General features: G+C 65.2%; 100 protein-coding genes, 1 tRNA gene, 3 pseudogenes and 1 riboswitch (1 of these 105 cut by a window edge). Of the genes and pseudogenes, 34 read left to right on the top strand and 70 right to left on the bottom strand.

Annotation, left to right across the window (positions count from 1 at the left end):
* Positions 1 to 528 carry the final stretch of a DUF5801 repeats-in-toxin domain-containing protein gene (locus ACVISU_RS26690; RefSeq protein WP_456708847.1) on the top strand. The gene continues 2,949 nt to the left of window position 1, outside the view, so the window shows 528 of its 3,477 coding nt (coding positions 2,950-3,477); its start codon lies beyond the left edge, outside the window; the stop codon is at positions 526 to 528.
* 70 nt (positions 529 to 598) lie between these two features.
* On the opposite strand, the gene ACVISU_RS26685 is transcribed toward ACVISU_RS26690, so the two are convergent.
* Positions 599 to 2,368 carry an alkaline phosphatase family protein gene (locus ACVISU_RS26685; RefSeq protein WP_050403412.1) on the bottom strand — a complete coding sequence of 590 codons (1,770 nt, stop codon included), beginning with the start codon at positions 2,366 to 2,368 and terminating at the stop codon, positions 599 to 601.
* A gap of 305 nt (positions 2,369 to 2,673) precedes the next feature.
* Between ACVISU_RS26685 and ACVISU_RS26680 the strand changes: the two genes are divergently transcribed.
* The gene (locus ACVISU_RS26680) at positions 2,674 to 4,104 is read left to right on the top strand and encodes a cytochrome c peroxidase (protein WP_456708846.1); all 1,431 of its coding nucleotides are present in this window, start codon (positions 2,674 to 2,676) and stop codon (positions 4,102 to 4,104) included.
* A gap of 10 nt (positions 4,105 to 4,114) precedes the next feature.
* Here the strand turns inward: ACVISU_RS26680 and ACVISU_RS26675 are convergent, their stop codons facing one another.
* The 4 genes from ACVISU_RS26675 to ACVISU_RS26660 all read right to left on the bottom strand — a co-directional run bounded on the left by ACVISU_RS26675 (position 4,115) and on the right by ACVISU_RS26660 (position 9,413).
* On the bottom strand, positions 4,115 to 4,606 hold the full coding sequence (locus ACVISU_RS26675; RefSeq protein ID WP_456708845.1) for a hypothetical protein: 492 nt from the start codon (positions 4,604 to 4,606) through the stop codon (positions 4,115 to 4,117).
* A gap of 310 nt (positions 4,607 to 4,916) precedes the next feature.
* Complete coding sequence (locus tag ACVISU_RS26670; RefSeq protein ID WP_456708844.1) at positions 4,917 to 6,974, bottom strand: alkaline phosphatase family protein; 2,058 nt, start codon at positions 6,972 to 6,974, stop codon at positions 4,917 to 4,919.
* Positions 6,975 to 7,212: 238 nt separating this feature from the next.
* Positions 7,213 to 8,589, bottom strand: coding sequence for a cytochrome c peroxidase (locus ACVISU_RS26665; RefSeq protein WP_456708843.1), 1,377 nt, complete (start codon positions 8,587 to 8,589; stop codon positions 7,213 to 7,215).
* Positions 8,586 to 9,413 (bottom strand): EfeM/EfeO family lipoprotein, encoded by an 828-nt coding sequence (locus ACVISU_RS26660; protein WP_456708842.1) that lies wholly within the window; start codon positions 9,411 to 9,413, stop codon positions 8,586 to 8,588. Before ACVISU_RS26660 ends, ACVISU_RS26665 begins: the two co-directional genes overlap by 4 nt.
* A gap of 189 nt (positions 9,414 to 9,602) precedes the next feature.
* Between ACVISU_RS26660 and ACVISU_RS26655 the strand changes: the two genes are divergently transcribed.
* Positions 9,603 to 10,094, top strand: a complete 492-nt coding sequence (locus ACVISU_RS26655; protein ID WP_050403408.1) for a prepilin peptidase — start codon at positions 9,603 to 9,605, stop codon at positions 10,092 to 10,094.
* 19 nt (positions 10,095 to 10,113) lie between these two features.
* Here the strand turns inward: ACVISU_RS26655 and ACVISU_RS26650 are convergent, their stop codons facing one another.
* The 10 genes from ACVISU_RS26650 to ACVISU_RS26605 are packed head-to-tail and all read right to left on the bottom strand — an operon-like array spanning position 10,114 to position 18,293.
* The gene (locus tag ACVISU_RS26650) at positions 10,114 to 10,758 is read right to left on the bottom strand and encodes a hypothetical protein (RefSeq protein WP_456708841.1); all 645 of its coding nucleotides are present in this window, start codon (positions 10,756 to 10,758) and stop codon (positions 10,114 to 10,116) included.
* Positions 10,758 to 11,321, bottom strand: coding sequence for a type II secretion system protein GspM (gspM, locus tag ACVISU_RS26645; RefSeq protein ID WP_050403406.1), 564 nt, complete (start codon positions 11,319 to 11,321; stop codon positions 10,758 to 10,760). The genes ACVISU_RS26650 and gspM overlap by 1 nt, the downstream gene beginning before the upstream one ends.
* The gene (locus tag ACVISU_RS26640; protein ID WP_456708840.1) at positions 11,318 to 12,391 is read right to left on the bottom strand and encodes a PilN domain-containing protein; all 1,074 of its coding nucleotides are present in this window, start codon (positions 12,389 to 12,391) and stop codon (positions 11,318 to 11,320) included. The genes gspM and ACVISU_RS26640 overlap by 4 nt, the downstream gene beginning before the upstream one ends.
* Complete coding sequence (locus ACVISU_RS26635; protein WP_456708839.1) at positions 12,391 to 13,296, bottom strand: general secretion pathway protein GspK; 906 nt, start codon at positions 13,294 to 13,296, stop codon at positions 12,391 to 12,393. Before ACVISU_RS26635 ends, ACVISU_RS26640 begins: the two co-directional genes overlap by 1 nt.
* Positions 13,296 to 14,003, bottom strand: a complete 708-nt coding sequence (locus ACVISU_RS26630) for a PulJ/GspJ family protein (RefSeq protein WP_456708838.1) — start codon at positions 14,001 to 14,003, stop codon at positions 13,296 to 13,298. Before ACVISU_RS26630 ends, ACVISU_RS26635 begins: the two co-directional genes overlap by 1 nt.
* On the bottom strand, positions 14,000 to 14,404 hold the full coding sequence (locus tag ACVISU_RS26625; RefSeq protein WP_157113542.1) for a prepilin-type N-terminal cleavage/methylation domain-containing protein: 405 nt from the start codon (positions 14,402 to 14,404) through the stop codon (positions 14,000 to 14,002). Before ACVISU_RS26625 ends, ACVISU_RS26630 begins: the two co-directional genes overlap by 4 nt.
* On the bottom strand, positions 14,385 to 14,849 hold the full coding sequence (locus ACVISU_RS26620; protein WP_050403456.1) for a type II secretion system protein: 465 nt from the start codon (positions 14,847 to 14,849) through the stop codon (positions 14,385 to 14,387). The genes ACVISU_RS26625 and ACVISU_RS26620 overlap by 20 nt, the downstream gene beginning before the upstream one ends.
* Positions 14,850 to 14,864: 15 nt before the next feature.
* Positions 14,865 to 15,347 (bottom strand): type II secretion system major pseudopilin GspG, encoded by a 483-nt coding sequence (gene gspG / locus ACVISU_RS26615; RefSeq protein WP_050403455.1) that lies wholly within the window; start codon positions 15,345 to 15,347, stop codon positions 14,865 to 14,867.
* A 53-nt stretch (positions 15,348 to 15,400) separates the two neighbouring features.
* Positions 15,401 to 16,612 (bottom strand): type II secretion system F family protein, encoded by a 1,212-nt coding sequence (locus tag ACVISU_RS26610; RefSeq protein WP_456708837.1) that lies wholly within the window; start codon positions 16,610 to 16,612, stop codon positions 15,401 to 15,403.
* A gap of 4 nt (positions 16,613 to 16,616) precedes the next feature.
* Positions 16,617 to 18,293, bottom strand: a complete 1,677-nt coding sequence (locus ACVISU_RS26605) for a GspE/PulE family protein (protein ID WP_456708836.1) — start codon at positions 18,291 to 18,293, stop codon at positions 16,617 to 16,619.
* 319 nt (positions 18,294 to 18,612) lie between these two features.
* Between ACVISU_RS26605 and gspD the strand changes: the two genes are divergently transcribed.
* Positions 18,613 to 20,976 (top strand): type II secretion system secretin GspD, encoded by a 2,364-nt coding sequence (gene gspD, locus ACVISU_RS26600; RefSeq protein ID WP_456708835.1) that lies wholly within the window; start codon positions 18,613 to 18,615, stop codon positions 20,974 to 20,976.
* 76 nt (positions 20,977 to 21,052) lie between these two features.
* Positions 21,053 to 21,529, top strand: a complete 477-nt coding sequence (locus ACVISU_RS26595; protein WP_456710900.1) for a tetratricopeptide repeat protein — start codon at positions 21,053 to 21,055, stop codon at positions 21,527 to 21,529.
* Positions 21,530 to 21,535: 6 nt separating this feature from the next.
* On the opposite strand, the gene ACVISU_RS26590 is transcribed toward ACVISU_RS26595, so the two are convergent.
* The 4 genes from ACVISU_RS26590 to ACVISU_RS26575 all read right to left on the bottom strand — a co-directional run bounded on the left by ACVISU_RS26590 (position 21,536) and on the right by ACVISU_RS26575 (position 28,195).
* A complete protein-coding gene (locus ACVISU_RS26590; RefSeq protein WP_456708834.1) occupies positions 21,536 to 23,035 on the bottom strand; it encodes a PepSY domain-containing protein in 1,500 nt (499 codons plus the stop codon).
* A gap of 2 nt (positions 23,036 to 23,037) precedes the next feature.
* Positions 23,038 to 25,320, bottom strand: a complete 2,283-nt coding sequence (locus ACVISU_RS26585) for a TonB-dependent receptor (protein WP_456708833.1) — start codon at positions 25,318 to 25,320, stop codon at positions 23,038 to 23,040.
* A gap of 106 nt (positions 25,321 to 25,426) precedes the next feature.
* Positions 25,427 to 25,621: riboswitch (cobalamin riboswitch) on the bottom strand.
* Positions 25,622 to 25,773: 152 nt separating this feature from the next.
* Entirely contained in the window at positions 25,774 to 26,703 is a 930-nt protein-coding gene (locus ACVISU_RS26580) for a CobW family GTP-binding protein (RefSeq protein WP_456708832.1), read from the bottom strand.
* Position 26,704: 1 nt separating this feature from the next.
* Complete coding sequence (locus ACVISU_RS26575; protein ID WP_456708831.1) at positions 26,705 to 28,195, bottom strand: amidohydrolase family protein; 1,491 nt, start codon at positions 28,193 to 28,195, stop codon at positions 26,705 to 26,707.
* Positions 28,196 to 28,380: 185 nt separating this feature from the next.
* Here ACVISU_RS26575 and ACVISU_RS26570 point away from each other — a divergent pair.
* Positions 28,381 to 28,677: pseudogene (locus tag ACVISU_RS26570) on the top strand (LysR substrate-binding domain-containing protein); the annotation flags it as partial.
* 178 nt (positions 28,678 to 28,855) lie between these two features.
* Positions 28,856 to 29,134 carry a hypothetical protein gene (locus tag ACVISU_RS26565; RefSeq protein WP_456708830.1) on the top strand — a complete coding sequence of 93 codons (279 nt, stop codon included), beginning with the start codon at positions 28,856 to 28,858 and terminating at the stop codon, positions 29,132 to 29,134.
* Between the two features lie 92 nt (positions 29,135 to 29,226).
* Here the strand turns inward: ACVISU_RS26565 and ACVISU_RS26560 are convergent, their stop codons facing one another.
* Positions 29,227 to 29,547 (bottom strand): PilZ domain-containing protein, encoded by a 321-nt coding sequence (locus ACVISU_RS26560; RefSeq protein ID WP_050405724.1) that lies wholly within the window; start codon positions 29,545 to 29,547, stop codon positions 29,227 to 29,229.
* A gap of 325 nt (positions 29,548 to 29,872) precedes the next feature.
* Here ACVISU_RS26560 and ACVISU_RS26555 point away from each other — a divergent pair, with 325 nt between their 5' ends.
* From ACVISU_RS26555 to ACVISU_RS26540, 4 genes are all read left to right on the top strand, one after another.
* The gene (locus ACVISU_RS26555) at positions 29,873 to 31,387 is read left to right on the top strand and encodes an AMP-binding protein (protein WP_050405723.1); all 1,515 of its coding nucleotides are present in this window, start codon (positions 29,873 to 29,875) and stop codon (positions 31,385 to 31,387) included.
* Between the two features lie 144 nt (positions 31,388 to 31,531).
* Entirely contained in the window at positions 31,532 to 32,503 is a 972-nt protein-coding gene (locus tag ACVISU_RS26550) for a S1C family serine protease (RefSeq protein ID WP_456708829.1), read from the top strand.
* 24 nt (positions 32,504 to 32,527) lie between these two features.
* The gene (locus ACVISU_RS26545; protein WP_050405721.1) at positions 32,528 to 33,610 is read left to right on the top strand and encodes a carboxylesterase family protein; all 1,083 of its coding nucleotides are present in this window, start codon (positions 32,528 to 32,530) and stop codon (positions 33,608 to 33,610) included.
* 218 nt (positions 33,611 to 33,828) lie between these two features.
* On the top strand, positions 33,829 to 34,035 hold the full coding sequence (locus tag ACVISU_RS26540) for a hypothetical protein (protein ID WP_176533628.1): 207 nt from the start codon (positions 33,829 to 33,831) through the stop codon (positions 34,033 to 34,035).
* 9 nt (positions 34,036 to 34,044) lie between these two features.
* Here ACVISU_RS26540 and ACVISU_RS26535 read toward each other — a convergent pair whose 3' ends face one another.
* Both ACVISU_RS26535 and ACVISU_RS26530 read right to left on the bottom strand, forming a co-directional pair.
* On the bottom strand, positions 34,045 to 34,347 hold the full coding sequence (locus ACVISU_RS26535) for an AzlD domain-containing protein (protein ID WP_456708828.1): 303 nt from the start codon (positions 34,345 to 34,347) through the stop codon (positions 34,045 to 34,047).
* Positions 34,340 to 35,017 carry an AzlC family ABC transporter permease gene (locus ACVISU_RS26530; RefSeq protein WP_063695283.1) on the bottom strand — a complete coding sequence of 226 codons (678 nt, stop codon included), beginning with the start codon at positions 35,015 to 35,017 and terminating at the stop codon, positions 34,340 to 34,342. The genes ACVISU_RS26535 and ACVISU_RS26530 overlap by 8 nt, the downstream gene beginning before the upstream one ends.
* 74 nt (positions 35,018 to 35,091) lie before the next feature.
* Between ACVISU_RS26530 and ACVISU_RS26525 the strand changes: the two genes are divergently transcribed.
* The gene (locus tag ACVISU_RS26525; RefSeq protein WP_456708827.1) at positions 35,092 to 35,694 is read left to right on the top strand and encodes a CGNR zinc finger domain-containing protein; all 603 of its coding nucleotides are present in this window, start codon (positions 35,092 to 35,094) and stop codon (positions 35,692 to 35,694) included.
* 40 nt (positions 35,695 to 35,734) lie between these two features.
* Here ACVISU_RS26525 and ACVISU_RS26520 read toward each other — a convergent pair whose 3' ends face one another.
* The 6 genes from ACVISU_RS26520 to ACVISU_RS26495 all read right to left on the bottom strand — a co-directional run bounded on the left by ACVISU_RS26520 (position 35,735) and on the right by ACVISU_RS26495 (position 39,603).
* Positions 35,735 to 36,412, bottom strand: a complete 678-nt coding sequence (locus ACVISU_RS26520) for a DsbA family protein (RefSeq protein ID WP_456708826.1) — start codon at positions 36,410 to 36,412, stop codon at positions 35,735 to 35,737.
* 36 nt (positions 36,413 to 36,448) lie between these two features.
* Entirely contained in the window at positions 36,449 to 37,228 is a 780-nt protein-coding gene (locus ACVISU_RS26515; RefSeq protein WP_456710899.1) for a sulfite exporter TauE/SafE family protein, read from the bottom strand.
* Between the two features lie 94 nt (positions 37,229 to 37,322).
* Entirely contained in the window at positions 37,323 to 38,045 is a 723-nt protein-coding gene (locus ACVISU_RS26510; protein ID WP_050405495.1) for an LrgB family protein, read from the bottom strand.
* On the bottom strand, positions 38,042 to 38,428 hold the full coding sequence (locus ACVISU_RS26505) for a CidA/LrgA family protein (RefSeq protein WP_456708825.1): 387 nt from the start codon (positions 38,426 to 38,428) through the stop codon (positions 38,042 to 38,044). The genes ACVISU_RS26510 and ACVISU_RS26505 overlap by 4 nt, the downstream gene beginning before the upstream one ends.
* Before the next feature lie 255 nt (positions 38,429 to 38,683).
* Positions 38,684 to 39,163, bottom strand: coding sequence for a PaaI family thioesterase (locus tag ACVISU_RS26500; RefSeq protein WP_456708824.1), 480 nt, complete (start codon positions 39,161 to 39,163; stop codon positions 38,684 to 38,686).
* Between the two features lie 5 nt (positions 39,164 to 39,168).
* Positions 39,169 to 39,603, bottom strand: a complete 435-nt coding sequence (locus tag ACVISU_RS26495; RefSeq protein ID WP_050405497.1) for an acyl-CoA thioesterase — start codon at positions 39,601 to 39,603, stop codon at positions 39,169 to 39,171.
* A gap of 93 nt (positions 39,604 to 39,696) precedes the next feature.
* On the opposite strand from ACVISU_RS26495, the gene ACVISU_RS26490 reads away from it, so the two are divergent.
* The gene (locus tag ACVISU_RS26490) at positions 39,697 to 40,254 is read left to right on the top strand and encodes a TetR/AcrR family transcriptional regulator (RefSeq protein WP_050405498.1); all 558 of its coding nucleotides are present in this window, start codon (positions 39,697 to 39,699) and stop codon (positions 40,252 to 40,254) included.
* Positions 40,255 to 40,542: 288 nt separating this feature from the next.
* On the opposite strand, the gene ACVISU_RS26485 is transcribed toward ACVISU_RS26490, so the two are convergent.
* Positions 40,543 to 41,034 carry a hypothetical protein gene (locus ACVISU_RS26485; protein WP_050405499.1) on the bottom strand — a complete coding sequence of 164 codons (492 nt, stop codon included), beginning with the start codon at positions 41,032 to 41,034 and terminating at the stop codon, positions 40,543 to 40,545.
* 206 nt (positions 41,035 to 41,240) lie between these two features.
* On the opposite strand from ACVISU_RS26485, the gene ACVISU_RS26480 reads away from it, so the two are divergent.
* The gene (locus tag ACVISU_RS26480) at positions 41,241 to 41,513 is read left to right on the top strand and encodes a PsiF family protein (protein WP_050405500.1); all 273 of its coding nucleotides are present in this window, start codon (positions 41,241 to 41,243) and stop codon (positions 41,511 to 41,513) included.
* Between the two features lie 135 nt (positions 41,514 to 41,648).
* Positions 41,649 to 42,734, top strand: a complete 1,086-nt coding sequence (locus ACVISU_RS26475; protein ID WP_456708823.1) for an AbrB family transcriptional regulator — start codon at positions 41,649 to 41,651, stop codon at positions 42,732 to 42,734.
* A 239-nt stretch (positions 42,735 to 42,973) separates the two neighbouring features.
* On the opposite strand, the gene ACVISU_RS26470 is transcribed toward ACVISU_RS26475, so the two are convergent.
* Entirely contained in the window at positions 42,974 to 43,546 is a 573-nt protein-coding gene (locus tag ACVISU_RS26470; protein ID WP_456708822.1) for a disulfide bond formation protein B, read from the bottom strand.
* A 158-nt stretch (positions 43,547 to 43,704) separates the two neighbouring features.
* On the opposite strand from ACVISU_RS26470, the gene ACVISU_RS26465 reads away from it, so the two are divergent.
* The 3 genes from ACVISU_RS26465 (at position 43,705) to ACVISU_RS26455 (ending at position 45,505) form a co-directional block, all read left to right on the top strand.
* Positions 43,705 to 43,789 (top strand) — tRNA-Leu (locus ACVISU_RS26465).
* Positions 43,790 to 43,949: 160 nt separating this feature from the next.
* Entirely contained in the window at positions 43,950 to 45,158 is a 1,209-nt protein-coding gene (locus tag ACVISU_RS26460; protein ID WP_456708821.1) for a tyrosine-type recombinase/integrase, read from the top strand.
* A gap of 83 nt (positions 45,159 to 45,241) precedes the next feature.
* Positions 45,242 to 45,505 (top strand): helix-turn-helix transcriptional regulator, encoded by a 264-nt coding sequence (locus ACVISU_RS26455; protein WP_456708820.1) that lies wholly within the window; start codon positions 45,242 to 45,244, stop codon positions 45,503 to 45,505.
* On the opposite strand, the pseudogene ACVISU_RS26450 reads toward ACVISU_RS26455, so the two are convergent.
* Positions 45,454 to 45,912 (bottom strand): annotated as a pseudogene (locus tag ACVISU_RS26450) (ATP-dependent DNA ligase); the annotation flags it as partial. The gene ACVISU_RS26455 and the pseudogene ACVISU_RS26450 sit on opposite strands and share 52 nt — an antisense overlap.
* Positions 45,913 to 46,180: 268 nt before the next feature.
* Between ACVISU_RS26450 and ACVISU_RS26445 the strand changes: the two are divergent.
* Entirely contained in the window at positions 46,181 to 46,687 is a 507-nt protein-coding gene (locus tag ACVISU_RS26445) for a hypothetical protein (RefSeq protein WP_456708819.1), read from the top strand.
* A 584-nt stretch (positions 46,688 to 47,271) separates the two neighbouring features.
* On the opposite strand, the gene ACVISU_RS26440 is transcribed toward ACVISU_RS26445, so the two are convergent.
* The 6 genes from ACVISU_RS26440 to ACVISU_RS26415 all read right to left on the bottom strand — a co-directional run bounded on the left by ACVISU_RS26440 (position 47,272) and on the right by ACVISU_RS26415 (position 63,182).
* Positions 47,272 to 58,482: a filamentous haemagglutinin family protein gene (locus tag ACVISU_RS26440; RefSeq protein ID WP_456708818.1), complete on the bottom strand. Its 11,211-nt coding sequence runs from the start codon at positions 58,480 to 58,482 to the stop codon at positions 47,272 to 47,274.
* Positions 58,483 to 58,708: 226 nt separating this feature from the next.
* Entirely contained in the window at positions 58,709 to 59,695 is a 987-nt protein-coding gene (locus ACVISU_RS26435; RefSeq protein WP_456708817.1) for a FecR family protein, read from the bottom strand.
* A gap of 94 nt (positions 59,696 to 59,789) precedes the next feature.
* Complete coding sequence (locus tag ACVISU_RS26430; RefSeq protein ID WP_050405504.1) at positions 59,790 to 60,305, bottom strand: RNA polymerase sigma factor; 516 nt, start codon at positions 60,303 to 60,305, stop codon at positions 59,790 to 59,792.
* The gene (locus ACVISU_RS26425; RefSeq protein WP_456708816.1) at positions 60,302 to 60,937 is read right to left on the bottom strand and encodes a secretin and TonB N-terminal domain-containing protein; all 636 of its coding nucleotides are present in this window, start codon (positions 60,935 to 60,937) and stop codon (positions 60,302 to 60,304) included. Before ACVISU_RS26425 ends, ACVISU_RS26430 begins: the two co-directional genes overlap by 4 nt.
* Before the next feature lie 188 nt (positions 60,938 to 61,125).
* Positions 61,126 to 62,406 carry a sensor histidine kinase gene (locus tag ACVISU_RS26420; protein WP_456708815.1) on the bottom strand — a complete coding sequence of 427 codons (1,281 nt, stop codon included), beginning with the start codon at positions 62,404 to 62,406 and terminating at the stop codon, positions 61,126 to 61,128.
* A 110-nt stretch (positions 62,407 to 62,516) separates the two neighbouring features.
* Positions 62,517 to 63,182 carry a response regulator transcription factor gene (locus ACVISU_RS26415; protein WP_050405506.1) on the bottom strand — a complete coding sequence of 222 codons (666 nt, stop codon included), beginning with the start codon at positions 63,180 to 63,182 and terminating at the stop codon, positions 62,517 to 62,519.
* Between the two features lie 129 nt (positions 63,183 to 63,311).
* Here ACVISU_RS26415 and ACVISU_RS26410 point away from each other — a divergent pair, with 129 nt between their 5' ends.
* The 4 genes from ACVISU_RS26410 to ACVISU_RS26395 all read left to right on the top strand — a co-directional run bounded on the left by ACVISU_RS26410 (position 63,312) and on the right by ACVISU_RS26395 (position 67,086).
* Positions 63,312 to 63,842 (top strand): hypothetical protein, encoded by a 531-nt coding sequence (locus tag ACVISU_RS26410; protein WP_456708814.1) that lies wholly within the window; start codon positions 63,312 to 63,314, stop codon positions 63,840 to 63,842.
* A 48-nt stretch (positions 63,843 to 63,890) separates the two neighbouring features.
* Positions 63,891 to 64,340, top strand: coding sequence for a hypothetical protein (locus ACVISU_RS26405; protein ID WP_456708813.1), 450 nt, complete (start codon positions 63,891 to 63,893; stop codon positions 64,338 to 64,340).
* Between the two features lie 218 nt (positions 64,341 to 64,558).
* Entirely contained in the window at positions 64,559 to 65,827 is a 1,269-nt protein-coding gene (locus ACVISU_RS26400) for an MFS transporter (protein ID WP_456708812.1), read from the top strand.
* A complete protein-coding gene (locus tag ACVISU_RS26395) occupies positions 65,827 to 67,086 on the top strand; it encodes an arsenic transporter (RefSeq protein ID WP_456708811.1) in 1,260 nt (419 codons plus the stop codon). The genes ACVISU_RS26400 and ACVISU_RS26395 overlap by 1 nt, the downstream gene beginning before the upstream one ends.
* A gap of 187 nt (positions 67,087 to 67,273) precedes the next feature.
* Here ACVISU_RS26395 and dhaK read toward each other — a convergent pair whose 3' ends face one another.
* From dhaK to ACVISU_RS26330, 13 genes are all read right to left on the bottom strand, one after another.
* The gene (gene dhaK, locus ACVISU_RS26390) at positions 67,274 to 68,257 is read right to left on the bottom strand and encodes a dihydroxyacetone kinase subunit DhaK (RefSeq protein WP_050405511.1); all 984 of its coding nucleotides are present in this window, start codon (positions 68,255 to 68,257) and stop codon (positions 67,274 to 67,276) included.
* 133 nt (positions 68,258 to 68,390) lie between these two features.
* Positions 68,391 to 68,816, bottom strand: a complete 426-nt coding sequence (locus tag ACVISU_RS26385) for a hypothetical protein (RefSeq protein ID WP_456708810.1) — start codon at positions 68,814 to 68,816, stop codon at positions 68,391 to 68,393.
* Positions 68,806 to 70,425: a phosphoenolpyruvate--protein phosphotransferase gene (gene ptsP / locus ACVISU_RS26380; protein WP_050405514.1), complete on the bottom strand. Its 1,620-nt coding sequence runs from the start codon at positions 70,423 to 70,425 to the stop codon at positions 68,806 to 68,808. Before ptsP ends, ACVISU_RS26385 begins: the two co-directional genes overlap by 11 nt.
* A 1-nt stretch (position 70,426) precedes the next feature.
* Positions 70,427 to 70,729 carry an HPr family phosphocarrier protein gene (locus ACVISU_RS26375; RefSeq protein ID WP_430641512.1) on the bottom strand — a complete coding sequence of 101 codons (303 nt, stop codon included), beginning with the start codon at positions 70,727 to 70,729 and terminating at the stop codon, positions 70,427 to 70,429.
* A gap of 31 nt (positions 70,730 to 70,760) precedes the next feature.
* Positions 70,761 to 71,153 (bottom strand): dihydroxyacetone kinase phosphoryl donor subunit DhaM, encoded by a 393-nt coding sequence (gene dhaM, locus ACVISU_RS26370; RefSeq protein WP_050405516.1) that lies wholly within the window; start codon positions 71,151 to 71,153, stop codon positions 70,761 to 70,763.
* A complete protein-coding gene (gene dhaL, locus ACVISU_RS26365) occupies positions 71,150 to 71,773 on the bottom strand; it encodes a dihydroxyacetone kinase subunit DhaL (protein WP_050405517.1) in 624 nt (207 codons plus the stop codon). The genes dhaM and dhaL overlap by 4 nt, the downstream gene beginning before the upstream one ends.
* Before the next feature lie 22 nt (positions 71,774 to 71,795).
* Positions 71,796 to 72,821 carry an ABC transporter ATP-binding protein gene (locus tag ACVISU_RS26360; RefSeq protein ID WP_456708809.1) on the bottom strand — a complete coding sequence of 342 codons (1,026 nt, stop codon included), beginning with the start codon at positions 72,819 to 72,821 and terminating at the stop codon, positions 71,796 to 71,798.
* Positions 72,814 to 73,911 carry an ABC transporter ATP-binding protein gene (locus ACVISU_RS26355; RefSeq protein ID WP_456708808.1) on the bottom strand — a complete coding sequence of 366 codons (1,098 nt, stop codon included), beginning with the start codon at positions 73,909 to 73,911 and terminating at the stop codon, positions 72,814 to 72,816. The genes ACVISU_RS26360 and ACVISU_RS26355 overlap by 8 nt, the downstream gene beginning before the upstream one ends.
* Before the next feature lie 4 nt (positions 73,912 to 73,915).
* Positions 73,916 to 74,044 carry a hypothetical protein gene (locus ACVISU_RS26350; RefSeq protein WP_456708807.1) on the bottom strand — a complete coding sequence of 43 codons (129 nt, stop codon included), beginning with the start codon at positions 74,042 to 74,044 and terminating at the stop codon, positions 73,916 to 73,918.
* A gap of 83 nt (positions 74,045 to 74,127) precedes the next feature.
* Positions 74,128 to 75,090, bottom strand: coding sequence for a carbohydrate ABC transporter permease (locus ACVISU_RS26345; RefSeq protein WP_050405521.1), 963 nt, complete (start codon positions 75,088 to 75,090; stop codon positions 74,128 to 74,130).
* On the bottom strand, positions 75,087 to 76,061 hold the full coding sequence (locus tag ACVISU_RS26340; RefSeq protein WP_157113294.1) for a carbohydrate ABC transporter permease: 975 nt from the start codon (positions 76,059 to 76,061) through the stop codon (positions 75,087 to 75,089). The genes ACVISU_RS26345 and ACVISU_RS26340 overlap by 4 nt, the downstream gene beginning before the upstream one ends.
* A gap of 74 nt (positions 76,062 to 76,135) precedes the next feature.
* The gene (locus ACVISU_RS26335) at positions 76,136 to 77,497 is read right to left on the bottom strand and encodes an ABC transporter substrate-binding protein (RefSeq protein WP_456708806.1); all 1,362 of its coding nucleotides are present in this window, start codon (positions 77,495 to 77,497) and stop codon (positions 76,136 to 76,138) included.
* Between the two features lie 647 nt (positions 77,498 to 78,144).
* Complete coding sequence (locus ACVISU_RS26330; protein WP_050405523.1) at positions 78,145 to 78,609, bottom strand: RidA family protein; 465 nt, start codon at positions 78,607 to 78,609, stop codon at positions 78,145 to 78,147.
* A gap of 536 nt (positions 78,610 to 79,145) precedes the next feature.
* Between ACVISU_RS26330 and ACVISU_RS26325 the strand changes: the two genes are divergently transcribed.
* Both ACVISU_RS26325 and ACVISU_RS26320 read left to right on the top strand, forming a co-directional pair.
* Positions 79,146 to 79,397: a C40 family peptidase gene (locus ACVISU_RS26325; RefSeq protein ID WP_050405525.1), complete on the top strand. Its 252-nt coding sequence runs from the start codon at positions 79,146 to 79,148 to the stop codon at positions 79,395 to 79,397.
* A 195-nt stretch (positions 79,398 to 79,592) separates the two neighbouring features.
* A pseudogene (locus ACVISU_RS26320) lies at positions 79,593 to 79,703 on the top strand (O-methyltransferase); the annotation flags it as partial.
* Between the two features lie 27 nt (positions 79,704 to 79,730).
* On the opposite strand, the gene ACVISU_RS26315 reads toward ACVISU_RS26320, so the two are convergent.
* The 6 genes from ACVISU_RS26315 to ACVISU_RS26290 form a co-directional block, all read right to left on the bottom strand.
* Complete coding sequence (locus tag ACVISU_RS26315; RefSeq protein ID WP_157113293.1) at positions 79,731 to 81,068, bottom strand: tetratricopeptide repeat-containing protein; 1,338 nt, start codon at positions 81,066 to 81,068, stop codon at positions 79,731 to 79,733.
* Positions 81,069 to 81,080: 12 nt separating this feature from the next.
* Positions 81,081 to 81,608, bottom strand: coding sequence for a hypothetical protein (locus tag ACVISU_RS26310; protein WP_050405566.1), 528 nt, complete (start codon positions 81,606 to 81,608; stop codon positions 81,081 to 81,083).
* Between the two features lie 169 nt (positions 81,609 to 81,777).
* Positions 81,778 to 82,917, bottom strand: coding sequence for a patatin-like phospholipase family protein (locus ACVISU_RS26305; RefSeq protein ID WP_050405527.1), 1,140 nt, complete (start codon positions 82,915 to 82,917; stop codon positions 81,778 to 81,780).
* Positions 82,918 to 83,530: 613 nt separating this feature from the next.
* Entirely contained in the window at positions 83,531 to 84,268 is a 738-nt protein-coding gene (locus ACVISU_RS26300) for a hypothetical protein (RefSeq protein ID WP_050405528.1), read from the bottom strand.
* A gap of 108 nt (positions 84,269 to 84,376) precedes the next feature.
* On the bottom strand, positions 84,377 to 84,619 hold the full coding sequence (locus ACVISU_RS26295) for a hypothetical protein (RefSeq protein ID WP_050405529.1): 243 nt from the start codon (positions 84,617 to 84,619) through the stop codon (positions 84,377 to 84,379).
* Positions 84,620 to 84,749: 130 nt separating this feature from the next.
* Positions 84,750 to 85,727, bottom strand: a complete 978-nt coding sequence (locus tag ACVISU_RS26290) for an NAD(P)H-dependent flavin oxidoreductase (RefSeq protein ID WP_456708805.1) — start codon at positions 85,725 to 85,727, stop codon at positions 84,750 to 84,752.
* Between the two features lie 86 nt (positions 85,728 to 85,813).
* Here ACVISU_RS26290 and ACVISU_RS26285 point away from each other — a divergent pair, with 86 nt between their 5' ends.
* Positions 85,814 to 87,376, top strand: coding sequence for an AMP-binding protein (locus ACVISU_RS26285; RefSeq protein ID WP_456708804.1), 1,563 nt, complete (start codon positions 85,814 to 85,816; stop codon positions 87,374 to 87,376).
* Between the two features lie 149 nt (positions 87,377 to 87,525).
* Here the strand turns inward: ACVISU_RS26285 and ACVISU_RS26280 are convergent, their stop codons facing one another.
* The 7 genes from ACVISU_RS26280 to ACVISU_RS26250 form a co-directional block, all read right to left on the bottom strand.
* On the bottom strand, positions 87,526 to 89,652 hold the full coding sequence (locus tag ACVISU_RS26280; protein WP_456708803.1) for an ATP-binding protein: 2,127 nt from the start codon (positions 89,650 to 89,652) through the stop codon (positions 87,526 to 87,528).
* A 398-nt stretch (positions 89,653 to 90,050) separates the two neighbouring features.
* The gene (locus tag ACVISU_RS26275; RefSeq protein ID WP_456708802.1) at positions 90,051 to 90,824 is read right to left on the bottom strand and encodes a thioesterase family protein; all 774 of its coding nucleotides are present in this window, start codon (positions 90,822 to 90,824) and stop codon (positions 90,051 to 90,053) included.
* Positions 90,824 to 91,792: an NAD(P)H-dependent flavin oxidoreductase gene (locus tag ACVISU_RS26270; protein ID WP_456708801.1), complete on the bottom strand. Its 969-nt coding sequence runs from the start codon at positions 91,790 to 91,792 to the stop codon at positions 90,824 to 90,826. Before ACVISU_RS26270 ends, ACVISU_RS26275 begins: the two co-directional genes overlap by 1 nt.
* A gap of 170 nt (positions 91,793 to 91,962) precedes the next feature.
* Positions 91,963 to 92,550, bottom strand: a complete 588-nt coding sequence (locus ACVISU_RS26265) for a hypothetical protein (protein WP_456708800.1) — start codon at positions 92,548 to 92,550, stop codon at positions 91,963 to 91,965.
* Between the two features lie 124 nt (positions 92,551 to 92,674).
* Entirely contained in the window at positions 92,675 to 93,256 is a 582-nt protein-coding gene (locus ACVISU_RS26260) for a YqaA family protein (protein WP_050405535.1), read from the bottom strand.
* Positions 93,257 to 93,320: 64 nt separating this feature from the next.
* Entirely contained in the window at positions 93,321 to 93,722 is a 402-nt protein-coding gene (gene hisE / locus ACVISU_RS26255; protein WP_456708799.1) for a phosphoribosyl-ATP diphosphatase, read from the bottom strand.
* 124 nt (positions 93,723 to 93,846) lie between these two features.
* A complete protein-coding gene (locus ACVISU_RS26250; protein ID WP_456708798.1) occupies positions 93,847 to 94,272 on the bottom strand; it encodes a hypothetical protein in 426 nt (141 codons plus the stop codon).
* Positions 94,273 to 94,535: 263 nt separating this feature from the next.
* Between ACVISU_RS26250 and ACVISU_RS26245 the strand changes: the two genes are divergently transcribed.
* The 7 genes from ACVISU_RS26245 (at position 94,536) to ACVISU_RS26215 (ending at position 106,187) form a co-directional block, all read left to right on the top strand.
* Positions 94,536 to 95,591, top strand: coding sequence for an ABC transporter substrate-binding protein (locus tag ACVISU_RS26245; protein WP_456708797.1), 1,056 nt, complete (start codon positions 94,536 to 94,538; stop codon positions 95,589 to 95,591).
* A 242-nt stretch (positions 95,592 to 95,833) separates the two neighbouring features.
* Positions 95,834 to 97,612, top strand: a complete 1,779-nt coding sequence (locus ACVISU_RS26240) for a glucan ABC transporter ATP-binding protein/ permease (protein ID WP_050405568.1) — start codon at positions 95,834 to 95,836, stop codon at positions 97,610 to 97,612.
* Between the two features lie 252 nt (positions 97,613 to 97,864).
* Complete coding sequence (locus ACVISU_RS26235) at positions 97,865 to 99,238, top strand: D-alanyl-D-alanine carboxypeptidase family protein (protein ID WP_456710898.1); 1,374 nt, start codon at positions 97,865 to 97,867, stop codon at positions 99,236 to 99,238.
* A 178-nt stretch (positions 99,239 to 99,416) separates the two neighbouring features.
* Positions 99,417 to 101,099, top strand: a complete 1,683-nt coding sequence (locus ACVISU_RS26230) for a long-chain fatty acid--CoA ligase (protein WP_050405539.1) — start codon at positions 99,417 to 99,419, stop codon at positions 101,097 to 101,099.
* Positions 101,100 to 101,125: 26 nt separating this feature from the next.
* Positions 101,126 to 101,683 carry a DUF924 family protein gene (locus ACVISU_RS26225; RefSeq protein WP_456708796.1) on the top strand — a complete coding sequence of 186 codons (558 nt, stop codon included), beginning with the start codon at positions 101,126 to 101,128 and terminating at the stop codon, positions 101,681 to 101,683.
* A gap of 211 nt (positions 101,684 to 101,894) precedes the next feature.
* Positions 101,895 to 102,380, top strand: coding sequence for a peroxiredoxin (locus ACVISU_RS26220; RefSeq protein ID WP_229196031.1), 486 nt, complete (start codon positions 101,895 to 101,897; stop codon positions 102,378 to 102,380).
* Positions 102,381 to 102,869: 489 nt separating this feature from the next.
* Positions 102,870 to 106,187: an autotransporter domain-containing protein gene (locus tag ACVISU_RS26215; protein WP_456708795.1), complete on the top strand. Its 3,318-nt coding sequence runs from the start codon at positions 102,870 to 102,872 to the stop codon at positions 106,185 to 106,187.
* A 92-nt stretch (positions 106,188 to 106,279) separates the two neighbouring features.
* Here ACVISU_RS26215 and rnhA read toward each other — a convergent pair whose 3' ends face one another.
* From rnhA to ispH, 3 genes are read right to left on the bottom strand one after another with little or no spacing between them, the layout of a single operon-like run.
* Positions 106,280 to 106,741, bottom strand: a complete 462-nt coding sequence (rnhA, locus tag ACVISU_RS26210; RefSeq protein ID WP_456708794.1) for a ribonuclease HI — start codon at positions 106,739 to 106,741, stop codon at positions 106,280 to 106,282.
* On the bottom strand, positions 106,729 to 107,709 hold the full coding sequence (locus tag ACVISU_RS26205; RefSeq protein ID WP_456708793.1) for a homoserine kinase: 981 nt from the start codon (positions 107,707 to 107,709) through the stop codon (positions 106,729 to 106,731). The genes rnhA and ACVISU_RS26205 overlap by 13 nt, the downstream gene beginning before the upstream one ends.
* Positions 107,710 to 107,714: 5 nt before the next feature.
* Positions 107,715 to 108,689 carry a 4-hydroxy-3-methylbut-2-enyl diphosphate reductase gene (gene ispH, locus ACVISU_RS26200; protein ID WP_456708792.1) on the bottom strand — a complete coding sequence of 325 codons (975 nt, stop codon included), beginning with the start codon at positions 108,687 to 108,689 and terminating at the stop codon, positions 107,715 to 107,717.
* Positions 108,690 to 108,919: 230 nt separating this feature from the next.
* Here ispH and ACVISU_RS26195 point away from each other — a divergent pair, with 230 nt between their 5' ends.
* Positions 108,920 to 109,615 (top strand): DUF1013 domain-containing protein, encoded by a 696-nt coding sequence (locus ACVISU_RS26195; protein WP_050405544.1) that lies wholly within the window; start codon positions 108,920 to 108,922, stop codon positions 109,613 to 109,615.
* Between the two features lie 120 nt (positions 109,616 to 109,735).
* On the opposite strand, the gene ACVISU_RS26190 is transcribed toward ACVISU_RS26195, so the two are convergent.
* From ACVISU_RS26190 to ACVISU_RS26175, 4 genes are all read right to left on the bottom strand, one after another.
* Complete coding sequence (locus ACVISU_RS26190) at positions 109,736 to 110,812, bottom strand: acyltransferase family protein (RefSeq protein ID WP_172803515.1); 1,077 nt, start codon at positions 110,810 to 110,812, stop codon at positions 109,736 to 109,738.
* 102 nt (positions 110,813 to 110,914) lie between these two features.
* Positions 110,915 to 111,187, bottom strand: coding sequence for a hypothetical protein (locus ACVISU_RS26185; RefSeq protein ID WP_029878796.1), 273 nt, complete (start codon positions 111,185 to 111,187; stop codon positions 110,915 to 110,917).
* Between the two features lie 346 nt (positions 111,188 to 111,533).
* Positions 111,534 to 113,444, bottom strand: coding sequence for a propionyl-CoA synthetase (locus tag ACVISU_RS26180; protein WP_456708791.1), 1,911 nt, complete (start codon positions 113,442 to 113,444; stop codon positions 111,534 to 111,536).
* 120 nt (positions 113,445 to 113,564) lie between these two features.
* Positions 113,565 to 114,347 carry a tetratricopeptide repeat protein gene (locus ACVISU_RS26175; RefSeq protein WP_456708790.1) on the bottom strand — a complete coding sequence of 261 codons (783 nt, stop codon included), beginning with the start codon at positions 114,345 to 114,347 and terminating at the stop codon, positions 113,565 to 113,567.
* Positions 114,348 to 114,386: the final 39 nt, after the last annotated feature.

Below are 114,386 nucleotides of genomic sequence, written 5' to 3'. Positions count from 1 at the left end.
AAACAGTCGCAGGTCGGTCTGACCCTCGATCAATGGCAGGGTTGCGGAGCTGCGAGCGTGACCTTCAAGGTCCTTGATGGCAGCTGCGACGTCCACGACTTCAGCATCTGCGTTCCGAAGCCACCCGATGGCTGCACCGGGATCGTGGTGAAGGAAACCTCGAATGCTTCGCTGATCAATACCTACAGCTCTGACAATACGACGTTGACCTACACGCTCTACGTCGGAAAGGAGTTCAATCAGGTCGAGGTCGACTACGATCATGCGTCAGACGGCAACGCCACCTTTACGGTCAACAACATCGCCTATACCGAGAAAACGACCATCCCGGGCACCGATCTGCTGTTCGACGTGTCCGCCATCGACAAGGACGGCAATGCAGCCACGGCCATCCTTCCGGTCGATATTCAGGACCTCAAGACCTGGACGTCTGCCCCGACATTCGCACCCAGCCCGACAAGCGTTGCGATGGCCGGCAGCATTCTGCCAGACCAGGTTACTCACGTACAACACGATCTGATCTTGTAGCGGGCCCTGAGCCCTGATGAAGATCCTGGCCCGCGTCGCATGTCGGCGCGGGCCAGGATTGTTTCATGCGTCAGTGCCAGCCTTCGCCGGCCTTCAGCGCCGCCGAGAGGCTGCGCACCGGGCGCGTCACCAGCGGCTCCAGATCGAAGCGCTTTTCGAGCATCCGGAGGATCGACGTGGTGTCGAAGTCCTCGTGGGCGACGCCCGACTTGTTGAAGCGCTTGGCGATCAGCAGCGCCGGAACGCGGGTGCCGGGGCCCCACTGGTCCGCAGCCTTGGCTTCGGCGCCATGGCGATTGAACGGCGGGGGCGGAACGTGGTCCCACTGTCCGCCGAACTCGTCATAGGTGATGACAATCAGCGTGTCCCTGCCATCCGGCCCTTCGACGATCGCCTTGACGAGATCGACAAGGTGCTGGCTGCCTTCGGATTCGCTGGTGTAGCCCGGATGCTCGTTCTCCTCGCCGATCGGCTTGACGAAGCTGACCTGCTTCAGCCGGCCGTTCTTGGCCGCCTGGATGAATTCTGCCTCGTCCTTCAGGTGATCCCTGCGGGCCTGCGTTCCCGGCGCGTAGTTGGCGAAGTAGTTGAGCGCCTGATGGTGGTACTGGAAGTCCACGTCGGGGCAGTTCGGGAACACCGCCGTCGAGACATGGTTCGGATCGGTGCAGGTCGTGCCGTTGCCGTTGGTCCAGCCGGATGCGCCGACATCGCCATTGGCGTTCGACCAGCCGCCCGAATACCAGGCCCAGTCGACATGCTTGGCCGACAGCCGATCGCCGATGTTCGGCGTGTGCAGCGGCGGCAGGCGCTTGATGTCCGGGGTGCCCGGCGAATAGGGCTGATAGGTCGGCTGCGTGGTGTTGACCGCGTAGTCGCCGCAGGCGAGGCCGGCCGGCAAACCGGGCTGGTTGCACTTCGCTGTCAGCTGCGCGTCCTTCACGGTCGACAGCGGCGTATAGAGCGGCGTGCTGGTCGGCATGCCGTTGGCATCGACGATCGCGTGGAAGTCGTTGGCGCTGCCGTCGTTCAAGGCACCGACGAACTGCGGCGCCGCGGCCGCGACCAGGAACTGGTGATTGAGGAACGAACCGCCGAACGCGCCTTGGAAGAAACTGTCGGCGATGACGTAATTCGGCGCGCCGTGGCTGTGCAGATAGGTGTAGATCGGCAGCTTCTTGGTGTCGTAATAACCCATCACGAGACCTGCAGCGTCGCTGCCGGTCATGTAGCGGTTCTGCCGGCCACCGTTGAGCTGGTACTGCTCGCTGTAGAAGCGATGCACGATGTCCTCGGTGCAGCCGCCGGGCGAGCCGGTGCCATTGAGGAAGCCATGCGCCGCGAAAGCGCCGAGCGGCTTCGGACAGGTGGTCGCCGAGGTCGGGATGAAGTCGTTGATCTCGAACGGCTTGTTCTTGAAGGCGCTGAGGATCGCGACCGAGCCGGTGTTGTCGGTGCAGGTCGTCGGCTGCGGCGACGGCGAGGTCAGGTTGACGTCATTCTGCAACAGGCAGGCATAGACGGTCTGGTTGTCCTGCCGGACCTGCAGCGTATGCGCCTGATCGGCGTCGGAGGTGCCGTTGATCCGGTCGCGGCCGACATCGCCCCAGTGCCCGTAGAGGTTATCGAAGCTGTGGTTCTCCTGGTAGATGACGACGATGTGCTTGTACTGGTGCACACCTTCGTGGCCGCGGTCACGCAGATCACGCAGCTCGTCCCTGACCTCGTGCTTGAACTCATCAATGATCTTTTCGACCAGATTTTCGGCGTTTGCCACCGGTGAGATGGCAACGGCGCCAGCAACAACTGCGAGCGCCGGAATGGCTCCCCAAAGCCGCATAGTGCTCTCCTGATTTTAGAAAGGAATAGAAATGGAGTTACACGCTATGCAAAACACATTTCGCTGGGATGACTGTTTTTCGACGCGCGCACAAACGCGTGAAAGATGCGCATGCGCCCGATCAATTTTCGTTCTGTCACATTCAGATCGGCCGCGTCTCGTTGACCGATCGTCATCAAACCGCAATCAACCGTCGTCTATCCAAACAGATGGTCATTGATCCTGCCGACAGGAAACTGTCGCCTCCGTGACATCTTCCGGCGTACGGCAGCGCAAATACATTGTGACGGGGGCGTTTTCTCGCAATGGCTTGGGATATTCTGGCGTCCGGCTCCGGAAAATGTCGTGCTGCATCGGCCGATCGTGGCGTCACAACGGCACGGGCCGCGCTGCTCGCGCTCATCGTCACGTTGCTGCCGTTGCGCGCGACCGCATTCCCGCTCGGCGGCGACCAGACCGTGCTGCCGGCGGGCACGGAATTTTCCGAGGATGCGCTGGCGCGGCCGCGCGAAATCTTTCATTCCGAAGCGATGGCCGGGCGCAAGTCCTATCTGGTCAATCTCGGCGATCTCGCGTTCAATTCGCCTTCCATCCTGGGCGGCAAGGCCCGCCAGGCCGAGATGAGCTGCGGCACCTGTCACGTCAACGGCGCATCGAACCCGAAACTGTTCGTTCCGGGCCTATCCTCCCGCCCCGGCACCTTCGACACGACCAGCCTTGTCTTCAACGCGAAGACGTTCAACAGCATCCTCGACCCGGTCAGGATCCCGAGCCTGCGGGGCGCCCGCTTCCTCGCGCCTTACGGACATGACGGGCGCATGACCTCGCTGCGCGACTTCGTATATAATGTCATCGTCAACGAGTTTTCCGGGCCGCGGCCGAGCGACGCAGTGCTCGACGGCCTGGTCGCCTATATCAACGACATCGACTTCCTCCCCAATCCGAAGATCGCGCCCGGCGGCCGGCTCGCCGCGCAGGCCAGCGTCGAGGAACGGCGCGGCGAGGCGCTGTTCTTCAAGCCATTCCCGAAGCAGGCCGAGCTGAGCTGCGCCGGCTGTCATGTTCCCGCCGGAACATTCAATGACCAAGTGCGTCACGACGTGGGATCGGGCGGACTGGTCAAAACGCCCACTTTGCTGAACGCGAATTTCAATGCGCCGTATTTCCACGACGGCCGCTACGACAGCTACGAACAGGTCGTCGAGCATTTCGATCGCGTGTTCGACCTCGAACTGTCGACCCAGGACACGCAGGACCTCGTGGCCTACCTGAATGCGGTCGGCGACGGCGAACGGCCGTTCGACAAGGACGGCGTCGTGCTGCGGATGAAGGAAGTGCAGGAGCTATCGAGCGTGCTCGAGGTCGCGATCCCGACCGCCGACACCGCGGTGGTGTCGCTGGCCGTCACCGGGGTCGGCGCCGAACTGCGCGAACTGACCGAGCACATCCCCGACATCCGGAACAGTTCGATCGGCGGCAAGGACGAGCGGCTTGCCGCGCGGGCGATCCTGAAGGATCTCGTTCTGACCTTGCGCCGCATCGACCTCGAGGTCGGAGCCGGCCGGATCGAGGAAGCGATAGCGGAATACCGCAAATTTGCCCAGCTGGTGAATTTCGACGTTCCGGTCGCCCTGAAAAAGGCCGAGCCCTGGTCCCTCTTCAACAGCAACGTGCATCAATCGCACTACACGGCGCTTGGCCGGATGCTGCCGGTGACGAGCCGGCAGTCACAGTAGCGCGACGCGCTCACTGTGAGGCCGGCGGCTCGACCCATACATCGCTCTGCTGGATCCTGCGGATCAGCGCTTGCGGGTCGAACTTGCGCAAACCTGCGGGAACCTCGAAGGTTTGCACGGGCTGCGGCTCGTCGCGGATGCGATCGGCCGCGATCACCGTCCCGTCAGCAGTTTTGATCTGGACCGGAAACCTATGCTCGCGGTCGACCCAGCCGGTAAAGCTCAAACCGGACGGCGCTTCGATTCGATAGACGTCGGTGTTGCGCCCCCCGATTGCTCCCTCTCCGTCGCGTTGACAGTGCCATGTCGCGAGATCGACCGGCGCGGACAGCTGCGCGATCGCCTGCCATTGCCGGCACGGGTCGTCCGGATCGACCGGAACGAACATCCGGGTCAGCGGGCTGGACTGCCGTGCGTCCATAAAGACATGTGCGCCGGGACGGACGAAAACCGCCGCGGGCTTCACCATATCGATCAGGAAGAAGCCGTCCGGCAACGCCATTGCTTCGATCCGGACCTTCTGGTGCGAGACGCGCAGCGTTCCCACCATGGTTGTCGCTTCGTCCTTACGCGCAACGAGGTCGGCTGAGAACTGCTGGGCCACGGCCGTCATCGGAGCATGGGCCAGGATCGCAGCGGCAACCAGGAAGGCCGCCGCGCCCCGGCCTGTCGAGCACGTCTTCTCATTGCGCTTCATCGTATGTTTCCGGCGATCAGATGGCTTGCAGAACATGACAGCGCCGACCGAACCATCGGTTCGATCGGCGCTGATCTCGGTTCAAATCAAGACCTCGTCCTGGACGAGAGCTCGATCACTCGGTGTAGGGCAAATTGACCGGCTTGCTGAAGTCGAACGCGTCGAACAGGTCGGACAGCGCCGGGCTGTTGGTCGGGACGTACTCGTTGTTCCTCGCGTAGGTCGGGTTCGGCAGGTTGTCGCGGCTGCGGTGCGTGAGCGGCTCGAGAGCCCAGTTGCGCTCAATGAACTTCAGCAGCGAAACGTGGTCGGCATAGTTGTGGTTGATCTTGCCGCCCGTCGAATAGGGCGAGAGGATCAGGGTCGGGATGCGCGGTCCGTCGCCGAAGAAGTCGATCGACTGCGTGTAACCGGAGTCCCAATAGCCGCCGGCTTCGTCCCAGGTGATGAAGACGGCAGTGTCGGCCTTCAGCTCCGGATTGTTGTCCAGTGCGTTGAGCACGTTCAGGACATAGGCCTCGAACAGATCAACCTTCGAGCTCTGCGGATGACCGTCGAGCAGGCCGTCCGGCTTGCCGAACGACACCGCCGGCAGCGTGTTGTGCTGGATCGCCGTGATCAGATCCGCGGTGTCCTTCATGTGAGCCTGACGCACGGCCGGATTGGCCATGATCGAGGTCGCATACTGGAACGGATTGCAGATCTGGCAGTAGGCAACACCGAGCGCGTGCGCCGGATCGGCGACCGCGGCGGCGCTGAGGTTGGGGTTCGACGGATTGGCGGCTACCGCGGCGTTGGAAAGCGCCACGGCGTCGTTGAACGCACCACCATAGAACGCCCAGGAGATGTTCTTCTCGATCAGCGCATCGCCGATCGTGCGAACCGACGACGGCGGAACGTTGTTGCCGCCGGACAGCGCGCCGTTCGGCAGGTAGCCCGGATTGACGTTGTTGAGCATGTAGTAGTGGTTGGGCTTGCAGTTCGGCTCCGCCGCGTACGGCAGATTGTTGAGGTAGGTGACGATCGGTTTCACGCCGGGCTGGAACACGTCCGAGCAATTGCTCCAATTGCCGTCGACGGTGTAGCGGTTGACCGAACCCGCAACCGGATTCGGGTTGGCGATCAGGTTGGCCGGCGGCGTCACCGGATTGCCCTTGCCGTCGCTCCAGAACGCCGCATCGCCGGTGCCGAGCATGAAGTGGTTCGCGCCGGTGCCACCGTGGAACGACTGGTGGAAGTTGTCGCTGAGGGTGAAGCGGTCGGCGAGCATCTTCAGGATCGGAGCCTGACCCTGCTGAACATTGTAGAAGCCCATCGAGTTGGCCATGCTCTTGTTGGACGCCGAATAGGTCGCCATCACGAACGGGAACAAATCGTTCAGGCAGCCCGAATTGTTCTTCTTGGTGGCGTTGGCGGCGCTGCAATCTTCCTGCTGCCAATCCTGATAGAAGCGATGGGTCGAGTCGCCGGTGTAGTCGTCGTCGCTGATCTGCTCGCCCTGCAGCTGGAACGGTCCGTTCAGACCGCCGGCGCCGGGAATGCGTGTATCCAGCACACCGGTCGGCAGGCCGCTGAAGCCGGTGGTGAGGATGTCGAGGTCCGCCGGGTCCATATCCTTCTCGACGCTGGCCTCGGCGATCGTCTTGAACGGAGGCGAGGTGTCGCTCTGCGCGGTCGGGGTGCCGTTGGTGTTCGGCTGCGGCATCAAATTGGTCGCGTTGTAGGGCGACTTCGCGATAACAGGCGCGCCGATGTAGAACGACGGCTGGCCTGCGACCGAATACTGCTGCGCTTGCGCGAAGTTCGGTCCCGGCGTTCCATCCTCGTTGACGATGCCCTTCGACAACAGGTTGGAGATGGTCTGCCCCTTGCCCTTCGGCTTGTAGATACCGAAGGTGTGATCGAGGCCGCGGTTCTCACCGATCAGGATGATGACGTGCTTGATCGGCGAAGCGGTCTTGCCCTTGCCGCCGTGATCCTTGTCGTCATGATCGTGGTCATGCTTGACGCGATCAGCTTCCTGATGCGCCTGGTGATTGTGATGCGGACGCTTGTCCCAGTCACTGTGCCCGCCCGGATAGTGGGCGGCATATGCGGCTGTTGCGGCGAGCACCGTTGACGCGATGCAGAGCGCGGTGCTGGTTCGCCAGTGCTTTTTGTAGTTCAAACTCATTGTCGACCTCAGGGTGTTTGCGGTTAGCAACGCACCCTGCTTAGTGCGACAGTATGACGCATGGTTTTCGCTTGCGTGAAAGCGCGCGAGAAATTTCGAAACGTTCGAATATTCTCTGTGGAGATATCTGCTGCTGCACACTGCAACTCCACGATTCGTCTTTTCAACTGAAGATCGAATATTGTTGGAGCGCTCCACGCAGCAGCGCGGATCGCGAATGCTCTACAGTTCAGCCCAATCAATGCGCGATGTGCCTGGAGCGCATCACCTCGCGAAGCGCAGCGTAATGCTGATCATGCACATCTTGATTGAACAACGACCACGGCTCGGCGCTCGCCAGCAACGCAGGCACCGCAGCCGCCATCAGGTTGCGATAATTCCTGAACTCGTTCGCAGCATCGGCGTTGCGGCCCGCTGCAACGGCCATCTCTATCCGCCGCAGCGTGAGCACGAGCTCCTTCAGCCCGTTGCGCGCCAGCACGCGCTGCTGCTCGCCGCCCGACACGCTGGTGTTCTTGCGATCGGGATATTGCTCGGTCAATTCGCGCAGCTCGCGGCCGATCGTATCGACGGCAAGCGCGACGATGTCCTTGTCGCCGGCAGGAATCGCGGTCGCCAGCACCGTCGAGAAATCGTTGATCTCCTTCAGCGTCGCGCCGGCGCCGTCGCGTTCATACGGCTGCACGCCGTCGCCGACCGCCGTGAGATAGGCGACGAGGTCGCCCTTGTCCTGCGCCGAGAGGCCGAGCTGAAAGGTCCGGTCGAAGTAATCGACGACCTGGCTGAAATTGTCGAAGCGGCCATCGTGGAAATACGGTGCGTTAAAGTCGGCGTTGCGCAGGGTCGGCGTCTTGAACAGACCGCCCGAGCCGACGTCATGCTGCTGGTGATCGACGAAGCCGGACGATGGAACGTGGCATCCCGCGCAGCTCAGCGCCGGATCGTGTGGGAACGGTTTTGTGAACAGCGCTTCGCCGCGGCGCTCCGCGTCGGTGATCTTGCCGGCCAGCCGGCCGGCGGGACCGAGGCTCGGATTGGGCAAGAAGTCGATGTCGTGAAGATAGGCCACGATCGCATCGAGCGTCGCCGGCGACGGCTCGGGACCTGCGAACTCGCTGGTGATGACGTTGTGGACGAAGTCGCGCAGCGAGGCGAACCGGCCATCGGCGCCGTAGGGCGCAAGATAGCGTGCGCCGCGCAGGCTCGGAATCCGCACCGGATCGAACGAAAGGTTATTGGCCTTCGGGTTGAACAGCGCCCCGGTGGTGTCGAACGTCCCGGGCCGGCTCGACATCTTCGGCATGAAGAATTTGGCGTTGTTCGCGCCGTTGACGTGGCAGGTGCCGCAGCTCACGCCGGCCTGCCGCGCCACCTCGCCGAGCAGCCCCGGCGAATTGAAGGCGAGGTCGCCGAGATTCACCAGATACGACTTGGCTCCGGTCCGCTCCGACTGGAACACCTCGCGCGGCTTGTCGAGCGCATCCTCGTTCAGCTCGGTCGCAACCGGCAGCACCGTCTTGTCGCCGTCGACCGGAAACGCCGCGACGCGGCCGAGCAGCGCCAGGGCAATGGCCGCGGAGAGCAACGCAGCCCGGCGCAAGTGAAGCGATCTCATCGCGCCTGCGCCTCCAGCGTCGGGCGCTGCAGCCCGAGCTTTGCCGAAGCGCTCTGCAGCGCGACGACCAGCTCCTCGCTGGTCTGGCGCAGATCGGCGATATCGACGTGCGGCAGATCGGGCGTGGCGACGATCGCCTCGAGCCGCTCGATCCGGTTCGTCACCATCTCGTCGAGCTTGCCGTCGACCGTGTTGAGCGCGGCGGAGAAAATCGTGTGATAGGCGAAGTCGATGCCCGCGATATTGTTGCGCATATCGTCCAGCGAGGTGCCGCTGATGCGCGACTCGCCGCCATCGGCTTTGCTTTCGCCGACCTCGTAGGCGAGCCGCACCGTGCCATCCAGAAGGCCCTGCGGCGTCAGCTTGATGTCCTTGAGCTTGCCGTGCAGATCGTCGAGGTGCTCGACCAGGCCCGTCGCGTCGGTGGCGACGTCGGTGCTACCGGCTCCGAACAGCTTGGCCTCGATGGCGTGAAACCCGCTGTCGGCGTTGGGCCAAGCGTCGATCTGCGCATCGAGTTCGGGGACGAAGCCTGCGGTGAACACCTCCGAGCGTTCCCAGCCCGCGCGCGCCGACAACCAGGCCTTCCTGGCGCCGGGCAAATCCGCGGCGGCTGCGCGCTCGCGCAAAGCGCGCGCCCCCGCCAGCGCACTGCCAACGCCCTCGATCAAATACGGCCGATAGCGCTCGGCACCGTCCTCGAGAGCGCCCGCATTCGCGGCGCGCAGGTTTGCCGACGCTGCCAGCAGAGCCAGGCAAGCCGCCACTCGCATCTTGTGCATAGTCAACCCACTCGTCTGCCGCGAGGGGCTCGCGGCGAGCAACGGGGCGAACTATTGTCGGTATCCTATGCGGATTTGTGACAGCGCAGACTTTTTGTCGCATCTTTTCTGCTTCGCTATCGTCGCTGACGATCACAATCCCGCAAACGCGTTGCTCGATAGAAAATGCACTGTTCAACGTGCGCGAGTTGTTGCAACACAGCGTGCACGCGTCACACTTGTCCCGCCATCATGCCAATCGATCGCGAAGCTCTTTATTTCATCGCATCCTACGGCGCGCTTTGTGTGCTGTGCTGCACCGTCGCGCTGATCGACCTTCGCCATGGCATCATTCCCGATTGGCTGAATCTTGCGATCGCGGCACTCGGGCTTGTAAATGTGGTCATAACAGAGAGCATGCCAGCCGCGTTCAGCGCGATGGCGATCGCCGCTCTCGTCGGCGCCCTGTTCTTGCTGTTGCAGCGCCTCTACTTCGTCTTGCGGCATGTGGACGGCTTAGGACTCGGCGACGTCAAGTTCCTTGCCGCGGCGACGATCTGGGTCGGCGCATTGGGGATTCCGACCTTGCTGCTGATCGCGGCGCTCGCAGCACTTGCCGTTGCCGGCAGCCTGCAACTCGCCGGACACGAGATGAAGCGCCAGACCTCGATCCCGTTCGGCCCTTTTCTGGCGCTCGGACTTCTCCTGACGCCGGCCCTGCAGGGCTGGCTCGGATTGAACTAGCGCGGAAGCGAAAGCGCCGTCATTTCTGGATCCGCGCGGCCAACGGCCTCCTGTCAACACTGACCGGAACGAGGCGGACGTCGCCGCTCTCCTCGGTGCCCGGCTGGGGTAGCGAGAGCACGGCATCATGCTCGTCTTTCTGCATCGTGACTTCGCGGCCGCTGATGGTTCGCAGCTTCCATCCCTGGAAATCGTCGCCGAGCTTCAGCCGCAATGCGGTCTTGTTCGATTGGTCGAGAAAGATCCCGAAGCTTTCATCGTCTCCCGCGATGGTGCCGACCAGCGACAGCGGCGGCGGCTCGAGCGCGACCTTGCGCGGCGGCGGCGGCAACGGCTTGCTGACTTCCGGCTCCGCGACGACGGCAGGCGGCGGCCGTCGCGACGGCGAAAACACCGGGCGGTCGCGGGTGTTGGACAGCGTCTTGAGCGGAATGCCCCACAGCGGATTTGCGCTGAGCGGCCGGGGCGTCGGCGCAGGCGCAGGCGCCACCCGGACCGACGTCACTGGTTCGGACGGCGGCGATAAACTGAGCACCGGTCCGCCCAGGCGGGTATCATCGAGCATCCCGGCGTCCAGTGCATCGCCGGATGGGTCAGGCACCGCAGCCGGCACCGAATAGGCCGACACCGCCAACAGCACGATGGTTGCAGCGAAGCGTCGCATCATTTGGCTCCTCGCCATTGCCCGGATACGCCGAGCAGCACGCGCAGCCTGCCGGGATCGGCGCCCTTGGCCGCTTCGTCGGCGACGGGTTGCACGACCAGTTGGTCGATGAACAGGAACGGCATGCCGGCTTCGAGATCGTAGAGCACCTGCTGCAATTGCGCCTGTTCGATCTCGCTGCTCGCGACCATGCTGATGAAGCCGGCCTTGGCCGGCGCGTTGGGAACGTCGAGCTGCGTCGACAACACATTGCCGCCGGCCTTGATCACCGCGCCCGACACGCGTTGCAGCAAGGTGGCGCCGGCAACCGTGACGGTCGCGCCCTCGAGATAGGCCGAACCGGTCGGCATCGCAGGCTGGCCGGGCGCGGTGTTCGCCTTGGACCGTCCCTCGAGCTGCTCGAGCATTCCGGCCGACGCCGCAACATCGCTGCGCAGGCCGATGATGTCCGAGAGCGACGAGATGACGACGAACAGCAGCAGCACGAATAGGCCGAGATAGCTCGCGGTCGCGACCAGTGGCGAGGTGCTGACGGCGGTCAGCGATCGGGATGCTGCACTCATGAGCCGGACCCGAAATAGGCGGATATGTTGGCCTCGACGTGGAACCGCTCCGCCGATTCATTCGCGGCGCGGGTCGTCGGCGCGAAGAACGTCGCGCGGGTGAATTGCGGCGACTGCTCCAGCAGGCGGATCAGGGATGGCGCATCCTGGGTCAGCCCCACCACCTGCACCTTGTTGCCCTCGATGCGCAGCTCCGTCACATAGGTGGTGTCGGGCAGGACGCGCGAGATCGCTTCCAGAACCATGACGCTCGACGGCGTCGTCTGCTTGCGCTTGGCGAGCAGGCCGATGCCGGACGAGTCGCCATTGGCATCGAGACGCAGCGCAGCGCGGCGCTGCGAGATGCGATGTTGCAGGTCCTCCTGCTCGGATTGCAGCGATCCGCCGACATAGACGTTGAGCAGCAACGAGACCGCGGCCGCGACCGCCGTCGAAACCAGGCCGATGCGCAACAGGCGCGGTATCGCAGGTCCGGCAAGGCCGCGCAGCGATCGGTCGAGCAGCGTCACCTGCTGCGGGGCGCCGTCACCGCCAACCGCCGGCGCCGAGACGGCAACGGAAGCGACGCCGAGCATGCTGGCCATCCGGATCAGCGGATCGACCTTGCTCGCCGCGGTCGCACTGAATGCGACTTCGATCCGGTCATTGGCGATCGGCTGCGGCGAACCCCAGCCAAAGACCGCATCGGCGGCGGTCCATGGTGTCAGCCGGTCGACCTGCGCACGGATCATGCCATCGAGGAAGTCGCCAGCCTGGCTCGGGAAATCGAGCACGCGGCTGACGATGTGATCCGATCGCAATCGCACCTCGATGCGGCTGCCGTCGAACACCGTCTTCCACTCCGCCGACAACGGCGGTTGCGGTGCGTCGTGATCGAGCCGGAACGAAACCGGTGCCGACGGCGAGCCATCCCTCGCCACGGCGGCGCGGGCCGTGAACGTGCCGTCGGCGTTCTCGTCGAGCTCGATGCTGCGCCGGCGCATGAACCTGCCCGCAACGCCGTCGACGGCGGTCGCGACCGCGCCGATCCATTGCTCGAACCATTGCCGTGCGTCAGCGAGTATTGCCATCAACCTCTCCTCTGCGGCAGAATCAAACTGCGCGGCTCGACATCGTTCTGCCAGGACAACACACGATAGGGCTCGACCTTGTCGCCGAGTGCGATCACGGCTTCAGACGTGGTGCGGTGACCGTTGCGGAACCGGATCGAGATTGCGATCCGGTAGCAAGGGCTCTGCGCAGTCGATGCCGCAGTCTGCGGGTTCGGCGCCTGCGATCCGGCGGCAGGGGCGCCGTTCGGCGCGGGAGCAGGCGAACCGAAGCTGTCCTGCTGCTTCCCCGATGCAAGTGCCACCTGGGGCGCCGCGATCGCCGGATCAACATCCGGACTGCCGTTGAACACCGTCACGAACGGCAACACCCGATCGACGAAGGCCTCGGGGATGCTGGCGACCAGGGCCAGCTCGTTGACATGGGTGAACAGCCCTTGCCGCGGCGAATAGCCGAGCGCGTTGTAGCGCGCGGCCTCCACATTCTCGCTGCCCGGCGCGGGCCGGGTTCGCCAGCCGACGATCCGGTCGGCATATTCGGTCGCGGCGTCCTTCCGGGCGCCGAGCACGACGAAGAGGCCGGTCAGCATCTCCTTGGACGCATAGTTCAGGTCGACGCGGCCGGCCTCCGATATGAAGGTGACAGCGACGCTGGCGTCGTCCAGCCCGAAATGAAACGCCCCGTGCTGCGGCCTCGTCTTCTCATCCGTCAGCGTCAGCTGGTAGGCGGTGAGCTCGAGCCCGGCCGACACCAGCGCCTCGGTCTGCAACGACAGATCGCTGGCTGCCAACGCACGCGCGGAGGCGGCAAGATAGGCCGAGAAGATGATCGCCAGCGACGACAGCGCGAGCAGGATCCAGAGCACCGCAACGATGACGAATCCGCGGTCGGGCGGCGATCGGCCGGTATTGCCGGAGGCGCCCATCAGGTCTTCCCCTGATCGGTAGCAACGTCGGAACTTTGCTTGTCGCCGCAATTGCCGTCCGGCTTGGTGCAGTCGCTCGGGATCTGGACATGGACCGGCGCGATGGTCGACACCGACAGGACGCGCTGGCTCGCCGCATCACGCACCGTGAGCCGGATCATCGCCGGCAGCTTGTTGGCATCCTTCCACACACCCTTCCAGGCGCGGTCGGGACCGGCATAGGCGAACGACAGGCGATAGGGTGCGCGCAGCAGCACAACGGGGCTGCCGAGATGCACCTGCTCCGACAGCGACACCCCGTCGGCCAGCGGCGTGAAGCGCGCCTGCGAACGAACCGTGACGAACTCGCCGCGATCGCGGGTCTCGCCAAGGCGCACCACGTCGAGCCCCGGCCCCGCATTCGGCCCCACCGACGTGCGCACGAACATCACGGACAGTTCCGATCCGTCGAACAACGGCTTGTGGGTATCGCGGTTGGCGGCAACGAACTCGGCCGCGGCAAGATCGGCGCCGATCCGCTCCAGCGCGATCCCGATCAGCTCGCTGCGCTGGATCCGGTCGAGCCCCCGGTTCCAGCTCGGCAGCCATTGCGCCGTGATGCTGGCGAGCGCCGACAGCAGCAGCCCCATCAGCGCCAGCGCGACGATGGTCTCGATCAGCGTGAAGCCGCGTTCACCCGTTCGCTGTGCTGTGCCTGCCGGGGTCATTCCGAAGACCTCGGCATCAGGCGCACAGTACGGATGTCGGACAATGCACCGCCTGGGGATTTGACGCGAATGCGCACCAATTCCGGCGTCCAAGGCAAATTGCCCTCGGGCACCGTCCAGTCACCACCAAGCGGACTGATCTCGATGGTCCAGCGGTAGCCCTCCGCCTGCCCCGTCGACGTGCCCGACTGCAATTCGGCGCGCGGCGGAATGCCGACCGTCATCAAGGTGCGCACCGCCTGCATCAGCGCAACGTGCTGCTCCATGGCCCGGACGCCGCGCGTCTTGACGCCCATGACGGCGCCGATCGCAACGATCGAGACAGCCACCAGCGCCAGCGCCACCAGCACCTCGATGATGGTGAACCCCGCTTCCTGGCGGTTAGTTGGCGGCGACGTCACGAGCAACGATTTCAACCCTTCCGGTGAGCCAGTTGACGCGAACCTCATATCCCGCATCGAGCCGCGTCAGCGCGATGGAGCCGCCGCAGGAACCGCCATTGGCGAAGAAGCGGATGGTCGACAGTGCGGCGCGGCGCTGACAGCTCTGCGGCAGCACCGCATCGAACCGCACGTCGTCGGGGATCCGCACCGTCATGCGCGACGCGCCGGAGTGGATCACCCGGCTTGGCGCGTCGACCAGCGTCGCGACGCTGGTGCTGCGCTCGATGGCGGCATTGCGATCGGCCTTCAGCAGCGTTGCGGTCTGCAGCGCATAGGCCTGCAAGCGCGAGCGCGAGGTCTGGTGCGGAATAAACGGCAGCAGCACGGCGGCCAGCAACGCGATGATGGCAAGGACGCACACCATCTCGAGCAAGGTGAAACCGCGCTGCGACGCCTCATTCATGCGCGCCATGCATCCCTATTGCTGGTCATTGTTGGCGGCCGTCGTCTTTTCAAGCGAGATGTCGGCCGAGGTGCCGCTGCCGCCCTCCTGACCGTCGGAGCCGTAGGAGACGATGTCGTAAGGCCCGTGCTCCCCGGGCGAGCGATAGAGATAGGGATGGTTCCAGGGATCGTTCGGAACGTTGCCGCCCTTCAGATACGGACCGTTCCAGGCCGCGACGCCCGGCGTGCGTCGGACCAGCGCGGCAAGCCCCTCCGCCGTGGACGGGAATCGGCCGGCATCGAGATAGAACAGGTCGAGCGCGCTGGAGAAGCTCTGCAGCTGGATGCGCGCGGTCTTGACCTTGGATTCGCTGAGATAGTTGAGCACGCGCGGCCCGATCAGCCCCATGATGAGGCCGATGATCGCAATCACGACCAACATCTCGACCAGCGTGAAGCCCTCCTGCCCCGAACGCCATTGCTTTTGCGACTCCGCGCGATCGCGTCCCGCTCGCATGGAGAATGTTTCGATGATCGTGTTGCGCGATATCATGACCGATGACCCCTGCTCTAACCGACTAGCTGCGTGACCGACAGCAGCGCCGTCATGACCGACACGATCAGCCCGCCGACGACGGTGCTGATGGTGATGATCGCCAGCGGACCAACGATGCCGACGACACGGTCCAGGCTGCGCTGCAATTTTGCTTCGTAGAATTCCGCGACCCGCCCGGCCAGCACCGGCAGCTGCCCGGTCTCTTCACCGAGCCGCAGCATGCGGACCGCCATCGGCGGCAGGCTGTCCGCCACGGCGAGCGCTTCCGATAGTTTTCCGCCGTGGCGGACGCGGTCGGCGGCGGCGGTCCAGTTCGCCTCGCTGCCGGTCACCGCCATGATGTCGACGAGGATGCGCAATGCGGCCGTGAGGTTGACGCCGCTGCCGAGCAGGACGCCCAGATTGCGGCAGAACAGGCTGGCGCGATAGAACTGGAAGGCGCTGCTGATGCCCGGCACCCGCGAGATGCCATTGACCAGCGCAGCGCGCACGCGCGCCTGCCGGAGCAGCCACCACGCGAGCGCAATCGTCGCCCCACTGATCAGGCTTGCCGCCGTGGCATTGGCGCGCAGGAAATCCGACACCGCGATGAAGCTGGCGAGCGCCGTATCCGACTTGCCGCCGAAATCGCCGAGCACGGTCGAGAATTGCGGCAGCACGAACAGCAGGAAGAACAGCATCACGCCGGATGCCGCGACCAGCACGAAGGCAGGATATTGCATCGCGTCGGTCAGCTTGCGCCGCATCTGCTCGGAGCGCGCGCGCTCGGTCCCCAGCATCTCCAGCACCGAATCGAGTGTGCCGGAGATTTCCCCGACCCGGACCAGGGCGATGTACATCGGCTGGAACAGGGTCGGATGATCCGCCACCGCGTCGGCAAAACTCTCGCCGGTGAGCAGGGCGGCGCGGATCTTCGCCACCACCGGACGCATCCGGCCGACATCGGCATCGCCCGACAGCAGCTCCAGGGCATCGTCGAGCCGCGCGCCGGCCTTCAGCAGCAGCGCGAGATCGCGCGTGAACGTGGTGACCTCGGCAGCACTCGGCCCGCCGAACAGGCTGCGGCCACCGGCGGCACCGGATGCGCGCTTGTCCTCGGTGGTTTCGATCGGCAGCAGCTTGAGATATTCGATCCGTCGCGCCACCTCGGCTGCTGTCGGGGCGGCGATCGTGCCGTTGACGATCTCGCCGGTCTGGGTCAACGCGCGGTAGCGATAATTCGGCACGACGTCACCGCACCGTCGCAACGCGGAGGATCTCGGCGGGCGAGGTCAGTCCGGCACGGCATTTGGCAACCCCGTCATTGAGCATCGTGGTCATGCCCGCCTTGATCGCCATGGCATCGATCTTCAGTCCGTCGGTTCGCTCTCCGATCAGTTCGCGCAGTTCATTGGACAATTCGAGCAGCTCGAACACGCCGAGCCGGCCGCGATAGCCGGTCCCGCCGCAACGTTCGCAGCCGCACGGCTCCTGAATGATCTCGCCTGCCCGGAACCCGAGCACGGCGAGCCGGGGCTCCTCGGTTAAATCGGCGGCTGCCAGCGGCCGCGCCGTCTTGCAGCGCTCGCACAATTGCCGGACCAGCCGCTGCGCAATCACGCCGCGCAGCACTGAACGCAGCAGATAGCCTTCGACCCCGAGGTCGAGCAGGCGCGGCACCGCGGCGGCCGCCGTCTCGGTGTGCAGCGTCGTCAGCACCAGATGCCCGGTCAGCGCCGCATGCACCGCGACATGCGCGGTCTCGGAGTCTCTGATTTCACCGACCATGATGACGTCGGGGTCCTGACGAACGAAGGACCGCAGAGCGGTTGCGAAGGTCAGACCGATCGCCGGCTTGACCTGGGACTGGTTGACGCCGGGGATCTCGTATTCGACCGGGTCCTCGATCGTCAGAATCTTGCGGCTGGGCTCATTGAGGATCGACAGGATCGTCGCCAGCGTCGTGGTCTTGCCACTGCCGGTCGGTCCCGTGATCACGACCATGCCGTATGGCAGCTTCAGCAGCCGCCGCAGCCTGGCTTCGTCGGGCTCGGAGAATCCCAACTTCTCGACGACCAGCAGGCCGCGATCCTTGGGCAGGATGCGGATCACGGCGGATTCGCCGTGTTGCATCGGCATGATCGCGACGCGGATATCGATGTCGGTGCGCCCGGCCCGCAGCCGCGCCGCGCCGTCCTGCGGCAGGCGACGCTCGGCGATGTTGAGATTGGCGATGATCTTGATGCGCGAGACCACCGCCTGTGGCAGCACCCCCGACAGCGCCGCGACCGGCCGCAGCAGGCCATCGATGCGCAACCGCACCATGAGCCCGGCGGCAAACGGCTCGATATGGATATCGCTGGCACGCAGCTCGACCGCCTTCTCGATCAGATCATTGACCGCGCGCACCACCGGCGCGCCGCTGGCGAGATCGCGCAGGCTCTCGATGTCGTCTTCGCGGGGCAGCGCCGCCGCCGTATCGGCGGCCTCGGCCTCCTCAGTGCTGGAAGAATTGTTCAGCGCGATGGCGACGTCTTCCGACGATGCCACCTTCACATCGATGCCGGCGCCGAGCACGATCTGTGCCGCCCGCAGCGTTGCCTGATCGGTCGGGTCGACCACCGCGAGGACGGTGCTCCCATCGGCCGCCCGGCACGGATAGACCATGGTCTCGCGCAGGAAGCGCGGCGAGAACGCACCGACCAGCGGTTCGGCCGAGGTCATATCCTGGAGCGTCAGTCGGCCGAGCGCGAAGAAGCGCGCGGCCTCATCGGCGAATTCGGTCGGTGAGAGGCTGGTGACCTCCCACAGCTTCAACTGCCTGACGTCGGCGCCCAGCCCGCTCCGCTCAGGCGATCCGTCGGTCTGCGCCAGGTGGTTGTTCTGACGGAGATAATCCACGAACCGAACGGACAGGTCGTTGGCCATTGTCGATATCCCGCCACACTATCCAGGATCAGTCCGTGCCATCCGCCGCAGCGTTGGGCTCCCGGCAATTCTGCGGTTATCGATCCGAAGTGTGACAGCTGTGCGAAGTCACATCGTTCGCCCCGCTCAAGAACACTTGACGTGGCTTCGCGGACACGACGGCGCGCCGCGCGGCATGGTTCTGGTGCGATGCGATGGCCGGAACGACAATCATGTAACCAATTTATTTCTGTCATGTTCGATCGCTAAGACTGCGCTGGGGTAGGACCGATCGTCGCAAGTCCATCGAAATTTCAGTTAGTCAGAGCGAAGGGCCTTCATGCAACGCGCAGGCACAGTGGGCCGCTGCCCGACGATCCGTGGCGGCCTTGCAGCCATTTTTGCCCTGACGTCACTGGGGTTGCTGGCGTCGTGCAATTCCGCGACGGTCGGCGAGAGCGTCGACGCATCCCAGGTCGACGTCACCGACAAGGTGCGATCGCTCGATCTCCTGCCGCGCCAGCCGCAACCGGTGGGCGGGCTGGCGGCGGCGGGCGGCAGCCAGGGCGGCAGCGTCCGTGCGGCGATGTATGAGGGAAGCGACGTAACAGCCGTCGCCGATGCGCGGCCGCAGCCGGCGTCGAACGGCAATGGCTTCGATCTGAATTTCGAGAGCACGCCGGTGGCGACCGTCGCCAAGGTCGTGCTCGGCGACATCCTGCATGTCGGCTACACCATCGACCCGCGGGTACAGGGCACGGTGAGCCTGGTGTCGGTCCGCCCGGTGCCGAAATCCGACATGGTCTTCGTGCTTGAAAACGCGCTGCGCCTGAGCGGCGTAGTGCTATTGAAAGATACCGCGGGCTATCGCTTGACGCCGCTCGGCGACGCGGTCGGCGGCGGCCGCGTCGACGCCGCGGCGGCCAATCCCGAACCCGGATTCGGCATCTCGGTGGTCCCCCTGCAATATGTGTCGGCGCAGACCCTGCTGAAGCTGACCGACAGCTTCGCCACCAGAGCGGGCTCGATCCGCGCCGACACGACGCGCAATCTCCTTCTGATCCAGGGCACCGGCGCCGAGCGCCGCACCGCGGTCGACACCGTGCTCAGCTTCGACGTCGACTGGATGCGCGGCCAATCGGTCGGCATCTTCCCGATCTCGAGCGGCTCGCCCGCGCCTGTCATTGCCGAGCTCGAGAAGATCGTCGATTCCGGCGAGAACGGCCTCAGCCAGAACGTCATCAAGTTCATGCCGATCGCGCGGCTCAACGCGGTGCTGGTGGTGACCAAGAAGCCGGACATGCTGCACACGGCGGCGACCTGGATCAAGCGCCTCGACCGCAACGACACCGCGCGCACCTCGGTCCATGTCTACCGCGTCAAATACGGCGATGCGCGCCAGATCGCGCGGGTTCTGACCGACATGTTCCTTGGCGGATCGTCCGGCAATCTGCTCGACAGTGCCGACAGCCAGCTCGCGCCCGGCTCCGGCACCTCGTCGACGTCGAGCGTCGCCGATCGTCTGTCGCTCAACAACAACTCGAATTCGAGCATGGGTGGCTTCGCGTCCCGCGGCACTTCAGGAACAGGCGCCACCGGCCAGGGATTTGGCGCCGGCGGGCAAGCGAACAATCCCAACAATCAAGGTCAGGGCAACAATGCGGCACTGGATAGCGGCCGCGGCGCCAGCTCTGCCAGCGGCCAGCCCGTCATGCAGGACGTGCGGATCACGCCCGATGTCGTGAACAACAATCTCCTGATCTATGCCGACCAGGCCAACTACCGCATCATCGAGGCGACGCTGGTGCAGATCGACGAGCCGCAGCTCCAGGTCGCGATCGACGCGACGATTGCCGAGGTCACGCTCAACAACACCTTGTCCTATGGCGTGCAGACCTATCTCACCAGCCGGAGCCTCGGCCTGAAGCCGAACATGGGCTCGTTCACAGGCACGCAGTCCACCACGGCACCTACCACCACCGTCGACCCGACCACCGGTGTCGCCTCCGTCGCCGGTTCAGTCACCAATGCCTTCATCAACCGGGCCTTCCCGGGCTTCAACTTCCTGATCGGGTCGGAGACCCAGCCGAGCCTGATCCTGGATGCGCTGCATGCCGTCACTAGCGTCAAGGTGCTCTCCAATCCGTCGCTGGTCGTGATCAACAACCAGGTGGCGACCTTGCAGGTCGGCGACGTCGTCCCGGTCTCGACCGGCAGCGCGACGGTGCTGACCACGAGCAACACGGTGGTCAACACCATCGACTATCGCAACACCGGCATCATCCTGAAGGTCTCGCCGCGCGTCAGCGTCAACGGCACCGTGCGGCTCGATATCGAGCAGGAAATCAGCAACGTTCCCCAAAGCAGCACGGTCAACCTGACGCCGACGGTGTCGGAACGGCGGGTCAAGAGCCAGATCTCGGTGGCCAACGGCCAGACCGTGCTGCTGGCCGGCCTGATCAGCGAACAGCAGAGCGGCAACCGCAATGCGCTTCCGGTGCTCGACCAGATCCCCGGCCTTGGCGATGCCTTCGGGCATCAGAGCAACGGCACCCAACGCACCGAGTTGATCATCTTCATCCGCCCGCAGATCATCCGCAACGGTTCCGACGCCCAGACCGTGGCCGAGGACCTCCGATCGAAACTGCGCGGCAGCATCGCCACGACAACGACCAATGCGCCGATCACCACCAGCTATCACTGAGCCGGGCGAAGGAACGCTCCGCATGCTCACGCAACTGACAAGCCTCGGCGCGTCGCTCGCCGTCGTGCTTTGGGCCATGACGGCGTCGGTCGCAAGCGCCGATAGCGTCGCGCGCGGAGCGGCCGCGTTCCATCGCGCCGATTATTTCAGGGCGGCTCAAGAGCTCGCGCCGGCCGCCGAGCGCGGCAATCCAAGAGCCCTCGGCATGCTCGGCTTCATGTATGAGCACGGCTTCGGCGTGCCGCAGGCCTACGCCGCTGCCGCCGATCTCTATTATCGCGGCGCCGTGCAGGGCGACCCGTTCGCGCAGGCCCAGCTCGGCTTGCTGTACGACAAGGGCCACGGCGTTCCGAACGACTACGTGCTGGCCTACAAATGGCTCAATCTGGCGGCGGCCCGCAGCAACGGACGGCAGCGCGACGCGTATCTCCGCTTCCGCGATGCGGTCGCATCAAAACTCTCGACCTACGAGATCATTGCCGGCCAACGGTTTGCATTGGGATGGGTTCCGGAGCAGCCGGCGGCGGCGGACGTGCACCTGACGGTGAAGTAGCGGCAGCTATCGCGACGTCTGCATCGGATTCGTAGGCGCATATCTCCTTCGCAGCTTCCACCGCCGCAACCGGCGCCAGCCGATCACGATCCCGCTGACCGAGACGATGGTGCCGACCGCGGACAGCAGCCAAACCACGACGTCGCGCGCCGGCGCGATGCGCAGCAGCAGCGGAAAGTCCATGCTGTGCAGCGCGTTGAACAGCCAGCGATAGGACCGGCGGCTGTCGTCGCTGCGCTCGAGGATTTCGGCGGTGACGGGCGAGACATGCAGCCAGGTGTAGGCGGGATCGTCGAGGCCGATCCGCAACACGGGAAACTCGCGCATCTGATGCAGACTGTACCAATAGGCGTCCGGCTGCTCCAGCTGTTGCGCCGATATCATCGCAACTCCCGGCATTGCGCGTCGGGCAGCTGCGATGATCTCGTCACGCGAGAGCGTCACGGGTGCGCCGGTCGCGGGATCGGCGAGGCTGCGGCGGCCGCCGCCGGCGTCGAGTACCATCAGCCGGCGCCCGCCGATCCAGACGAAGCGCGCCTCCACCGCCGATACCTGTGGCGGCGACGGCAAGCTAGCGGCGATATCGGGCGTGTCGTGGCCGCTGTAGCCGACCGCGATCTCGCGCGTGAGGCCGCGGCCGGAGAACGCGCCGCCGGGATTGAGCGACAGCCAGCCGCTGAACATCCAGGTCAAGACGAAGGTGCCACCGACGAGGCCGGCGATATGATGCCAGGCCATCCAGCCACGATAGGGCGAGACGGCGCCGTCAGCGTAGCGGCGCGCCAGCCGCAGGCGGAGAATACCGATCCAGAAGCCGGTGACCGCGACGACCAGACACACCCCCGAGATCCACAGTACCACGTCCCGCCACAGCGGGCCATCCTTGCGCAGCACGGTCGGATAGATCCAGTGCGGGATCGATCCGAGCCAGTTCCAGACACGTTCCCGCCGAGTGGTGTCGAGCGCGATCTCGCCGCCGCGCGAGGAGACGTAAAGCTCGGTGCCGTCGGCGTCGCCGAGGCCGATCAGATAGAGCGGCCGCAGCGGATCGAAGCGCGCGGTGACCGACCATTGATCGCGCGTCACCGTATCGAGCAGTTGCGGCTGCACCGCATGCGGGTGATGCCGGGCGACAGCAAGAGCCTGATCCGGCGTGATGCCGTCGATCAGGCGGCCGTCGATTGCAGAAATGGTGACGGCGGCTCCCTTCCAGCCGGTCACGCGATAGACCGGAATGTCGTCCATCATCGAGAGCCGGAGATCGCGCGGATAGCGCTCCATGCCCGCGATCGCCATCGCGCGATCGGGAGCGACCTGCACCTTGCCCCACGAAAGGACGGGGAGCGCGGACAGGCGCTCGCTGTCGGTGAGGCGCGGAAACGCCACGTACATCATGACGAGGCCGGAGACGAACCACATCGCGAACAACAGACACGTCGCAATGCCGATCCAGCGATGGACGACATAGAGCGATCGCCGCGCGCGCCGGATCAGAGCCTTGCGCATGATCAGAACTTCACGTTGACGGAGAGTTCGGCGGTACGCGGCATGCCGAGCAGCCACTGCCCGGTCCCGTTCGAGGTCACCGCGTAGGCCTTGTCGAACGGATTGTAGACGCGGAACGCGACCGTGGTGCGGTCGTCGGGCTTCCATTTGATGCCGCCATTGACCACATTGTACCCCGGCCGCAGCTGGGTGTTGGCGAGATCGGAGTACATCGCACCGACGATCTGCACGCCGCCATAGACCGACCAGTTGGGCGCGAAGTCCCAGGTCAGCCAGACGTTCGCGACCTGCTGCGGCACGTTGACCGGGACATTGCCGTTGTAGCTGACGATCTTGCCGCCGACCACCTGGCTGTTGTTGTCGTATCGCGCACGCAACAGCGCAAGATTGGCGTCGACGCGCCAGCCATCGTTCAGCGCGAGCCCGACCGATCCTTCGACGCCCCGGGATGATTGCTGGCCGATCTGCAGCGCGACGCCTGCGGTGGGATTGCTGGGATCGGGAATCGTGAGCCCGGTCTTGACGATCTCGTAAGCAGCCAGCGTCCACTCGCCGCGGCCGCCCCAGAACGATTGCTTGACCCCGACCTCGGTCTGCTTGCCGGTCGCGAGCTGGAAGGTTTTCTGCGAGACCGGCAGCGAGATCAGATTGCCGACCGGATCGACGCCGACCGCATACTGGCCATAGTACGCGAGATTCTTGATCGGCTCGTAAACCAACCCGGTGCGCCAGCTGGTGCCCGACAGCGAAACACCAAAGCTGTTCCCTGGCGTCCTGTAGTCGGTTCGATCGATATCGGGACGATCATATCTGACGCCGGTGACCAGCGACAATTGATCGGTCAGCGACAGCCGATCTTCGGCGAACAAGGCGTATTGATTGACGATCGAGTTGAAGCCGGGCGCAGTCGCAGACGACGTCGCGAAGAATGAGCCGGGATCGAAGACGTAAGGATTGACCGACGATGCGCCGCCATAGGGCGAGTTGTTGGTGTGGGTGAAGTCGATCCGGTTGACGTCGAACCCGGCGACGAACTGGTTCGCGAGCCCGAACACATGACCGCTGAAGGTCGCATCCATCCGGTTGCCGACCTGCTTCTGGTCGTGAAATATCTCGATATAGTTGGAGCGATCGATCAGCTGGGTCTTCGGATTCCAGGTGTAGTTCTCGATGTCGCGCCAGTGTCGCTCGCTGGTCAGATAATACAGCGTGTTATTGACCTTGATGCCGTCGGCAACGTCCCACTCGGTCTTGAACTGGGTCCAGCTGTCCTGGTAGCGGATCGCGCTGTCCAACGCGTTGTAGTTCTTGAAGCGCAGTGCGTCCTGGATCGATCCGCCAACCAGCGGCGTGCCGAAATAGCGCGACGGGCTGCGGTCGCCGTAATCCTCCGACAGTGTGAAGGCGAGATTGTCCGAGGCCTGCACCCGCACGGCGGCGGAGACCACTGCATTCGAGGTCTTGTTGCGATCGACCCAGCCGTCCGACATGTTGCCGGTGGCGTTGATGCGATAGGACACATTGGGATTGATCGGGCCGGTGCTGTCCACCGACAGCCGTCGCGTCATGTTGCTGTCGAGCGAGACCTCGGCCTCGTTAGCGGGCGTACCCTGCGGCTTCTTCGGAACGACGTTGATGACGCCGCCGATCGCGCCTTCGCCGTACAGCACCGAGGCCGGGCCTCGCAGCACCTCGATGCGCTGCGTCGACCAGGTGTCGTAGGGGAACGTCAGGGTGCCGGAGCCGATATAAAAGCGGGTACCGTCATACAGCGTCATCACCGAATTGCTGCCGGCAAAGCCGCGGGTGCTGAACGACAGGCCGCCATTGCCCGGCGCCGGCGTGGCGATGAACCCGGCCGCATTCTGGGTGACGGCATCGAGCACATTATGCTGGCCGCGTTCGGCGATGGTCTGCGCCGTGATGATCTCGACGCTGGCCGGCGTCTGCAGCGGCGTCAGATTGAGACGACTGCCGGTGCCGCCCTGCGTAGTGGCGTTGAGCGTCGGCGGCGCTGATCCCGACGCGCCTGAGGCTGCGGCACGCGGCGCGGCTGCTATTGCCGCCGCCGTTGCAGGTCTGGCGCGTGCCCGCGACAACGACGCCGAGTTGCGGCTTCGCGCCATGGGCTTAGGCTTTCCGGACGTCGAGGGTGCGATCTCAATCGGATCGAGCGTGGTGGGCGGAGGTGTCTGTGCTCCGGCTTCAGCCGGCAGCAGCAGCGATAGCAGGGAGCAAACGAGACCGAGGCGCCATTTCCGCGCAGCGGGAGAGGACGGAGACATGAAAGGACTCGCGGTAACGTGGCACGTCACCGCGAACGTGGACTGGCGCATTGCCGAAAAGGCAGTGCTCCGATCCCACCAGGACGCCCCCGCCCGATGTGCTCGCGTGTGACCACGACTGACGGCAGGTCTCCTGGCTCACGGGTCATCGCCTGTCGACGCCTTCCCGGGCCGATGGCCCAGTGGCAGATTGACGAAAGGCTCGCCGTTTACAGTTGCGGGGACAGCTGCGGCATTGGGGTTACCCTCGCACCGCATTCCCTTTTGATCCCCGAAGGGAACCGTCGCCAAAAACGATAGGTGCTGACGGCAGAGCTGTCAATTCGATGCGATTGTCGCACACATGCTTTGCGGGATCGTGCTGCGGCGATGACACGTCTGCGGATGGCGTGACGAAGTGATCCGTCATCCTTGAGGAGCCGCGTAGCGCGTCTCAGGATGACGGGAAACGCATCACTCAGCTTCGACGCAGCCCTGCATCACCTCGTCGATCTCGGCGCGCGACAGCGCGCCCAGCTCGGCGATGAACACGATTCGCGTGCGCGGCACGCCGGGTGCCGGCACGCCGCCGGCAGCCAACGTCGCGCGGCCGCCGGCGAGCTGAAATACCGTCAGCCGCCCGGGCTGCTCCACCGTCTCGAACAATCCTTTCGCCCGCGCCAGCTTCGGCGCCAGTCTGCCGATCGCATGCTGCAGGCGCGGCAGCGCTACCTTCCGCTCCGAGCTCCAACTCAGCGTCTCAAACCGATCGGACACCGGCCGTCGCGGCGCGGTCTCGCGCGGCACCGGCACATGATCGAGATCAACCGGAAACAGCAGCGCGGCCGGAACCTCGCCATGCAGCGCATCGACGATCGCCGCCGCCGGTCGCACCGCGCGCACCGCATCGCGGATCGCATCACAAGCGGCGGCATCGGCGAGATCGACCTTGCTCAGCGCCACCACGTCGGCAGCCCGCAACTGCGACCGCAGCAGCGCATCGTCCAGCGCGGCGACCGGCTGCGTCGCGTCGACCACGCACAGCACGGTCTCCAGCGGCGCCTCCTTCCAGATCACCGGATCCATCAGGTTGCGCACGATGTCGGCGGGATCGGCGATCCCGCTGGTCTCGATCACGATGAATTCGGGACGCGGATCGCGCCGCAGCAGCGTTGCGAGCGTGCGCAGCAGATCGCCTTCCAGCGTGCAGCAGATGCAACCATTGCTCAGGCTGACCACGCCGTCGCTGGCGCCGGCGATCAGTTCCGCGTCGATATTGATCGCGCCGAAGTCGTTTACCACCGCGGCGATGCGCCGCCCTTGCGCATGCGCCAGCAGATGGTTGACGACCGTGGTCTTGCCCGCCCCGAGAAAACCCGCGACCAGCAGGATCGGGACCGGCACGTTAGCCTCCGACAACGGGTCGGCGTACCGGACGGCCAGGCCGTGCCGCGACGTCGAGGACGCCATCATTGATCAGCGGCTGGCCGCTGACCACGAGGTGCCGCACGCCTTCCGCCGGGCGATTCATCGCCGAGAAGGTCGCACGGTCGCTCAGCGTCTCGAAGTCGAACACCACGACGTCGGCGTCCGCGCCCGCCTGCAGCCTGCCCTTGGCGCGCATCGCCGGCGTGCTCGCAGAGAGAATCTCGGCCGGGATCAGCGCGCATTTGCGGATGCCCTCGAGCAGGGACACCTTCCTGCGCTCGCGCACCCATTCGCGGATGAAGCGGGTAAAGCAGCCGGCCGAACGCGGATGCGAAGTCGCATCCTCGGGCAGCGGCCAGGCGTCGCCGGTGTAGGGGCGGCCATCCGACAGTGTCCACGGCATCGCGTCGGACGCGATCGCGCCGCCCGGATACAGCACCGCCATGTCGAGCAGGTCGCGATGGTGCTGATTGTTCTCGATATCGAGCACATGCCACAGCACCAGCGTCGAGGGCTCCGCGGCCTGCGCCGCCAGCAGTTCCTCGCGGCTGCCGAAGCGATGACCGTCAGTCACGCGCTGCACCGAATCATAGCCGAGGCCGTTGCGTTCCTCGAATTTCGGATCGCTGAAGAAGGTCGCCGCCAGCACGGTCGATCCGGTGCCGTAGGGATAGGCCTCGACCGTGATCGGCAGCCCCTGCGCCTGCGCCTTGGCGATCAGCGCTACGCAGCGCTCGATATCGGTCTTGCTCGACGAGTTGAAATGGCAGATGTGCATATGCGCGCCGGTGGCGCCGGCATAGCCGATCAGGCGGATATAGGCTTCGGCCGCGCTCTCGGGATCGATGCGCGACATGTAGGCGACGTGGGTGAAGGTCGGCACCGCATGATCAGCCGCGAGCTGGCACACCGCGGTCAATTCCTGCACGCCGGCGCCCGGCGCATAGGCGTTGAGAATGCCGATGCCGATGCCGCCCTCGTTCAGTCCGTTGGCAAGGCGCGCGAGGATGCCGCCGACCTCGCCTTCGGTCGCCACGTTCTCGATCCAGCGGCGATCGCGCATCGCTGCGCCGAACGATTCCAGCGAGCTTTCCGCATTCGAGCCGGTCATCGCGCCGATCCGCGCGAACGCCCAGTTGGCCGCCGCGCCGTAGTTCAGCACCCGTCCCTTTTCGGCCTGCCGCTTGTACCAGGACCCCACCGGCAGCACGCCGGCCTCCAGATCGAGCGACGTCGTCACCCCGTCGAACGCCTGCATGCGATCGGCCGGAATAGTCTGGCCATGCGCGTGCAGATCGATGAAGCCTGGCGCCACCACGAGCCCGGTGGCGTCGATCTGCCGCTCCGCGCCGCCGAGCCCCGTGCCGACCGCGGCGATCTTGCCGTCGACGACAGCGACGTCGCCGATCGCATCCATCCCGCTGGCCGGATCCACTACCCGGCCGCCGCTGATCACCAAACCACCCATCTCGCCACTCCCCGCATTCCGAATCCGACCGGTCTCTTGTCGGGCACAGAGAAGCGCATCGCACTGATCGCAGCAACCGGGCAACGGTTGTGGCGACATGCTCTGGCGGAATATCCCCCGCGCCGTGGCGGCGATTGCAGAGAGCCTCTCCCTACCTCCCGGTTGCGCGCCGCGGCGGCAGCCCCCATGGCGGCATCTATGCCTGGGAATTCGAGAAGCGCGGGCGCCCAATCAAGGTCCGCGTCGACGGACAATTGGTGTTCAACAGCGCCGCGCTGCGGATCAAGGCGGCGCTGGCCGGGCTTGGGCTCGCCTATGTCGCCGAGGATCAGGTGCAGGCGCAACTGGCCAAGGGCCAGTTGGTCCAGGTGCTCGACGACTGGTGCGCGCCGTTTCCCGGCTATCACCTCTATTACCCGAGCCGCCGGCAATCCTCGCCGGCCTTCGCGCTGCTGGTCAACGCGCTACGTTATCGGGGATAGGAGAGCCGACGCGGCGGCGATCGCCGCCGGGATTCAGTACACGGATATTTGCGCTCCGATCGGGCGGCAAGCCTCTGGGAACGCAACCAACACCGCCTACGTTATTGGATGTATAATCGTGCGGGCTTGGCGGGCTGTCGCCTCCGCTGCCGCCCCACCGCACTATCCGGACCAGCACATGTTGAAGAGCAAGTTCGCCATCATTCTCGCCGCCGGCCTGACGCTCGCGCCGGCCCAGCTTCTCGCGCAGAGCACGGGAGGCTCCGCGCCGCCGCCGAGGCCCGGCGACCGCGCCGCGTCGTCCAACGGCATTGGCGGTACCGCACTTCCGGCCCAGACCGGCCAACGCTATGCACCGTCCTCCGGCGGCAATTTCAGCGCGGCGCCGGCCGCTCCCGGCGGTACGACCGGCAATGCCGGCAACGCCAACAACGTCAACAACGCGCAGGGACGCTGAGGCGCGGCACGCTTGCAGCAGCCGTCGACGCCGGGCCCATGCAATCGGCGTTGGCGTGGCCGAGCCACCGTTGATCCCGTTGATGCCCCGCGTCAGATCGCGCCGACCGGCTCCGCGGCCGGTTGATCCGGTTCAGCCTCGGCGGTCACGAATTTGAGCCCGTAGGTCTTGCCGCGGCGCCAGACCACCTCGCAAGGGTAGCGCTTGGCATGGTCGGCGAGCAGCGTCAGCGCAAGGCGGTCCTTCACATCGAACTCGACCTCGGTGGTGATCTTGGCGCCACCGGGCGAGATGTCGACCACAGCGCAGGCGTTCTCTGTCGCGCCGTCATCGACGGTGATCCACGCCGCACGATTGTTGAGCTGGCGCCGCGGTTCGCGACTGATCTTGATCCGTGCTCCATTGCTCGCCATCGTCGTCGTCCTTGAAGACATTGGTCATTGAAAAGACATTGGAGGCCGCGCAGGTCGATCGACGCGCCCGGCACACAACCGCACGGGCCACAATGCCGTTGCCGCCGTAAAGTCCGGCTTAGCGCGATCGCTTGAACTTTACCGGAATCTTGACGCGGCTTTTAGCAAACGAGGATTCTGCAATTCCATCAGCGGGATACCGGCCGCCCCGGCAGCCGTCGGCTTGACACGGGGACCGCATAATTGGTGAAGTAGCCGTCGTGGCCCTGGCCGCGTCCCTGCAACAAGAGCGCTTCAAGCCGCCTCTGTCTTTCGGAAACGCCCCATGCTGATCCCTCTCGCCGACGTGCCGCGCTGGTATGCCGAACGCAAGCCCGCAGACGCGATCGCCGTCAGTCACGGCGCGGATACGCTGACCTGGCGTGAGCTCGAGCAGCGCGCCAATGCGCGGGCGCGCGCCTTCGCCGCCAAGGGCGTCAAGCCCGGCGACTTCGTCGCGATCGGGCTGCCCAACAGCAACGCGTTCTTCGAGACCACGTTCGCGGTGTGGAAATGCGGCGCGACGCCGACCTCGCTCTCGTGGCGGCTGCCGCGCGGCGAGGCTGCGGCCGTGCTCGAGATCCTGAAACCGTCGCTGGTGGTCGGCGGTGAGGCAGACTGGAATGCGCCGAACTCGCTGCCGGTGAATTTCGTGCCGGAGGGATTTTCCGAAGAACCGCTCGACGCACCCGTTGCGCGCTACTGGAAGGCGATGACCAGCGGCGGCTCGACCGGGCGGCCGAAGGTGATCCTCGATCACAACCCCGCCGTGATCGAAACCACGGCGCCGCTGATGCTCGGGATTCCGTTTGAGGCTTCGCTGCTGAACCCGGGCCCGCTCTATCACAACGCGCCGTTCATCCTGTCGCACGCGGCGCTGTTCGGCGGCGGACGGCTGACCGGCATGGTGAAGTTCGACGCCGAGGAGACGCTGCGGCTGATCGAGCGCGAGCGCGTGCAATGGGTCAACTTCGTGCCGACCATGATGCACCGGATCTGGGCGCTGCCCGAGGAGGTGCGCAAGCGCTACGACGTCTCCAGCCTGCAAATCGTGTTTCACATGGCGGCTCCCATGCCGCCCTGGCTGAAGGAGAAGTGGATCGAATGGCTCGGGCCGGAGCGGGTCTGGGAGCTCTATGGCGGCACCGAGCGGCAGGGCGCCTGCGTGATTTCGGGCGTCGAATGGATGGCGCACAAGGGCTCCGTCGGCAGGATCGGCGAGACCGCGAAGCTGCGCATCATCGGCGAGGACGGCAACGACGTCGCGCCAGGCGAGACCGGCGAAATCTATTTCCTGCCCAATGACGGGGCGGGCTCGACCTATCACTATCTCGGCGCGACACCGAAGCGACGCCCCGACGGCTGGGAATCGCTCGGCGATATCGGCCGGCTCGACGAGGAAGGCTATCTCTATCTCGGCGACCGGCTCGCCGACATGGTGCTGCGCGGCGGCGCCAACATCTATCCGGCCGAGGTCGAGGCCGCCGTCAGCGAGCATCCCGAGGTGCGCTCCTGTGTCGTGGTAGGCCTGCCCGATCCGGAATTCGGCCAGCGCGTGCATGCGATCCTCGAACTCGCCGAGACCGCGGATGCGCAAGCGATCGCCGACGGCATGGGCGACTTCCTGAAAGACCGGCTCAGCCGCTACAAGCATCCGGAAAGTTTCGAGCGCGTCGGCACCGCGCCGCGCGATGATTCCGGAAAAGTCCGCCGCACCATGCTGCGCGATGAGCGCGCAGCATGGATCAAGGACAACCGCGCCTTCCGCATCATGCCGGCGCGCGCGGCAAGAAGCGAATAAGTTCATTCTGTCTTGCGAGGGGCAGGTCTGCACGCCAGATGAGCTGTGCAGGCCGCCGCGCAAGGTATATCATTCCATCTTCCCTGCCGGCAGAACCTCGGATTACCTTGAGGTTCCAGCGCCCTGCACGCCAGGAGATCCTTGATGCCCTCCACCACCGAATGGAAAGTGCCAGCGGCCTTTCAGCCCCGCCCCGAAGATTACCGCTATGACCTCGATCGCGCGCTGATGAGCGTGGTCGGGCTGCATTCGATCATTCCGCCTGACGCGTTCAGCGCCGAGACGCTCGGCACCGAGCGCGCCGGCAACGGCGTCCTGATCGATCACGGGCTGGTGCTGACAATCGGCTATCTGATCACCGAAGCGGCCACGGTGTGGCTGCATCTCGGCGACGGCCGCGCGGTCGAGGGCCACGCGCTCGGCTTCGATTTTGAATCCGGCTTCGGCCTGGTGCAGGCGCTCGGACGGCTCGACATCGATCCGCTGCCGCTCGGCTCGTCGGCGGCAGCGCAGGTCGGCGACAATGTCGTGCTCGGCGGCGCCGGCGGCCGCACCCGCTCGGTCGCAAGCCAGATCGCCGCGAAGCAGGAGTTCGCAGGTTACTGGGAGTATCTGCTCGACGACGCGATCTTCACCTATCCGGCGCATCCGAACTGGGGCGGCGCCGGACTGATCAACAATGCCGGCGAGCTCATCGGCATCGGCTCGCTGCAGCTCGAACGCGAGCGCTCGAGCCGTTCCGAGCACGTCAACATGATCGTGCCGATCGACCTACTGAACCCGGTGCTGAGCGACCTGCGCAAGTTCGGCCGGGTCGACAGGCCGGCGCGGCCGTGGCTCGGCATGTACACGACCGAGATCGACAACCGCCTCGTGGTGGTCGGCGTCGCCAGCAAGGGACCGGCGGCGCGCGCCGAACTCAAGACCGGCGACGTGATCCTCGCGGTCGACGGCGACAAGGTGACGAGCCAGACCGGCTTCTACCGAAAACTCTGGTCGCTCGGCGCGGCTGGGGTCGACGTGCCGCTGACCATCTATCACGAGGGCGTCACCTTCGACGTGACGCTGACCTCGATCGACCGCATGAAGCTGCTGAAGGCGCCGCGGCTTCATTAAGCGAATAGAGAAGGGGCAGCGGCGATGGGCGAGGCCGTGGTTGACGACATCGTGGCCGTGCTGCCGCCGCTGTTGCAGACGCTGGAATCGCTGTCCTTTGTCGCGCGCAACCTCAATCCGCCGGACTTCGATCGGGTGATGCAAATCGCGGGCGAGCCCGAGGAGGCCTTGCAGGCGGTGCGGCCACGGCTTGCCGACTGGCCGGAGAAATTCGCGCACATCAGGACCGCACTGGAGGCCGCAATCGAGCCGGCGCTGGCCGGCTATGCGGGCCTGCGCGCCGTGCAAAATGGCGAGGGCGATCTGGTCAGCGTATTCCGCGCGCTGCGCTATCTGCCGCGCGCGCAGGAGGCGCTCTATCCGCTGACGGAGCTGCCGCCGGTCAGCGGCTTCTTCATCGCGCCCGATTTGCGCGAGGATGCCGCGCTGCAGGCCAAGCTCGCGGCGACACCCAACGCCGACACCGGCATCTTCCATGAGCGCAACGAGCCGGGTAGCCGCGGCGGCTTCTCGATCTACGTGCCGGAATACTACACGCCGGATCGTGCCTGGCCGCTGGTGATGGCCCTGCATGGCGGCAGCGGTAACGGCCGCGGCTTCCTGTGGAGCTGGTTGCGCGACGCGCGCAGCCGCGGCGCCATCCTGGTGGCGCCGACCGCAACCGGCCAGACCTGGGCGCTGATGGGCGACGACAGCGACACGCCGAACCTCAACCGCATCCTCGACCAGGTACGCGCGCGCTGGCGCATCGACCAGACGCGCATGCTGCTGACCGGCATGAGCGACGGCGGCACGTTCAGCTATGTGAGCGGGCTCGACGACGCCTCGCGCTTCACGCATCTGGCGCCGGTTGCCGCAACTTTCCATCCGCTGATGGCCGAGATGGCCGATGCGGAGCGGCTGCGCGGCTTGCCGATCTTCATCACCCATGGCCGGCTCGACTGGATGTTCCCGGTGCAGACCGCGCGGCAGACCCAAGGCTTGCTGTCGGCCGCGGGCGCCAAGGTGGTCTATCGCGAGATCGACGACCTCAGCCACACCTATCCGCGCGAGATCAATGCGGAGATTATGCAGTGGCTGAACGACGGGCAAGCCGACGGCGCTTGAGGGACTCTCTCCCCATGGGCACGCCGATCCCGGTGCTGCAGCAATGTCGGCTAGCATCGGTGCCGGTATCCCCGCTCTACCCGCGCAACCGCCAACCGTCGCCGCGCGTGCGCGTGTTCATCAATGATGTGATGCGGGCGTTCGCGCGCAGTCGATCGAAAGCCGGAACCACAGCTGCCTCCACGACGTTATCCCGCCGACACCGGAGGAATGAAGCGATGCGGACGTTTTTCGGCATGATTTTGGGCGCGCTGCTGCTGGTTTGCGGCGTCTATGTCTATGATTCGATGCGGACGTCGAGCGTCGCCAATGGCGAAGTGGCGCAGGATACCCGCACCATCGTCAATTGGGATGTCGCAGCCCATGATTGGAACCTACTGAAGACGCGCACCCGCGAGCAGTGGGACAAGATTGCATCGAAGTAACTGCTGACGTCACAACCCGATCGTGGACGCCGCCAAGGCCGCACCGAAGCCGGCACCCAACGCAGCCCATTCCCTCGCCGTGATGGCCATTGTCACCAGCGCGACCATCGTCCCGACCAGGCCTGCCAGTCCGCCGGACAGGCAACCGCCGACGATGAAAGCGATGAACAGATTGCCGGGCGCGAGCCGAAGAAACCGCGCGGCGATGCCGTCGTGGCGCATCGACGCCGCGAGGACGTAGCCACCGGCGCGCATCGCATAGCAGGTGATGCCGAGGATGCAGATGACGCCGAGCACCTGCAGATCATCCATCTTTCCGCTCCAGCATGCTGACGAGCGTGCCGCATCCGCCTCCGATCAGCATGGACCAGCCGGGATCCACGAACCGGGCGACGAGAAGCGCCGCGACGGCCGAAGTCAGCCACGGCCACGGCGATCGCGCGTTCTTCCACTGGCTCGGAAGCAGGGTCGCGATGAACATCGTCGGTAGCAGTGCGGCGGCGAGCTTCAGTGATCCGTTGGTCGCGACCGGGACGGCATAGGCAAGTGCGGTGCCGCCGACCCAGCCGATCGCCATGGGAATGCTCGATCCGAGCAGATAGCCGGCGTCGGGCCCGTTGCGGTCGGCATCCGAACTCGTCATCAGCCACGACGCATCGGCGAGCAGAAACAGGCTGAGCAGGATCTTCCGGGGGGCCAGTCCGCCAAACAGCTGGCGCAGATGGGCGCCCATCAGTAGATATCGTGAATTGGTGCCGATGCAGGCAACGACCATGGTGAAGATCGGCAGCGGATGAGCCCACATGCTCAGCGTGATCGCCTGTGCGGTGGCGGAGTAGACGAGCAGGCTGAACAGGACAGCTTGCGGCGCCGCGAGCCCAAGCCCCTTGTAGGTCAGTCCCATCACGAGGCCGGCGGCGCCATTGCTGACCAGGAACGGCAAGGCCGCGACCAGGCCCCGCCTGAATCCGGCTGTTGTCATCGTTGGGACAGGTCGCGGCGGCTGGGTACTTGTAATGGTCATGACCATTAGATTAGACTTGGTGAGAGGCCGTGATGTCAAGGGATCCCGCGCGGGCAGCGACACAGTTCTTCGGTGGACGGGTCTGCCTCGACTTCGCGAACACGCTCGACTGGCGGACGTCGAAAGATCCGCAGGAGCTGATCCCGGATTACGCTGCGCTGTTGTCCTGGAGCGAACGCCGCGGGACGTTGCCGCTCGCCGCGATCAGGAAGCTGAAAGCGCATTCGGCGAGCAGCGTTGCCGCGGCCGCGATGCAGAAGGCGCATGATCTGCGTCGCGATATCTGGGCGATTTCCGACGCGCTTCGCGGTGGCCGCAGCGTGGACCTCCGTCTCGTCAATCGGATGCTGTCGGCGGCGCCGCGGCAGCCCGACCTGGTGCGGCAGGATCGCGGCTATCGCCATGCGTTTGCGGGGATCGACGCGATCGAGCCATTGTGGCCGGTGCTATGGTCGCTGACGGCCCTGCTTTCGTCCGATGATGCGAGCCGCATCGGACGCTGCGAGGCCGGCGGCTGCGGCTGGTTCTTCGTCGACGAGAGCCCGAACCGGACGCGCCGATGGTGCTCGAGCGAAGTCTGCGGCAATCGCGAGCGCGCGCGGCGCGCCTATGCCAAGCGGAAAGGCTCGACGTAAACGCGCTCCGTGTTGGTCGCGAGTGAAGCGACGTCGCGAGCTAGTTCTGCTCGGTCTTGCGGCCCATATTGGCCTTGCGCGCATCGGCGATCACCTGCTCGAACTGATCGATGCTGAGCACGCCCGGCACGCGATACTTGCCGACGATGAATGACGGCGTGCCGTTGAAGCCGAACGCCGTCGCCTGCTCGTTGTTGCGCGCCAAGACCGCGTCGATCGCCTTGGCATTGGCGTCGAGATCCTTCTTCAGGCGGTCCATGTCGAGGCTGGCGCCCGAGAGCAATTCGGCGATGCGCGGCTCGGTGATGCGCGAATTTACCGAGATCATCGCCTCATGCGCTGCTTCGAACTTGCCCTGGTACTTCGCCGCCAGCGCCATCCGCGCCGCGACCTTCGACACCGGACCGAGGATCGGCCAATCCTTCAGCACCAGACGGACCTTGCCGTCGTCCTGCACCACCTGGCGCAGCTCCGGCGCGAGCTTGCGGCAATACGGGCAATTATAGTCGAACCATTCGACGATCGTGATGTCGCCCTTGGGATTGCCGATGTCAGGAATGTCCGGATCGCGCAGCACCTGGGCCTCGGTCAGGACATTGTCGTCCTCGGCGCGCGCGCCTCCGGCGGCCAGCAGCGCAATGGTGGTTCCGATGAGGCCGAGCGCGCCGCGGCGGGTGGCGCCGGCAGTGTCGAGGGGGAATTTCGCCAAGTGGTTCATAGCTCGCTTCCGGAAGGGCTTCTCGCCCTTCTACGTTCAGGACACATCGATGTTACGCAGCAGCATATAGATCGCCACCACGATAATCACAGTCGCAAACACGATATTTAGCGCGCCGCGCCATTCCGACAGATGCCGGGCACTCCTCGTGCCCAGCAGGCCGCCCGCAATGCCGCCGGCGACGAATAGCCCCGCCAGGTCCCACGACACCAGCCCGGACCAAGCATAGCTCAGGGCCGTGGTCACGCCGAAGGCCGTGACGGCCACCAGCGAGGAACTGACCGCGTTCATGATCGGCATCCCGGTCGCCAGCATCAGGGCCGGCACGATCAGAAAGCCGCCGCCGATGCCGAAAAAGCCCGACATGGTTCCGGTCACAAGCCCGAGACCGATGATCGCGGGCGTGTTGGACATCGAAATCTTGACGTCGGTCAGCCCGACCCGCGCGCGGGTCTTCAGCATCAACGCGGCGATGACAAGCATCACGATCGAGAACAGGGCAAGCAGCTTCTGCCCGTCCAGCATCTTGCCGAGGATCGAGCCGCCGAAAGCGCCGAACATGCCCGACAGCGCGAACACCAGCGCGCAGGACCAGATCACGGTGCCGCCGCGGGCGTGGTTGGAGAGGTTGATCGCGGCGTTGGCGGCGACCGCGATCGCCGAGGTGCCAATCGCGACATGCGGCTGGGGCACCCCGACCACATAGACCATCAGCGGCACGGCAAGGATCGACCCGCCGCCGCCGACCAGACCCAGCGAAAAACCGACCAGCATGCCGGATGCCAGCCCAAGCACGCTCTGAGTTGCGGAGAAGATCAAGGGGAAATAGACTCGCGTTTGCAGCTGCAATCCTAGAAGGATTTGCTGTTCAACGCCATACCAATAGCACAAAACTGCCCTGCAACTGTGCTCAGCGCAACAGATAAGTCACGGCCAGCGGCACCAGCAGCGAGGTGACCAGCGCGTTCAGGCTCATCGCGATGCCGGCAAACACGCCGGCGACCTCGTCGACCTGGAAGGCGCGCGCGGTGCCGATGCCGTGGGCGGCGATGCCGGCGGCAAAGCCGCGACCACGGAAGTCGGTGATGCCGGTGAAGTTCATTAAGGGCGTGACGATGATCGCCCCCATGATGCCGGTGAGGATCACGGCGACCGCCGTCAGCGAGGGATCGGCATGCAGGGATTCGCTGATGCCCATGGCAACGCCGGCCGTGACTGATTTGGGCGCCAGCGACAGGATGATGTCACGCGGCAGGCCGAACGCCCGCGCCAACAGCACCACAGAGACGATCGCAGTGAGCGAGCCGATCGCGAGCGCGACCAGCATCGGCAGGACCGCAGCCGCGACCCGCCGGCGGTTCTCGTAGAGCGGCACCGCGAGCGCGACCGTCGCCGGCCCGAGCAGGAAGTGCACGAACTGCGCACCGGCAAAATAGGTGGTGTAGGAGGTGCGGGTCAGCAGCAGGAACACGCCGATGATCCACAGCGAGTGCAGCACGGGATTGGCGAGCGGATGGCGCCGCGTCTTCAGCGACACCGCATCGGTCGCCGCATAAGTCAGCAGCGTCACCGTCAGCCAGAGCAGCGGCGACTGCGAGAGATAGACCCAGAGCGAGAATGGATTGTCGCTCACGGATTCTCCTCCTCGCGCGCAAACATACTGCTCGCCGCGACGAAGGTCGCGACCGTCGCCAGCAACGTGACGATGACCGAGACCGCGAGGATCACCAGGATCGCAACGCCATGCTCGGCGAGCAGATCGAGCTTTTGCACCACGCCGACCCCGGCCGGAATGAACAGCAGCGAGAGATTGGCGAGCATGCCGCGGCTTGCGCTCTCGACGCCGTCATTGCCGAGCGGCCCGCGCGCGAGCGCCGGAAACCGGTCGCGCGCCAGAAGCAGCAACAGCAATAGCACCAGTCCGACCACCGGGCCTGGTACCGGCACGGCCAGCGCCCGCACGGCAACCTCGCCAACCAGTTGGCAGAGCAGGATCAGACTGAGGCTGGCGATCATGACAAGGCGCTCACGCGAAGCATGCGCGTATCAGTTCGACGCAAGAGAGGCTTGTCAATGCGCGAGACTCAAGCGTGTGCGCAAATGCTGGGCATTCCTCTCACGTTTCTCGCGCACTCTCAAACAAACCGGCATCCTGAGAAGCGCGCTCTTGCGCGCGTCTCGAAGCATGCAGGGCCGGATGTTTCCGCGTGTTGCTTCTCCGCTGGCGAAAGCGTGGGCCGTCGACCCTTCGAGGCTCGCTTCGCTCGCTCCTCAGGGTGACGGAGATAGAGTTCCGCTCGTCGCCGGCGGCGCCCGCCGCTGCGGCGCCATCAGCGTGCCGCTCATGGTCGCGACCAGCGTCTCGAGGCCGTCTTGCACGGCATAGGCGCGACCATCGCAGACCGTCAGCGTGCGGCCGGGCTTGACCACGACGCCGCGGAACACGAACCGCTCGCCGCGGGCCGGCGCCAGCAGATTGATCTTGAACTCCACCGTGAGGATGTCGGAGCCTTCGGGCATCAGCGTGAAGGCGGCAATCCCGCAGGCGTTGTCGAGCCCCGCGGTGATGATTCCGGCATGGACGAATCCGTTCTGCTGGCAGAACTCCGGCGCATAGGACATCGCGAGATCGACCTCGCCCGGCTCCAAGCGCGCGATCGAGATGCCAAGCGTCTGCATCGCGCGCTGGCGCGCGAATGTGGCGGCGGCAACCGCGCGGAAGTCGGGATTCTTCGGCTCAAAGCGGGGCATAGCGGTCACGCAGTCGCGGGCTCGGACGGCACGAGATGGGGCATCGCGGCGTAGCGGATCGCCGGCGCGAACGGCGCCGATTTGCGCGCGGTGCGATCGATGTGCACGGCCGCGATCTCGCAGGTCGCGGCGAGGTCGCCGGTCTCCGCGTTGCGCATTTCGTGCAGGATGCGGACCGACTTGTCGCGGAATTCGACCAGCCGGCTCTTGACCTCGACGAGGTCGCCGGCGAGCAGCTCGCGCTGGTAGGAGATGTTCTGCTGCACGGCGGCCATGCCGCGACCGGACTCGCGCAGGTAGCTCGGCGTCAGGCCGAGCCGCGCGAACATGTTCCAGCTCGCCTCGTCGAACTTGCCGACATACCACATGACATTCATGTGGCCGATGTGGTCGCAATGCCAGGGATAGACCGTGCCGCGATAGGTCGCCTCGCCCTCCATCGTGCCGCTCCTCCATTTTTGATACGGTAGCGTATCAAGGACGAAGAAGGCTAGCAATACGGTACCGTATCAGAGCGGGTACGCGGAGATCACATGACTGAAAGCAAGGGCGATGTCTGGGTCGCGGCCGGCTTTGCCGAGCTCGCGCATAGCGGCGTCGATGGCGTGCGGGTCGAGGTGCTGGCGAAGAATCTCGGCGTCACCAAGGGCGGCTTCTACCGCCGTTTTCGGGATCGCGCCGCGCTGCTCGAGGCCATGCTGACGCGCTGGCGCGACGGGCGAATCGCATCGATCGAGAAGCACACCGCGCTCGACGGCGCCAGCGCACGCGAGCGGCTGAAGGCGATCATCACGCTCTATTCGGAGCGCATGAACACCGAGGCGATGGCGGTCGAGCTCGCGATCCGGCAATGGGCCCGCACCGACGAGGCCGCGGCGGCCGCCGCCGCGAGCGTCGATGCCGCTCGGCTGAAGAATGTCGGCCAGCTCTATCGCGCCACCGGGCTCCCGGCGGAGGAGGCCGATGCGCAGGCCTTCCTGTTCTACTGCTTCATCTTCGGCCAGAGCCTGTTGTTTCTCGAACGCGGCCCGCGCAAGCGCGCGCAATTGCTGGCGCAATCGGCGGACACGCTGCTCGCGGAAAGCCAATAGCTTCAGAGCTAAAGCGCGATGAGATTAGGTTAAGCTGGATCGGCATCGGAGGTTCACCTCTCCCTTGGGAGAGGTCGATTTGCGCAGCAAATCGGGTGAGGGGTTACGGTCTATCGAGAGCAAGAGCCCTCACCCGGATTGCTTCGCAATCCGACCTCTCCCCAACGGGGAGAGGTGAAACGAGACCGCGGCAAGCCGATTCAACCAAAACTCATCTCGCTTTAGCCGCTATAGAAGAGCGGCCGGCTCGCGCCGGCCGCTTCGTCGAACATTCGTACGGGTAACGGCTCAGGCGCCCTTGAGCTTCTTGTTGCACTCGCTGTAATAGCCGCCGCCCTTCTGGATCCACTTCATGCCGCCGTTGCCGCCCGTGGTCTTGTTGGCATTGTACTGGTCGAGGCAGCTGTGCATGCGCTGCTTGCCTTCGGTTTCCTTGGCGTATTTGGGATCGACCGCGTTCGGAAACACGGCGGGCCCTGCCGGTGCGGCGGGTGCCGCGGCGGGGGCGGCTTCCCGCTTGGCTTCCTTCGGCGCGGCCGGAGCAGGCGCGGCGGCAGCGGGCGGCGGCGCGGCGGGCGCCGCAGCCGGGGTCGCGTCGGCACCGCACTGGGCCTTGCGGAAGTCATTCCACTTCTGGCCGCCGAGGGTGCCGGCCGACTTGGCCGCCTGGTACTTGGCGCTGCATTCCTGCGCGGTCAGCGCCTGCGCGGGCGCGCTCGCCGCAAAGGCTGCAAAGCCCGACACCGCGATCACGCACAACAATCTGGTCTGAATGGTCATCCCTGGTCTCCCGTCATCCCTGGTTTCCCGTCGGTTTCCCTTGGGGGGCATTGGCGTAAGACCATTATCCTAGCGCAACCCCGACTTGCGACAACGTGCGAGCGTGCCCGGACGCTAAAATATTGTGGCGGCAGGACTGCGGCATGTTCATCCACGGTTCAGCATCGCCGCGCAACGTTTCGCCTCCTTTCCTCACGAGGTGCCCCATGAAGACAATGTCCAAACTCGCGACCGCGACCGCCCTTGCCTCCCTGCTGCTGATGGGCGGAGCCTTCGCGCAAACCGCCGCGCCCGCCGCCAAGGAGGCCGCTCCGAAGGCCGACGGCAAGATGGCGAAGGAAGCCAAGCCGCGCACCGCCGAGTCGCTCGAGTGCTCGAAGCAAGCCGACGCCAAGGGCCTGCACGGCAAGGAGCGCAAGAAATTCCGCTCCGAGTGCAAGAAGGCGGGCGGCGCGGCCGCAGCGCCGGCCGCGAAGTAACGCGTAGACGCATTTGACGTCCTTCACCCTCCCCGCCGGGGAGGGTGAAAATCTGTGGCCTGAGGCGAGCCGGGGCGCAATGCTGCAATCGCCAGACGCAATTGTCCCGTGGTTGCGAATTTGCCATAAGGCGGCGTGACCCTGATCCGCGCTTCGATGGCGACAGCCATTCCCGACCGCAGCAAAGTTCTGAATGGGCTCGAGACACTCGTCATCGGCGCCGGCGGCGGTTTGCTGTTTTTATGGGCGGGATTGCCGGGCGGGCTGATCTCGGGTGCGATGTGCGCGGTTGCGATCGCTGCTTTGGCCGGACGGCCGCTCGCGGTGCCGCCGGTGCTGACGCAATCGGTGCTGCTGCTGCTCGGCATCTCCCTGGGTTCGCTGATGTCGCAGCAATTGCTGCAGCATATGAGCTCCTATCCGCTCACCATCGCCCTGCTGGCGCTGGCGACGTTCTGTTCGACCTTCGGCTCGAGCCTCTATCTGCAGCGCATCCATGGCTGGGACCAGACCTCGGCCTTCCTCGCCGGCAGCCCCGGCGCGCTCTCGCAGATCACCATCCTCGCCGCGGAGAAGGGCGCCGACGTCGCGGCGATCGCCGTGGTGCAGACCATGCGCGTCATCATCCTGACCGCGGCCCTGCCGCTGGTGCTGGCGCTGACCGGCGTGACGCACGCGGCGCCGCCGCCATTGCCGACGACGGTCGCCTCGCCGCTCGGCCTCACAGCCCTGGTCGCCGGGTCGATCGGCGTCTCGCTGCTGCTGCGCTGGATCAAATTCCCCGCCAGCTGGATGTTCGGCGCGATGCTCGCCTCCAGCCTGCTGCATGGCTCAGGGCTGGTCGATGGCGGCCTGCCGCCCTGGCTGCGCAACGTCGCGCTGGTCGGCATCGGAGCGCTGATCGGCACCCGCTTCGCGCGGATGAAGACCTCGACCCTGCTGAGCCACGTCAATGCCGGGCTCGGCTCGTTTGCCATTGCCATCGCAATCTCGGCCGTATTCGTCGCGGTGATCGCCTTCACCACCCATGTGCGGCTTGCCGACGTCGTGGTCGCCTTCGCGCCCGGCGCGATGGACGCGATGCTGGCGCTGGCGCTGACCTTGCACATCGACCCGATCTTCGTCGGCGCGCATCATCTGTCGCGCTTCCTGTTCGTCACCATCTCGACGCCGGGCATCATCCATCTGTTCGGACGGCCGCAGGACGACGTCGACGATTAGTGGCTCTTAAAGCGCGATGAGATTGAGTTGAATCGTCATCGCGCTTTAGCTCTTTGACTGAGCATGATCTTTTCGGAAAACCGCATCACACTTTTCCGGATCCTGCTCTAGTCCCGTCATCGTGAGGTGGCCGCTTCAGCGGCCCTCGAAGGATGAGCGGCCCGGCTGGTGCCCGTGCTTGCTTCGAGACGCGCTTCGCGCTCCTCAGCATGACGGATCAACGGGAGCGCAGTTGAGAATCAGGCCTTCGCCGCCTTCGCCGCGCCCCAGCCGGCGATCGCGGCCATCAGGAGTGAGATCAGGACGTTGTAACCGGCGAGCGAGATGCCGAGGAAGCGCCACTGCACTTCGTCGCAGCGGACCACCTTGACCTTGTCGAGCTGATCCAGCAGCGAGCCGGCCTTGCCGAAATCCACCATCGGGCCGGTGCAGTCGGTCGGCCCCTGCCAAAATCCCCATTCAACCCCGGCATGATAGGCACCGAGCCCGGCGTTGGCGAGCGCGGCGAGGCCGAGGATCGCAAGGCCCGCGAGCAGCAGCGGGCGCGCCGCGCCACGGGCGGCGGCGAGCGCGACCACGGCGCCGAGCGGGACCGCGAGGTAATAGGCATAGCGCTGCTCGAGGCAGAGCGGACAGGGCATGATCTCCAGCACGAGCTGGAAGAACCAGGCGCCGGCCAGCGTCACTGCTGCGATCACGGCAATCGCCAGGGCCGAGGTCAGCGCCGGATTGCCGGCGGCGGAAGCATCCGACGGATGGGCGGTGGCGAGCGTCACGGCAGTCCTCCTGCGAGCACCGTCCGGCAGGGTCATGGCCCCTGCTCCATGCTCAGATCGGGTCGTATCGCGTGAAAATACCGCTGTCGAGGCGCGGGACAATCACATCCGCGCGGGTTGACCGTGACGGGCCGCCCGCTATAGTCCGCCGCACTTCGCGACCCGGGCCCGTCTCGGCCTGGATCATCGCGAATGCCCCTGTGGCGGAACTGGTAGACGCGCTCGACTCAAAATCGAGTTCCGCAAGGAGTGCTGGTTCGATTCCGGCCAGGGGCACCATCACCCTTCACCATAGATGCTCATGAGTGTTCAGAAGTGCCCGTTTTACGGGCCTTTCTTTGATTCTGACCCGCCCATGCTGCACATGGCGAATCTAGGCTTCCGACCCGGAATTGAGTAACTTTTTGAGTACAAACCGGGCACGGAGGCCTTCTCCTCAATGGCACTCTCTCAGTTCTCGATCACTAACGCGAAGCCGAAAGATAAGCCGTACATGCTGACCGACGGCGACGGGTTACACCTGCTTGTCTACACGTCCGGCTCGAAGCTGTGGCGCATCCGCTTCCAGTTCGCAGGTAAGGCCAACATGATGTCACTCGGGTCATTTCCCGAAGTGTCACTCATCGAAGCACGGAAACGCCGCGACGATGTGAAGGTGAAGATCGCGGCCGGCATCAATCCGTCCGTGGCAAAGAAGCTCGAAAAGATCGCGGCGCAGACGGCGGGCGAAAACACGTTCGGGGCAATCGCCGAAGAATATCTGCTCAACCTCGAAAAGAACGGCGCGGCCCCGCAAACGCTTTCCAAGAACCGATGGCTGCTCACTGACCTCGCACGCGCACTGACTAAGCGACCGATCGCGGAGATCAAGCCGGCCGAAATCCTCACCATCCTCAAAGCCGTTGAGAAGAGCGGCCGGAGGGACACGGCGCACCGCCTCCGCTCAGTTATCGGCTCCGTATGCCGCTATGCCGTCGCCACCCTCCGGGCCGAAAATGATCCGACGTACGCCCTCCGCGGCGCGCTTATGAAGGTGAAGAGTAAGAACCGCGCGGCAATCACCGACGAACGGGATGTAGGCGCCTTTCTGCGAGCCCTGGACGAGTACGAGGGATGGCCCATTGTGAACGCGGCCTTTCGTTTCCTCGTGCTCACGATGGCCCGGCCGGGCGACGTGCGCCACATGAAGCGGGAAGAGGTCATCTGGGAAAAGAAGCTCTGGCGCATCCCGGCCGAGCGAATGAAGATGCGCCGGCCGCATGACGTGCCGCTCAGTCGGCAAGCCCTCACCATTCTCAAAGAAGTCTGGCCGCTCAACGAGGAGAACGAGCTTGTATTCCCCTCGCTGCGCTCGCACAAAAAACCGCTCAGCGAAAACGCCTTCAATTCTGTTTTGCGGAATATGGGCTACGACAAGAATACGGCGACCGCGCACGGCTTCCGCTCGACCGCTTCCACCATTTGCAACGAGCGTCGGATCGCCCATGAGGACGTGATCGAAGCAGCTCTCGCCCATCAGGAAGAGAACGAAGTCAGACGGGCATACCTCCGTTCGACATTTCTACCGCAGCGCACAAAATTGATGCAGCAGTGGGCTGACCTACTGGATAGTCTGAAAAGTAAAGGTAAACGGCGTGAGGCAGCATGAGCAGCATGAGGAGCCGCTTGATTCCCCACTAGGCCCATTTAAGCTCAGGCTGTCCCGAGGACGCTAACCCGAGGGTCATTGCAATGACGCTCCAATTTGGAGACGTTGCAATGAAGTTCTTGTCGAAGAAGCAGGTATGTCAAAAAACGAGTCTCAGCAGATCGACTATCGACCGCAACATTGAAGCCGGAAAGTTTCCACGGCCTCTGGTCTGGGGCTTCCGGCTTATGTTCGACGAAGCAGAGGTTGAGGCCTGGATGTTGGCACGCATCACCGCGCCGTCACCTTCGATATGGTCGTTGTACTCGATGCCGTCCTTTACCTTTGAGAGCAGCTTGCGGAGCTGAGCCTTGCGGTCGATCAGCGCCTTCCGGCGCACCTCCGCACCATCGAGTTCGAGCAGGTCGAACGCGACGAGCGACACTTCCTTGTCGTACTCCCGCGAGTGCAGCAGTTCGAAATTAGGCATCCCGTCTTTGTTGTAGACGATGGCCTCCCCGTCGATCATGAGCGATCCGACGCTCAGCCGGCGCACCGCAGCGACCACCCGCGGGAAGCGCTTTGTCCAGTCTGCACCGCGTCGAGTGAATACGCGCACGCGCTCTTCATGCTTCCGCACCATCAAGCGGTAGCCGTCGTGCTTTATCTCGAAGATCCAGTCATCGCCGGTCGGCGCGCGCTTCGCCACCGTCGGCAGGCACGGCTCTATCCACCCCGCCGCAGGGGTGACTTTGCTAGTAGAACTCCAACGCATGACGGGGAATATAGGACGGCCGGCAGCGAATCCGAGTCGCCAACGAGCCTGTGGAAATGGGGGATAAAGTACCGGCCCGTGAATCACTCTCATATTTCACGGAAACGTGATCCTGACATCTCTGCAATGAAATCCGTTAAATATCAGGATCTTACTAATGCACGTGCAAGACGTGTACGGAGTAACACCGCGCGTCGCATCAAAGTAGTTGCGTGGAACTCGCGCCGCCCCTATATCGGCCAGAACGATTTGGAGGCGCAGATTCGCCATGACCAAGACACTTGATGACGCAATTGCCGAGATCGTCGCGGAGATCACCGCGATGGAAGGCACGATACGGGACAAGAAGAAAACCGTGAACACCTTATGTGGTGTCGCCGGCAGGGAAGATATGTACGTGCTCGACGCGCCGGAAACGGCGCTCCCGACGCGCATTCGCTCCGATCAGTTCTACGGCCAGGCGCTCGCCACGGCGGTACGGACGATCTTGGAGATGCGGAAGCAGCAGAACCTCGGTGCAGCGACCGTGAAGGAAATCTTCGAGGCGCTGACGGCCGGCGGCTACACCTTCAACACGAAGTCCGACGACGTGGCGCACGCCTCGCTTCGCAACTCGCTGTCGAAGAACACCGTGACCTTCCACAAGCTGCCGAACGGCCGCTTCGGGCTCTTGTCATGGTATCCGAACGCGAAGCCCGCGAAGGCCTCGACCACGAACGGCAACAGCGAAGAGGTAGAAACGGAAACGGCGACCGAGGAGGCCGCCGAACCGTAGGATCACCGCTCACCGGGTTTCCCGTCTCTCACAACTGGACCCGTGGGCACTGTGCAACCCCAAGACCCTCACGAGGGAGAGCTTAGGAGTATCCCATGTGGCAAGCCGTCAGGAGATAGACGGCCCGTCGGCGACCGGGGCGAAAGCCCCGGCGCTGCCGGGATATGTAGTCGAGTCAGGACAATCTGTCCACCCCGGGTCCGAGTAGACCTCTGAGTAGAAATCAGACCAGAGCTTGAAAAGCCCCGGTAAATAGCCACTTTTCTTATCGGTTCGATTCCGGCCAGGGGCACCAAGCAGGCTGTCGCAGTCGTTCGCGCAGTGCTCGGAAAGCTTTTAAAATAGGTATTTCCGCGTACATCGGTATTTGATCTCGTCCGATGCCAGCCGCCGATTTGCTGGTATTTTTGTTGGTATCGGGAGAACAAACGTTCACGGCGACTTTCGCGATTCCGAACGAGGCAATTGAGCCGACGGCCGCAAGAATGACGACGCGTGCGCCGATCCCAAAGCAGATCAGGACCGACGTCGACTGTCGCGCCGTCCGACCGCGGCATCTCCGAAGGCCTGCCGCACCCCGGTCGCTACCGTGACGACAGACGCTGCCTTTCGTCATCTGTCAGCTGCTGCGCCTGCTCAGCGGTCAGTTTACCGCTGCCGACCACGCGAAACATGCTGTTCGGATCATAGCTCTGCCGCTCGTTGCCGCTGCGGCGCTGGTCGTTGCCGTCGGAATCCGGCGTGCCGTCGCCTCCGCCATAGCCGAGCACCTCGACGATGATGACCGAGGGCTGTCCGGTATTGGCCGCCGGCGTCGCGGTCGTCGGTTGCTGGGCTGCGCCCGCGGTGTTGTTGGCCGCGGTCAATGCCGCCACCGGCGGCCCCTGCACCGCCGGCACACCGACCGACGTGCCCTGCACCTGGATATTGGCGATGTTGAGCACTCGCAGCGCTTCCAGGGTGAGATTGCCCGACACGCGAATGCCGGCCTCGCCGGCATCGATCGTGCCGTGCGATGCGAACAGGTCGACGTTACCAGGAGGCACGCCGGGCACGCCAATCAGGGTCGCGATGCCGGCGCCGGTTTGCGGCGTGTTCGGCGTCTTGGCCGCGCGGCCATACTGATCGTAGACGACCAGCGGCGGCGACGTCACGATCGAGGTCTGCTTGCCCTTGCCGGCATTGAGGTCGCCATTGGTCGAGAACATCAGGATGTCGCCGCCGAGCTCGGTGAAGACGCGCGACTGCGCCACTACGACGCTCCGATCGGTGAAGATGTTGACGTCGCCGCCTTCGAGCGTCAGCAGGCCGGGGCGTGCGGTGTCGGTCTGCCCGGTCAAATCGGGCGTCTGGTTCTCGATGCCGAGCGAGACGCCGCCGCCGGGCGCCAGGATGTTGATGCTGCCACCCTGCTCGGAGCGGATGCGTGCGAGCTGGAACAGCGACAAATTGCCGGCATAGGCTGTGGTGGTGCCGCCGATCACGCTGCCGGGAAATAAGGTCTGGATCGCCCGGTAGGCCCGGTCGTAACCCTTGCCGCCGGCGCCAAGCCCTTTGGCCGCCGCCTCGCCGCCCGCCCTGAGCTCGGCGAAATACACCTGTTCGATGAACGGCAATTGTGCGACCGGGGTGAGGTTGCGGAAATCGGCGAGCGCCTGGTCGCGACTGAGGGCGATGCCCTCGATCCTGCTCATGTGGCTGGTCAGCTGCGCGAGATAGCCTTGCGTCGTCGCATCGGTGTTCTGCGGATCGAAATAGAGGTTGATGAAGGCCGTGGTGTCGAGGCCGCTCGCGCCGATACCGACCGCGATGCTGATCGAGGCACCCGTCGGCGGCAACAACGGATTGTCCGCGTTGCCGACCGACGTGATGCCAACGCCCTGCGAGCCATACTGGCCCTTCTGCGCAACGATGTCGCGACCGGCGAGGACGGAAAGCGCGCCGGGCCCCTCGACACGAATGTTGAAGAAGTCCGGGTAGGCCAGGCTGCAGGGCTGGCAGCTGACGATGTCGCGCCCGGCCTGCACCAGCGAGACGTCGCCGAGCCCGGCGTTCTCGATATTGATGATCGGCCGGACGATATCGAGACCGGCGCGCACCTGCGCGCGCTCCGACGTCGCCAGCGCGGGATTTGTCAGGCTGCCCTGCACCGCATAGACATGCACGGTATGCGGATCGTTGAACTGCACCAGGTTCGAGGGCAGCGACAGAGCCCCGCCAAGCGTGTCGTTGGCCGAATTGGCGAGCGTGCTCGGGTAATCGCTGCCTGCCGGCGCCGAGGCGCCATTGACCTGGGACATTAGATCGGCCGCCGTCATGCTGACGCCAAAACCCACGATATCCTGCTGAGCCAGCAGATCGAGGCGGGCCGTCGGCGCAGCCAGTGCGGCGAGATAGCGGAAACCGGACCCGGTTTGCTGAATGCTGCCGGCCCGGATGGATCCGCCGGCCGCCGTCAATTCGAAGATCGGTGGCGCGAAATCACCATGCACCGTGATGTCGCCGCCTTCAGCGAATTCGGTCAGGGCGCTGGCGGTCGTCATGCTGGTGAAGAAGCCATAGGGGACCGCGGTGAGATAGTAAAATGAGGGGGGCCCATTTCCCTCCAGGCCCGCCGGAACGCTATAGCCGGTTCTCGTGGGGTCGGGCTGCTGCGTCATCCGCGTCGGATCGCCGACGATCGCGTTGATTCCGCGGCGGGACACCACGTTGAGCTGGGCATCGCCGATCAGCAGATCCACCCGCGCGACTGTCAGAGCACTGGTGCTCAGCGGCGCCATCCCGACCTCGCCGGCCTGGATGTCGGCCGTTCCCTGCCCGACCAGCAGATTGGCGTAGTTGATGCCGCTGCCCACGGTCAGCGAGAGATTGCCGCCGCCGTACACCGACACCGCGCCGGTGCTCGTCAATCCGCCCGTTGTCGGCAGGCTGATGTCGACATTCCTGAGGTCGCCGTCGACAGCGACCCGGACGTTTCCTCCTCCCAACGCACCGAGCCCCTTGAACGCGGCCACGGACGGAAATGAGTCGACCCCGTAATCGAGATACGGTTGAGAGTAAGTGCCGAAATTGACGAACCACGTCGGACTGACGGCCGTAGGTTCGGTCCATAGCCAATAGGTGTCGGGCTCGGAAGCCGCGTAGCTCGTCACACCATTATTGCTCGTATCGGCGCCGATCAGGCTGCCATGCGCCTTGACCGTGAGATTGCCGCCGCCGCTCGAATAGCTGGCGTTGAATGCGAGGGGATACAGCGTGTCGTACGCCGTCAGATTGCCGCTCGCGTCGGAGTGATATCCGAGATAATTGTCGTAGGTGTACGTGTAGGCGTTCAAGATCAGCGCGCGCTGCCCCGCCGTGAAATTCGGCGCTACGGGCTGCCCCGCGGTATAAATGCCGAATGCGGTCTGGATGTCGATGTTGCCGGCCGCAGCGAGCTCGATGTCGCGCGCGCCGGTGCGGACCACGCTCGGAATCTGTACGACGATGCCGCTGTCATTGACATTGGCGTCGATCAGGTAGGGCGCCGCGAACACGATCGAGCCTGGCTCGGGATTGGCCGCCGTGGCCGCGGGACGCAGCACGGCCGGCATGACCGCCAGCGGATCGGCACCCGCGAGATCCGCGCCCGCAACCAGCCGCAGCGTCGCTGATCCGGAGCCCGCCGGCAGCGGTGCCGCGATCGCGAAGATGCTGCCGTCCGGCGAACTGACCGGCGCGGCAAAACCGTCGCTGAGGCTGCCGTTGATCAAGAGGTTTCCGGCTGTGCGGAGCGTCAGCACCATCGGCTCGCCATTGTAGCGGTAGGTGTGCAGATCGATACCGGAGTTGGTGGGGGATGGATTTTGCAACAGCTGGAGGTCGCCGCTGCTGTCCAGCTCGATCCCGGGCATCAGGTGGAAGGCGGTGACGGAGTTGCCGGTCAGCGTGCCGATGCCAGTCTTGATCGTGGCGGCAGCGACATACGCCTGTGCGTCGGCGTCGGCTGTCGCCAGATTGGCGTCGACATAGGGCGTGCCGCTGACGTCATAGATCTTGACTGCCTCGACGACGATCTCGCGGGCGCCGGCGACCTGGACCCCGTTGTTGCTGATGCGCACGTTGTTTGCGGTCCGCGGTGCGCGCAGCCAGACCTGTCCGCCGTTGAGCGCGATATTCGGATCGGTGCCGGCGACGCTGATCGTGGAGCCGGCGTCGAACGTCAGCATGCCGGTGCTGTTGCCGGCGAGGCCGAGGAATACCGTGCCACCCTTGGCGACGGCGGTGCCGGCATTGAGCACCGCCTGCGCGCCCAGCTCCAGATTGTTGCCGGCGATCAGGCGGATGGTCGCATCGCGGCCGCCGCTCGCATCGATCAGACCGGCGACGGTAATGCTGCCGCTGCTCGCGGTCAGCTCGACGTCACGGCCGGTGATGTTGCCGACATTGATGTCGCCGCTCGCCAGCGTCAGCGCCTGCTCGCCCGAGAAACCTGCGATGCTGCCGAGCAGTGCACCGGCGTCACCGGACTTGAGCGCGAGAACCGCACTGCCGCCAGCGTAGCGCGGATCGGCGCTGGCCAGCAATTGCCCGTCGAGATGGGCCGTCCCGTTCGGCGCGACGATGGTGAGCGTGCCGGCGTTGCCGCCCGGGTCGGAATCCACGACATCGAGCGTCGGCAGCGTGACCGAGCCCAATCGGCCGCCGCGCAGATCGACCACCGCCCCGGCGGCAACGGAGACATCGCCGTTCACGGTCTGCAGCGTGATGCTGCCGGCCGGCGCAATCCGCACCACATCGAAGAACGGCGTCACCGCGCCGGCGACATTGGTGACCGAGCCGGCCTGAAGCGTAATGCCGTTCTGCGCCGAGAAGCTGATCGCGCCGGACGGCAGGTTGATCGTCGTGCCCTGGACGATGCGCTGCGCCGAGACCGAGAGCGTCGCGCCGCTGGAGCTGGCGACCGGCTGGACGGCACTGCCGGGCAGCGCGGCGAAGCTGACCGTGCCGGCATTGGCGATGAGCTGCGTCAGCGCGCCGGCCTGGGCCGTCACCAGGGGCGCGGCGATCGTCAGGTTTTCGCTGACGCTGAAGGTGCCCGGCATCACCTCGCCGGGCGCATACGACACCGTGCCGATCGTTTGCATCGTGCCCGCGGCGATGGGGCCGGCATACGCGACGCCGCCGATCACCTGCCCGGACGCCGCCAGCGTCACGTTGTTGAAGCCGCCGAAGGCCAGATTGCCGCCGCCACCCAGCGTCAGCTGCGCCGCATCGATCTCGAACGCGCCCTGCCCGGTTCCGGTCGAAGCTGCGCCGATGGCGCCGCCGTTCAACGTGATCCTATTGGCGCGGAGCCTGACGCTGTCGGTCGCGGCACCGAACCCGTTGATCACGGGCGCGCTCAAGGTCAGCCCGGCGAGCAGGGGCCGGCCGGTCGCCGGATCCAGCTCGCCGAGATCGACCGAGCCATAGACGTTGATCGCGGTGGACGCCGACAGCATCAAATTGCCGGTCGGCGCGAGATGCCGCGGCGAATCGCCTGCGGACAATTGCGCGAGCAGGCCGGCGCTCAGGTTGAAGCCCGAAGCGCCTCCGGTGCCGAAATTGATCGCGGGCACGCTCACCATGACGGTCGGCGCCGCAAGGCGGGCGGAGGGATCCATGCTGATCGTGTTCGAGGCGCTCAGCGCCAGCACGCTGCCGCCGAAGATCTGCGCGCCCGCGCCAATGCTCAGCATGCTCGCGCTGCCGCTCCCGGCCGGCAACGTGACCGGCAGCACCGGCGCGTTGGACGCCAGCACGAATGCGCCGGCACCGCCGCCGCTGACGCGCGCCAGCGCAATCGATCCCAGGGTCTTGCCGGTCTTCGGATGGTTCGGGAACAGGGTCGCGATCGCGCCGAACGATGTCGTATCGACCTGTGCGCCGGCGCCGATCGCGATCGCACTGCTCGCCGTCAGCATGATTTCTGGCGCGGTCAGCACCGCTCCGCTGTCGATCTGGAGCTGCTGCGCCGCCGGCGTGATGGTCAGCACGTTGCCGTTCAGGTTGCGCGTGCCGCCGATAAGAATGCTCTGCGCGCCGATGCTGTCCAGCGCACTGGCCTGCAGCCCGGTCATGCCCGGCGCTGCGGCGCCGCCCGGCGCAAGGATCTCGAGATTCGACGCCACGATGTCGGCCTGCCCGCCGCGGCCGCCCGCCGGAGCCGTGAAGTCGCCGAACCCGCCGGTGACCGGCAACGACAGGCTGTTGGTCGCATTGATGACGAGCTGTCCCGCATCGAGCGGCAGATAGGGCGCCGCGATGCCGCTTGCGGCCGCCTTGGCCGCATAGAACTGAGTGGCCGTGGTTTCGGCATATTGCGACTGCCGGCGGACCACCGCTCCCGGCGTGACGATGTAGACCGAAGGAAGCGCGTCGCGGAAGCCCGTGTTGGCGACCTCGCCGTAGCCCAGCACACGGTAAGAGCCGTCACGCTGCACAAAATTCGACAGCCCGGTCGCGGTAGTCTGATTCTCCGCAACCGTGACCTTGTAGGCGCCGGCCAACAACGCGTAGTGCCCCGGCAGCAAGGTGTAGGTGCCGGCCGGCAATCCCGGAATGCCGCTCAGATAAATCTGCTGGCCGACTTGCAGAGCCACCGGTGCCGATGTCGTCTGCGTCGGATCGCTGAGCTGCATCTGCGGGTCGCGCGGCGCATAGCGGTTGCCGAGGCTCGGCAGAATCGCAAATGTCTGGGTGCCGCTGAGCGTATCGACCGATCCGCCGGCGCCGCTGACGAACTGCGCGCCGTAGAGATCGCCACCGCCGGACTCGTCGATGCGCGCGGTTGCCGCCCCACCGGACGCGCCCGCGACCGTCAACGCCTTGCCGTAGAACGAGATCGTCTTGGCCGGCGGCGCGCTGATCGTGTTCGCCGTGCCGGTATTGTCATAGCCATAGATCCAGTCGGTGTTACCGAGCGGCGCGCCGTACGGGATCAGCGTGCCGGCGGCCGACACCGACGTGATGCTGCCCGGCAGCAGGTTGATCGCGCGCGTGCCGGCAGGATTGTTCGGATCCCCGAAGGTGATCTGCCCGAGCGGCGCCAGCAGGACGCCGCCTTGATTGATGGTCGGCGCGACGATCTGCACGGATCCGCCCGCTGACAGCGGCGTGTAGGGCGCCTGGCCGTTGCTGACAAAGCTGACCACGCTGCTCGGCCCTGTCGCCTGGATCAGGAACAAACCGCTCGGGACGCTTGAATATGCATTGCTGACCGGTCCGGTGCTGATCGGATAGATCTCCGTCCCCGTGAACGTCACGTCGCCGGCGGTCGTCAACGTCGTCGACTTGGCGGCGTAGAGGGGTGAAGTCCTCGAGGCCGGCACCAGGCGGATGTCGCCAAGGCTGTTGAACGCCATGCTGGCAAAGCCGGGCAGCGATACCGCCTGCTGAACCGGCGTGTAAAAATTGATGAAGCTGGTGACGTAGTTGTAGCTTGCGCCGCTGCGCAGGGTGCCTTCGATGTCGATCAGGTCGGCATCGACCTCGAGACGCGCCGTGCCGGCCATCGGCATTGCGCTGTAGCTGCCGCCCGGAATGTAGCTGCTGCTGATGTATTCGTTGATGTTGCGCTGACCGCCGCCGATGTCGACATAGGGCGCGTTGAGCCGGACGATCGCGCCCGGCGTCGCGCTGATGTTGCTGGCGTTGATGGTCAGGCTGCGCGCCGCGGCGAGGTTGACGCTGCCGTTGAACACCAGGGCATCGACCGCGCCGAGGGATACCGATGCGAAGCCGCCGCTGGAGATCTGGTCGGCGCCGATGAAGAGCTCTCCGAGCAAGCCGCCCGCGATCGCCTGCCCCTGCGACAGACCCGTCGTCATCAGCGGCGCCGCCTGACTTACGATCGTCTGGAACACCGGCTGCACGAACTGCGAGGCCCCGGAGCTGTCCGCGACATAGGTCCCGATCACCTGATCGATCGTCAGGCTGCCGCCGGCGACGCCAGCCCCACCGCCCTGCGCCTTCATCGAGGCGTCGAACAGCAGACCGAGCGATGCCCGGATCGCGAGGCTGCCGCCCGGAGTCGCAACCTGGGTCTGCGTCAGACCGGATCGGCCCGCGACCTGGAGGATCGTTCCCGACGCTCCCGACACGTCAATGATCGCCCCGGCTTGCGCCACGACGACACCGAGCGGCTGCTCGCCATAAGGCTGAGTGGCCGAATAGGGATAGTAAAGCGCGGGCTGAGTGTCCTGATTGATGTTGACCTGACCGCCGCCGAGCACCGTGTTCACCGGGCGCCCCAGCCCGTCCAGCATCGACGTCACCAGGCCGGGCGCCAGCAACCTTGCGTTCGCGCCGATCCACAGCGTCTGCGCGGCATTGTAGGACGGCCCATTGTTGGGCGGCACGCCAGCCTGGGAGCCGACCGCGTTCCAGGTTCCCGTGGTGCCGGTCAAATCGAGATTGATGGTGCCGGCGGGCGCGCTGATGGTACCGTCGAAGCTGAGTTGATGGCGTGCGTGCAGGGATATCGTCGCTTGCGGATCGGCATCGATCACGACGCCGCGCTGAACGTCGAGATTGCCGTTGAAGGCATCGATCGCGCTCAGGACGAGGTTGACGGGCGCCGGCCGCTGGTACGACGGCAGCACCCCCGCCGTCGCGACGCTCATGACATCGCTGCCTGTCGGCGCCAGGGCGGCCTGCGGATTCGGAACCAGATTGACTCCGTGCAGCTCGATATCGGTGCCGCGCGCGACCGTCAGGTTCTGGTAGCTGTAGAGGGCATACTGACTGAAGCCGCCGCCGGCAAAGAAGCCGGGCGACAGCTGCAGCACGCTGGCGGGATCGACCGCCGCGAGGTTGCTGGTCCCGTCGGCGTTGATGCTGCTGATGGTGCTGAGCGGAAGGATGGCGTCGCCGCCGATCTGGATCGCGAGCGTGGCGATGCCGAGCGTGCCGCCACCCGTGAAGCCGTAGGACCGCAGCGTACCGTCGAGATAGACCCGGCCCGGGTAGGCCTGCGCGAGCGTCGTCGAATTGTGCAGCGTCGCGCCGAAGCCGTCGGCGATCAGCGTGATGTTGCCGCCGGTTCCGACCGGCAGGCCGTTGCTGCTCTTGATCTTGCCGGTGCTCTGCATCCAGCCGCCGCTCGACGCATCGATCACCGCCCCGTCATCGATCCGAACGCTGCCGTAGGCGGCCAGCTTGACATTGCCGCCATTGTAGAGCGCAGGCGGCGTATCGGTGCCGCCGGTGTGATCGTTGACCCACAGACCGCGCGTATCGATCAGGCTGCCCGGATGCAGTTCGACGTCGCCGGTGAGGATCGTGGTTCCCTGCTGCGCGGCGTTGACGGTGATCGAGCCGGCCCGCGCCACCAATTGGCCGTCGATCGAAATGCCCCCGCCGACCAAGGCGATATTCGAGTTCAGGGCGATCGAGCCGCCGGGGGCAACCTGAAGCTTGGCTCCGCGCACGAGGCTGATAGCGGGAGATACCGCGCCGCTGACCGGATCGGTCACGCCGCCCCGGGCGTTGATGGTGATGCTGCCATAGTTCACCCGGTCGAGCAGATCGGCCGACAGATAGACCGTCTGCTGCCAGGACGGCGGCAGCGGCGACGTCGCACTGGAAATGTCCGGCGGCGCGACTGACGGCGCGATGACCACGCTGGTGGGCACGATGCTCGCATCGGACGCCCCGATGGTGAACGCGGCACCGGATGGAAGCGTGTTGGCGGTCCGCTGATAGGGCCCATTGATGGTTGCCGCGACTACCGAGGCGTCGACCTCAGCCGCGCTCGCAATCACGGTCAGCGCGCCGGCGGCGCGTCCTTCCAGATAGGCCGGCTGGTACACCTGACTGGCGAGCAGTGGATCGGCATAGAACTCGGTGACGTTCCAATGGGTGTGATTGACCGTGAAGCCGACCCCGATCGAGCTGTAAGTCAGATCCGCGGGAGCTCGATTGGCGCTGTAGATCCGGCCGTCGGAGCCGACCAGCCAGGTGACCGGCACATAGCCGGCCTGATGCGCGAGCGAGCCGCCCGCAATATCGATCGACGCACCGGGCCGCAGGATGGCATCACCCGAGGAATAGACGCTCACCGAACCGCCCGTGGTCAGGCGCTGGTCGATCGGACGCTCGACCTGCCCGAGCCATCCCGACACCTCGAGAAGGCCGCCGGCGGTGTAGACCCGATCCGACGCCACAGGGTTGAGATCGTGGAGGTTCACCCACACCTTCTTGCTGGAGAGGATACCACCGCGCTGCAACGGCGAGTCGCGCAGCTCGTTGGCACGCACGTCGACCTGCACCACATCGCTCGACGCCGCGACCGGGACGCCCTGCAGCCCCGAAACGTCGATCAGGGAGCCGGTGTCGACCAGCACACGCGCCCCGTCGGGGCTGGAGTTCGCGTTGATCTTGGCGGTCGGATTGTCCTGCAGATAGAGCTGGTCGCCGTGGCTCGATGCCTGAAGCGCAACGCGTCCGGACGGCGCGATGATCGCAGCTCCCGACTGCACGTTGACGAAGCCGCCCTCGACCGTGATGCGCGACTGGGCCTGCGGCTGGGTGTCCATCGCGGTCAGACCGTCCTCCTCGGGAAGGACCGCGGTGAGGCTGCCGGGCGCGAGTTGCACCTTACCGGCCTGCGTCGACACCGCGTAGCGCGAGGAGCTGTCATAACCGTATATTCCCTGCAGGCCCTGCTGCGCCGACAGCAGGATCGAGCCGGCCTGGTTGACCGAGGTGGTCGCCACCAGCACGCCGGACTGCTGCAGATTCATGCCGACCAGGGTGACGCTTCCGGTCGGCGCTGCGACGAGGCCGGTGTTGCTGACCGTGCCGCCATTGAGCACATTTAACACCAGACCCAGCTGGCTGGTGCTGCCGCTGGTCGTGACATAGACCGACGTGCCGGCAGCGAGCGCGGCCTGGCCGCCCGGCGTGACGATGCTGCCGTTGTTCTGCACATTGGCGCCGAGCAGGAAGACGTTGCCGCCTCCCGTGGTGACGGCTGCGGGCGGCGCCGTGAGGATCACGGCACCTGCCTCGACGATGACGTCGCCGGTCGGGCCGCTGCCGTTGGCATAGATCGGGGCCTGCAGATTGCCGGCATTGTCAAACGGCGAGCGATTGAGCAGAGCGGTCTTGAACTGCTGATCGGTGATGTTGAGTGTCGAGGCCACCAGTGAGCCGACATTGATCTGGCTGGCGCCGCCGAAAATGATGCCGTTCTGGTTGATCACCAGCACCTGGCCGTCGGCGCTGATGCGGCCGAGGATCTGGCTCGGCCCGACATTGCCGATCACGCGATTGAGCGCGACCCAGTTGCTGTTGCCCTGCTGATTGAAGACGACATCGGTCTGGACGCCGACATTGAAGCTCTGCCAGTTGAGGATGGCCTGCGGCGCGGTCTGGGTGATGCCGACACTGGTGCGTCCATTCGCGCTGGTCTGGGTCGGAAGGTTGGCGCCGGACCAGAGGTCCGATCCGGGCGCGGCGCCTGGCGCGACCTGCAGCCCGCCCGTCGCCAGACCGTTCGGCACCGCCAGCTGCGGCAGCGTCTGCGACGTGCCGGAGGCCTGTGCGGCTCTGCGCGCGGCGGCCTGTGCCGCCTGCATGGCCTGGATCGCTTGGGCCGCCCGCGTCAATGCACCAGAGCTTTGGGCGGCAGCGGCGGCCGCCTGCTGGGCCCCGGCGCTCGCCGCATCGGCGGCGTAGTGCGGCGCGCCGAGCGTCCAGGCGCCGGTCAGCGGCCTCGCGCCAGCAGGATACGAGGCGAGCAACAATGTCACAAGGCTGGTGCCGGCCATCAACCCGCTGCGGGACACAAGGCGCGACGACCGCAACAGCGTGCGGGCGGCCAATTCACCGCGTGTACGGGGCTGATGGATGGCTTGAGCTCGAACCGGCATGACAGTCCTTCCAGCGAACATCGCAGAGGTCACACCAGCGTGACGGGAAGCCCCGCCGAAAGCCGCAAGGGATTTTTGTGAAAGTTTCGTGTCGCCGCAGAGCGCAAGATCGCGGCAACCATGCTCAGCTCAGCAGCACGATTCCGCCAGGCAGCAACCGCACGCGCGCATCGAACGCCTGCTGGATTTGGGTCAGAACTTCGTCCATCCGATCGATGCGGAAGCGGCCACTGACGGGCAGCCGTGCGATCGCCGGATTGACGATGAAGATGCGGCCAGGCCGGTAGCGGTTGATTTCCTCGACCGCGTCGGAGAGCGGCGTGAAGCGAAACAACAGGAAGCCGCGCTGCCAGGCGGAGGCAGCCTCGATATCGGCAGCGACAAGCGTCTCCCCACGCGCGTCGTAGCGCAGCTGCTGGCTCTCCTTCAGTGCGATCGCCTGGGCGCCACGCTGGACCTGCAGCTCGCCCTTGAGGCAGGTCACACAGACCGGCCATTCGCCGCCAGCCGGCACATAGCGCACGTCGAACTGCGCCTTGTCCGCGAGTATCCAGCGGTCGGCCGCTCGTACGCCAAAATTGCGTCCGGATGTGGCGAACGCCGCCTCGCCGGAAAGCAACTCGATCCGTGCCGCGCCGGGATCGGCAGGCCGAAGCGCGATGCTGGTCTGCACGTTCATCTGGATTGACACATCGCCAGGCAGCGCCACGTGGCGCTGCTCGCCGGTTGCGGTCCGGTAGTCGGCCGCGAACTCCGACCATGACGGCCACAGACCGAGCGGCGGACGCGCAAGCGCATAGACGCCCGCCGCCGAGGCAGCGGCCGCGAGCCCGCCACCAAGCAGCGCACGGCGGTGCAGCGGGCGCGAAGCACTTGGCAATCGTCCGGTCATCGTTGCCGCCCGGACATTGCGGCCGGCCGGAGCAAGGTCTCTCCACAGCCGGCTCGCGGCGGTGAAGGCCGCAACATGATCTGCGCTCTGGGCGCACCAGCGCCGCAGCGCCTCGGCGTCCGCCACCGTGGCCCGCCCCGAGGTGAGATGCCGGACCCAGCCCACCGCTTCCCGCTTGAGTGGGTCAAGTTCCATGTCGTCCTTGTCCTTCGCGCTCATGGCCGGAGCCCGCCCCATGCCCGCCTACGCCAAGATACGGCGGCTCGCGCCACCACTCCCAAGAAGACGTTTCCAGCCAGGCGAATCCGCATCTTCATCCGCCGTTCCGATCGCGCCGCGCCAGACAATATTCCTGCGCCCGCTGCAGCTCCAACTCGACCAGGCGCAAGGAAATGCCGAAGCGGCGGGCTATCTCCTGCCGCGGCATCTGGTCGAGCCGTGCGGCGAGCAGGATCGCGCGGCGACGCGGCGGCAATTCGCGCAGGACGGCTTCCAGCCCGCGCAGGTCCGAACGCGCACGCGCCACCTGCTCCGGATCGGGCGCGCTATCGGCGACCTCGAGCAATCCGTCGACCTCGGCGGCGCTCAAGGTCCGGCTATCGGCAGTACGCTGGCGATCGCGCGCCGCGTTCATGGCGACCCCAAAGATATAGTTGCCGGGATTGCGGACCACACCGATCGAATCCACCCGGGCGATGCGGAGCCAGGCATCCTGCAACGCTTCGCCCGCGAGCTCGGACGATCCCAGCCGTCGCGTTAACCGTCGCTTGAGTTCATCGTAGCGCTCGACCAGCAGGCGTCTGATCAGCGCCAGGGACGCCTCGGTCATGGCGTCGCGCTGGCGCGGCGCGCCGGAGGACCATCGCAGGCCATCGTTGTGCCGGATCCTTGCGGGACGACCACCAGGGTCACCGGCTGTGCAAGGCCCGCCGGCGGCGGTACATCGACTCGTATCCGGCGCAGCGCGTGATCGATGCCCGCATCGACCGCGGCGCTGCCCGCCGATCCCAGCCGTGCGAACCGCTCGACGTTGCCGGCCGGATCAATCCAGAACTGTAGTGCGATCCGATATCGGCCCGGCCGTGCATCAGCCTCCGCGCACAGTGCGGCCCGAAGGCCGGTCTGTACCCGCGCATAATAATGGCTCACCGAAACCGGCAGCACCGCCTGCGCCGTGGTCGGTATTGGATAAAGCATGAAGGACGTCTCTCCGAGCACACGCGCCGACAGACCGCTACCCGCGAGCAGGCGCGCGAGCGCCATGTCCGCGGTCATGGGCCCGCGCACGGCGCTGGAACGCAGTCCGGCCGTCAGGTTGCTGTTGTAGAGGACGTTCCGACCAGCCACGGCACCATACTGCTCGAGCGCGGCCGCCAGCGGCTGGGCTGCGATATCAAAGTCGATCTGCGCCTCCTGCGCCGATGCGCTCGGCGGCGCCGCGACAAGACAGACCCAGAACATCAGAGCACGGCACAGCCGCCGAGCGCTCCAGACTCGCGCTGGCGCATCCGGGGTCAACTCGGCTCCTTGCGTTTACAAGCCTGTCATGGTCGGGCGAAGAACATAGGCAGGCAGTGTAACAATCTCATGTCAGGAAGACTGAAGATGGTCATCGCACAGCCGGCGTCATGAGCCTGACGGACTATCGGTCAATCCAGACTAGCGGACGGCAGACGGATCTCCACCCGAAGTCCTCCGAGCGGGGACCGGTCCAAGGCAAGTGATCCGGCGTACAACTCGGCAAGCTCGCGCGTGATCGACAGGCCGAAGCCGAATCCTGGAGAGCTTTCGTCGAGCCGTTGGCCGGCCTGCACCGCCTGCGACATCTGCTCCGGCGAAAGCCCCGGTCCATCGTCCTCGACGGCAATGACGACGCTTCGCATCTCCTCGCGGGATCCGACCGTGACCTTGCCGCGGCACCAGGAGAAGGCGTTCTCCAGCACGTTTCCCAGCATCTCGTCGACGTCCTGCTGTTCGCAGGCGACCGTCACGCCGGCCGGTATGTGATTGACGAAATCGATCGTCTTGTCGGCGTTCACCTTGCCGAGGACGAGGCCGAGATCGGCGACGTGCGGCGCGATCTCGGTCCTGGTCCGGACCGGACCGCCGAGCGCGGCCGACCGGGCGCGCCCCAGATGATGCCGGATGCGCCGGTCCATCAGCACGACGAGGCCATGCAGATCGTCCGAGCCCGGGGGCTGCTTCTTCAGCGCGACCGCCAGCGTTGCGAGCGGCGTCTTCAGGCCGTGCGCCAGGTTCGAGACATGTTTGCGCGCCCGCTCCAGATTGGCCGCGTTCTGCACCAGCAGCGCATTCAGTTCGGTGGCCAATGGCTGCACCTCATCGGGCTGGGCGTTGGGCACGGTGTCGCGACGTCCCGATCTCACATCGGCGACGGCCTGACGCAGCCGTTCCAGCGGCCGCAATCCGAGCCGGACCTGAATCAGCATGGCGCAGATCAACGCGATGCCGAGCACACCGAGCGACAGCGACAGGGTGCGCATCGCCTCCCACAACGGCCCGCGCACCGCGTCTCGCGGCGCGGAGGCAACGATCGTGACTGGTGTGCCGGAGACCGTCACATTCAGGATGCGGAAGTGAAGCATGCGGCCGTATGGGCCTTCGCCGTCGGCGGGCAACGGACGCTCCCGCGGCGGCGGATCGCCATCGGCGCGTGGAGGTGGCGGTGGTGGAGGCGGCGCCCGTCTGTTACGGATATCCGGCGCGGCGAGGTCCGCGCCATCGAGCGAGCGGGACCGCAGCACGTTGTTCAGTCCGGAGACCTGCCAGTACCAGCCATGTCGGCGCCGGTCGAAGGGGGGGCCGTCGGCGGATCCCGCCAGATGCATGTTGCCGCCGCCATCGACCTCGAGCATGGACGCCAGGAAGAGGATTTGTCCATCGAGCCTCTGATCGATCTGCCCCTGCACGAAACGATGCAGCACGAACGATATCAGGATCGCGGCGACGATCAGTGCTGCGGTGATGAACACGCCGGCCCCGATCATGAGGCGCCGGCCGAGCGATGCGTTCCGCCACATCACCGGGATTCCGAGTTGAGCTTGTAGCCGCGGCCTCGCTCGGTCTCGATCAGCGCCTTGCCGATCTTGCGCCTGAGCCGCGCGACGATCACCTCGATCGAATTCGAGTCGGTCCCGACGTCGCCTTCATAGATCTTTTCCGCCAGCAGGCCGCGCTCGACCACGGTGTCCTTGCGCAGGATCAGGCATTCGAGAACGCGCCATTCCAGGGCGGTCAATTTCAACGGCAGTCCATCGAGCTCGAACACGCCGGTCTGGGTTTCGAAGCTGAGCGGCCCACAGGAAATGCGCGGCGCGGCATGTCCGGAGGCGCGACGGACCAGTGCGCGCAGCCGCATCACCAATTCCTCGATCCGGAACGGCTTGGTGAGATAGTCGTCGGCGCCCGCCTTGAAGCCGTCCACCTTGTCGGTCCAGCCGTCGCGCGCGGTGAGGATCAGCACCGGCAAATGCCGGCCGTGCTTGCGCCAGCCGCGCAGCACCTCGACGCCGGGCACCTTGGGCAGCCCGAGATCGAGCACCGCGGCATCGTAGGATTCGGTTTCCCCGAGGTGCTGCCCGTCCTCGCCATTGGCCGCGATGTCGACCGCGAAATTCTCCTCGCGCAGGGCGCGGGCAATCTCGTGCGCCAGCAGACGATCGTCTTCGACCAGAAGGATTTTCATTTCATGCGACTCACACCTTGGATCGGAACTAGGCGCCCAAGCTTAACTCAACCTGAACGGATCGGTTCAGGCTGGATTGGGGCCAGTGCCCTAGGCTCCGCACATCGCAATCGATGAAAGGAGCGTCCAATGACCGAAACCGATGCACAGAATGTTCCGCCAGCGCCGCAGCCCGAGCGCCGGCAGATCCGGCATCGCGGCCTGCTGGCCGGAGCCGCGCTTGCCATGCTTCTCGCGGGGGCGACCGCTGGTGCCGGCGGTCTTCGTGTTGCCCAGAATTGGCAACCGCGCAGCGTCCTGCTGCTGCAGCCGACCGCAATCGACAGGCTGCAACCCGGCGGCCCAGCCGCAGTGCGCGGCAACGTCGCCGAGATCTTCGGCCACATGTTCGTCGTCGAGGACGGCAGCGGCCGGGCACTGATCGATCTCGGACGCCGCGGCGAGAACGCCGACATTGTTACCAAGGGCGAGACGGTGACGATCCAGGGCATGTTCGATCGGGGAATCGTTCACGCCCAGATCGTCTCTCACGCCGACGGCCGCACCGAAGCCTTCGGTCCCCCGCCGCATCCGCCTCGCGAAGCGCCGCCCCCGCCTCCGCGGGCCGATGCGCCTCCGCCACCTTCAGGCGCGCTGCCGCCGCCTCCCAAAGCGCTTTGAGAAAAGCCGCTTTGACAATGACGAATGGATGACAATCAGGAGACCAGGATGTCCGAAGACCAGATCAAGCTGTCCGGCAAGATCGTCAACGTGTTTGCGCACCGCTTCGTGGTGCAGACCTCGAGCGGCGCGGTGCTTGCCGATCTCACGCCGCACGGCGCGGATCGCGTCAAGCTGCGCATCGGCGCCGAGGTCGTGCTGGAAGGCGAGCAGAAGCCTTCCGAACTCAAGGTGACGCGGTTCTCGTGCGACGGCGCCAGCGCCACGATCGAGCACAAGAAGAAGCCCCATCACGGTCACCACGAGCCCGCCGACCCCGCCACGGCGATCGAGGCTGCGCGCGCGGCCGGGTTCGAGCCGCTGGGCACGCCCCGCCGCAAGCCCAAGCATTTCGAGTTCGACGGCCGGCGCAACGGCGAGACCTACGAATTGCACGTGGAATTGGGCGGACGGATTCGGAAAGCCAAGCTGGTCGACGAAGAAAACGACACTGCCTGAGGCTTGCGGCCGCGACAGACGCGGGTCTGTCCAGCCGCGGTCTGAGTAGCTGAAGACAACAGGATGGAGCCGGACGCCGGCTCCATCGCACAGCCCGCCGACTCGGCAGGTTGATCAATCAAGCATTGGGAAACGACATGTCGAATTCACTTGAGACGCCGTTGCGGCGCTTGCGAGCCGGCATCTTCCTCGTTTCTCGGTTCTGAGGAGTAGTGCCGGTGACCGCACCCAATGCAGATCGAGGTGACGCGCTTCGTCCACTGCTCGCGCTCAACTTCTTCATGGCCGACATGCAGGCCGGCATCGGTCCGTTCCTCGGCGTATTCCTGCTCGCGCATGGTTGGCAGAGCGGCTGGATCGGAACGGTGATGACGGCGGGCGGCGTCGCCGGCATGCTGATGACGACGCCGGCCGGCGCGCTGATCGACGCCACCCGCAGCAAGAAGCTGTTCGTCATCATCCCCGGCATCTGCACCGTCATCGCATCCGGCATCGTGCTGCTGTCGCAGGAGTTCTGGCTGGTGGCGGCATCCCAGGTCGCGACCGCAATCGCCGGTGCCGCGATCGGTCCGGCGGTCGCCGGCATCACGCTCGGCATCGTGCGCCAGGCCGGCTTTAATCGACAGAACGGCCGTAACCAGGCGTTCAACCACGCCGGCAACATGGTGGGCGCCGGACTATCCGGATTCGTCGGCTGGATGTACGGCTTCACGGCGGTGTTCTGGCTCGCCGCGCTCTTCGGCATCCTCTCGATCATTTCGGTGCTGATGATCCCGCGCGCATCCATCGACGACGACGCCGCACGCGGGCTCACACGCGAGACCGACGACGACAGGCCGGCGAGCGGGTTGCGCGTGCTGGTCGAGTCGAAGCCGTTGCTGATCCTGGCCGCAGCTCTGCTGTTCTTCCACCTCGGCAACGCGGCGATGCTGCCGCTCTACGGCCTCGCGGTCGTGGCCGGCAAGCAGGCCGACCCGGCAAGCTTTGTCGCCACGACCATCGTCATCGCCCAGGGCACCATGATCCTGACCTCGCTGGCCGCCATGCGGATGGCCGAAAAGGAGGGCTACTGGCTGGTCCTGCTGGTATCGTTCATTGCCTTGCCGATCCGGGGTATCGTCGCGGCTTGGCTATTGAATAGATGGGGTGTTTATCCGGTGCAGATCCTCGACGGCGTCGGTGCAGGGTTGCAGAGCGTCGCCGTGCCGGGGCTCGTCGCACGTATCCTTGATGGCACGGGGCGGATCAACGCCGGTCAGGGCGCCGTCATGACGGCGCAAGGCATCGGTGCTTCACTCAGCCCGGCGATCGGCGGCTGGATCGCGCAGGAATTCGGATATGAAACGATGTTTCTCATCCTCGGCAGCTTCGCGGCGGTCTCGGTCGCGCTGTGGAGCGTGTTCGCTACGGTGTTGAGGCCGGCTTGTGCGACGAAGCCCGGGCGCGTATCGGAAGCAATGGCTTCAAGCGTCGCGGGTATCGCCTGATGTTCGCCAACAATGCCGCGACCTGGGGAATCGCGGGTCTTGCGACCCTGGGCGTCATCGCCCGTCCGTGGAACATGCCGGAATACATCTGGGCGGTGACCGGCGCCGTCCTGCTGATCGCCTTCGACCTGTTGCCGTTGCGGGATGCCGTCGCAGCCGCGGGGAAAGGCACCGACGTCTACTTCTTTCTGATCGGCATGATGCTGCTCGCCGAGGTCGCACGGAAGGAAGGCCTGTTCGACTGGCTCGCCGAACAGGCCGTCGGGCATGCGCGCAACTCGGCATCCCGGCTGTTTTCGATCGTCTATGCGGTCGGCACGCTGGTCACCATCTTCCTGTCGAACGACGCCACCGCGGTCGTGCTGACGCCCGCGGTCTACGCCGCGACCCGTACCGCGAAGGTCGAGCCGCTGCCGTATCTGTTCGTCTGCGCATTCATCGCCAATGCCGCCAGCTTCGTGCTGCCGATCTCGAACCCGGCGAACCTCGTGTTGTTCGGCACGCGGATGCCGACGCTGCCGCAGTGGCTGCACCACTTCCTGCTGCCTTCGATCGTGGCGATCGCCGCGACCTTCATCATGCTTCGGCTCAGCCTGCGGAATAGCCTGTGCGGCGGCGTCGATGAACGCGACGGCGAGCCGATCGTCCTGACCAGGGGCGCCGCGATCGTCGCCGCCGGCATCGGCGCGACAGCGGTGGTCCTGCTCGCTGCATCGGCCTTCGGCCTGGATCTTGGAATCCCGACCTTCACCTGCGGTGCAGTGGTGACCGCGATCGTGCTCCTGCTCGGCCGTAAGTCGCCGCTTTCCGTCGCTCGCGATATCTCCTGGTCGGTCCTGCCCCTCGTCGCCGGGCTGTTCATCCTGGTCGAAGGCCTCAATCGCACAGGCGTGCTGCCAGCACTCGCCGAACAACTCGGGCAATCCGCCGCGCTGGCGCCGCACGCAACGTCATGGGGCGCCGGCATCGTCACGGCGATCGCCTCGAACCTCATCAACAACCTGCCGATGGGGCTGATCGCTGCGACGACCACGCACGCCGCGCAGGTATCGCATCACATCACCGGGGCAGTTCTGATCGGCGTCGATCTCGGCCCAAACCTGTCGGTCACCGGTTCGCTCGCAACGATCCTGTGGCTGATCGCGCTGCGGCGCGAGGGCGAGCACGTGGGTGCGCTCAGCTTTCTGCGGCTGGGCATCCTGGTCATGCCGCCGGCGTTGGTGCTGTCGCTCCTCGCACTCTCGCTGACCGCGACATGAGAGCATACCTCGCCCTGACATCGGCGCTCGGCACGAATATGCACCACCCGTGAGAGCAACGCGATTCTGTCCTCGCAGGAAATTCCATGCGACCGCCGTTCACGGCGGGGGGAGGCGGCGCGTTACTTTTCGGAGCCGGTCTTGCCCAAGAACGACTGCTCCGCATCGCGACCACCGTGGCCCGCGATCACCATTTCAATGCGGCCGTGCGCACCGGGGCGTCCCACAATGCGGTCGTCTCGGCATCGAGCAGGCTCACGGTGAGCGAGCAGCCGGCCATGTCCAGCGAGGTGACGTAGCTGCCGACCAGCGAGCGGACGATGCGCAGGCCGCGCTGCTCGAGCATGCGACGCGCAGCATTGTACATCAAATAGAGCTCGATCGTCGGCGTGCCGCCGAAGCCGTTGACCAGCAGCAGGGCCTCAGAGCCTGCCGGCGCCGCGAGATCGTCGGCAATGGCGGTGATCATTTCCGACACGATCGCGTCGGCCTCCGCGAGCTTGACGCGGCGGCGGCCCGGCTCGCCGTGGATGCCGACGCCCATCTCCATCTCGTCCGCGCCGAGCGCGAAGGTCGGCGTGCCCGCGGCTGGGACGGTGCAGCTGGTCAGCGCCACGCCCATCGAACGCGTCCGCGCGTTGACGCGCTCGCCAAGCGCCACGCAGGTCTTGAGATCGGCGCCCTTCTCGGCGGCGGCGCCGACGATCTTCTCGACGATCAAGGTGCCGGCGACGCCGCGGCGCCCGGTGCTGTAAGTCGACTTTTCGACCGCGACATCATCGTCGGTTACGATGGTGGCGGTGCGGCCCTCCGCGATCTCGGCCGCCATCTCGAAATTCATGCGGTCGCCGGCGTAGTTCTTGACGATGAACAGCACGCCGGCCTCGCCCGCGACCGCCTGCGCGGCCTCGACGATCTGGTCCGGCGTCGGCGAGGTGAAGACCTGGCCGGGACAGGCGGCATCCAGCATGCCGTAGCCGACGAAGCCGGCATGCAGCGGCTCATGCCCGCTGCCGCCGCCCGAGACCAGCGCGACCTTCCTGCCGTTCAGCTCGCGGCGGCGCACGAATTTGCGCTCGGCGCCCAGCGTGACCAGATCGGCATGCGCGGCCGCGAAGCCGTCGAGGCTCTCGCCGAGCACATTGTCGAGCGCATTGATGAACTTCTTCATGGTGTCCTCCCCGCTTCGTCCAAAGCTTCGCTCCTATCAATCGGAACGAAGCTCCAGGTTCTTGTTTTGACGCGTCTTCTTCACGCGAACCGGTATCCACTTCGCTCGAAAACGCTTTGCTTGGCGTTTTCGCCTATTTTTCCCGCATGATGCCGATCAGGCGCCGCGTGAATTCCTGCAGCAGCACGTCGAGCTCGGCGTTGCGTTTGGCGCTACCGAGATCCGGCAGATGCAATGTCAGCGTCCGCTCATGCGAACCTTCGCTCAACCGGCCGACTCGGCGCGGATGCGCGCGCGCATAGGCGCGCAGGAAGGCGGTCTTCGCTTGCGGCGGAAAGTGGCAGACATCGAAGATCGTATTGAGATGCTGCACCGGGATCGGCACCGGATAGGCCGGATTGCTGATCTGGCTGACGAAGCTGCGGTTCTTGCCCATGGCATGGGCGAGGCGCAGCCGCATGCCGGACGGGCGGCTCTCCAGCACTTCCTTGAAGATGCGCTTGTAGGCCGCAACCGCGCCGGCTTCGGGCGCTTCATCGGCCGCCGTGTCAGCCAACACTGCCTCCGCTGCTCAGCCGGTCGATCGTCTGCTTGATCTGCGCCAGCGCTGATGGGTTCACGGACAATTCGCGCAGGCCGCAGTTCAGAAGCGCGGGAACACAGCGCGGATCACCCGCCATGTCGCCGCACAGGCTGACACTGACGCCGGCGCGGCGGCCATGGTCGGCGGTCCGCGCGATCAGTTCGAGCACTGCGGGATGCAGGGGGTCCATCAGGGGGGCGAGAGCTCCGTTGGAACGATCGCAGGCCAGCACATATTGCGCGAGATCGTTCGAGCCGATCGAGAAGAACGACGCCTTGAAGCTCGAGATGGCCAGGGCCGCCGCCGGAACCTCGACCATGATTCCGAGCTCCGGGAGCATCGCGGCAATGCCGTCCGCCTGCAAGCGCTGCACGATGTCGGCGAACAGCTTCCGTCCCGCTTCGAGCTCGTCCGCCGACGTCACCATCGGGAACATGACCTTGAGATTGCCGCGCACCGCGGCACGGGCCAGCGCGCGGAGCTGGACGGCAAAGATATCGGGCCGGGCGAGGCAAAGCCGCAGGCCGCGCACGCCGAGGAACGGGTTGGCTTCGCCGTCGAATGTGAAGCCGGGCACCGGCTTGTCGCCGCCGGCATCGAACGTGCGGATCGTGACCGGCCGCTGGCCGGCCCAGCGCAACACTGCGTCATAGGCCTGGAATTGGGTCTCCTCATCCGGCAGGTCGTTCCGCCCGGCCAGCAGGAATTCGGTCCGCATCAGGCCGATGCCGTCGGCATATTGCGCGTCCGCATCATCGAGGTCGTCGACGCGCTGGATATTGATCAAAAGCTTGATGTGCTCGCCGCGCCACGAGGCGGTCGGCCGCCGCAGGATCGCGCGCGCGGATGCCCGGCTCTTGCGGTGGCTCTCCCGCCGCTTCTCGAAGACGCGCACCTGCTCGGCGCTGGGATCAAGCTCCAGCGTCGCGCCTTCGCCGTCGAGCAGCGCCGTGGCGCCGGCAGCCGGAATGGCACCGAGCTGCACGACCATCGGGATGCCGCGCGCCCGCGCCAGCATCGCGACATGGCTGGTCGGGCTCCCGTGCAGCAGCGCCAGGCCGCCGCCGCCCGACCAGTCGATCTCCAGGAAGCGCGACGGCGGCAGGTCGTCGGCACAGACGACGCCACCGCTCGGGATCTTCAGCGGCTCGCCCGCGTCGCCGCGCAGGATGTGGACCACGCGGTCGCGCAGATCCGCAAGGTCCGACGAGCGCGCCTGCAGATACTCATCCGCCGCCGCATTGTACTCCGCGATCTGCTCGTCGAGCGTCGAGCGCCATGCGACGTCGGCCGGACGTCCCTCCCCAATCGACGCGAAGATCGCCTCGATCAGATCCTCATCCTCCAGCAATGCGACCTGGAATTCGAGGATCTGCGCGGCTTCGCCGCCGGCGCTGGCGGCAAGATCGGCGATCTGGCCGCTCGCAAGATCGATCGCCTTGCGCAAGGCGAGCGCCTCCTCGACCAGTGTGCCGGCAGCCCGTTCGCCGCCGGCGCCCGCATCGACGCGGACCAGCGGACCGTGCGCAAAGCCAATCGAGGCGGTCCTGCCGCGGTAAGCCGGTCCTGCAGCGCCGCCCTGCATGCTAGGCTGCTCCATCCGGAAAATCGCTGGCAACCAGATCGACCAGGGCGGCGACGGCGGCTTCGGCGTCGCTGCCGGAGGCCTTGATCTCGATCGTGCTGCCGTGCGCGGCACGCATCGCCATGATCTTGGCCACGCTCTTGGCATTGATCCACTCGGGCGCGCCCGCGACCCGCACTGAGATCTGGGCCTGGAACTTCTTGGCGAGCTTGGTCAGCTTGACCGCCGGGCGCGCATGCATGCCGACCGCATGCACCAGCCGCACATTGCCGGTGAAGATCTGTCCGTCCGCTTTATCAAGCATACTCATCATCCATCATCGCTTCGCCGACATGTCAGTCGGCAGAGAGTTCCTCGGCCACGGCCTTGACCTGGGCCAGCGAGCTGCCGCCCGCCGCCTCGGTCGCCGCCATCACGGCCCCCTCGACGATCGGCGCGTTGCAGACCACAACGAGATCGCGCCGCGCAGGCTCCAGCATCTCGACCGCCATCTCGCTATTGGTCTCGGCGCCGCCGAGATCGACCAGCACCGCGACTCCCTTCGGAGACCAGGCGTCGTTGATGGCGTCGATAATCAGCGGCACGCTGGTGCCCAATCCGCCGTCGGGATTGCCGCCGCAGAAGGCCACCTTGACCTCGCTGCCGACCATCTGCCGCACCATGTCGGCGGTTCCCTTGGCGATATCAGCTGAATGCGAGACGATCACGATCCCTACGGTATCGGTCATGGGCGCGCCTCCAGGCCGGCGCACACCGCCTGCACCAGCACGCAGCTCGACCGTGCGCCGGGATCGACATGCCCGACGCTGCGCGCGCCGAGGAACGACGCACGTCCCTTGGTGGCCTGCATCGGTGCGGTCCGTTCGACCGCCTCGGTCGCGGTGGCGCGCACCCGCGCGATCAGATCCGGCTGGCCGGCCGCCATCTTCAACGTCTCCAGCACGGGAACCAGCACATCCAGCATCGTCTTCTCGCCGACCTGCGAGCGGCCGCGCGCGCTGACTGCGTTCACGGCGCTGCCGAACACGTCGGCGAGATCGTCGGGCAGGTGCTTGTCGTGCGACAGCGCCTCGCCCGCGGCCAGAAAGAAGCTGCCATAGAGCGGCCCGGAGGCGCCGCCGACCGTCATCACCAGGGTCTTGCCGATCATCTTCAGCGCTTCGTCGAGCGGCTGTGCCGAGATGACATCGAGCTTGCCGAGCACGGCTTCGCAACCGCGCTTCATGTTGGTCCCGTGGTCGCCGTCACCGATCGCCTGGTCGAGGCTGGTCAGCTCCGGCGCGCTGGCGATGACCCGCTCTGCGGCCGCCTTGACCAACGACTTGAATGTCTCAGGTTGCACCGACATCTCCTCGATCCTCTCGCCCCCTCTAATGAACCGCCGCGGCAATGCGCTGCCCCGCGCGGTCGAAGCACAACGGACGCACCAGGTGCAAGTCGACCTCCTGGCCGGCCTGCAGCGGCTGATGCGGATCCGCCAGCGTCACCAGCGTCTCGCCCTTATAGTCCAGGTGAATATGATTCTGCTCGCCGAGGTGCTCGACCCGATGCACGCGGCCGACCATCTGCCCGCCATTACGCGCAGCGAGCTGCAGATGCTCGGTACGAATGCCGACTGTCTCGGTTCCGGCCGGCATCGCGACATCGGCGAGCAGGCGAGCCGGCAGGAAGTTGATCGGCGGCGTCCCGAGTCGCGAGGCGACATAGCTGCTGGACGGGCTTTCATAGATCTCCCGGGGGGTGCCGAGCTGCAGCAGCCGGCCGTCCCTGATCACGCCGATCCGCGAGGCCATCGTCATCGCCTCGACCTGATCGTGGGTGACGTAGAGGATGGTCGCACCGAGCTCGATCTGGATCCGCTTCAGTTCGAGCCGCAGCTCGGCGCGGAGTTTTGCGTCGAGCGAAGACAGCGGCTCGTCCATCAGATAGATCGAGGGATCGCGCACTAAAGCGCGGCCGATCGCCACGCGCTGCATCTCGCCACCGGACAGCCGGGTGGCGCGGTTGTTCAGCTTGCTCGCGATATGCAGCAGCTCGGCGGTCTGTTCGACGCGCTTGCGGATGATCGGCTCCGCAACCCGCCGCGCGGGAGAGCGCAGCGGAAACGCCAGATTGTCGTAGACCGTGAGATGCGGGTACAGCGAATATTGCTGGAACACAAAGGCGATATCCCGCGAGCCCGGCGGATCGTGCGTCACGTCGCGCCCGTCGATCATCACCGTGCCCGTATCGGGGCTCTCCAGTCCGGTGATCAGCCGCAGCGTCGTGGTCTTGCCGGCGCCGCTCGGCCCGAGCAGGACCAGGAACTCGCCGTCGTTTACCGTCAGCGAGAGATCCCGAACGGCTTCGATCGCGCCGAAGCGCTTGTTGACGTTGCGCAGGGTGACGTCAGCCATGGCGCACACCCTCCACGCTCTCGGTCCGGATCGCACGGCCGCTGCCGATGTCGAACAGCGCCAGCCGCTCGGCATTGAATTCGAGACCGATGGTCTCGCCGATCCGCACCGAAGCGCTGGAGGGCAGCCGCGCCGCGACCCGCCCATAGGCCGTGTCGACGGTGACAATCTGGGTGGTGCCGAGATATTCCGCGCCGAACACCTCGCCGCGAACGGCGCCCGCGTCAGCGAAGCGGATATGCTCCGGACGGACACCGAGCGCGAGCGGCGCGCTGGCGCGGTCCTCGCGGATCTCCGGCACCGCAAGCCTGGTGTCGTGGAAGCTGACCGCGCGATCGCCGGATCGCAAGCCGCCCTCGAAGCGCAGGAAGTTCATCGGCGGCGAGCCGATGAAGTCGGCGACGAACATGCTCGCAGGCCGGTCATAGACCTCCTGCGGCGTGCCGATCTGCTCGACACGGCCCTTGTTCATGACGGCGATCTGGTCGGCCATCGACATCGCCTCGAGCTGGTCGTGCGTGACATAGACCGTGGTCGCCTTGATGCGATCGTGCAGGTCGCGCAGCTCGCCGCACATCAGATGGCGAAACTCGGCGTCGAGCGCGCCCAGCGGCTCGTCCATCAGGAACGCCTTCGGCCGCCGCACCATGGCGCGCCCGAGCGCGACGCGCTGCCGGTCGCCGCCCGAGAGTTTCGAGGTCTTGCTCGACAGCAGATGCTCGATCCGCAACATCCGCGCGGTCTCCTGCACGCGCTCGCGGATCTCGCGCCTCGCCATGCCCTGGCACTTCAGGGGAAAGCCGATGTTCTCCCCGACATTCATGTGCGGATAGAGCGCGAACAGCTGAAACACGAAGGCGATATCGCGCGCGGCGGCACGGTGGAACGTGACATCCTCGTCGTCGAGCAGGATCTTGCCTTCGGTCGGCAGCTCGAGGCCGGCAATCATGCGCAAGGTGGTGGTCTTGCCGCAGCCGGAGGGCCCGAGCATCGCGAAGAACGTGCCGTCGTCGATCGTGAAGGTCGAGCCTTCCACCGCGGTGAACTGATCGAACGACTTGCGCAGGTTTTCGATACGGATCTGTGCCATGGCGCTATTCCGGAAAATGGCTGACGATGACGAAGCCGACCGTGCCGGCGAGGACCGTCACGAAGGAGTAGCTGTAGAGATCGATCGACCAGGGCTGCACCAGCATGATGATGCCGCCTCCGATCAGGGTCATCGCGATGGCCTCCCACGGCCCGCGGCGGAACCAGCGCGCTACGCCACCCCGAGTTACGCCATTCCTGGCAACCACAGAGCCGCTCATTTGCGCACCGCTCCGAAGGTGATGCCGCGCAGCAGATGCTTGCGCAACAGCACGGTGAACATGACAATCGGGACGACGAACAGCGTGGTCGCGGCGGCCACCGCCGGCCAGTCCTGTCCACCCTCGCCGATGATGAAGGGGATGAAGGGCGGCATGGTCTGCGCCTCGCCGCTGGTCAGCAGCACCGCGAAGGCGTACTCGTTCCAGGAGAAGATCAGGCAGAAGATTGCGGTCGCCGCGATTCCCGTCACGGCCTGCGGCAGCACCACCTTGCGCAGTGCCTGCAGCCGCGTATAGCCGTCGACCAGCGCCGCTTCCTCGTACTCGCGCGGGATCTCGTCGATGAAGCCCTTGAGCAGCCACACCGCGAGCGAGACGTTCACCGCGGTGTAGAGCAGGATCATGCCGAGCCGCGTGTCGGTCAGATTGAGCTGCCGGTACATCAGATAGATCGGGATCGCCACCGCGACCGGCGGCATCATGCGCGTCGAGAGGATGAAGAACAGCAGATCGTCGGCCAGGGGTATTCGGAAGCGCGAGAAAGCATAGGCTGCGAGCGTGCCGAGGAAGACCGCGAGGAAGGTCGAGCCGAAGCCGATGATCAGCGAGTTGACGAAGCGCGGCACGACCTTGGAGGGACCTGCGATCACCATGTCGCGCTTGCGCACCAGCTTGTCGTACCAGGTCTCCGGCGGCGGCAGCTTGGCAATGAAGTCCGGCGTCTGGCGCGTCCGCACGGTGAACAGGTTCACATAGCCTTCGAGGGTCGGCTCGAAGATCACCTTGGGCGGATAGGCGATGGCGTCGCTCTGCGACTTGAACGCTGTGGCAACGATCCACAGCAGCGGCAGGATCGTGATCACGGCATACAGGATGACGAGGCCGCCGGCGAACGCCTTGGTGCGCGGCGAGGCTTCGACGATGGAATGCGCGGTGGATCTGGTGGCGGCAGCGGTCATCGTTGCTTCACCTTGTTGAGCGTCTTGACGTAGATGTTGGCGGCGCCGAACACAGTCACGAACAGGATGATGGCGAGCGCCGAGGAATAGCCGGTGCGCCACTTCTCGAACGCCGCGCGTTTCAGCGAGATCGACACCAGCTCGGTGGTCGAGCCCGGCCCGCCCGAGGTCAGGAGATTGACCATGTCGAACATCTTGAAGTTCTCGATCGCACGGAACAGCACCGCGAGCATCAGGAACGGCACCGTCATCGGCAGCGTGATCGACCAGAACTGCCGCCAGGCCGAGGCGCGATCGACTTCCGCCGCCTCATAGATGTAATCGGGGATCGAGCGCAGCCCGGCGAGGCAGATCAGCATGACATAGGGCGCCCACATCCAGGTATCGACCAGCACGATGGTCCACGGCGCCAGCGACACCTGCCCGGTCATGCTGAACGAGCTCGGCGGCACGCCGGTGAACAGGCTGATCAGGTAGTTGAATGGGCCGATCTGCGGCTGCAGCAGCAGCGTCCAGAAATTGCCGACCACCGCCGGCGACAGCATCATCGGCAGCAGGATGATCGTGGTCCAGAAGCTGTGGCCGCGAAACTGCCGGTTGATCAGGAGTGCCAGACCGAAGCCGACGACCACCTGCAACGCCACCGACGAGATCACGAATTGCGCCGTGGTCTGCAGCCGAAACCAGACGTCCTCGTCGGTGAGGATGTCCCTGAAATTGTCGAGACCGACGAACCGCAGCGGCAGATAGGACATGCTGAGGTTGAGGTTGGTGAAGGACAGCCGGATCATCCAGATCAGCGGAAAGATGTTGATCGCGAGCAGCAGCGCGATCGTCGGCGCGACGAACAGCCAGGCGATGGCGCGGTCCGACAGGCCGTGGACGCGCCGGGCGGCGCGGGATTTTACGGGCTCGCTCACGCCAGGGATCGTAGCATGATCGGGTTGCAGGATTGTCGTCATCGTGTCCATCAGCGGGCTGGGCTGGTTCGGATTCCCCGAGGTGGCCCTCGGGGAATCCAGTTCAGGCGAGGTGCGGGCACCTTCTATTGTGAGGAGGCGACTTCCTTGCCCTGCTCCTTGAACACCTTGGTCCAGTCCTTGACCAGGAGATCGAGCGCCTGCTGCGCGGTGCCCTTGTCGGCAACGACGTAGTCATGCACCCGCTTCTGCATGTCGAGCAGCAGTTGCGCGTAGGATGGCTCGGCCCAGAAGTCCTTGACGATGCCCATCGACTCCAGGAATTGCGGCGCGAACGCCGCGCTCTTCGGGAAGTCGGGCGCGTCGACCACGGCCTTGAGCGCCGAGTATCCGCCGATCTGCCACCACTTCTGCTGCACGGCGGGCTGCGCGAACCACTTGATGTAGGCGAGCGCGTCGTCCTTGTGGTCGGAGGTTGCCACCACCGAGATGCCCTGCCCGCCGAGCTGGGTGAAATGCCCCTTGGGACCTGCCGGATTGACGAAGAAGCCGATCTTGTCGCCGCCGACATTCGGATCCTTGTAGAGGCCGGGGAAGAAGGCGAACCAGTTCATCTGCATCGCGACTTGGCCGGACTTGAAGGCATCGAGGCCTTCCTGCATGTAGGCGTTGGTCATGCCCGGCGCCGTGCAGCACTTGTAGAGCTCCTTGTAGAACTCGAGTCCCTTGGCCGCATCGGCGGAATTGACGATGCCCTGCATCTGGTACGGCTTCTTCGGATTGTCGTAGGCGAAGCCGTAATTGTAGAGCACGTTGGTCACGCCCATCGTGATGCCTTCCGAGCCGCGCTCGGTGAAGATGTAGGCGCCATAGACCTTCTTGCCGTCGATCTCGCGACCCTGGAAGAACTCGGCGATCTGCTTCAGCTCGTCATAGGTCTTCGGCGGCGCCAGGTCGCGGCCGTACTTGGCCTTGAACGCGGATTGAATCTCGGGCCTGGAGAACCAGTCCTTGCGATAAGTCCAGCCCACCGCATCGGCCATCGCCGGCAGCGCCCAGTAGTTCGGCGTGTTCTTCGGCCACTGCGAATAGCCGACGACGGTCGCCGGGACGAAGTCGCCCATCGAGATCTTCTCCTTGTCGAAGAAGTCGTTGAGCTTGACGTACCACTTGTTCTCGGCGGCGCCGCCGATCCACTGGCTGTCGCCGATGATCAGGTCGCAGAGCTTGCCGTGCGAGTTGAGCTCGTTGAGGAAGCGATCAGCGTAGCTCGTCCAGGGGACGAACTCGTATTTCATCTCGATGCCGGATTGCTTGGTGAAGTCCTTACCGAGTTCGACCAACGCGTTGGCCGGATCCCATGCCGCCCAGCACAAAGTGAGCTGCTTGCCTTGCGCTGCGGCCTGCCCGCCGCCGAGAACCCCAAGTGCAGCGGCCGCAACGACCGCGGACGCTACCGTACTGCGTAACCATCCCAATCTTCGCATATCCATTTCCTCCCTATCGTTGAAGCACCTAACTCGCCCGGCGCATCCGTGCCGGATCGACACCGAGACTTCGAAAACCGAGTTGATGAGCGATGATGGAGAGCGAGACTGGCCGCGTCCGGAAACTGGGTCCGGACGGCGGGGCTCCTCCCACACATCAGCTCGATGCGCGATGTTTATCGTTATTGTAATACTAAACGTATTACTAAATTCAGGAACCCGTCAAGCGGGTTTCTTGCGAGCATCAATGAAAGGCCGACCTCGCCATCCAACGGCAGCCATTCGCTGCAGCGCACCAACGCCGATAGCGGAAAGCGCCGAGCGCTGTGCTCGGCTTGGTGTTTAGTATATCATTTTACTGAACGTTCAGCGCGACGACGAAGGCATCACCCGCATTGATACGGCTTGGTGAAACTCCACAGACGATACGGCCATGCCAGACCGATCGAGGCGCCGGCCAGCGACCAGTCCTCATCCTTGATCTGGCTGGAAAGCTCGGCGCACAGCCGCGCCGCGTCTTCTTGTAGCGCGGCTCCGACGTCCGCACGATGCGATGGTGGGAATCGCTGAGCGAGCCCCGGATGTCATTGACCTCCATCGTCAGGATCAGATCGGCCTGCGACAGGGTCGAGCGACGGAACGACTGCCTAGCGCGCCAGCGCTGCGATCAACTCGACTTCGATCGAGGCGTTGCGCGGAAGCTGCGCGACGCCGACGCTCGTCCTGCTATGCCGTCCATGCTCCGGACCGAACAGTTCCATGATGAGCTCCGATGCGCCGTCGGCGACCGCCGTCTGACCGCTGAAATCCGTGGCGCTGTGCACGAATACGGTGAGCTTCAGGATCTGCGCGACATTGTCGAGCGATCCGAGATGCGCCTTGATCGCGGCCAATCCGCGGATCAGTGCCAGCCGTGCGCCCCGCTGGGCCTCTTCCAGTGTGACGTCACGGCCAACCTGGCCGACGACATGCACCTTGTCGCCGTCGCGCGGAAGCTGACCGCTGACATAGATCGTATCGCCATGGACCACGACCGGCGCGTAGGCGCCGCCCGCCGCTGCCGACATCGGCAGCTCGATGTTGAGTTCGTTCAGACGTTGCTCGAGGTTCACGATTGCTTGCCAGCGAACTGGCCCTCCTGTCGGGATCGCGGCGCGGCTTCCGCAGCGACGATGGTCCGAGCGAAGCAGAGCTCCGTCTGCCGCCGGGCGGTTCTGTTAGCCGAGTTCCGCGTGAAGCGACAGCCGAGAACATGCTCTCGGAGCAATTCTGCTGGCGTCAGCGCTTCGCGCGGCGCTTCAGATCCGCGCAGAACATGCCGGTCATGTTCTGCCGCCAGACGGGACTTAGCGGCCATATTTTGGCCATAGCCCGTTTCTTAAAGGCCCGAGCGGGCCACGTCCCGCCTCTGTTTTGCGTCGCCTGGCCGGTGCGGTCGCTTCGCAATCAAATCGCAGATCATCGCTGCGCCCCTCCCAGAACCAGGATGGTCTGCCAACAACAAGAGGACTTTGTAATGCGTAAAACTCTCGCGGCTGTCGCCGTGCTCCTGGCTTTCGCGTCGTCTGCTGCTGAAGCTCGCGGCCGTCATCACCATCATCGACATTCTGCACATTCCGGCCGTCCCGCTGCGTGGTGCGGGTGGTTCATGCGCACGCAGGTCGGCAGCGATCCTGGCCCGCAATTCAATCTGGCGCGATCCTGGGCGCGATACGGCTCCAATGCAGGCGGCCCTGCGGTCGGCGCGATCGTCGTCTGGCGTCACCACGTCGGCAAGATCGTGGGTCACGAGAATGGCCAGTGGATCGTCCAGAGCGGCAACGACGGACATGCCGTGCGGACGCGACCGCGCTCGCTGGCCGGCGCCATCGCGTTCCGCAACGCCTACGCTTCGTTCTAAGGGAACTCTCGTACGCCTCTGCTAACATGCAAGCCGACGACGTTCAGCGGTATACGAACCGTTCATCATCGCGGCTTACGTTCAAGCGGGGTTTCGCCCTGAAGCCCTCAGACGGGCGCCGTCGCCTGCGTTGACCAGGCGGCGGCGCCTTTTTCAGGAATGCATTGGTTTGGCTCAAAGACCGAAGAAAGTCGTCGCTACGTCTACGGCCGTCTGAACAATGTTCCGCTCGCGGTCTCGCGCGAGACCGGCGCACTGCTCTACATGCTGGCGCGCGGCGCACGGGCGCGGAACATCGTCGAGTTCGCTGAGGTGGATGCTCGCGGCGCGAAATCAGCCTGCCTTGATCTTGTCGATGATAGCGGACAGCCGCGCGCGCTTTGCGGGATCGGTGACCTGCGCAACGCTGGCGTTGAGGTCGGCCAGTACGCTGGTGACCTTCCATGCTGCGGGACCCTCATCGATCACCGCGTCAGCCAGTTCGTCGGCCTTGTCGGGATCGCCGACGTCGAAAGCAGCGGCAAGCAGTGTCGGACGCACCCATTCGTCGGCGACCTGAAGCTGTCTCGCGCGTTCGCACGCGGCGATCGTCAGCCGCAACGCCGTCTGCGCACGCTCCTCGTCGCCTGCCCGTGCGCGGGTTCGATAGAGGCGGGGCAGATTGCTCGAGCAATAATAGGCATTGAGGTCGAGCTGCATGCCGTGTTCATAGCACTCGATCGCCTTCGCGAGGGCTTGCCGTTTGTCTGCGGCTGATACGGCCGCCCTTTCGAGGCGCTTGTAGCGACCGCCCATCAGGCCGAGGCGTTCGGGGGTCGGCCCCGCCGCCTTGATCAAGGTATCAAGCGCGGCAATGGCTTGGAGATTGTTGCCGGCATAGGCGCCGGCAAACTCGCGAATTTCCTGGATTTCGGCGACATCGCTGAACCGCGTCGGAAGGCTGGTCACAAAGTCAAGGACACTGTTCCAGTCCTCCGTCGAATCCACGCTGTCGCGCAACAGCAACAGCAATGCGAGCGCAATTGGATAGGTCGCTGGCGGGCTTCCTTCGCTCGCGATCAGCTTCTGCGCGAGCTCCATGCGCTTGCTACGCGGTGCGGCACGAACCTCGCGCACCTTAGTTTGGAACACTGCGAGCTCGGCGAGTTGCTCCTTGGTCGTCGTCGCCTTAGCCGGATCGACGTTGCCGGGATAGCCAGGCATCGACTGATGCATCGGCGAAAGCCCGTCGCGGAGCGACACGATGCCCTCCTTGATCTTGGGCCGAAGGCCGGCTGCCGTGTCGTCGGAAATGTTGCCCTCGGGGAGCGGGTAGCGCACGGTACGCATCTGCACAACATCGAACAATTGCTTCGACCAATCGGCCGCGAGCAGGACGCATCCAGTCTTTTGCGCCGCGTGGCGGATACCAACCTCGTAGTAAACGTTGCCGTTCGGAATTGTCATGTCCGCCAGCACGAGGTCAGCGAAATAGAGCCGCTCCAGCATCTGGCCGACGATCAACGCACCGGTGTCCTGGTCGGCGCGAACCGGTTCAAAGCCGAGTTCCTTGATGACCGGAACATAACCCCGATCCCAGAGCGCGTTAAAGTCAATCTCAGCCGGACCAGACTTGGGGTCGGCCTGGGTCGCCTTGCGGCCGTAAGGCATGATCATGAAACACGACGGCATCTTGCAATTCCTTCAGTTCCACAATTTTTTCGTATCCAGCCAGTAAACCCATGTCGTCTTGCGCCCCGCCTCGTCCATCAGGTGCTTGGCGCCGCCGGGACCATCGCCGCCTTCGCCGTTCCACAGACAGATGAAGGCGAGCTTCTTGTCGCCAAACCGGGCGGCGCGTTCGAGCATCCATTGATTGTCACGCTCGTAGGCGTTTTGGCCGGCCGGCAGCGACCCCAGTTCGTCCGGCATGACATGGAGCGTCGCATTCGATTTCGCCGCAAAATAGCGGGCGCGCCAATCACCACCGGCGAAATCAACCGAGCCGGCAAGAAACGTCGGCTCGTCGAACGGAATATAGATTTCGAGCCGCATGCCCTGCGCGAGCGCGGATTCCGCAAACAGCAGATCGCCGCCGCAGGCGCCGCCGCAAATGGCGAGATCGCCTTTGGTGACACCGATCTTCGCAAGCGCGTCGGCGATCGCAGCGGCCGCAACAGCTTCCTTGTCCGGAGGAAAGCGTGGGGTTTTTCGGTCCGGCGCATCGATCATGTGCCCGCTGAAGAGAACCACCGTGTTCGGTGATTTGGCGTCCTGGTCCGTGGCCATCGCGACACCTCGACTCATGATTGGATCATTATGTCCAGGTGACGAACTTATCTGAAGGCGAATTCCTTGTCGAAGCCGGGACCGGCGCGTTGTGACGCCGCTCCGCGCGGCATCACGTGAGATCGAAGGCCGACGGGAAATGTTCGGGCTTGACCTGCTCCTTCGCGGCGAGCTGTCCGATCCCGGCGAGTTCATCCATGTTCTTCGGGTCGTCCATCGCGGCGACCTTCGCGAGCGCGTCGGGCGTCCGCTCGATGCCGAGCTTCTGCTTCAGCCAAGCCGTTTCCAGCAGCACATTATAGCGCGCATAGGTCGCGAGTTGCGGCCCGCTCTGGCTGTCCGCGATCATATCCGTCACCGCGCGATCGATCGGCCACGGAGTCAGGCAATTGGTCAGCCACTGCAGCATGCCGTGATTGAGCCGCGCGCAATCGTCCATGAGCGATTGCAGCGAGCGCACGCCCTGCTCCGCCGCCGGCATGTGAAGTATCTGCTCGGTCGGATAGGTCGGCCTGAATACGCCGGTACCCGCCGAGATCAGCAGGAGCCTGTCCTTGCCGCTCTCCCAGCGGAAGCCATGGCCATGGAGTGCGGCAAGCATCAGGAGTTGTAGCGCCGGATCGTTGAACGGGCTGACGCCGCCATCGACGAAGGCGCCGCTGACCGTGTGACCGTCGCGCGCCGAGATCGTGATCTCCTCCGGTTGGAAATAGGTTGGCGCCGCGGTGCTGGCACGCACCACCTGGGTCAGCCGCAACGCTCCGTCCTGCCTGGCAAACACCGCGTCCGGATGATTGTGCAGCGGCCAGGGGCTGCCGGTATCGAGCCGCTTGGTCATGATCATCAGGCCGGTGCGGATGCGGTCGCCACCGAGCACGGTATCGGCGCCGAGCTGCGCATCGAGCGCGTGCTGCAAGGCATCGGAATCGAATTTCGGCGCCAGCAGCCCCCGCCGCCAGAATGACTGCTGAAAGATGTCCGTGCCGATCGAGCGATAGAGCTTCTTCAATGCGTCCACGGTCATGCCGCAGGCAAGCCCGGCTGCGATGATCGATCCGGTCGAGGTGCCCCCGATCAGGTCGAAATAATCGCATAGCAACAGGTCCCTGTTCTTGTACCGCTCGCGCAACTGCGTCTCAATCGCGGCCAGATATTCGAGCGTCAGAATGCCGCGAATGCCGCCACCGTCGAGCGCCAATATCCGCTTCGGTCCGGCGTCACGATCAAGATGCTGCTGCTTGGTCTTCGGCATGACTGCCTCCCGACTACGACTTTTGCTGATCTCGATACGGCCGACCGATCACGGCCGATGGCTCAATTGATCGTACGTCCAGGCGCGAATGGCGCCAGGCCATGAAATGAAGCGATGCGTTCAAATCGACACATCGGCAAAGTTTCGAAAAATTTTAGCCAGTCCATCCCAGAGCACGCCAAGCGGCTCCGGCTTTCCCTGGGTATCTTGCACATGGCACACCCTAAGGTATAGTGAGATGGATCACTGGCAGGCGGTTTTCCTTTTTCGCGCCCGGCGATAGCAGATTTCAGAGACGAGCTATCATTCAGTCCGCGGCAGGACGTGCAGCCGCCGCATTCGGCCGACGAGATGCGGCCAGCCGACGCATGATACTCATGCAGATTGGATTTTGCCCTGCCCAACGATTTCTCGGTCTTCATCAGCCATCGCGCCGAAGACGGATTTCTCGCGCGTCTCTTGAAGGCTGGGCTGGAATATCTGAGCAGCCTGGACGGTCAGCGTTCGGTGGAATGCTTTGTCTGCGAAGAAATTCCGGGCGGCGCGGGGACGTTCCAGACCCGGCTGGCGCAGGCGATCGAGAAGAAGTCGCCGGGCGAACCGAAGCCTGCGCTCAAATCATCGAGGCGACGCGCTCGAGACCGATCAGGCGCGCCAGCGAACGGACCTCGTTCTTCTGATCCTCGCGGAGCTGGAACAGCAGCGGCATCGCGGCCGACTTCAGCTGCTGAACTTCCTCGGAGTCGGGATCGATCGGCATGTTGCCCGATGCGGGATCGCCCTGGCGCTTGGCGTGGATTTTTCGCGCGACGGCACGCAGCGCGGTCTCGACTGCCGGCCAGTAATATTCCTGCGATGACGACAGCTTCAGCCGGTCCTTGATGCCGGCGATCTGGGCGTCGCTGAGCAACGCATAAGTCTTTTGCGGCGCCGGCTTGGCGGCAGCCTTGGGCTTCGGCGGTGCGGCGGGGGCAGTCGGCGACGCCGCGGCGGGCTCTGCGACCTTCGGCTGGGCGGCATCGGCGGGGTCATTGAGCTTCGGCAGGCCGAGATCGGCATGCTCGGCGGAGGCATAAGCCTGGGGCACCGTATCGGTCGCGCCCGGGATCGCGGCTTGCGCGCGCAGCAGCAGCGGTGACGGATTGGCCGGAGGCTCGGCGGGCTGCGGCACCTCGAAGGCGGCAGTCGCGAGCGTCGTGACCGCGAGCTTGTCCTGCTTGCCGGCGCGATTGGCGACCGGACCAATGTCGGCCTGCGCCGCCGGCAGGCTGTCACGGCCGAGAATGGCTGTTATCGCGGCGCCGGCGAGGAGGAGGCAGGTCAGCGCGGCGAGGGTGATGGCTCTGGTCAAAAACTACTCCATTGCCGGCCGGTGTTGCCGCAAACTGCGCGCGAAATGCGGCGTTAGCGTGCCGTGACCGCGCCAAATAGGTGAAATCGTCCCGAAACGACCCGAAAATCAGGCCGCAGCGTCGAGCTCATAAGCTTCCTGGATGTCGGCCACGATCTCGTGCGCCGTCCAGAGGGCACCGGGCTGGACCGAGTGCAGGCTGACTGTCCAGTTGGTACGGCGGGTACGCGGCGTGCTGACGATATCGAATTCGACCTGACGGCACAGCGGATGCCGCTGCAGGGCGTAGAACACGCGGGTCCGGAGATCGTCGAGCGATGCCGGGGTCTTGGCGAGCGCCTCAAAAGCCATGGTCGCATTCCCACTACTGCCGGGCGGCCAGCCGCGGCGGCGGACCATCCCGTGACGCATAGTTGGGACCGGCATGGTTAATGCCGCGTTAAGCGAACACGCGGCATTTGAGCGGCGAACTCGCAGCGTATCAGGCGAGCCGCACCCGCGCGCTCGCCGCCTCGTACTCCGCGACCGTTTGCGCGACGAGTTCGTCGACCCCAAGGACCCCGGTCACCCCCGAGGTGGAGTGACCGCCGCTCCAGATGTCGCGCCAGCGCTTGGGGCGGCTTTCGCGCGCGCCGATGTCGATGTCCTTGCCGATGTCGATCGCGCCGCGCGCTGGCAGGTTGTCGGGATCCAGCCCGGCAGCTTCGATCGAGGGCCGCAGCATGTTGGTCTGCAGGCCGGTGAACGCCGTCGTGAGCACGATGTCATCGGCGGTGGCGCCGACCAGCATCTGTTTGTACCTCGCGTCCGCCATGCTCTCACGCGTCGCGATGAACTTGGTGCCCATGTAGGCGAGATCGCAGCCGAGCGCCTCGGCGGCGCGTAGTGCGTGACCGTCGCTGATGCCGCCGGCCAGCACGATCGGGCCGTCGAAGAATGCGCGCACCGCGCGGACGAACACGAACGGATTGAGCCAGCCGGTCTGCCCGCCGGCGCCCGCGGTGAGCAGCACGAGCCCGTCGGCGCCGGCTGCTGCCGCGCGCTCGGCATGACGGATCGAGGCGACGTCGGCGAAAACAAGCGCGCCGGCGTCGTGCAGCGGTGCGAGCACCGGCGCCGGCGAGCCGACCGAGGTGATCACAAGCTCGGGCTTGTGCCGGAGCAGCACGGCGAGATCCTGCTGCAGCCGCGTGTTGGAGCGGTGCACGATCAGGTTCGGACAGACCGGCGCCGCCGACCTTCCGCTCGCGTCGGCATGCACCCGCAGGCTGCGCGCGATATCGCCAAGCCACGCATCGAGCTGTTCCGTCTCACGGCAATTCACCGTCGGAAACGAGCCGATCACGCCGTTACGGCAGGCAGCTACCACCAGCTCGACGCCGGACACCAGAAACATCGGTGCCGCAATCAGTGGCAACCGGAGGCGATCGCGAAAACGCGTGAGAAGATCAGCGGCCAAGTCGTTTCATCCCTGCGTCATTGTGTTAGCGTTGCGCCGACATTGGCACGCAAGAGGCCAAAGGCAAAGTGGGAGGAGGCGAGGACATGAGCAACCCGCTCTATGCATTTCCGGCGGTCTGCGAACAGACCTTGCGCGCGCTGGCGCGCTATCCGTCGCGCACAGCCTTCGCGTGGCCGGGCGGATCGCTCAGCTATCGGGGCGCGACCGACCTGATCGGACGGATGCAGAGCGTGTTCATGCGGCTCGGCCTTGCGCCGGGTACCCGCGTCGCGATGCTCACCGCCAACCGCGCCGACAGCTGGTGCGCCGGCGTCGCCGCGCAATTGTCGCGGCTCGCGATCACCTGGCTGCACCCGCTCGGCTCGCTCGACGACCAGCTGTTCCAGATCGAGGACTCCGAGGCCGAGATGCTGATCGTCGACAGCATCACGTTTCGCGATCGCGGCGGCGAGCTCGCGGCGAAGGCGCAGGGCCTCAAGACGGTGTTCACGCTCGGCCCGGCGGATTACGGCGCCGACCTGTTGCAGGTGGTCGAGGATGCCGGCAGCGCGAGCGCGAAGAACTTCGCCCGTGAAGACGATATCTCGACTCTGAACTACACCGGCGGCACCACCGGCAAATCCAAGGGCGCGCTGCGCTATCACCGCGAATATGGCGGCTTCGCCGCCGCCATCCTCGCCGACTTCGAGATTCCCGAGACGCCGCGTTACCTCACGGTGGCCCCCATCAGCCATGTCGCCGGCACCAAGGTGCTGCCGACGCTGATGCGCGGCGGCACCGTGCACATGCTGAAGGGGTTCGATCCGGAGGCCGTGTTCAAGACCATCGAGCGCGAGAAGATCAACTTCACGCTGTTCGTACCGACCATGATCTATGTGATGCTGGATCATCCCGCGCTGCCCAGGACCGACCTCTCCTCGCTCGAGCTGTTGCTCTACGGCGCCTCCGCGATGTCGCCGAGCCGACTGGTCGAAGGCATCGAGCGGATCGGCCCGGTGTTCTCGCAGCTTTACGGCCAGACCGAATGCTATCCGGTCTCGGTGCTGCGCAAGGCGGATCATGACCCGAAGACGCCGGAGCTGTTCCTGTCCTGCGGTTTCCCGATCGCCGCCTGCCAGGTGAAGATCCTCGATCAGGACGACCAGGAGGTTGCGACCGGCGAGGCTGGCGAGATCTGCGTGCGCGCCACGCATGTGATGGCGGAATACTGGAAGCGGCCCGACATCACGGCCGAGACGCTGAAGAGCGGCTGGCTGCACACCGGCGACATCGCCCGCAAGGACGAGCGCGGCTACATGTTCATCCTCGACCGCAAGAAGGACATGATCGTCTCCGGCGGCTTCAACATCTTTCCGCGCGAAGTCGAGGATGTGCTGTCGCAGCATGCCGACGTCGCAATGGTCGCGGTGGTCGGCGTGCCCGACGACAAATGGGGCGAGGCCGTCACCGCCGTCGTGGTGGCGCGCGAGGGTGCTTCGCCCAATGCGGACGAGCTGATCGGCCTCGTCAAGGCGAAGAAGGGCTCGGCGCACGCGCCGAAGCAGATCCAGTTCGTCACGGAGCTGCCGATGACCGGCGTCGGCAAGGTCGACAAGAAGGTACTGAAAGCGCGCTTCTGGTCCGGCCGCGACCGCATGGTGGGGTGAGGCGCTCGCACGAGACCATTGTTGGTCCAGTCATCCCGAGGAGCGCTCTCGCGCCTCGAAGGATGCACGGCCCGGATATTTCAGCGAGCGCTCGGCCTATCCTCGCGACAGCCGGGTCCTCGCCCTTCGAGGCTCGCTTCGCTCGAACCTCAGGATGACGGCGACGAGGTGGATGGCGCAGCGAGACTGTCGGTGCTCGCTGTAACCGTGTGCTGCCCCACCCCCTGCGCCAGCAGCTGATCGAGCCGCTCGCGCAGCTGATCCTGGTGATAGGGCTTGGCCAGCCGCGGCAGGTCGAGCTGGGTGCCGTCGGGCAGCTCGGCGTAGCCGGTGGCGAGCAGGACGACGAGGTGCGGGCGCACCTCGCGCGAGGCTGCGGCGAGTTCGAGGCCGGTCATGCCGGGCATCACGTGATCGGTCATCATCAGGTCGATCTCCTGGTCGCTCCTGAGGATGTCGAGCGCGTGCGGTCCGGAATTGGCGCCGATGACGCGGTGGCCGAGGTCCTCGAGCATCTCCATGGTCGACATCGCAATCAGCGGATCGTCGTCGACCAGCAGGATCACCGCCGAGCGCTTGACCTTCTGTGCCGCAGGCGCCGGGCTCTCGACCGCCGGCACGGCAGTCGCAACCGGCAGCACCAGCGCGGCCGTGGTGCCCTTGCCGACGGCGCTCGACAGCTGCAGCGCGCCGCCGAGCTGGACCGCGAGCCCATGCACCATCGACAGGCCGAGCCCGGTCCCCTTGCCCACCGGCTTGGACGAGAAGAACGGCTCGATCGCCCGCTTCAGCACGTCCGGCGACATCCCGGTGCCGCTGTCGATCACCGACAGTCTGAGGTAGTTGCCTGGCTGCAGCGCCGGATCGCCCTTCGACTGGAAGGCCGCGAGGCGGATCTCGATCACGCCGCCATCCGGCATCGCGTCGCGCGCATTGATCGCAAGGTTGAGCACGGCAAGCTCGAGCTGGTTGGTATCGACGCAGGCCGCCGGCAGTCCGTCGGGGATGTCGAGCCGCAAGCCGATGCGCGGCCCGAGCGAGCGCTCCAGCAATTCGCTCATGTCGCGCACCAGCGCGCCGAGATCGACCGGCACCGCGCGTAGATCCTGCTGCCGCGCAAAGGCCAACAGCCGCTGCGTCAGCGAAGCACCGCGCTCGGCGCCCTGCAATGCGCCGTCGACCAGCCGGCGCAGGCGCGGGTCCTCCAGCATCCGCTTGCGCAGCAGATCGAGATTGCCCATCACGGCCATCAGCAGGTTGTTGAAATCGTGCGCGACGCCGCCGGTGAGCTGGCCGATCGCCTCCATCTTCTGCGCATGGCGGAGCTGTTCCTGCGCCCGCTCGCGCGCGGCGACCTCCTTCATCAGATCGGCGGTGCGCTGCTCGACCCGCTGCTCCAGCGTCGCGGTGAGCTCGGCAAGCGCGGTGCGCTCGGCGGCGAGCTGCGCCAGCAGCGCTTCGCGCTCGATCTCCGCGGTCTTGCGCGCGGTGATGTCGGAGCAGACCCCGACCAGCGACCGGATGCTGCCGTCGGGCCGGCGCACCGCGCGGGCGCGCACATCGACCCAATGCTGGGTGCCGTCGGGCCAGATGTTGCGATACTCGATCCGGTAATCCGCGCCGGTGCGCAACGTTTGCTCGACGATTTCGCCGCGGCGGGCGCGGTCATCGGGATGCACCGCGGCGAGCAGCTCCTGATAGGTGAAGGGATCGCGCGGCTTGCGCCCGAAGAATGCCTTGCAGGTCGGCGACGCCTCGAGCTCGAAATCCGGCAGATGAAGTTCAAGCGCGCCGAGATGCCCGGCATCGAGCGCGGTCTGCAACAGGTCTTCGCTCTCGGTCAGGTCCTCCAGGATCTGGCGGGTCTGATACTGGCGGCGGCGGCCGCGCACCGCCGCGGCGACCAGGCTCACCAGCGTGGTCGGATGAAACGGCCGCTCGATGAAGGTGACATTGCCGAGCGCGCGGCCGAGCCGCGCCGCTTCGGGATTGCGCTCGGGCCCGCCCTTTTCGCTCATCAGCACGATGGGAAAATCCGACCATGACGGCTGCTCATTCAGCCAGCGCGTCAGGCCGGCGAGGTCGGCGTTCCTGATCGCCTCATCGGCAATGATGGCAAGGCCCGCCCCGCTCATGACCTGGTGCTCTAACTCGGCCAAGTCGCCGCAGATGTTGGCGTAGTAACCGGCTTCCTTGATCAGGTGGGCGGTCTTGACGGCGTCCCGCTCGCTCGCGGCGAGGATGACCGCGCGTTCCGAGGACGGGCCGGGCTTCATCGTGTCTGTCCCTGCGACGGCCGGGCGCAGCGACCGACCGGCACAGCATGAAACCGCCGGGCGGCCAATGCCACGATACCGGCCGCGGGATCGATACGCACCATGAGGCCCCCTAATCGGAGCGAAACTCGCTGGCGGCGCCAACCGTTCCCGGCGGGCGGAGTTATTTTTGCTGCAAGGCCGCTGCTTGGCGCGGCTCCCCACGGCAAATCCGTAAAACAACCCCATGCACAGTAGATGTGGCCCGCCTTCTCCTTCCCCCCTGAATGCGGGAAGGTCGGGAGTGGCGGCCCCAGGCCAGGCTGTATGCGGGGAGAGAGCTGATCCCCACCCGCTTTGCTCTGGCGAGCAAAGCGACCTCCCCTTTGCAAGGGTAGGTGGGAGAACGGTAGCCCTTGCTAGCGCCGATCGATCACGAGGCTCTGGACGGTACGGCCGAAATAGCCGCGCTGGTCGGCGAGCCGCGACATCGCAAGCCCGGCACCGTCGGGCCCGATCCAGGTCTCACTGTCGAGCAGGATCCAGTCGCCGACCGGCTCGCGCGCCAGGCTCACGGACAGATCGGCGTTGATGAAGATCCACTGGCTGAAATCGAGCGCCGGCGAAACGCCGTTGGAGAAATCCGAGGCGACTACCGCGCGCATCGCCTGCGAGACGGCGACGCCGGCGATCAGCGGGCGGTCGACGCGGAACCAGATCGCGCCCGGACCCAGCACGCCGAAGCGGCCGCGCGCGGCCCGCATCGAAATGTTCTTCACGAACGGACTGTTCGCGAGATTGCCCGGCTCGACCGCACTTTCGTCGGGGCCCGGCAGATCGACCGGAAGCGCTGCGACATCAGGCGGCAGCTCGGCCGCCTGGTGCTTGATCTTCAGCACGGTGGCCGAGACGACGAGAACGCCGTCGGCGAACAGCTTGACGCCGCAGAGCTGGATCTTGCGGCCGTCGCGCTGGATCTCGCTCGAAACCGTCAGCGGCGCCACCGGCACCGGACGCATCAGGTCGATCGTGACCCGCGCGATCCGCATCGGCACCGGCGTGGAGATGGCTTCGGCGGCCCACACCACCAGCGCGGCGGGCGCCGAACCGTGCTGCATCCGCGGGTCCCATGGACCCGCGGCATCAGGACTGGTGACGATGCGGTCGCCGTCGACGCGAAAGATCGGGTCCATCAAAGCGCCGGATCGACCGCCTCGTCATACTCTTTCTTGAAGCGCGCAACCAGTTCGGCCGCGGGCACCACCTTCGAGATGCTGCCGACGCCCTGGCCGGAGCCCCAGATCTCCTTCCAGGCCTTCGGCTTGGCGCGCTCACCCGACGCATCGGTGCCGAAGCTCATCTTCGAGGGATCGGAGGTCGGCAGGTTTTCCGGATCCATGCCCGCTGCGACGATCGACGGTTTCAAATAGTTGCCGTGCACGCCGGTGAACAGGTTGGAGTAGACGATGTCCTCGGCGGACGAATTGGTAATCATGCTCTTGTAGCCCTCGACCGCGTTTGCCTCTTTGGTCGCGATGAAGGCGGAGCCGATATAGGCGAAGTCGGCGCCGATGATGCGCGCGGCGCGAATGGCGCGGCCGTTGGCGATGGTGCCCGACAGCGCGATCGGCCCGTCGAACCACTGCCGCGTCTCCGAGACGAACGGGAACGGTGAGATCGTGCCGGCATGGCCGCCGGCGCCGGCCGCGACCAGGATCAGGCCGTCGGCGCCCTTCTCGATCGCCTTGTGTGCGAACTTCTGATTGATCACGTCGTGGAACACGATGCCGCCCCAGCCGTGGACGGCCTGGTTGAGCTCCTCGCGCGCGCCGAGCGAGGAGATGATCATCGGCACCTTGTGCTTCTCGCAAAGCGCCATGTCGTGATCGAGCCGGTTGTTGGATTTGTGCACGATCTGGTTCACCGCGAACGGCGCCGACGGCCGCTCCGGGTGTGCCTTGTCGTAAGCGGCGAGCTCTTCCTTGATCCGGTACAGCCATTCGTCGAGCAGCTCCGGCGGGCGCGCATTCAGCGCCGGAAACGAGCCGACCACGCCAGCCTTGCACTGGGCGATAACGAGGTCGGGCACCGAGATGATGAATAGCGGCGCCCCGATCACGGGAAGAGACAGGCGGCCCTTGAACAGAGCAGGCATCGACATAGGCGGCGGATCCTCAAGCTGGTTGGTCTCGAATGCTGAGCGTCATACCAACAAGGCAATCTTTCCACTGTCAAGGATTGCGTTTTGGCGCTGCAAAAGGATGACAAAACCTCATCCACACGCGGCATTTTCCGCAGGCGTGTGGCATCCCAGCGGCGATTTTGCCCGCCTTATTGGCAGACCGCCCGTGTCACGAAATTTTCCGTCTTGCAGTCGTTCGGCCCGCGCTTGTGGCCCGGCAAATAGACCAGCGGCGAGCATTTCTCCGTGGCGGCAATATCGATGCCCTTGCCTTCCTTGTATCCGTTGCTCTGACAGAGCCGGTCGGCGCCGATCTTGCAGTCGGGCGCACCGTTGGCGGCCACCGCGCAGGCCGCACGCCCGGTGACCATCGTCGAGGGCCGCGCCAGGTTCGACAAGTCGTTGAAGGTATCGCCGGGGCTCTTCAGCGGCGGCAGCACCGACTTCGACTTCTCGAACAGCTTTTCGATTTCGTTGATCAGTCCGGGATTCTCGCGCGCGGGCGGCAGCTCGATCTGTTGCGTCTGAGACTCAGCAGGTTGCTGCGCGGGGGACTGCACACCGAGCACGGGCGGCGCAGTCTGCGCCCGCGCGCTATCGGTCGCAGGTAGCGCCATCGACAGCACAAGGCCCGCCATCGCAGCGCACGCCTTGGCGGGATTGAGTCTCGCGAGATTCACCGGTCGTCGTTCCATCAGCCAACGCAGCGACCGTAGTCCGAAGCCGTCCGCGAGCATAGACGCGGACAGCTAGAACTTTGGTTAGAGCGTTTTCGAGCGAAGTGGATACCGGTTCGCGTGAAGAAAACGCGCCGAAACAACAAGCTGGAGCTTCGGGTCTGATTTAGTCAGAACCGAAGCCCTAGATCAGCTTGAATGCGACGACAAAGCCCAGCACCAGCACGATCGCGCCGATCGCAACCCACAGGCCGAGCCGCTTCTCGAGCTCGGCACGGATGACATCGCCATAGCGATTGAGCAGCACCGCGACGAAGAAGAAGCGGCCGCCGCGTGCGACGATCGAGCACAGGATGAACAGCCAGATGTTGTAGCCGGCAAAGCCCGAGGTGATCGTCACGAGCTTGTAGGGGATAGGCGTCAGCCCCTTCACCAGGATGATCACGGCGCCCCACTCGGCATAGGAGGTGCGGAACGCATCGACCTTGTCGGAGAGGCCGTAGAGGTGGATCAGCCACTGTCCGAGCGAGTCATAGAGCAGCGCGCCGATCGCGTAGCCGAGTACGCCGCCAGCGACCGACGCGACGGTGCAGACCGCCGCGAACCACCAGGCCCGCTTCGGCCGCGCCAACGACATCGGCAACAGCATGATGTCGGGAGGAATCGGGAAGAAGGAGCTTTCGGCGAAGGCGACGGCGGCGAGAATCCACAGTGCGTAGGGCTTGTCGGCCGCCGCGACGCACCAGTCGTAAATCCGTTTCAACATGGGCGCGATGAACCATCATGGCGCGGATTTGTCCATGCCGGGAATGGATCGAATTTTGGTTGATTTACGACTGCCGTTTGCGCAGCCGGTTCTCCAGCGCGACAATTCGACGCCGAACCACCGGATCGGGCGCGGTCTTGGGAATCTTGACCGGCGACTTCGGCAGCTTCTCGGCGATCCCGAGCAGCCGCTCGCGCCGCTCCATCTCGCGCCAGACATCCCCCGGCTTCACGCCGGCCGACGCCCAGAGAACGGTGAGATTGTAGAGCAGGTCCGCACTCTCGCGGACCACCGCATCCGGTTTGCCGCTGACGGCGTCGATCACGACCTCGACCGCCTCCTCGGCGAGCTTCTTGGCCATCTTGGCCGGCCCGCGCTGAAACAGCCGTGCGGTGCGCGACGTAGCCGGATCAAGATCCTTGGCCGCGATCACCGCCTGGTAAAGCCGCTCGATCGAATCACTCATCCTGCGAGCCTAATCGAAACGCGTCGCCAGCGTGTTAACGGGCGAACCGACAACGAAAAATCCACCGGCCTCGCAGCCGGTGGATTCGATGTTTTGTGACAGTTCTGAGAACCGAGGATGCGTGTCAGTACGGCGTATAGGGCAGCGCCGAGCGGCGCCCGTAATAGCCGTGATAACCATAATACGGTCCGCCGCCGTAATAGGCCGGGCCACCACCATAATAGGCGGGACCGCCGTCGTAGTAGCCATAGGAATCGTAATAGTCGCGACGGTTCTGGGCTGCCGCGATTGCCAGACCCGTGCCGACGATCCCGGCGAATACGGCCGCAGCGGCCGCGCCACCGCCTCCGCCACGATAGTAGCGACGGCGCGCGCTGATGTCGGTCGCTCCGCTGGTGCCGTGCGATGTGGTCACGGCGGCCGCCTTGCCCGCAGGAGCGGAGCCCGCGAACGCCATCGTCGGCTCAACGGCCGTCAACGCCACCGCGGCAACCGTTGCCAATGTGGCTGCGCGGCCAATGGACGAAAAAACACCTTTTCGCGCAAACATTGCAGTCATCCTTTGTGGAAGCCGGCCCGACGGGCCTCGGTGAGCTAACCCACTCCACCTAGATTAGGTTCCCCAAACCGAACGCAAGCTGAACAACCCTGACATGAAATCGAGGCAGTCATCGGCCGTTCACCTTGTCTGGGGCAAAATGCGTGCAATGGCGCTTGAAATTGCAGCTTGAAATGACCCTTGCCCTGGCGCATTCGGTGTCATGAAGCAGGCGCGGCCGGCGCGGCACTTTGTCTCGCCTCCCGGATGTGATGATGCAGGTAAGTCGGACCACCGTTCTCCGCTGGATACTGGCCGGCATGATCGGCCTTTCGGGCGGCGTGTGGCCGGCCGTCACACCGCTGCGCGCCGGCGATGCGCCGCAGCCGCTCACCATCCAGTTCACGCTCGATCGTCCGCTTGATGCTGCTGCGGCCCCGTTCGTGATGGCGTCGGCCGGCGGCCTGTTCGGCGCCGAGGGCCTAGCGGTCGGCACCAACGTCGCCACCAGTTCGGCGGATGCGATCGCGCGCGTCGCCGACGGCTCGAGCGATTTCGCCCTCGTCGACATCAACTCGCTGATCCGCTTTCGCGACAAGCCAGGTGCGGCTCCCGTCAAGGCGGTGTTCGTGCTGTTCAACCAGGCGCCCTATGCAATCATTGCCCGCAAGAGCCGGGGCATCAAGGTGCTGACCGATATCCAGGGCAAGAACCTCGGCGTCGCCGAGGGCGACCTTACGGTCCGGCTGTGGCCTGCGGTCGCCAGGCAGAACGGCATCCAGCTTGCGAGCGTGAAGCAGAACATCATCAGCGCCGCGGTGCGCGAGCCGATGCTGTCCGCCGGACAGATCGATGCCGTCACCGGCTTCCCCTACCTCTCGGCGATCAATCTGCGCGATCGCGGCGTGCCCGCCGATGATCTCGCGGTGCTGCGCTTCGCCGACTATGGCTGCGAGGCCTACGGCTTTGCCGTGATCGTCAGCCCGCGCCTTGCGGCGGCGAGGCCGGACACGGTGAAAGGCTTCGTGCGCGCAGTGATCGGCGGCACCAACCTCGCGGTCAAGGACCCCGCCCGTGCGGCGAACGAGGTGGTGAGCCGGATGGATGGCGGGTCGCGCGATCTGGAGCTCGAGCGGCTCACCGCCATTCTCCGCGACAACATCCTGACCAGCGAGGTGAAGCGCAACGGCCTCGGCGGCATCGAGCCGGAGCGCTTCGAGCGGTCGCTCGACCAGCTCGCGGAGGACGTCAAATTCCAGAAGCGACCGCGCGCCGTCGACATCTTCGACGATCAATTCCTGCCGCCGATCGATGGCCGGCTGGTGAATTGAGAGCCGGTTTGCTTACGACAACTCGCTCTCCCCGTCATTGCGAGGAGCGATAGCGACGAAGCAATCCATCTCGCCACGCGCGCGGTGACAATGGATTGCTTCGCTTCGCTCGCAATGACGACATAGGCCGAGCCCCATAAACTGGGAGGATGACGCGCTGTCACCGCTGGCCCTCGCTGGCGAACCCTGATTAGATTGCATCCCGCCTGACCGGGCGCCCACCGCTGATGAGTCCCGCCGGCATGTCCATGCTTCGTCTCTATACGCGCGTCCTCGAACTGCTCGGCAAGGAGGCGCGGCTCGGCTGGATCCTCGCCGCCGCCAACATGCTGCTCGCCGGCGCGCAATTCGCCGAGCCGGTGCTGTTCGGCAAGATCGTCGACGTGTTGTCGGGCCGGCCGGTCACCGGGCTGTTCGCGACCTCCTCGGCATGGCCGCTGCTCGCGGCCTGGGCGGCATTCGGCCTGTTCACGATCGGCTGCAGCGCGATCGTCGCGTTGCAGGCCGACCGGCTGGCGCACCGCCAGCGCCAGGCCGTGCTGACCGACTATTTCGAGCACATCCTGCAACTGCCGCTGACGTTCCACTCCGGCACCCATTCCGGGCGACTGATGAAGGTGATGCTGAACGGCACCGACGCGCTGTGGCGGCTCTGGCTCGGCTTCTTTCGCGAGCATTTCGCCGCGATCATGTCGCTGATCGTGCTGTTGCCGCTCGCGCTCTACATCAACTGGCGGCTGGCGATCCTGCTGTTCGCGCTCTGCGTCGTGTTCACGGCGCTGACGACGATGGTGGTGCGCAAGACCTACGGCATGCAGAGCGAGGTCGAGGCCTATTACAGCGACCTCTCGGCGCGCGCCTCCGACGCGCTCGGCAATGTCGCGCTGGTGCAGAGCTTCGTGCGGATCGATTCCGAGGTGCAGGGCCTGCGCTACGTCGCCGACAAGCTGCTCGCGGTGCAGATGCCGGTGCTGTCATGGTGGGCGCTGGTCACCGTGATCACGCGCGCCTCGACCACCATCACGGTGCTCGCGATCTTCACCGTCGGCATCGCGCTCCACAATCAAGGCCTTACCACGGTCGGCGAGATCGTGATGTTCGTCTCGTTCGCCACCATGCTGATCCAGAAGCTCGAGCAGGTGGTGAGCTTCATCAACAATGTGTTCATGGAAGCGCCTCGCCTGCAGGAATTCTTCGACGTGCTCGATGCGGTGCCGGCGGTGCGCGACCGGCCCGGTGCGATCGACCCCGGCCGGCTGTCCGGCCTCGTCGAATTCAACGACGTCTCGTTCTCCTATGACGGCAAGCGGCCAGCGATCGAAGATCTCAGCTTCACCGCATTGCCGGGCCAGACCATCGCACTGGTCGGTTCGACCGGGGCCGGCAAATCCACCGCGATCGCGCTGCTGCATCGCGCGTTCGATCCGCAATCCGGCATCATCAAGATCGACGGTATGGACATACGCGCGATGAAGCTGACGGCGCTGCGGCGGAACATCGGCGTCGTGTTCCAGGAGGCGCTGCTGTTCAACCGGTCGCTCGCCGACAACCTCCGCGTCGGCAAGCCTGACGCGACCGATGAGGAGCTGCGTACCGCCGCGACACGTGCCCAGGCGCTGGATTTCATCGAGCGCAGCGAAAAGAAGTTCGACACCCATGCCGGCGAGCGTGGCCGCATGCTGTCCGGCGGCGAGCGGCAGCGGCTGTCGATTGCGCGTGCGCTGCTCAAGGATCCGCCGATCCTGATCCTCGACGAGGCGACCAGCGCGCTCGACGCCGTCACCGAGGCCAAGGTCAATGCTGCTCTCGACGAAGTGATGAAGGGCCGCACCACCTTCGTGATCGCGCACCGTCTCTCGACCATCCGCCACGCCACCCGCATCCTGTTGTTCGACCAGGGACGGGTGATCGAAAGCGGAACTTTCGATGAACTGGTGGCGAAAGGCGGGCGTTTTGCCGATCTCGCGCGGGCCCAATTCATGGTCCAGGAGCAGGCACGCGCCGGCATCGAGACACCATAATTCTCCCGTTTCCAATTGAGACGGCTGCCGAAATTCAGCCGATTTCGTCCACGATATAATGCGCCGGCCTCTGTTCTCTGCTGGCAAGCCGGTATAGGGTTTGCATCGCCGCAAAGCGGCGCCGGACACGCTTGAAACCCGTATGTCACATCGCAAGACCTCCTTCTCGAAGGCGGGTCTCAAAGGACCGGAACCGTCGTGTATTTTCCTCGCCCGCTGCGCCCGTCGTTGAAATGGATTCTGGCCGTCGCGATGCTCGCCATCGCAACGCCGCAGATCGCGCAAGCCGAGGCGCTGCTGGTCGTCGAGGCCGATACCGGGAAGGTGCTGCAGGCCGATAATGCGACGATGCCGTGGTATCCGGCCTCGCTCAGCAAGCTGATGACCGCCTATGTGACGCTGAAGGCGGTCAAGGACGGCCGGGTGTCGCTTGATACGCTGCTCACGGTGTCGCCGACCGCCTCGTCGCAGTCGCCCTCGAAGATGGGGCTTCGGCCCGGCACCCAGGTCACCGTCGACAACGCGCTCAAGATGATGCTGGTGAAGTCGGCCAACGACATGGCCGTGGTGCTGGCCGAGGGCATCGGCGGTTCGATCGACGGCTTTGCCGGGATGATGAACGAGACGGCGCGCAAGCTCGGCATGACGCAAACCAGCTACGTCAACCCGAACGGCCTGCCCGCCGACGGCCAGATCACCTCGGCGCGCGACATGGCGATCCTCGCCCGCGCCATCATCCGCGACCTGCCGGAATACGAATATTTCGTCCACATCCCGTCGATCCGCTTCGGCCGCCGCGTCACCCAGAACTTCAACAAGCTGATCGGCCGCTATCCCGGCGCCGACGGCTTCAAGACCGGCTTCATCTGCGCCTCCGGCTACAATCTCGTGGCGTCGGCGACGCGCGACGGCAAACGGCTGATCGCCGTGGTGCTCGGCGCCTCCTCGGGCCGCATGCGCGCAATCCGCGCCGCGCAACTTTTGGATCGCGGCTTTGCCAATAACGGGCTGGCGTGGCTGCGGCCTTCGCTCGGCACCGTCGACAATCTGGTGCCGATCGATACCACCCCGCCGAACCTGCGCGAGGAGATGTGCGGCGCCAAGCACAAGCGGCCCGCCAGCGACGAGGACGGCGAAGACACCGTCGCCAGCGCCGGCGCAAGCACCAACGGCGACAGTGGCGTGAGCTTCTTCGCCTCGGGTCTGCAGGCCGCGATGCCGACAAAGCCGGCCGACATGCTGGCGCAGCCGGCAGCGGCGTCCGAACCGGTGGTGGTTTATACGGGACCGACCAAGACCGGCGCTGCGTTGATCGCCGCGGTCGAGGCCGATACCGAGAAGCTGCAGCCGGCCAAGCGCGCCAAGGGCAAGCACACCCGCGTCGCCGGCAAGAAGTCCGATGCGGCTGACGACGCCAAGGGTGACGCCAAGAGCGCCTCCAAGTCGGACAGCAAGCCGGCCGCCAAGCCGGTGCGTCACGCCAACGCCAAGCCGGATGCCGCAGCTGCGAAGCCCGCCGCGGACAAGCCGGCCGCCGCAAAGCCTGCCGGCAAGCCGGCGGCAGCAAAGCCTGCGGTGAAGCCCAAGGCTGAGAAGCCGAAGGCCGACGCCAAGCCGGCAGGCTAGGCGGAGCGCCGCCCTCTCCGAATTCCCAATGCGTCGATAGCGCGCAGCGGCTTGCCATCGGCCGCGGCATCGCTCAATACTGCCCGAAATACCGCGGCCAAGAATAATACGACCAAGGGTCGGAAAACCGGAAGCAATCCGGGACGTCAGCCAAAATTTGAGAGAGGGAATAACCATTATGGAGCGCATCTGGCTCAAGCATTATCCGGCCGGCGTGCCCGCCGATATCGACGTCACGCAATATTCGTCGCTGGTCGAATTGCTGGAAGAGAGCTTCAAGAAGTTCGCCGATCGCAAGGCGTTCATCTGCATGGACAAGGCGATCACCTATCGCGAGCTCGACGAGATGTCGACCGCGCTCGGCGCCTACCTGCAGAGCAAGGGCCTGCAGAAGGGCGCGCGGGTCGCGCTGATGATGCCGAACGTGCTGCAATATCCGGTCGCGACTGCAGCCGTGCTGCGTGCCGGCTATGCCGTGGTCAACGTCAATCCGCTCTATACCCCGCGCGAGCTCGAGCATCAGCTCAAGGATTCCGGCGCGGAAGCGATCATCGTGCTGGAGAACTTCGCCACCACCGTGCAGAAGGTGCTGCCTAACACCGCGCTGAGGACCGTGATCGTCGGCAGCATGGGCGACCTGCTCGGCCTCAAGGGCGTCATCGTCAACCTGGTGGTGCGCCGGGTGAAGAAGATGGTCCCGACCTGGTCGATCCCGGGTGCGGTCAGCTTCAACGAGGCGCTGTCGGCCGGCCGCGGCATGAAGCTCAACAAGCCGGTGCTGACGCGCCAGGACGTCGCCTTCCTGCAATACACCGGCGGCACCACGGGCGTTTCCAAGGGCGCCACGCTGATCCACCAGAACGTGCTCGCCAACGTGCTGCAGAATGACGCCTGGCTGCAGCCGGCGCTGAAGAAGCCGCCGCATGTCGAGCAGCTCTTCATCGTCTGCGCGCTGCCGCTCTACCATATCTTCGCGTTGACCGCGTGCTATTTGCTCGCGGTGCGCGCCGGCGGCGTCAATCTGTTGATCCCGAACCCGCGCGACATGGCGGGCTTCATCAAGGAGCTGTCGAAGTACCAGGTCAACAGCTTCCCGGCGGTCAACACGCTCTACAACGGCCTGTTGAACACGCCCGGCTTCGACAAGCTCGACTTCTCCAAGCTAAAGACCTCGTTCGGCGGCGGCATGGCAACGCAGAAGCCGGTCGCCGAGAAATGGCTGAAGGTCACGGGCTGCGCGCTGTCGGAAGGTTACGGCCTGTCGGAGACCTCGCCGACATTGACCTGCAACCCCGCCGACGCCGACGAGTTCTCCGGCTCGATCGGCCTTCCGGTACCCTCGACCCACCTGTCGATCCGCGACGACGACGGCAACGAGCTGCCGCTCGGCCAGGCCGGCGAGATCTGCGCCAAGGGTCCGCAGGTGATGGCGGGCTACTGGAACAGGCCGGACGAGACCGCACGCGTGATGACCGCGGACGGCTATTTCCGCACCGGCGACATCGGCGTGATGGACGAGCGCGGCTACACCAAGATCGTCGACCGCAAGAAGGACATGATCCTGGTCTCCGGCTTCAACGTCTATCCGAACGAGATCGAGGAAGTGCTGGCGAGCCATCCGGGCGTGCTCGAATGCGCCGTGATCGGCGTGCCCGACGCGAAGTCCGGCGAAGCGGTGAAGGCCTTCGTCGTCAAGAAGGACCCGAACGTCACGGCGGAGGACATCATCAAGTTCAGCGCCACCCAGCTGACCGCCTACAAGGTGCCGAAGCAGATCGAGTTCAGGACCGACCTGCCGAAGACCAATGTCGGCAAGATCCTGCGTCGCGAGCTCCGCGACGAGAAGAAGGCCGCGGCCTGACAACAGCAAGCGGGCGTTGGATCGACATGACTGACGCCCGCATCGCGACGCCTGCCGACGTGCTCGCCTTTTGGCGCCAGGCTGGCCGCGATCGCTGGTACAAGCGCGACGACGCCTTCGATGCCGACATCCGCAACCGCTTCCTGGCCACCTGGCAGAAGGCGGCTGCCGGCGAATTGTCGTCATGGGAGGCGAGCGACGGGGGCGCGCTGGCCCTGATCATCGTGCTCGACCAGTTTCCGCGAAACCTGTTTCGAGGCGACCCCAGGACCTTTTCAAGCGATGCGCTGGCGCGCGAGGTGGCAAGGCGCGCCATTGACCGCGGCGTCGATGCGCGAACCGACCCGGAGCTGCGCGAATTCCTCTATTTGCCGTTCGAGCATTCCGAGGACCTCGACGACCAGCAGCGCTGCGTGACGCTGTTCCGGCAGTATGATTGCCATCCCGACAATCTGAAATATGCCGAGGACCATGCCGACATGATCCGCCGGTTCGGCCGCTTCCCGCACCGGAATCGGGTCCTGGGCCGGCAGACCACGGCCGAGGAGCAGGCCTTCCTCGACGCCGGCGGGTTTTCCGGCTGATGACGGAACAGTGACTGGAGCCTTTTCCGTTCCGATTGCATCGGAACGGGGGCTCCAGATTGTTGTTTTGACGCGTTTTCTTCACGCGAACCGGTACCCACTTCGCTAGAAAACGCTTTAGTCTCAGCCATTGCCGTTCTTCGGCGAGCCCGTATTGTGCCGTGCCGTAGCCGGGTTTAAGACAATTCCGCTTCACCGAGGGAGAACGACGATGACCATCAATGTTGGCGACAAGCTGCCGGAAACCAAGTTTCGCGTGATGACCGCCGAGGGTCCGCAGGTCAAAACCACCGACGACATTTTCAAGGGCAAGAAGGTCGCCCTGTTCGCGGTGCCCGGCGCCTACACCGGCACCTGCCACAAGATGCATCTGCCGAGCATCTTCCTCAACGCCTATGCCTTGAAGAACAAGGGCGTCGACACCATCGCGATCGTCTCGGTCAACGACGCCTTCGTGATGAACGCCTGGAAGCGCGACACCGACCAGCGCGACGAAGCCGTTTTCCTGGCCGACGGCAATGCCGACTTCACCAAGGCGATCGGCATGGAGCTCGACGCCTCCGGCAACGGCCTCGGCATCCGCTCCCATCGCTACTCGATGCTGGTCGAGGACGGCGTGGTGAAGAAGCTCAACAAGGAGCCGGCTCCGGGCAAGGTCGAGGTCTCCGGCGGCGACACGCTGCTCGGGCAGCTCTGAGCTGACGCGTCTTCCCTTCTCCCCTTGTGGGAGAAGGTGGCGCGGATGCAATCCGCGCCGGATGAGGGGTCTCCATCCGCGGAGACAGGACCCCTCACCCGTCCGCGATGCTGCGCATCGCGTCCACCCTCTCCCACAAGGGGAGAGGGAAACTCGCCGGGAATCGCAGGTCCGTAGGACGCGTAGAGCGCAGCGAAACCCATCGCCTTCGTGCCGCGGATCGAGATGATGGGTTTCGCTGAGTTTATCATCGGGCCGCGCATCGCGCGGACTCGTTGGCTCTACCCACCCTACGCAGGCCGCTTCATGGCACGCGCCTGCCGCTTCCAAACGCTGCGATTTATGTCCGCGAGATGACAACACCCCACGGTTTGTGTCGCCGTCGACATCTTGTGTCTGTGGCCTCCGGACGGTAGTTTTCAACCGAAGGTTGGGACACGGGCGGTGACCGGGAAATAAGGCCCGAAGCCGTCCCGCGGGGGAGGCATCATGAAGTTGCGGCGCGCGGGAGCATTCGGCGGCCTGATTGCGTTGTGCGTAGCGAGTGATCCTGCGTTCGCACAGACCGTCTGGACCGGCACGACCTCCACCGACTGGTTCACCGCCGGAAACTGGAGCAACGGCGTTCCGGCGGCCGGCAATGATGCGAAACTCGATACTGTCACGCCCAATCCGGCCGTGATCGGGACACCGGGTGCCGCGACGACGAATCTGCAAGTCGGCTTGTCGAGCACCGGGCTACTGACCGTCAACGGCGGCGGGACGTTGGCCACATCCACCGGCGTGCTCGGTCTCTCCTCCGGCGCCCAAGGCACGGTCAACGTGACCGGCACGGGTTCGAGCTGGACTTCGACCGGCAATATCGTCGTCGGAAACGGCGGTGCCGGAACGCTCACGATCGCCAACGGCGGCTCGGTCACGGCACCAGCGCTCCAGATGGCAGTCCAGGCCGGGTCGAGCGGGACGCTGAACATCGGCGCCGCCGCCGGCAGTCCGGCGGCCGCGGCCGGCACGCTCAATGCCGCAAGCGTGTCGTTTGGCGCCGGCACCGGGACCATCAACTTCAATCACACATCCACAAACTACGTCTTCGCTCCCACGATTTCCGGCGGCGGCTCGGTCAATGTGCTCGCAGGCGTCACAAGCCTCACCGGCGCCAACAGCTACACCGGCGGCACCACCCTGGCCGGGGGCAGGCTGTCGGTGGCGGCCGACCAGAATCTCGGCGCGGCGACCGGCGGTCTCACCTTCAACGGCGGCACGCTGCAATTCACCAACAGCTTCACGCTCGCGGCAACGCGCGCCGTGACGATGAATGCCGGCGGCGGCACCTTCGACACCAACGGCAACGACGTGAGCTTCGGAGGCGCATTCACCGGAACCGGCGGTCTGACCAAGACCGGGGCCGGCACCCTGACGCTCACGCTTGTGGGACTATCGAGTACCGCGGGCTACAGCGGGCCGACCAATGTGCTCGCCGGAACGCTGCGCGCGGGCGCTGATTTCGCTTTCGCACCACAAAGCGCATTCAATGTCGCCGCGGGCGCCACCCTCGATCTCAATAGCCACCTGGTCAATATCGCCTCGCTCGCCGGCGCAGGCAATATCACGCTGGGCAATCTGGGAGGCCTCGGGCTGACCGGCTTCCCCGGGGCGAACACCACATTCTCCGGTGTCATTTCGGGCAGTGGCTCCGTCTCCAAATATGCAGACGGGACCCTGACGCTCTCCGGTGCCAACACCTATTCGGGCGATACCACGCTCGCCACCGGGGGCTTGCGGTTGGTCGGCGCCGGGACCCTCGGTCTTGCGTCAAATTCGCTCGAGCTGCTGAGCCCCAGTGCCACGCTCGATCTCGGTGGCTCGACCCAAACGCAGAACGGCGGCCTGTTCATGCTCGCCGGCACCATCGCCAACGGCACCCTCGCCTCGTCGGGGACCTTCCAGGTTCAATCGGGCAATATCAGCGCGACGCTCGCCGGGACCGGCTCATTCGTCGTGCCCGCCTCTCCGGCATCGCTCGCAAGGGTGATTCTCTCGGGGACCAACACATACACCGGCAACACCATCGTGAGCAGCACACTCGAGGTGGACGGCTCGATCGCGAGCTCGGCCCTGACCACGGTCAACAGCGCCTTCAATGTCCCCGGCGTGCTCAGCGGGACCGGCACTGTCGGCACGACGCTGATCAACGGCGGCATCCTGGCGCCCGGCATCGTGATACCAGGTCTCGGCATCACCGTGCCGGGACCGCTCACCGGCACGCCGGGCACGCTGACGGTCGCCGGCAATCTCGCCTTCACCTCAGGTGCGCTCTATCTGGTGCAGGTCAACGGCGCGACGGCGTCGCTCGTCAATGTCAACGGCACGGCCGCGCTGGCCGGCAATGTGCAGACGGTGTTCACCGCCGGCAGCAGCCTGAGCAAGCAATACACCATCCTGCATTCGGCGGGGCTGAACGGCACCACGTTCGATGCGCTGAAGACCGTCAACCTCGCCAACTTCATCGCGAGCCTGAGCTATACGGACACCGACGTGGTGTTGAACCTGGTGTCGACGATCGGACCGCCGCCGCCCGTCACGCCCGGCGGGATCGCGACGCCGGGCCTCAACGGCAATCAGCAGAACGTCGCGACCGCGCTCAACAACTTCTTCAACAGCGGCGGCACGCTGCCGCCCGGCTTCGTCAATTTGTTCTTCCTGACCGGCGCCAGCCTGGCCAATGCGCTGACGCAGGTCTCCGGCGAAACCGCGACCGGCTCGCAGCAAACGACGTTTGACGCCATGGGCCAGTTCATGGGGGTTCTCACCGATCCCTTCCTGACCCGGATCGGCGGAGCCGATGTCATGCCGGGCGCGCCGGGCTTTGTCGATGAGAGCGCCAGCGCCTATGCGGCGAGGAAGAACAACGACGCCTATGCGATGTTCACCAAGGCGCCGCCTGCCGCGCCATTCCAGCAGCGCTGGAGCGTGTGGGCAGCAGGTTTCGGCGGCTCGCAATCGACCGACGGCAACACGGCAACGGGATCGAACAATACCAGCAGCAGCATCTACGGTACCGCCGTCGGTGCCGACTACCTGTTCTCGCCCAACACGATCGCAGGCTTTGCGCTGGCCGGCGGCGGCACGAATTTTTCCGTGACCAACGGTGGCTCCGGTCGCTCGGATCTGTTCCAGGCCGGCGCCTATCTGCGCCACACTGAAGGTGCCGCCTATGTCTCGGCTGCGCTCGCTTATGGCTGGCAGGACATCACGACAAATCGCACGGTGACCGTCGCGGGCGCCGACCAGCTTCGCGCCGAATTCAATGCCAATGCGTACTCCGGCCGCCTGGAGGGCGGCTACCGCTTTGTCACACCGTGGATCGGCGGTATTGGCATCACGCCTTATGCGGCAGGGCAGTTCACGACCTTCAACCTGCCGGCCTATGCCGAGGGTGTCGTCACCGGCGCGTCAACCTTTGCGCTCGCCGATGCCGCCCGCAGCGTCACTGACAGCCGCAGCGAGCTCGGCATCCGGACCGATAAATCCTTTGCCGTTTCAAATGCCGTGCTGACGTTGCGCGGCCGCCTCGCCTGGGCACACGATTTCAACCCCGACCGCTCGGTCACCAGCACGTTCCAGACTCTGCCCGGCGCATCCTTCGTGGTCAACGGCGCTGCCCAAGCCCGCGAATCCGCGTTGACGACCGCGTCAGTCGAGATGCGGTGGCTGAACAACTGGTCCGCGGCCGCAACCTTCGAGGGCGAGTTTTCCAGCGTGACCACCAGCTATGCCGGCAAGGGCGTAGTGCGTTATCAGTGGTGAGCGACGGATAGCCAGGATCGTAGCATGGGTAGAGCCAGCGGGTCCGCGCAACGCGCGGCCCCGTTGGCTCTACTCACCCTACGGTGGCGCGCCTACCCCTTCAATCTCGCCATCGCCACGCCTTCGCGCGCAAGCTCGTCAGCGCGTTCGTTCTCGGCGTGGCCGGCATGGCCCTTGATCCAGTGCCAGCGCACCTCGTGCGGCTTCAGCGCGGCGTCGAGGCGCTGCCACAGCTCGACATTCTTGACCGGCTTCTTGTCGGCCGTGCGCCAGCCGTTGCGCTTCCAGCCATGGATCCAGCCGGTGATGCCTTGGCGGACGTATTGGCTGTCGGTGATGAGGTCGACCACGCAGGGCTTCTTCAGGGCCTCCAGCGCCGAGATCGCCGCCATCAGCTCCATGCGGTTGTTGGTGGTGTGCGCCTCGCCGCCCTTCAATTCCTTCTCGACGTCGCCGAATCTGAGGATCGCGCCCCAGCCGCCCGGTCCGGGGTTTCCGGAGCAGGCACCATCGGTGAAGACGATCACATGCGGCTTGTCGCTCACGCCGCGCATCCTGCCGGCGTGATGCCGTAGTCGTTGAGACCAGCGACGTTCTGGTGGAAGCGCAGCTTGCGGACGTATTCCAGCGGATCCTTCGGCTGCACCAGCGCACCTTCCGGCACGTTGAGGAAGTCGACCAGCCGCGTCAGCAGGAAACGCAGCGCTGCGCCGCGCGCGAGCAGCGGCAGCGCGGCCTGTTCCGCCGCCGACAATTGCCGCTCGCGGCCATAGGCATTGAGCAGCGCGCGCGCCTTGGTGACGTTGAAGGAATGATCCGGCTCGAAGCACCAGGCGTTGAGGCAGATCGCGACGTCGTAGGCCAGGATGTCGTTGCAGGCGAACGGAAAGTCGATCAGGCCCGAGACCTTGTCGCCGAGGAAGAAGACGTTGTCGGGAAACAGGTCGGCATGGATCACGCCGACCGGCAGTTCCGCCGGCCACAAAGCTTCGAGATGGTCGAGCTCGCGCGCGATGAAGTCGTGCAGGCCCGGCTGCACGCTGTCGGCCCGCGCGGCGGCGAGATCGAACAGCGGCCGCCAGCCGGAAACCGACAGCGGGTTCTTGCGGACCAGCGGAAAGTCGCGGCCGGCCAGATGCATTTTCGCCAACGCCTCGCCGACGCCTGAACAATGCGCGACGTTCGGCCGCCGCGGCCACATGCCTTCGAGGAAGTTGATGATCGCCGCCGGCCGGCCGGCGAGCCGGCTGGTGACCTCACCCTTGCGGTTGCGCGCCGGCTGCGGGCACGACACCCCGCGCTCGGCGAGATGCGCCATCAGCGACAGGAAATACGGCAGGTCGTCCTCCGCCACGCGCTTTTCATAGAGCGTGAGGATGTAGGCGCCCTGGCTGGTGTGCAGCAGGAAGTTCGAATTCTCGACGCCCTCGGCGATGCCCTTGTAGGAGAGCAATTCGCCGATGTCGTAGCTCTTGAGGAATTCCGCGAGGTCTTCGGCGGCAACGTCGGTGTAAACCGCCATATGGTCTATTCCGCGGCGGCAGCGTCGGGCCGCAGCGAACGCGGCAGCGGGAAGAACTCGTTCTCTTCCGCGGCCGAGACCGTCTCCACGTGAAGCTCGAAGCGCTCGGCGAAGGCGCCCATGATCTCCTCGACGATCACTTCCGGCGCCGAGGCGCCCGCGGTGATGCCGAGGCTCTTGATGCCTTCGAAGCGCGCCCAGTCGATGTCGCTGGCCCGTTGGGCAAGAATCGCGATGGGGCAGCCTTCGCGCTCGGCGACCTCGCGCAGGCGTTGCGAGTTCGACGAGTTCGGCGCGCCGACCACGATCAGGGCATCGACCACCGGTGCCACCTTCTTCACCGCGAGCTGGCGATTGGTGGTGGCGTAGCAGATGTCTTCCTTGTGCGGACCGTTGACGTTCGGGAAGCGCTCCTTGAGCAGCGCCACGATCTCCGCGGTGTCGTCGATCGACAGCGTGGTCTGGGTCACGAAGGCGAGGTTGTCGGGGTCCTTCGGCACGAAGGTTTTGGCATCCTCCGCGGTCTCGATCAGGGTCACGGCGCCCTCTGGCAGCTGGCCCAGGGTGCCGACCACCTCGGGGTGATGGGAGTGCCCGATCAGCAGGATCTCGCGGCCGCGCTTGAAATGGATCGCCGCCTCGCGATGGACCTTGGTCACCAGCGGGCAGGTCGCGTCCAGCGAGAAGAAATTGCGGGATTTGGCCTCGGCGGGAACCGACTTGGGAACGCCATGGGCCGAAAATACCACCGGCGCGTTGGTATCGTCGGGGATTTCGGCCAATTCCTCGACGAAAATGGCGCCTTTGGTCTTCAGGCTATCGACCACATACTTGTTATGGACGATTTCGTGCCGGACATAGACCGGGGCACCATACATGGTGAGCGCGCGCTCGACCGTATCGATGGCGCGGACCACCCCGGCGCAAAAGCCGCGGGGGGAACAAAGCACGATTCTAAGATCGGGTTTTTTCGCTGACATCAGGCTGTCTCGGGGCAATTTCGGGACCGAATCACCCCTCGCCGGGCGGGCGGGGAACGGCCAGTTAGGATAAGGACTTGGGACTGCTTTCGGGCGCTGTCAAGGCGATTTTGCTGGCCCATTGCGCCATTCCCCCCGGAGGGCTTATATAGGCCCTATAATTCCCGTCATCGCCGATGACTACCAGCTTCGCCTCGACAGAGGTGGGCGAAGCACAAAGGAGATTTGCCATGAGCAACGCACCGCTGATGCCGAAGGCGACTGCCGTGTGGTTGGTCGACAATACCGCCCTGACGTTCGATCAGGTGGCCGATTTCACCAAAATGCACCCCCTCGAGGTGCGCGCCATCGCCGACGGCGACGCCGCCCAGGGCATCAAGGGCATGGACCCGATTTCCAACGGCCAGCTGACCCGCGAGGAGATCGAGCGCGGCGAGCGGGACCAGAACTACCGCCTCAGGCTCCAGGAGAGCAAGGTGGTGCTGCCGACCGCCGCCAAGAAGAAGGGCCCCCGCTATACCCCGGTGTCGCGCCGCCATGAGCGGCCGAGCGCGATCCTCTGGCTGGTGCGCAACCACCCCGAACTGAAGGACGCCCAGATCATGCGTCTGGTCGGTACCACCAAGACCACGATCGCCAGCGTGCGCGACCGCACCCACTGGAATGCCTCGACCCTGACCCCGATGGACCCGGTGACGCTCGGCCTGTGCTCGCAGATCGAGCTCGATTTCGAGGTGCAGCGCGCCGCCAAGGAGAAGCCGACCACGACCGTCTATGGCGGCGCCACGCTGCTGCCGGCCTCCGAGACCACGCGCAAGGACGAGCTCGACGATCAGCCGATCGAGCGGCACGATGATCTCAATGTCGATGCCGTGTTCGCCAAGCTGAAGACGATCGGCGGCAAGAAGGCCGACGACGAAGAATAAGCGCCGGCTGGTTTTTGCGAAGACCGGAATACGAAACGCGGCAGGGCAACCCGCCGCGTTTTTTGTTCTGACCGCGCGTGACCGTGATGGCACGAGCGGCGCGCCGATAACGGGTTTCGCTCACCCGAACGAGAATCGCCGGTGGGCGAAGTCGAGCAGCGGGCGTTCGAAATATCGATAGCTCAGCGCACACAGGGCGAACGTCAGCGCGAGTGCGGCGAAGGTCAGCGAGATGCCGGCGAGGCTCTCGACCGTCCTCGGTTGATGCAGCACGGCGAACAGCAGGTACACGATGACGTGGTGGGTGAGATACGCCGCGTAGGACGTCCTGGCGAAGAAGTTCGCGACCGAACCGCGCAGCAGTGCGAGTTTTGGCGAGCCGCGATTTTCGAGCACGACGAACAGCAGAGAACCGAAGAAGATCTCGACCTGGGTGTGCGAGAACGCCACCGACCAGCGCTTCCATCCGAACAGCCACAACAGCGGGAGCGACATGCACGACCATTTGAGGATGGCGGCGACGCGTCTGGAGACCTCGGCATCCGGCTTGCGATAGAGGCGCCACCAGGCGATCAGCGCGCCGACTGCAAGCGAATCGATCCTGAATTGCGGCAGTACGTACCAGCCATAGGCGTCCGGCAGCGCGCTATCGATCAGGCGCCCGATCGGGCAGATCAGGATCGGCACGAGCAGGATCGCGAACAGCCGCTCGGACGGGATGTTCCGGACCAGCAACGGAAACAGCAGATAGAACTGCTCCTCTATCGCGAGCGACCAGGTCACGGCCAGAAAGTAGGCGCCGTCGGTCTGGGCCCTGGCCATGCCGAAATTCTGCAAGCCGAACAGATACAGCCAGCCGGGCACACCCCTGGTGTCGAACAGATCAGGGCTTAACGAAAAATACCAGCCGATCAGGGCGCAAGCGCACATCAGGTAGTAGAGCGGCCAGATGCGAAACGCGCGCCTGCCATAGAAGGCCGAGTAATATCGTTCGGCCGCGCGGTGGCGCAGCAGAATATCCGTGATGAGATAGCCGGACAGAATGAAGAACAGGTCGACGCCGAACCGGCCGACATGCAGCAGCTTCCACGGCCAATTTTCCGGCCCGTCCGGCGCGCCGAAATAGTGCCAGATGACGACGATCAGCAGCGCGATCGCGCGCAGCCCGTCGAGCTCCTCGATCCTGTCACGTTGCAACGCGAGCTCGCCTTCCACAAGCACAGGACCCGGTCTCATCCAAAAGGGCCGCGCATCATCGCATGCGGCGCGCCGATAGCTTAAGGGAATTCGGCCCGGCGCCTAATGGCGGTCCGGATTGTTCATCATGTATTCGCCGAGATCGCGCTGCCGCCGATCGGTGCGGGCTTCGGCGTTCTGGCGCTGGACGTCGCGATCCTTGCGGCAAGCGACATATTCGGGCGAGCCGACCGCGACCTTGCCATTGGCCTGGCAGTATTGATCGTCGTCCCCCATGCTCTCCGCGATCGGCGATCGGCCGCGCTCGAGGCAGCCTGCCAGCAGCGGCAGTGCGAGCAGCAATGCGAGAGGCGCGCGTGCGGAAATGGATCGCATCCGGTGGTCCGTACCTTGTGGGACATTGGTGTTGGAGACGCCGGGATGACCCGGCAATCCATCAAAATCAAGGCCATTTTGCTTCCGATGGGTTTCGCGGGTGAGCAATGGCGCTTGTCCATTGATTGATATCGCCCCGGGGCCAACCCTCTCCCACAAGGGGGAGGGAGCCTGACCAGCGTGCTCACCTCACGTGATGCAGCGCCAACTGCACGCCCTGAACTTCGCCTACGTAAGGCGGCCATCGGCGGAAGGGTTCCCTCCCCCCTTGTGGGGCGAGGGTCAGGGAGAGGGGTGGCCACACGGGCGGTTTATCCGGAAGCGCGCAAAGCGTCCAACGACGACGCTACGCCTTGCCCTTCAACGCATCGCCGATTTCGTCGAGCACCTTCGGATCCTCGATGGTTGCCGGCATGGTCCAGGACTCACCGTCGGCGATCTTCTTGATGGTGCCGCGCAGGATCTTGCCGGAGCGCGTCTTCGGCAGCCGCCCGACCGTGATCGCAAGCTTGAACGCTGCGACCGGGCCGAGCTTGTCGCGCACCAGTGCCACGACTTCCTTCTCGACCTGATCCGGCGCCTTGGTGACGCCGGCCTTCAGCACCAGGAAGCCGCAGGGCACCTCGCCCTTGATCGCATCCTTGACGCCGAGCACGGCACATTCGGCGACGTCGGGATGCGAGGCGAGGATCTCCTCCATGCCGCCGGTGGAGAGCCGGTGGCCGGCGACATTGATGATGTCGTCGGTGCGGCCCATCACCCAGACATAGCCGTCCTCGTCCTTGTAGCCGGCATCCGAGGTCTTGTAGTAGCCGGGGAATTCCGAGAGATAGGCCTCCCTGAAGCGATCGTCCTGCTGCCACAGCGTCGGCAGGCACGCCGGTGGCATCGGCAGCTTGATTACGATCGAGCCCATGGTGCCTGCGGGCACCGGCTTCGCCGCCTCGTCGACGATGTCGACCTGATAGCCCGGCATCGGCACGGTCGGCGAACCGTGCTTGACCGGCAGCATGCCGAGCCCAACCGGATTGCCGGCGATGCACCAGCCGGTCTCGGTCTGCCACCAGTGGTCGATGACCGGCACCTTGAGCTGCTGCTCGGCCCACTCCACCGTCGGTGGATCGGCGCGCTCGCCGGCGAGGAACAGCGTGCGGAAGCGCGAGAGATCGTAGCTCCTGAGCAGCTTGCCTTCGGGATCTTCCTTCTTGATCGCGCGAAACGCTGTCGGCGCGGTGAAGAAGGCGACCGCCTTGTGTTCCGAGATCACGCGCCAGAAGGCGCCGGCGTCCGGCGTGCCGACCGGCTTGCCTTCATACATGATCGTGGTCGCGCCGTGGATCAGCGGGCCATACACGATGTAGGAGTGGCCGACCACCCAGCCGATGTCGGAGCCGCACCACCAGATCTCACCGGGCTTCACACCGTAGAGATTCTCCATCGACCATTTCAGCGCGACGAGATGCCCGCCATTGTCGCGCACCACGCCCTTCGGGATTCCGGTCGTACCCGAAGTGTAGAGGATGTAGAGCGGATCGGTCGCGCTGACCGGCACACAGGGCGCGGCCTTGCCGGCGTCGAACGCGGCACGGCGCAGCGTCGCCCAGTCGTGATCGCGGCCCGCGGTGAGTTCGCACGCCTGCTGCGGCCGCTGCAGGATGATGCAGGTGCCGGGCTTGGTGCCGGCGAGGCGGATCGCCTCGTCGAGCAGCGGCTTGTATTGCACGATGCGGCCGGGCTCGATGCCGCAGCTCGCCGAGAAGATCAGCTTCGGCTTGGCGTCGTCGATGCGGGTCGCGAGCTCTTTCGCCGCAAAGCCGCCGAACACCACGCTGTGCACAGCACCAATCCGCGCGCAGGCCAGCATCGCAACGACGGCCTCCGGCACCATCGGCATATAGAGGATGACGCGGTCGCCCTTGGCCACGCCGAAATCCTGCATCACCGCGGCGAGCGCCTGCACTTCCTTCAGGAGCTCGGAATAGGTGAACCTCGTGATCGAATTGGTGAGCGGGGAATCGTGGATCAGCGCGACCTGGTCGGCGCGGCCGCCGGCGACATGGCGATCCAGCGCGTTGTAGCAGGTGTTGACCGCGGCCCCGGCGAACCAGCGTCCGTACGCGCCGATCGACGGGTCGAAGATTTTCTTCGCCGGATCGATCCAGTCGATCTCGCGCGCCGCTTCCGCCCAAAAGCCCTCGGGGTCTCGAAGCGAGCGGGCATACACCTCATGATACCGGCTCTGCTGCTGGACGTTCATTGCGCTTCTCCCTCGCCTCCATCGTCGTGGTCAAACATGACGGACATGTTGGCTCTCTTTGGCGGTCATTGTCATGGGCGCGGCCGATAATTCAAGCCGTAAAACTCACCGACGTTAGCACTAGTAGCCGTCGGCACCGTTGATCTGCCGCAACCGCTCGCGCATCGCCTTTTGCAGGTCATAGCCAGGCTTGCCGAATTCCGCGTTGCGGCGCGCGATGAACTGGTCCTGCGCACGCTGCAACTCGCGCGCCTGGCGCGGGTCCTGCGCCTCGCGCACCGTGCGGAACGTCGATGCGACGATCTCGCGATCGAGATCGGCCAGCGCGGCATTGGCGCAGATCGCCTTCTCCACCGGCCGGCGCGCCTTGCGGCAGTCGAAGCTCGGCTTGCCGGCGACCGCCATCATGGCGCCGATCCGCTCCAGCTCGAGCGACAGCGATTTGTAGTTGGCCTTGGCGGCGGTATGATCGGGGTTGAGCTTGACGGCGGCGCCGAAATCCATGATCGCCTTCGGCCGGTCCCCCTTGCGGCGCCACAGCTCGCCGCGTGCATTGTGGGCGTCGGCAAGCGATGGATCGAGCCGGAGCACGGTGTCGTAATCTGCGATCGCGCGGTCAATCAACTGCTTGCGGTCATAGGCGCTCGCCCGCGCCAGCAGGGCCTTGACGCGATCTGGCCTGGCCGCCTTCTCGTTGTCAATCAGCGCGCTGCAGGCCTCGATGGTCTTGTCGTCATCCGCCGCGGCGGCGGCTGCGATGCAGGGACCGGCATCGGCCTGTACATCCTTGCCGGGCTCGCTGCCGGCCGCGCGCGCAACGCCTGATGTCAGCGCTCCCGACAGGCAAACGCACAGCAGCGCCAGAGTCAGATTGAAGGCGAGATTCACAGAGTTGCGTCGCATTCCGATTGCCGACAAGACATTCCTCTCCCGCACCCGAAC

This window comes from Bradyrhizobium sp. USDA 4452, from assembly GCF_054063575.1.
The sequence above is the reverse complement of the archived record's forward strand: the minus strand, read 5'-3'. Positions and strand labels throughout refer to the sequence as shown.

Coding starts and splice junctions, on each gene's coding strand:
- ACVISU_RS26650 (WP_456708841.1), bottom strand. CDS start 10,758: ATGCGACGCTTCGCTGCAACCATCGTGCTGTTGGCGGTGTCGGCCTAT.
- ACVISU_RS26495 (WP_050405497.1), bottom strand. CDS start 39,603: ATGGAGGGCGAGGCGACCTATCGCGGCACGGTCTATCCCTGGCATTGC.
- ACVISU_RS26315 (WP_157113293.1), bottom strand. CDS start 81,068: ATGCCGTCGTGTTTCATGATCATGCCTTACGGCCGCAAGGCGACCCAG.
- ACVISU_RS26460 (WP_456708821.1), top strand. CDS start 43,950: ATGGCACTCTCTCAGTTCTCGATCACTAACGCGAAGCCGAAAGATAAG.
- ACVISU_RS26525 (WP_456708827.1), top strand. CDS start 35,092: ATGTCAAGGGATCCCGCGCGGGCAGCGACACAGTTCTTCGGTGGACGG.
- ACVISU_RS26275 (WP_456708802.1), bottom strand. CDS start 90,824: ATGGACCCGATCTTTCGCGTCGACGGCGACCGCATCGTCACCAGTCCT.
- ACVISU_RS26395 (WP_456708811.1), top strand. CDS start 65,827: ATGTTCGCCAACAATGCCGCGACCTGGGGAATCGCGGGTCTTGCGACC.
- ACVISU_RS26260 (WP_050405535.1), bottom strand. CDS start 93,256: ATGTTGAAACGGATTTACGACTGGTGCGTCGCGGCGGCCGACAAGCCC.
- ACVISU_RS26445 (WP_456708819.1), top strand. CDS start 46,181: ATGACCAAGACACTTGATGACGCAATTGCCGAGATCGTCGCGGAGATC.
- ACVISU_RS26485 (WP_050405499.1), bottom strand. CDS start 41,034: ATGACCATTCAGACCAGATTGTTGTGCGTGATCGCGGTGTCGGGCTTT.
- ACVISU_RS26285 (WP_456708804.1), top strand. CDS start 85,814: ATGAGCAACCCGCTCTATGCATTTCCGGCGGTCTGCGAACAGACCTTG.
- ACVISU_RS26195 (WP_050405544.1), top strand. CDS start 108,920: ATGAGCAACGCACCGCTGATGCCGAAGGCGACTGCCGTGTGGTTGGTC.
- rnhA (WP_456708794.1), bottom strand. CDS start 106,741: ATGCGCGGCGTGAGCGACAAGCCGCATGTGATCGTCTTCACCGATGGT.
- gspM (WP_050403406.1), bottom strand. CDS start 11,321: ATGAGTGCAGCATCCCGATCGCTGACCGCCGTCAGCACCTCGCCACTG.
- ACVISU_RS26535 (WP_456708828.1), bottom strand. CDS start 34,347: ATGGATGATCTGCAGGTGCTCGGCGTCATCTGCATCCTCGGCATCACC.
- ACVISU_RS26640 (WP_456708840.1), bottom strand. CDS start 12,391: ATGGCAATACTCGCTGACGCACGGCAATGGTTCGAGCAATGGATCGGC.
- ACVISU_RS26325 (WP_050405525.1), top strand. CDS start 79,146: ATGCGCACGCAGGTCGGCAGCGATCCTGGCCCGCAATTCAATCTGGCG.
- ACVISU_RS26355 (WP_456708808.1), bottom strand. CDS start 73,911: ATGGCACAGATCCGTATCGAAAACCTGCGCAAGTCGTTCGATCAGTTC.
- ACVISU_RS26270 (WP_456708801.1), bottom strand. CDS start 91,792: ATGTCGATGCCTGCTCTGTTCAAGGGCCGCCTGTCTCTTCCCGTGATC.
- ACVISU_RS26175 (WP_456708790.1), bottom strand. CDS start 114,347: ATGCGACGCAACTCTGTGAATCTCGCCTTCAATCTGACTCTGGCGCTG.
- ACVISU_RS26620 (WP_050403456.1), bottom strand. CDS start 14,849: ATGAATGAGGCGTCGCAGCGCGGTTTCACCTTGCTCGAGATGGTGTGC.
- ACVISU_RS26230 (WP_050405539.1), top strand. CDS start 99,417: ATGGAGCGCATCTGGCTCAAGCATTATCCGGCCGGCGTGCCCGCCGAT.
- ACVISU_RS26550 (WP_456708829.1), top strand. CDS start 31,532: ATGCCCTCCACCACCGAATGGAAAGTGCCAGCGGCCTTTCAGCCCCGC.
- ACVISU_RS26345 (WP_050405521.1), bottom strand. CDS start 75,090: ATGACCGCTGCCGCCACCAGATCCACCGCGCATTCCATCGTCGAAGCC.
- ACVISU_RS26350 (WP_456708807.1), bottom strand. CDS start 74,044: ATGACCCTGATCGGAGGCGGCATCATCATGCTGGTGCAGCCCTGGTCG.
- ACVISU_RS26425 (WP_456708816.1), bottom strand. CDS start 60,937: ATGTTCTGGGTCTGTCTTGTCGCGGCGCCGCCGAGCGCATCGGCGCAG.
- ACVISU_RS26530 (WP_063695283.1), bottom strand. CDS start 35,017: ATGACAACAGCCGGATTCAGGCGGGGCCTGGTCGCGGCCTTGCCGTTC.
- ispH (WP_456708792.1), bottom strand. CDS start 108,689: ATGTCAGCGAAAAAACCCGATCTTAGAATCGTGCTTTGTTCCCCCCGC.
- ACVISU_RS26235 (WP_456710898.1), top strand. CDS start 97,865: ATGCTCGCCATCGCAACGCCGCAGATCGCGCAAGCCGAGGCGCTGCTG.
- ACVISU_RS26405 (WP_456708813.1), top strand. CDS start 63,891: ATGTCCGAAGACCAGATCAAGCTGTCCGGCAAGATCGTCAACGTGTTT.
- ACVISU_RS26605 (WP_456708836.1), bottom strand. CDS start 18,293: ATGGCCAACGACCTGTCCGTTCGGTTCGTGGATTATCTCCGTCAGAAC.
- ACVISU_RS26560 (WP_050405724.1), bottom strand. CDS start 29,547: ATGGCGAGCAATGGAGCACGGATCAAGATCAGTCGCGAACCGCGGCGC.
- ACVISU_RS26585 (WP_456708833.1), bottom strand. CDS start 25,320: ATGTCTCCGTCCTCTCCCGCTGCGCGGAAATGGCGCCTCGGTCTCGTT.
- ACVISU_RS26630 (WP_456708838.1), bottom strand. CDS start 14,003: ATGACCCCGGCAGGCACAGCACAGCGAACGGGTGAACGCGGCTTCACG.
- ACVISU_RS26310 (WP_050405566.1), bottom strand. CDS start 81,608: ATGATCGATGCGCCGGACCGAAAAACCCCACGCTTTCCTCCGGACAAG.
- dhaL (WP_050405517.1), bottom strand. CDS start 71,773: ATGTCGGTGCAACCTGAGACATTCAAGTCGTTGGTCAAGGCGGCCGCA.
- ACVISU_RS26430 (WP_050405504.1), bottom strand. CDS start 60,305: ATGACCGAGGCGTCCCTGGCGCTGATCAGACGCCTGCTGGTCGAGCGC.
- ACVISU_RS26295 (WP_050405529.1), bottom strand. CDS start 84,619: ATGGCTTTTGAGGCGCTCGCCAAGACCCCGGCATCGCTCGACGATCTC.
- ACVISU_RS26280 (WP_456708803.1), bottom strand. CDS start 89,652: ATGAAGCCCGGCCCGTCCTCGGAACGCGCGGTCATCCTCGCCGCGAGC.
- ACVISU_RS26595 (WP_456710900.1), top strand. CDS start 21,053: ATGACGGCGTCGGTCGCAAGCGCCGATAGCGTCGCGCGCGGAGCGGCC.
- gspG (WP_050403455.1), bottom strand. CDS start 15,347: ATGCGAGCGGGACGCGATCGCGCGGAGTCGCAAAAGCAATGGCGTTCG.
- ACVISU_RS26440 (WP_456708818.1), bottom strand. CDS start 58,482: ATGGCCGGCACCAGCCTTGTGACATTGTTGCTCGCCTCGTATCCTGCT.
- ACVISU_RS26635 (WP_456708839.1), bottom strand. CDS start 13,296: ATGGGCGCCTCCGGCAATACCGGCCGATCGCCGCCCGACCGCGGATTC.
- ACVISU_RS26680 (WP_456708846.1), top strand. CDS start 2,674: ATGGCTTGGGATATTCTGGCGTCCGGCTCCGGAAAATGTCGTGCTGCA.
- ACVISU_RS26675 (WP_456708845.1), bottom strand. CDS start 4,606: ATGGCGTTGCCGGACGGCTTCTTCCTGATCGATATGGTGAAGCCCGCG.
- ACVISU_RS26545 (WP_050405721.1), top strand. CDS start 32,528: ATGGGCGAGGCCGTGGTTGACGACATCGTGGCCGTGCTGCCGCCGCTG.
- dhaK (WP_050405511.1), bottom strand. CDS start 68,257: ATGAAGAAGTTCATCAATGCGCTCGACAATGTGCTCGGCGAGAGCCTC.
- ACVISU_RS26305 (WP_050405527.1), bottom strand. CDS start 82,917: ATGCCGAAGACCAAGCAGCAGCATCTTGATCGTGACGCCGGACCGAAG.
- ACVISU_RS26375 (WP_430641512.1), bottom strand. CDS start 70,729: ATGCTTGATAAAGCGGACGGACAGATCTTCACCGGCAATGTGCGGCTG.
- ACVISU_RS26520 (WP_456708826.1), bottom strand. CDS start 36,412: ATGAACCACTTGGCGAAATTCCCCCTCGACACTGCCGGCGCCACCCGC.
- ACVISU_RS26665 (WP_456708843.1), bottom strand. CDS start 8,589: ATGAGATCGCTTCACTTGCGCCGGGCTGCGTTGCTCTCCGCGGCCATT.
- ACVISU_RS26360 (WP_456708809.1), bottom strand. CDS start 72,821: ATGGCTGACGTCACCCTGCGCAACGTCAACAAGCGCTTCGGCGCGATC.
- dhaM (WP_050405516.1), bottom strand. CDS start 71,153: ATGACCGATACCGTAGGGATCGTGATCGTCTCGCATTCAGCTGATATC.
- ptsP (WP_050405514.1), bottom strand. CDS start 70,425: ATGCAGGGCGGCGCTGCAGGACCGGCTTACCGCGGCAGGACCGCCTCG.
- ACVISU_RS26180 (WP_456708791.1), bottom strand. CDS start 113,444: ATGAACGTCCAGCAGCAGAGCCGGTATCATGAGGTGTATGCCCGCTCG.
- ACVISU_RS26240 (WP_050405568.1), top strand. CDS start 95,834: ATGTCCATGCTTCGTCTCTATACGCGCGTCCTCGAACTGCTCGGCAAG.
- hisE (WP_456708799.1), bottom strand. CDS start 93,722: ATGAGTGATTCGATCGAGCGGCTTTACCAGGCGGTGATCGCGGCCAAG.
- ACVISU_RS26205 (WP_456708793.1), bottom strand. CDS start 107,709: ATGGCGGTTTACACCGACGTTGCCGCCGAAGACCTCGCGGAATTCCTC.
- ACVISU_RS26340 (WP_157113294.1), bottom strand. CDS start 76,061: ATGGACACGATGACGACAATCCTGCAACCCGATCATGCTACGATCCCT.
- ACVISU_RS26470 (WP_456708822.1), bottom strand. CDS start 43,546: ATGACCCTGCCGGACGGTGCTCGCAGGAGGACTGCCGTGACGCTCGCC.
- ACVISU_RS26490 (WP_050405498.1), top strand. CDS start 39,697: ATGACTGAAAGCAAGGGCGATGTCTGGGTCGCGGCCGGCTTTGCCGAG.
- ACVISU_RS26225 (WP_456708796.1), top strand. CDS start 101,126: ATGACTGACGCCCGCATCGCGACGCCTGCCGACGTGCTCGCCTTTTGG.
- ACVISU_RS26215 (WP_456708795.1), top strand. CDS start 102,870: ATGAAGTTGCGGCGCGCGGGAGCATTCGGCGGCCTGATTGCGTTGTGC.
- ACVISU_RS26555 (WP_050405723.1), top strand. CDS start 29,873: ATGCTGATCCCTCTCGCCGACGTGCCGCGCTGGTATGCCGAACGCAAG.
- ACVISU_RS26565 (WP_456708830.1), top strand. CDS start 28,856: ATGTTGAAGAGCAAGTTCGCCATCATTCTCGCCGCCGGCCTGACGCTC.
- gspD (WP_456708835.1), top strand. CDS start 18,613: ATGCAACGCGCAGGCACAGTGGGCCGCTGCCCGACGATCCGTGGCGGC.
- ACVISU_RS26480 (WP_050405500.1), top strand. CDS start 41,241: ATGAAGACAATGTCCAAACTCGCGACCGCGACCGCCCTTGCCTCCCTG.
- ACVISU_RS26590 (WP_456708834.1), bottom strand. CDS start 23,035: ATGCGCAAGGCTCTGATCCGGCGCGCGCGGCGATCGCTCTATGTCGTC.
- ACVISU_RS26505 (WP_456708825.1), bottom strand. CDS start 38,428: ATGATCGCCAGCCTCAGTCTGATCCTGCTCTGCCAACTGGTTGGCGAG.
- ACVISU_RS26655 (WP_050403408.1), top strand. CDS start 9,603: ATGCCAATCGATCGCGAAGCTCTTTATTTCATCGCATCCTACGGCGCG.
- ACVISU_RS26265 (WP_456708800.1), bottom strand. CDS start 92,550: ATGCTCGCGGACGGCTTCGGACTACGGTCGCTGCGTTGGCTGATGGAA.
- ACVISU_RS26575 (WP_456708831.1), bottom strand. CDS start 28,195: ATGGGTGGTTTGGTGATCAGCGGCGGCCGGGTAGTGGATCCGGCCAGC.
- ACVISU_RS26500 (WP_456708824.1), bottom strand. CDS start 39,163: ATGCCCCGCTTTGAGCCGAAGAATCCCGACTTCCGCGCGGTTGCCGCC.
- ACVISU_RS26335 (WP_456708806.1), bottom strand. CDS start 77,497: ATGCGAAGATTGGGATGGTTACGCAGTACGGTAGCGTCCGCGGTCGTT.
- ACVISU_RS26685 (WP_050403412.1), bottom strand. CDS start 2,368: ATGCGGCTTTGGGGAGCCATTCCGGCGCTCGCAGTTGTTGCTGGCGCC.
- ACVISU_RS26540 (WP_176533628.1), top strand. CDS start 33,829: ATGCGGACGTTTTTCGGCATGATTTTGGGCGCGCTGCTGCTGGTTTGC.
- ACVISU_RS26455 (WP_456708820.1), top strand. CDS start 45,242: ATGACGCTCCAATTTGGAGACGTTGCAATGAAGTTCTTGTCGAAGAAG.
- ACVISU_RS26245 (WP_456708797.1), top strand. CDS start 94,536: ATGCAGGTAAGTCGGACCACCGTTCTCCGCTGGATACTGGCCGGCATG.
- ACVISU_RS26410 (WP_456708814.1), top strand. CDS start 63,312: ATGACCGAAACCGATGCACAGAATGTTCCGCCAGCGCCGCAGCCCGAG.
- ACVISU_RS26415 (WP_050405506.1), bottom strand. CDS start 63,182: ATGAAAATCCTTCTGGTCGAAGACGATCGTCTGCTGGCGCACGAGATT.
- ACVISU_RS26220 (WP_229196031.1), top strand. CDS start 101,895: ATGACCATCAATGTTGGCGACAAGCTGCCGGAAACCAAGTTTCGCGTG.
- ACVISU_RS26670 (WP_456708844.1), bottom strand. CDS start 6,974: ATGAGTTTGAACTACAAAAAGCACTGGCGAACCAGCACCGCGCTCTGC.
- ACVISU_RS26435 (WP_456708817.1), bottom strand. CDS start 59,695: ATGAGCGCGAAGGACAAGGACGACATGGAACTTGACCCACTCAAGCGG.
- ACVISU_RS26250 (WP_456708798.1), bottom strand. CDS start 94,272: ATGTTTGCGCGAAAAGGTGTTTTTTCGTCCATTGGCCGCGCAGCCACA.
- ACVISU_RS26185 (WP_029878796.1), bottom strand. CDS start 111,187: ATGCGATCCATTTCCGCACGCGCGCCTCTCGCATTGCTGCTCGCACTG.